This window comes from Streptomyces sp. GESEQ-35 (assembly GCF_017948485.1).
GTDB lineage: Bacteria > Actinomycetota > Actinomycetes > Streptomycetales > Streptomycetaceae > Streptomyces.
Map to the genome: position 1 here is coordinate 169,869 of NZ_JAFFSX010000003.1, position 113,574 is coordinate 283,442.

At 70.8% G+C, this 113,574-nt stretch carries 103 protein-coding genes (2 of these 103 running past the window's edge); 42 read left to right on the forward strand and 61 right to left on the reverse strand.

Annotation, left to right across the window (positions count from 1 at the left end; translation table 11 throughout):
* Positions 1-466, forward strand: the 3' portion of a protein-coding gene (locus KCH87_RS07780; protein ID WP_210585165.1) for an alpha/beta fold hydrolase. The gene continues 332 nt to the left of window position 1, outside the view; only the last 466 of its 798 coding nucleotides appear in the window; its start codon lies off the left edge, out of view; it ends in the stop codon at positions 464-466.
* 112 nt (positions 467-578) lie between these two features.
* On the opposite strand, the gene KCH87_RS07785 is transcribed toward KCH87_RS07780, so the two are convergent.
* The 4 genes from KCH87_RS07785 to KCH87_RS07800 all read right to left on the reverse strand — a co-directional run bounded on the left by KCH87_RS07785 (position 579) and on the right by KCH87_RS07800 (position 3,943).
* Positions 579-1,439: a F510_1955 family glycosylhydrolase gene (locus KCH87_RS07785; protein ID WP_210585166.1), complete on the reverse strand. Its 861-nt coding sequence runs from the start codon at positions 1,437-1,439 to the stop codon at positions 579-581.
* 32 nt (positions 1,440-1,471) lie between these two features.
* Positions 1,472-2,497 carry a C40 family peptidase gene (locus KCH87_RS07790; RefSeq protein ID WP_210585167.1) on the reverse strand — a complete coding sequence of 342 codons (1,026 nt, stop codon included), beginning with the start codon at positions 2,495-2,497 and terminating at the stop codon, positions 1,472-1,474.
* A 169-nt stretch (positions 2,498-2,666) separates the two neighbouring features.
* Positions 2,667-3,578 (reverse strand): M56 family metallopeptidase, encoded by a 912-nt coding sequence (locus KCH87_RS07795; protein WP_210585168.1) that lies wholly within the window; start codon positions 3,576-3,578, stop codon positions 2,667-2,669.
* Positions 3,575-3,943 carry a BlaI/MecI/CopY family transcriptional regulator gene (locus KCH87_RS07800; RefSeq protein WP_210585169.1) on the reverse strand — a complete coding sequence of 123 codons (369 nt, stop codon included), beginning with the start codon at positions 3,941-3,943 and terminating at the stop codon, positions 3,575-3,577. The genes KCH87_RS07795 and KCH87_RS07800 overlap by 4 nt, the downstream gene beginning before the upstream one ends.
* 232 nt (positions 3,944-4,175) lie before the next feature.
* On the opposite strand from KCH87_RS07800, the gene KCH87_RS07805 reads away from it, so the two are divergent.
* The 4 genes from KCH87_RS07805 to KCH87_RS07820 all read left to right on the forward strand — a co-directional run bounded on the left by KCH87_RS07805 (position 4,176) and on the right by KCH87_RS07820 (position 9,198).
* Positions 4,176-4,589, forward strand: a complete 414-nt coding sequence (locus tag KCH87_RS07805) for a DUF6153 family protein (RefSeq protein ID WP_308298774.1) — start codon at positions 4,176-4,178, stop codon at positions 4,587-4,589.
* 88 nt (positions 4,590-4,677) lie between these two features.
* Positions 4,678-5,334 (forward strand): DUF305 domain-containing protein, encoded by a 657-nt coding sequence (locus KCH87_RS07810; protein ID WP_210585170.1) that lies wholly within the window; start codon positions 4,678-4,680, stop codon positions 5,332-5,334.
* Positions 5,335-6,793: 1,459 nt separating this feature from the next.
* Entirely contained in the window at positions 6,794-7,903 is a 1,110-nt protein-coding gene (locus tag KCH87_RS07815) for a PLP-dependent cysteine synthase family protein (protein WP_210585171.1), read from the forward strand.
* The gene (locus KCH87_RS07820; RefSeq protein ID WP_210585172.1) at positions 7,900-9,198 is read left to right on the forward strand and encodes an MFS transporter; all 1,299 of its coding nucleotides are present in this window, start codon (positions 7,900-7,902) and stop codon (positions 9,196-9,198) included. The genes KCH87_RS07815 and KCH87_RS07820 overlap by 4 nt, the downstream gene beginning before the upstream one ends.
* A gap of 329 nt (positions 9,199-9,527) precedes the next feature.
* Here the strand turns inward: KCH87_RS07820 and KCH87_RS07825 are convergent, their stop codons facing one another.
* The 3 genes from KCH87_RS07825 to KCH87_RS07835 all read right to left on the reverse strand — a co-directional run bounded on the left by KCH87_RS07825 (position 9,528) and on the right by KCH87_RS07835 (position 11,181).
* Positions 9,528-9,971 (reverse strand): PIN domain-containing protein, encoded by a 444-nt coding sequence (locus tag KCH87_RS07825; protein WP_210585173.1) that lies wholly within the window; start codon positions 9,969-9,971, stop codon positions 9,528-9,530.
* On the reverse strand, positions 9,968-10,228 hold the full coding sequence (locus KCH87_RS07830; RefSeq protein ID WP_210585174.1) for a CopG family transcriptional regulator: 261 nt from the start codon (positions 10,226-10,228) through the stop codon (positions 9,968-9,970). Before KCH87_RS07830 ends, KCH87_RS07825 begins: the two co-directional genes overlap by 4 nt.
* A gap of 254 nt (positions 10,229-10,482) precedes the next feature.
* Positions 10,483-11,181: a TetR/AcrR family transcriptional regulator gene (locus KCH87_RS07835; protein WP_210585175.1), complete on the reverse strand. Its 699-nt coding sequence runs from the start codon at positions 11,179-11,181 to the stop codon at positions 10,483-10,485.
* 208 nt (positions 11,182-11,389) lie between these two features.
* Here KCH87_RS07835 and KCH87_RS07840 point away from each other — a divergent pair, with 208 nt between their 5' ends.
* Positions 11,390-12,091 (forward strand): SDR family oxidoreductase, encoded by a 702-nt coding sequence (locus KCH87_RS07840; protein WP_210585176.1) that lies wholly within the window; start codon positions 11,390-11,392, stop codon positions 12,089-12,091.
* A gap of 153 nt (positions 12,092-12,244) precedes the next feature.
* Here KCH87_RS07840 and KCH87_RS07845 read toward each other — a convergent pair whose 3' ends face one another.
* Positions 12,245-12,787 carry a HEAT repeat domain-containing protein gene (locus KCH87_RS07845; protein ID WP_210585177.1) on the reverse strand — a complete coding sequence of 181 codons (543 nt, stop codon included), beginning with the start codon at positions 12,785-12,787 and terminating at the stop codon, positions 12,245-12,247.
* Between the two features lie 176 nt (positions 12,788-12,963).
* Between KCH87_RS07845 and KCH87_RS07850 the strand changes: the two genes are divergently transcribed.
* A complete protein-coding gene (locus KCH87_RS07850; protein WP_210585178.1) occupies positions 12,964-14,325 on the forward strand; it encodes a DUF3500 domain-containing protein in 1,362 nt (453 codons plus the stop codon).
* Between the two features lie 229 nt (positions 14,326-14,554).
* A complete protein-coding gene (locus KCH87_RS07855) occupies positions 14,555-16,096 on the forward strand; it encodes a carboxylesterase/lipase family protein (protein WP_210585179.1) in 1,542 nt (513 codons plus the stop codon).
* Positions 16,097-16,214: 118 nt separating this feature from the next.
* Here the strand turns inward: KCH87_RS07855 and KCH87_RS07860 are convergent, their stop codons facing one another.
* Entirely contained in the window at positions 16,215-16,610 is a 396-nt protein-coding gene (locus KCH87_RS07860) for a DUF6223 family protein (RefSeq protein WP_210585180.1), read from the reverse strand.
* Positions 16,611-16,841: 231 nt separating this feature from the next.
* On the opposite strand from KCH87_RS07860, the gene KCH87_RS07865 reads away from it, so the two are divergent.
* Together KCH87_RS07865 and KCH87_RS07870 are read left to right on the forward strand one after the other, a co-directional pair.
* Positions 16,842-17,969, forward strand: a complete 1,128-nt coding sequence (locus KCH87_RS07865; RefSeq protein WP_210585181.1) for a sensor histidine kinase — start codon at positions 16,842-16,844, stop codon at positions 17,967-17,969.
* Positions 17,966-18,625, forward strand: a complete 660-nt coding sequence (locus tag KCH87_RS07870; RefSeq protein WP_210585182.1) for a response regulator transcription factor — start codon at positions 17,966-17,968, stop codon at positions 18,623-18,625. The genes KCH87_RS07865 and KCH87_RS07870 overlap by 4 nt, the downstream gene beginning before the upstream one ends.
* Positions 18,626-18,666: 41 nt before the next feature.
* Here KCH87_RS07870 and chrA read toward each other — a convergent pair whose 3' ends face one another.
* From chrA to KCH87_RS07885, 3 genes are all read right to left on the reverse strand, one after another.
* Positions 18,667-19,875 carry a chromate efflux transporter gene (gene chrA, locus KCH87_RS07875; RefSeq protein ID WP_247195877.1) on the reverse strand — a complete coding sequence of 403 codons (1,209 nt, stop codon included), beginning with the start codon at positions 19,873-19,875 and terminating at the stop codon, positions 18,667-18,669.
* Between the two features lie 114 nt (positions 19,876-19,989).
* A complete protein-coding gene (locus tag KCH87_RS07880; protein WP_210585184.1) occupies positions 19,990-20,394 on the reverse strand; it encodes a VOC family protein in 405 nt (134 codons plus the stop codon).
* Positions 20,391-21,188 (reverse strand): metalloregulator ArsR/SmtB family transcription factor, encoded by a 798-nt coding sequence (locus KCH87_RS07885; RefSeq protein WP_210585185.1) that lies wholly within the window; start codon positions 21,186-21,188, stop codon positions 20,391-20,393. The genes KCH87_RS07880 and KCH87_RS07885 overlap by 4 nt, the downstream gene beginning before the upstream one ends.
* A gap of 139 nt (positions 21,189-21,327) precedes the next feature.
* Here KCH87_RS07885 and KCH87_RS07890 point away from each other — a divergent pair, with 139 nt between their 5' ends.
* Both KCH87_RS07890 and KCH87_RS07895 read left to right on the forward strand, forming a co-directional pair.
* Complete coding sequence (locus KCH87_RS07890; protein ID WP_210585186.1) at positions 21,328-22,542, forward strand: NAD(P)/FAD-dependent oxidoreductase; 1,215 nt, start codon at positions 21,328-21,330, stop codon at positions 22,540-22,542.
* 10 nt (positions 22,543-22,552) lie between these two features.
* The gene (locus tag KCH87_RS07895; RefSeq protein WP_210585187.1) at positions 22,553-23,491 is read left to right on the forward strand and encodes a sigma-70 family RNA polymerase sigma factor; all 939 of its coding nucleotides are present in this window, start codon (positions 22,553-22,555) and stop codon (positions 23,489-23,491) included.
* A 115-nt stretch (positions 23,492-23,606) separates the two neighbouring features.
* Here KCH87_RS07895 and KCH87_RS07900 read toward each other — a convergent pair whose 3' ends face one another.
* From KCH87_RS07900 to KCH87_RS07945, 10 genes are all read right to left on the reverse strand, one after another.
* Positions 23,607-24,413: an SGNH/GDSL hydrolase family protein gene (locus KCH87_RS07900; protein ID WP_210585188.1), complete on the reverse strand. Its 807-nt coding sequence runs from the start codon at positions 24,411-24,413 to the stop codon at positions 23,607-23,609.
* 113 nt (positions 24,414-24,526) lie between these two features.
* The gene (locus tag KCH87_RS07905) at positions 24,527-25,144 is read right to left on the reverse strand and encodes a histidine phosphatase family protein (RefSeq protein ID WP_308298775.1); all 618 of its coding nucleotides are present in this window, start codon (positions 25,142-25,144) and stop codon (positions 24,527-24,529) included.
* A 2-nt stretch (positions 25,145-25,146) separates the two neighbouring features.
* The gene (locus KCH87_RS07910) at positions 25,147-25,626 is read right to left on the reverse strand and encodes an SRPBCC family protein (protein ID WP_210585190.1); all 480 of its coding nucleotides are present in this window, start codon (positions 25,624-25,626) and stop codon (positions 25,147-25,149) included.
* An 18-nt stretch (positions 25,627-25,644) separates the two neighbouring features.
* Entirely contained in the window at positions 25,645-27,444 is a 1,800-nt protein-coding gene (locus KCH87_RS07915; protein ID WP_210585191.1) for a carbamoyltransferase C-terminal domain-containing protein, read from the reverse strand.
* 22 nt (positions 27,445-27,466) lie between these two features.
* Positions 27,467-28,513 carry an FAD-binding oxidoreductase gene (locus tag KCH87_RS07920; RefSeq protein ID WP_210585192.1) on the reverse strand — a complete coding sequence of 349 codons (1,047 nt, stop codon included), beginning with the start codon at positions 28,511-28,513 and terminating at the stop codon, positions 27,467-27,469.
* Positions 28,514-28,515: 2 nt separating this feature from the next.
* Positions 28,516-29,475 (reverse strand): hypothetical protein, encoded by a 960-nt coding sequence (locus KCH87_RS07925; protein ID WP_210585193.1) that lies wholly within the window; start codon positions 29,473-29,475, stop codon positions 28,516-28,518.
* A 249-nt stretch (positions 29,476-29,724) separates the two neighbouring features.
* On the reverse strand, positions 29,725-30,228 hold the full coding sequence (locus KCH87_RS07930; protein ID WP_210585194.1) for a nucleoside deaminase: 504 nt from the start codon (positions 30,226-30,228) through the stop codon (positions 29,725-29,727).
* Positions 30,229-30,373: 145 nt separating this feature from the next.
* Positions 30,374-31,183 carry a xanthine dehydrogenase accessory protein XdhC gene (gene xdhC / locus KCH87_RS07935; protein ID WP_210585195.1) on the reverse strand — a complete coding sequence of 270 codons (810 nt, stop codon included), beginning with the start codon at positions 31,181-31,183 and terminating at the stop codon, positions 30,374-30,376.
* Between the two features lies 1 nt (position 31,184).
* Positions 31,185-33,563, reverse strand: a complete 2,379-nt coding sequence (gene xdhB / locus KCH87_RS07940) for a xanthine dehydrogenase molybdopterin binding subunit (protein WP_210585196.1) — start codon at positions 33,561-33,563, stop codon at positions 31,185-31,187.
* Positions 33,560-35,059 (reverse strand): xanthine dehydrogenase small subunit, encoded by a 1,500-nt coding sequence (locus KCH87_RS07945; RefSeq protein ID WP_210585470.1) that lies wholly within the window; start codon positions 35,057-35,059, stop codon positions 33,560-33,562. The genes xdhB and KCH87_RS07945 overlap by 4 nt, the downstream gene beginning before the upstream one ends.
* A gap of 604 nt (positions 35,060-35,663) precedes the next feature.
* Between KCH87_RS07945 and KCH87_RS07950 the strand changes: the two genes are divergently transcribed.
* The 4 genes from KCH87_RS07950 (at position 35,664) to KCH87_RS07965 (ending at position 37,596) form a co-directional block, all read left to right on the forward strand.
* The gene (locus KCH87_RS07950) at positions 35,664-36,437 is read left to right on the forward strand and encodes a polysaccharide deacetylase family protein (protein WP_210585471.1); all 774 of its coding nucleotides are present in this window, start codon (positions 35,664-35,666) and stop codon (positions 36,435-36,437) included.
* Positions 36,438-36,522: 85 nt separating this feature from the next.
* The gene (locus tag KCH87_RS07955; RefSeq protein ID WP_210585197.1) at positions 36,523-36,879 is read left to right on the forward strand and encodes a PRC-barrel domain-containing protein; all 357 of its coding nucleotides are present in this window, start codon (positions 36,523-36,525) and stop codon (positions 36,877-36,879) included.
* Between the two features lie 30 nt (positions 36,880-36,909).
* Positions 36,910-37,083 (forward strand): hypothetical protein, encoded by a 174-nt coding sequence (locus KCH87_RS07960; protein WP_210585489.1) that lies wholly within the window; start codon positions 36,910-36,912, stop codon positions 37,081-37,083.
* 45 nt (positions 37,084-37,128) lie between these two features.
* Entirely contained in the window at positions 37,129-37,596 is a 468-nt protein-coding gene (locus KCH87_RS07965; RefSeq protein WP_247195878.1) for a DUF5990 family protein, read from the forward strand.
* A gap of 55 nt (positions 37,597-37,651) precedes the next feature.
* On the opposite strand, the gene KCH87_RS07970 is transcribed toward KCH87_RS07965, so the two are convergent.
* Positions 37,652-38,011 (reverse strand): hypothetical protein, encoded by a 360-nt coding sequence (locus KCH87_RS07970; protein ID WP_210585199.1) that lies wholly within the window; start codon positions 38,009-38,011, stop codon positions 37,652-37,654.
* Between the two features lie 173 nt (positions 38,012-38,184).
* Between KCH87_RS07970 and KCH87_RS50385 the strand changes: the two genes are divergently transcribed.
* A complete protein-coding gene (locus KCH87_RS50385) occupies positions 38,185-41,403 on the forward strand; it encodes an FG-GAP-like repeat-containing protein (protein ID WP_210585200.1) in 3,219 nt (1,072 codons plus the stop codon).
* A gap of 24 nt (positions 41,404-41,427) precedes the next feature.
* Here KCH87_RS50385 and KCH87_RS07980 read toward each other — a convergent pair whose 3' ends face one another.
* Positions 41,428-43,056: a PucR family transcriptional regulator gene (locus KCH87_RS07980; protein ID WP_210585201.1), complete on the reverse strand. Its 1,629-nt coding sequence runs from the start codon at positions 43,054-43,056 to the stop codon at positions 41,428-41,430.
* Between the two features lie 92 nt (positions 43,057-43,148).
* On the opposite strand from KCH87_RS07980, the gene KCH87_RS07985 reads away from it, so the two are divergent.
* Both KCH87_RS07985 and KCH87_RS07990 read left to right on the forward strand, forming a co-directional pair.
* On the forward strand, positions 43,149-43,913 hold the full coding sequence (locus KCH87_RS07985; RefSeq protein ID WP_210585202.1) for a class II aldolase/adducin family protein: 765 nt from the start codon (positions 43,149-43,151) through the stop codon (positions 43,911-43,913).
* Positions 43,914-44,082: 169 nt separating this feature from the next.
* Positions 44,083-45,003, forward strand: a complete 921-nt coding sequence (locus KCH87_RS07990) for an alpha/beta fold hydrolase (protein ID WP_210585203.1) — start codon at positions 44,083-44,085, stop codon at positions 45,001-45,003.
* Between the two features lie 5 nt (positions 45,004-45,008).
* Here the strand turns inward: KCH87_RS07990 and KCH87_RS07995 are convergent, their stop codons facing one another.
* The 3 genes from KCH87_RS07995 to KCH87_RS08005 all read right to left on the reverse strand — a co-directional run bounded on the left by KCH87_RS07995 (position 45,009) and on the right by KCH87_RS08005 (position 47,680).
* Positions 45,009-45,668, reverse strand: coding sequence for a response regulator transcription factor (locus tag KCH87_RS07995; RefSeq protein ID WP_210585204.1), 660 nt, complete (start codon positions 45,666-45,668; stop codon positions 45,009-45,011).
* Entirely contained in the window at positions 45,665-46,822 is a 1,158-nt protein-coding gene (locus KCH87_RS08000; protein WP_210585205.1) for a histidine kinase, read from the reverse strand. Before KCH87_RS08000 ends, KCH87_RS07995 begins: the two co-directional genes overlap by 4 nt.
* 210 nt (positions 46,823-47,032) lie before the next feature.
* Positions 47,033-47,680: a DUF4232 domain-containing protein gene (locus KCH87_RS08005; protein ID WP_210585206.1), complete on the reverse strand. Its 648-nt coding sequence runs from the start codon at positions 47,678-47,680 to the stop codon at positions 47,033-47,035.
* 292 nt (positions 47,681-47,972) lie between these two features.
* Between KCH87_RS08005 and KCH87_RS08010 the strand changes: the two genes are divergently transcribed.
* Complete coding sequence (locus KCH87_RS08010; protein WP_210585207.1) at positions 47,973-49,613, forward strand: GMC oxidoreductase; 1,641 nt, start codon at positions 47,973-47,975, stop codon at positions 49,611-49,613.
* A gap of 61 nt (positions 49,614-49,674) precedes the next feature.
* On the opposite strand, the gene KCH87_RS08015 is transcribed toward KCH87_RS08010, so the two are convergent.
* The 4 genes from KCH87_RS08015 to KCH87_RS08030 all read right to left on the reverse strand — a co-directional run bounded on the left by KCH87_RS08015 (position 49,675) and on the right by KCH87_RS08030 (position 52,632).
* Positions 49,675-50,163: a carboxymuconolactone decarboxylase family protein gene (locus KCH87_RS08015; RefSeq protein ID WP_210585208.1), complete on the reverse strand. Its 489-nt coding sequence runs from the start codon at positions 50,161-50,163 to the stop codon at positions 49,675-49,677.
* A 2-nt stretch (positions 50,164-50,165) separates the two neighbouring features.
* Positions 50,166-51,254, reverse strand: a complete 1,089-nt coding sequence (locus KCH87_RS08020; protein WP_210585209.1) for a dihydrodipicolinate reductase — start codon at positions 51,252-51,254, stop codon at positions 50,166-50,168.
* A gap of 189 nt (positions 51,255-51,443) precedes the next feature.
* Entirely contained in the window at positions 51,444-52,118 is a 675-nt protein-coding gene (locus tag KCH87_RS08025; protein ID WP_210585210.1) for a hypothetical protein, read from the reverse strand.
* Positions 52,111-52,632: a SigE family RNA polymerase sigma factor gene (locus tag KCH87_RS08030; RefSeq protein ID WP_210585211.1), complete on the reverse strand. Its 522-nt coding sequence runs from the start codon at positions 52,630-52,632 to the stop codon at positions 52,111-52,113. Before KCH87_RS08030 ends, KCH87_RS08025 begins: the two co-directional genes overlap by 8 nt.
* A 181-nt stretch (positions 52,633-52,813) precedes the next feature.
* Here KCH87_RS08030 and KCH87_RS08035 point away from each other — a divergent pair, with 181 nt between their 5' ends.
* From KCH87_RS08035 to KCH87_RS08055, 5 genes are all read left to right on the forward strand, one after another.
* Positions 52,814-53,911, forward strand: coding sequence for a sigma factor-like helix-turn-helix DNA-binding protein (locus KCH87_RS08035; RefSeq protein WP_210585212.1), 1,098 nt, complete (start codon positions 52,814-52,816; stop codon positions 53,909-53,911).
* 62 nt (positions 53,912-53,973) lie between these two features.
* On the forward strand, positions 53,974-55,719 hold the full coding sequence (locus KCH87_RS08040) for a transglycosylase domain-containing protein (protein ID WP_308298776.1): 1,746 nt from the start codon (positions 53,974-53,976) through the stop codon (positions 55,717-55,719).
* Between the two features lie 226 nt (positions 55,720-55,945).
* Complete coding sequence (locus KCH87_RS08045; RefSeq protein WP_247195880.1) at positions 55,946-61,492, forward strand: glutamate synthase-related protein; 5,547 nt, start codon at positions 55,946-55,948, stop codon at positions 61,490-61,492.
* Positions 61,489-63,201 (forward strand): sulfite reductase flavoprotein subunit alpha, encoded by a 1,713-nt coding sequence (locus tag KCH87_RS08050; RefSeq protein WP_210585214.1) that lies wholly within the window; start codon positions 61,489-61,491, stop codon positions 63,199-63,201. The genes KCH87_RS08045 and KCH87_RS08050 overlap by 4 nt, the downstream gene beginning before the upstream one ends.
* 89 nt (positions 63,202-63,290) lie before the next feature.
* Positions 63,291-64,112: a hypothetical protein gene (locus tag KCH87_RS08055; protein WP_210585215.1), complete on the forward strand. Its 822-nt coding sequence runs from the start codon at positions 63,291-63,293 to the stop codon at positions 64,110-64,112.
* A 107-nt stretch (positions 64,113-64,219) separates the two neighbouring features.
* On the opposite strand, the gene KCH87_RS48895 is transcribed toward KCH87_RS08055, so the two are convergent.
* Positions 64,220-64,621, reverse strand: coding sequence for a TetR-like C-terminal domain-containing protein (locus tag KCH87_RS48895; RefSeq protein ID WP_308298777.1), 402 nt, complete (start codon positions 64,619-64,621; stop codon positions 64,220-64,222).
* A 42-nt stretch (positions 64,622-64,663) separates the two neighbouring features.
* On the opposite strand from KCH87_RS48895, the gene KCH87_RS48900 reads away from it, so the two are divergent.
* The 3 genes from KCH87_RS48900 (at position 64,664) to KCH87_RS08070 (ending at position 66,045) form a co-directional block, all read left to right on the forward strand.
* The gene (locus KCH87_RS48900; RefSeq protein ID WP_247195881.1) at positions 64,664-64,960 is read left to right on the forward strand and encodes a hypothetical protein; all 297 of its coding nucleotides are present in this window, start codon (positions 64,664-64,666) and stop codon (positions 64,958-64,960) included.
* A 90-nt stretch (positions 64,961-65,050) separates the two neighbouring features.
* Positions 65,051-65,272, forward strand: coding sequence for a hypothetical protein (locus KCH87_RS08065; RefSeq protein ID WP_210585217.1), 222 nt, complete (start codon positions 65,051-65,053; stop codon positions 65,270-65,272).
* A 377-nt stretch (positions 65,273-65,649) separates the two neighbouring features.
* Entirely contained in the window at positions 65,650-66,045 is a 396-nt protein-coding gene (locus tag KCH87_RS08070; RefSeq protein ID WP_210585218.1) for a molybdopterin-binding protein, read from the forward strand.
* A 16-nt stretch (positions 66,046-66,061) separates the two neighbouring features.
* On the opposite strand, the gene KCH87_RS08075 is transcribed toward KCH87_RS08070, so the two are convergent.
* Both KCH87_RS08075 and KCH87_RS08080 read right to left on the reverse strand, forming a co-directional pair.
* On the reverse strand, positions 66,062-67,222 hold the full coding sequence (locus KCH87_RS08075) for an NAD-dependent formate dehydrogenase (protein WP_210585219.1): 1,161 nt from the start codon (positions 67,220-67,222) through the stop codon (positions 66,062-66,064).
* Positions 67,223-67,327: 105 nt separating this feature from the next.
* Positions 67,328-68,263, reverse strand: coding sequence for a LysR family transcriptional regulator (locus tag KCH87_RS08080; protein ID WP_210585220.1), 936 nt, complete (start codon positions 68,261-68,263; stop codon positions 67,328-67,330).
* A gap of 282 nt (positions 68,264-68,545) precedes the next feature.
* Between KCH87_RS08080 and modA the strand changes: the two genes are divergently transcribed.
* The 5 genes from modA to KCH87_RS08105 all read left to right on the forward strand — a co-directional run bounded on the left by modA (position 68,546) and on the right by KCH87_RS08105 (position 73,888).
* Positions 68,546-69,346: a molybdate ABC transporter substrate-binding protein gene (gene modA, locus KCH87_RS08085; protein ID WP_210585221.1), complete on the forward strand. Its 801-nt coding sequence runs from the start codon at positions 68,546-68,548 to the stop codon at positions 69,344-69,346.
* Entirely contained in the window at positions 69,346-70,200 is an 855-nt protein-coding gene (gene modB / locus KCH87_RS08090; RefSeq protein WP_374198982.1) for a molybdate ABC transporter permease subunit, read from the forward strand. The genes modA and modB overlap by 1 nt, the downstream gene beginning before the upstream one ends.
* On the forward strand, positions 70,197-71,285 hold the full coding sequence (locus KCH87_RS08095; protein ID WP_210585223.1) for an ABC transporter ATP-binding protein: 1,089 nt from the start codon (positions 70,197-70,199) through the stop codon (positions 71,283-71,285). Before modB ends, KCH87_RS08095 begins: the two co-directional genes overlap by 4 nt.
* A 327-nt stretch (positions 71,286-71,612) precedes the next feature.
* Positions 71,613-72,851 (forward strand): cytochrome P450, encoded by a 1,239-nt coding sequence (locus tag KCH87_RS08100; protein WP_210585224.1) that lies wholly within the window; start codon positions 71,613-71,615, stop codon positions 72,849-72,851.
* Positions 72,852-73,183: 332 nt separating this feature from the next.
* On the forward strand, positions 73,184-73,888 hold the full coding sequence (locus tag KCH87_RS08105; RefSeq protein WP_210585225.1) for a DUF2637 domain-containing protein: 705 nt from the start codon (positions 73,184-73,186) through the stop codon (positions 73,886-73,888).
* Positions 73,889-73,907: 19 nt separating this feature from the next.
* On the opposite strand, the gene KCH87_RS48905 is transcribed toward KCH87_RS08105, so the two are convergent.
* The 9 genes from KCH87_RS48905 to KCH87_RS08150 all read right to left on the reverse strand — a co-directional run bounded on the left by KCH87_RS48905 (position 73,908) and on the right by KCH87_RS08150 (position 84,330).
* Positions 73,908-75,755 (reverse strand): zinc ribbon domain-containing protein, encoded by a 1,848-nt coding sequence (locus KCH87_RS48905; RefSeq protein WP_247195883.1) that lies wholly within the window; start codon positions 75,753-75,755, stop codon positions 73,908-73,910.
* Positions 75,756-75,759: 4 nt separating this feature from the next.
* Entirely contained in the window at positions 75,760-76,323 is a 564-nt protein-coding gene (locus KCH87_RS08115; RefSeq protein WP_210585226.1) for a phage tail protein, read from the reverse strand.
* Between the two features lie 37 nt (positions 76,324-76,360).
* Positions 76,361-78,322 (reverse strand): putative baseplate assembly protein, encoded by a 1,962-nt coding sequence (locus tag KCH87_RS08120; RefSeq protein WP_210585227.1) that lies wholly within the window; start codon positions 78,320-78,322, stop codon positions 76,361-76,363.
* Complete coding sequence (locus tag KCH87_RS08125; RefSeq protein ID WP_210585228.1) at positions 78,322-78,744, reverse strand: GPW/gp25 family protein; 423 nt, start codon at positions 78,742-78,744, stop codon at positions 78,322-78,324. The genes KCH87_RS08120 and KCH87_RS08125 overlap by 1 nt, the downstream gene beginning before the upstream one ends.
* Before the next feature lie 225 nt (positions 78,745-78,969).
* Complete coding sequence (locus KCH87_RS08130; protein WP_210585229.1) at positions 78,970-79,287, reverse strand: PAAR domain-containing protein; 318 nt, start codon at positions 79,285-79,287, stop codon at positions 78,970-78,972.
* An 80-nt stretch (positions 79,288-79,367) separates the two neighbouring features.
* Positions 79,368-81,194 (reverse strand): VgrG-related protein, encoded by a 1,827-nt coding sequence (locus tag KCH87_RS08135; protein ID WP_210585230.1) that lies wholly within the window; start codon positions 81,192-81,194, stop codon positions 79,368-79,370.
* Positions 81,191-81,913, reverse strand: a complete 723-nt coding sequence (locus tag KCH87_RS08140) for a LysM peptidoglycan-binding domain-containing protein (RefSeq protein ID WP_210585231.1) — start codon at positions 81,911-81,913, stop codon at positions 81,191-81,193. Before KCH87_RS08140 ends, KCH87_RS08135 begins: the two co-directional genes overlap by 4 nt.
* Before the next feature lie 57 nt (positions 81,914-81,970).
* Positions 81,971-82,396 carry a phage tail protein gene (locus tag KCH87_RS08145; protein WP_210585232.1) on the reverse strand — a complete coding sequence of 142 codons (426 nt, stop codon included), beginning with the start codon at positions 82,394-82,396 and terminating at the stop codon, positions 81,971-81,973.
* Between the two features lie 29 nt (positions 82,397-82,425).
* A complete protein-coding gene (locus KCH87_RS08150) occupies positions 82,426-84,330 on the reverse strand; it encodes a hypothetical protein (protein WP_210585233.1) in 1,905 nt (634 codons plus the stop codon).
* An 88-nt stretch (positions 84,331-84,418) separates the two neighbouring features.
* Here KCH87_RS08150 and KCH87_RS08155 point away from each other — a divergent pair, with 88 nt between their 5' ends.
* Positions 84,419-84,913, forward strand: coding sequence for a hypothetical protein (locus tag KCH87_RS08155; RefSeq protein WP_210585234.1), 495 nt, complete (start codon positions 84,419-84,421; stop codon positions 84,911-84,913).
* Between the two features lie 621 nt (positions 84,914-85,534).
* Here KCH87_RS08155 and KCH87_RS08160 read toward each other — a convergent pair.
* From KCH87_RS08160 to KCH87_RS08175, 4 genes are read right to left on the reverse strand one after another with little or no spacing between them, the layout of a single operon-like run.
* Positions 85,535-85,693, reverse strand: coding sequence for a DUF6760 family protein (locus KCH87_RS08160; RefSeq protein WP_164992666.1), 159 nt, complete (start codon positions 85,691-85,693; stop codon positions 85,535-85,537).
* The gene (locus tag KCH87_RS08165; RefSeq protein ID WP_210585235.1) at positions 85,690-86,187 is read right to left on the reverse strand and encodes a hypothetical protein; all 498 of its coding nucleotides are present in this window, start codon (positions 86,185-86,187) and stop codon (positions 85,690-85,692) included. Before KCH87_RS08165 ends, KCH87_RS08160 begins: the two co-directional genes overlap by 4 nt.
* Positions 86,184-86,624 carry a phage tail protein gene (locus tag KCH87_RS08170; protein ID WP_210585236.1) on the reverse strand — a complete coding sequence of 147 codons (441 nt, stop codon included), beginning with the start codon at positions 86,622-86,624 and terminating at the stop codon, positions 86,184-86,186. Before KCH87_RS08170 ends, KCH87_RS08165 begins: the two co-directional genes overlap by 4 nt.
* 34 nt (positions 86,625-86,658) lie before the next feature.
* On the reverse strand, positions 86,659-88,221 hold the full coding sequence (locus KCH87_RS08175) for a phage tail sheath family protein (RefSeq protein ID WP_210585237.1): 1,563 nt from the start codon (positions 88,219-88,221) through the stop codon (positions 86,659-86,661).
* A 246-nt stretch (positions 88,222-88,467) separates the two neighbouring features.
* On the opposite strand from KCH87_RS08175, the gene KCH87_RS08180 reads away from it, so the two are divergent.
* On the forward strand, positions 88,468-89,829 hold the full coding sequence (locus tag KCH87_RS08180; protein ID WP_210585238.1) for a DUF4157 domain-containing protein: 1,362 nt from the start codon (positions 88,468-88,470) through the stop codon (positions 89,827-89,829).
* A 30-nt stretch (positions 89,830-89,859) separates the two neighbouring features.
* Here KCH87_RS08180 and KCH87_RS08185 read toward each other — a convergent pair whose 3' ends face one another.
* The 4 genes from KCH87_RS08185 to KCH87_RS08200 all read right to left on the reverse strand — a co-directional run bounded on the left by KCH87_RS08185 (position 89,860) and on the right by KCH87_RS08200 (position 97,295).
* Positions 89,860-92,388, reverse strand: coding sequence for an ATP-binding protein (locus KCH87_RS08185; RefSeq protein WP_247195885.1), 2,529 nt, complete (start codon positions 92,386-92,388; stop codon positions 89,860-89,862).
* Positions 92,385-93,089, reverse strand: coding sequence for a DUF4255 domain-containing protein (locus KCH87_RS08190; RefSeq protein WP_210585240.1), 705 nt, complete (start codon positions 93,087-93,089; stop codon positions 92,385-92,387). Before KCH87_RS08190 ends, KCH87_RS08185 begins: the two co-directional genes overlap by 4 nt.
* Positions 93,086-96,304 (reverse strand): DUF11 domain-containing protein, encoded by a 3,219-nt coding sequence (locus KCH87_RS08195; RefSeq protein WP_210585241.1) that lies wholly within the window; start codon positions 96,302-96,304, stop codon positions 93,086-93,088. Before KCH87_RS08195 ends, KCH87_RS08190 begins: the two co-directional genes overlap by 4 nt.
* Positions 96,305-96,599: 295 nt before the next feature.
* Positions 96,600-97,295: a LuxR C-terminal-related transcriptional regulator gene (locus KCH87_RS08200; RefSeq protein ID WP_247195886.1), complete on the reverse strand. Its 696-nt coding sequence runs from the start codon at positions 97,293-97,295 to the stop codon at positions 96,600-96,602.
* 232 nt (positions 97,296-97,527) lie between these two features.
* On the opposite strand from KCH87_RS08200, the gene KCH87_RS08205 reads away from it, so the two are divergent.
* On the forward strand, positions 97,528-98,859 hold the full coding sequence (locus tag KCH87_RS08205; protein ID WP_308298778.1) for a hydrolytic protein: 1,332 nt from the start codon (positions 97,528-97,530) through the stop codon (positions 98,857-98,859).
* 166 nt (positions 98,860-99,025) lie between these two features.
* On the opposite strand, the gene KCH87_RS08210 is transcribed toward KCH87_RS08205, so the two are convergent.
* From KCH87_RS08210 to KCH87_RS48910, 8 genes are all read right to left on the reverse strand, one after another.
* The gene (locus KCH87_RS08210; protein ID WP_210585243.1) at positions 99,026-99,655 is read right to left on the reverse strand and encodes a TetR/AcrR family transcriptional regulator; all 630 of its coding nucleotides are present in this window, start codon (positions 99,653-99,655) and stop codon (positions 99,026-99,028) included.
* Between the two features lie 97 nt (positions 99,656-99,752).
* Positions 99,753-100,445 carry a TetR family transcriptional regulator gene (locus tag KCH87_RS08215; RefSeq protein ID WP_210585244.1) on the reverse strand — a complete coding sequence of 231 codons (693 nt, stop codon included), beginning with the start codon at positions 100,443-100,445 and terminating at the stop codon, positions 99,753-99,755.
* 184 nt (positions 100,446-100,629) lie between these two features.
* Entirely contained in the window at positions 100,630-101,328 is a 699-nt protein-coding gene (locus KCH87_RS08220) for a 2'-5' RNA ligase family protein (protein ID WP_210585245.1), read from the reverse strand.
* Positions 101,325-102,566 carry an extracellular solute-binding protein gene (locus KCH87_RS08225; protein WP_210585246.1) on the reverse strand — a complete coding sequence of 414 codons (1,242 nt, stop codon included), beginning with the start codon at positions 102,564-102,566 and terminating at the stop codon, positions 101,325-101,327. The genes KCH87_RS08220 and KCH87_RS08225 overlap by 4 nt, the downstream gene beginning before the upstream one ends.
* Before the next feature lie 261 nt (positions 102,567-102,827).
* Positions 102,828-103,649 (reverse strand): carbohydrate ABC transporter permease, encoded by an 822-nt coding sequence (locus tag KCH87_RS08230; protein ID WP_210585247.1) that lies wholly within the window; start codon positions 103,647-103,649, stop codon positions 102,828-102,830.
* Complete coding sequence (locus tag KCH87_RS08235) at positions 103,646-104,485, reverse strand: carbohydrate ABC transporter permease (RefSeq protein WP_210585248.1); 840 nt, start codon at positions 104,483-104,485, stop codon at positions 103,646-103,648. The genes KCH87_RS08230 and KCH87_RS08235 overlap by 4 nt, the downstream gene beginning before the upstream one ends.
* Before the next feature lie 170 nt (positions 104,486-104,655).
* Positions 104,656-105,669 (reverse strand): LacI family DNA-binding transcriptional regulator, encoded by a 1,014-nt coding sequence (locus tag KCH87_RS08240; protein ID WP_210585249.1) that lies wholly within the window; start codon positions 105,667-105,669, stop codon positions 104,656-104,658.
* A complete protein-coding gene (locus KCH87_RS48910) occupies positions 105,662-106,282 on the reverse strand; it encodes an HAD family phosphatase (RefSeq protein WP_210585250.1) in 621 nt (206 codons plus the stop codon). Before KCH87_RS48910 ends, KCH87_RS08240 begins: the two co-directional genes overlap by 8 nt.
* A 505-nt stretch (positions 106,283-106,787) precedes the next feature.
* On the opposite strand from KCH87_RS48910, the gene KCH87_RS08250 reads away from it, so the two are divergent.
* Genes KCH87_RS08250 through KCH87_RS08270 form a run of 5 tightly spaced genes read left to right on the forward strand, consistent with a single transcriptional unit; the run spans position 106,788 to position 110,493 of the window.
* Positions 106,788-108,410, forward strand: coding sequence for a sensor histidine kinase KdpD (locus KCH87_RS08250; protein WP_247195891.1), 1,623 nt, complete (start codon positions 106,788-106,790; stop codon positions 108,408-108,410).
* Positions 108,411-108,458: 48 nt separating this feature from the next.
* Positions 108,459-108,887 (forward strand): roadblock/LC7 domain-containing protein, encoded by a 429-nt coding sequence (locus KCH87_RS08255; protein ID WP_210585475.1) that lies wholly within the window; start codon positions 108,459-108,461, stop codon positions 108,885-108,887.
* Positions 108,888-108,889: 2 nt separating this feature from the next.
* Positions 108,890-109,267, forward strand: a complete 378-nt coding sequence (locus KCH87_RS08260; RefSeq protein WP_210585252.1) for a DUF742 domain-containing protein — start codon at positions 108,890-108,892, stop codon at positions 109,265-109,267.
* The gene (locus KCH87_RS08265; RefSeq protein ID WP_210585253.1) at positions 109,245-109,865 is read left to right on the forward strand and encodes an ATP/GTP-binding protein; all 621 of its coding nucleotides are present in this window, start codon (positions 109,245-109,247) and stop codon (positions 109,863-109,865) included. The genes KCH87_RS08260 and KCH87_RS08265 overlap by 23 nt, the downstream gene beginning before the upstream one ends.
* Before the next feature lie 31 nt (positions 109,866-109,896).
* On the forward strand, positions 109,897-110,493 hold the full coding sequence (locus tag KCH87_RS08270) for a GAF domain-containing protein (RefSeq protein ID WP_210585254.1): 597 nt from the start codon (positions 109,897-109,899) through the stop codon (positions 110,491-110,493).
* Between the two features lie 125 nt (positions 110,494-110,618).
* Here KCH87_RS08270 and KCH87_RS08275 read toward each other — a convergent pair whose 3' ends face one another.
* Positions 110,619-111,839 carry an acyl-CoA dehydrogenase family protein gene (locus KCH87_RS08275; protein WP_308298779.1) on the reverse strand — a complete coding sequence of 407 codons (1,221 nt, stop codon included), beginning with the start codon at positions 111,837-111,839 and terminating at the stop codon, positions 110,619-110,621.
* 557 nt (positions 111,840-112,396) lie between these two features.
* On the opposite strand from KCH87_RS08275, the gene KCH87_RS08280 reads away from it, so the two are divergent.
* Positions 112,397-112,945 (forward strand): tellurite resistance TerB family protein, encoded by a 549-nt coding sequence (locus KCH87_RS08280; protein WP_210585256.1) that lies wholly within the window; start codon positions 112,397-112,399, stop codon positions 112,943-112,945.
* A gap of 192 nt (positions 112,946-113,137) precedes the next feature.
* Here KCH87_RS08280 and KCH87_RS08285 read toward each other — a convergent pair whose 3' ends face one another.
* Positions 113,138-113,574, reverse strand: partial view of a hypothetical protein gene (locus KCH87_RS08285; protein WP_210585257.1) — the 3' portion only. Its footprint extends 25 nt past the window's final position; the window shows 437 of its 462 coding nt (coding positions 26-462); its start codon lies beyond the right edge, outside the window; it ends in the stop codon at positions 113,138-113,140.

Below are 113,574 nucleotides of genomic sequence, written 5' to 3' on the forward strand. Positions count from 1 at the left end.
GCGGGTACGCGCGGCACTGGCGATCAGCCTGGAGGACATCGAGGACGACGAGGCCAAGCAGGCCGAGGCCGAGATGCTGGAGCGGTTCGCCGCCCGCGTACGGTCCAGCGGGCTCAGCGCCGCGTGGAGTGATCTACTGCCGTCCCTGGCCCCCGTCATTGGGAACCTCGTACGCGAGGCCATTGACCGCGCCGATCCCGCGAGCATCGTCGCCGCGTGCGCCATCGGTCGTGACCGCGCGTTCCGCAGTGTCGACGACCTGAAGGCCGTCACCGTCCCGACCTTGATCGTGCCGGGCGCCGACGCGCGGCATCCCGGCGAAATCGCCGCGGCCGCCGTCCAGGTCCTGCCCCACGGCGAACTCGCGCCTGCGGCCCCGTTCGACACGGTGGAGACTGCCGAGGACCTCGGGCAGGCACTCGCTCCGGCCCTCAGAGCCTTCCTCGATTCGCACATGCCGGCCTGAGCAGGCAGCTGTGCCCTGAGCGCGAAGGTCTGCGCAATCGGTACCGCGGAGTTGGCGCTGCTCGTGCAGGTGCTGGGGGCAAGGGTCGTTGATCCGCCGCCCGTCGGCGGTGTCACGACGCGAGCGGCGCGAGTTCCGTGAAGGTCTTGCCGCCGTCGCGGGACTCGTACACGCCCGTCTGCGTCGCGGCGAGGATGTGGTCGGAATTGACGGCCGTCAGAGCCTGGGGCTGTCCGCCGGGCACGGCCGCGAGCTGCTTCCAGGTTGTGCCGCCGTCCTCGCTGCGGCTCAGCTTCCCGGACGGGTCGATGCCGAACAGGGACTTCTCCGAGGGCCAGGACAGCAACGCCTGCACCGGCTCGGCCCCCTTGGCGAAGGTGCGCCCGCCGTCGGTGCTGTTGACGACGCCCTCCGCGGTCGTGGCCAGCAGCCTGTCGCCGTTGGGGCTCACCGCGAGGTCGAGGGCCTCCAGCCTCGCCCGGTCGTCCCAGCTCTTGAGGTCGCTGCTGACCCGGATGCGGCCGCCCTCGTATCCGTAGACGATGCCCTTGGCCGAGTCCAGGGAATGGAAGTCGGCTTCTCCCGAAAGTGACCGGGACGTCCAAGTGCGGCCCGCGTCCGTGGTTTCGATGAGGCCGACGTTGCCCGGACGGTCGCTGCCCGGGGCGCCGTGTCCGCCGGCGACGAAGGTGTTGTCGCCGGTCACGGTGAAGCCCATGAAGTCGTCCTTGCTTTCGCCGACGAGCTTCGGCTCCTCGCCCTTGGTGACCGTGTGGACGCCGTTGTGGGTCGCGACGTACACGCGCTCGTCGGCCGGGTCGACGCCCAGACCATGCACATGGGCCAGCGGCGTGGACTCATCCGAGGCGGCGCCCGTGTTGGAGGCCCCGCTTCCACAGGCGGTGAGGGCGAGTGAAGCGAGAGCGGTGCCCGTCGCGGCGAAGAGGGTGCGGGTGGCCGGGCGTGCAGTCACAGAACTTCCTTGGGCGGTACGGGTGTTGGTGCTCAGGGCCTGCTCGCGGCGAAGAACGGCATGCTGTCGAGGGGGACGATCTCGATGTTCTTTCCGGTGCGCGGCGCGTGGATGGCCTTGCCGTCGCCGACGTACATCCCGTTGTGCTGGTTGTCGTTGTACCAGTAGATGATGTCGCCGGGCTGAAGGTCCGACCTGGCCACCCTGCGGCCGGCGTCGTACATCTGCTTGACGGTGCGGGGCAGTGAGACGCCCGCCGAGCCCCAGGCCGCGCCCACCAGTCCTGAGCAGTCGTAGGAGTTGGGGCCGGTGGAACCCCACTCGTAGGGCTTGCCGAGCTGGGCGTACGCGAACTCGACGGCGGTTCTGGCGCGACCGCCGGCCGGACCGTTGTAGCCGGCCGGCGCGTCGCTGCTGCCCGAGGCGGCGTCCGCACGCTCCTGGTCGGCCTCCATCTTGGCGCGCTGCTGGGCGGTGAGGCTGTTGAGGAGCTTGCGGGCCTCTCTGAGCTTGCCCTGGACCTCGTCCTTCTTCTCGCCGGCCTTGGTGCGCGCCTCCTCAAGGTCCTTCAGCCGCTGGGTGGCGGTCGCGCGTTCCTGCGCGAGCTCGCGCTGCTTGCTCTCCAGCGCCCGCAGGGCGTCGGCCTGCCGGTCGCTCGTACGGCCGAGCATCTCGGCCTTGTCGAGGTAGTCGTCCGGGTCGCCGGCCAGGAAGAGCTGCACGCTCTCGTCGACGGCGCCGCTGCGGTACTGCGCTGCCGCCAACGGGCCTATTTTGGCGCGCAGTTCGTCGATCTCCTGCTGTTTGCGAGCCAGCCGGTCCTGTGCGCTGTCCACTTCGCCCTGGAGCTTCTTCTCCTCCTCGCGGACTTCGTTGTACTCCTCGGTGGGAGCCTCTGCCTCCTCGTAGAGCTTCTCCACCTGCTTGCGCACCTCGTCCACCGTGGGCTTGGGAGCGGCCTGGCTCTGCGTCGGCAAGAGGCTGACGGCACCGGCGGCCATGCCGAGGGTGGCTATCCGGGCACGGCTGGGCGGCTTCGGCCGACGGTGCGTTCCCATCGTGGAGTGGCTCCTCTGCGGGCGTCTGTGGACAAGCGACGGGCTCAGGCCGTCGAGCCGACGTCTGGGGGTGCCCAGGCATCGACCATGCAAACGCGTTAGAACTTAGTAGCTTCGTAGTTCGGATCGCAAGCGAGTCCGAGTCACATCCGTCCCACGCGAAACCTGGTCAGCCGAGAGGGGGCGGGCAGGCGACCAGCAGCGGCAGCAGCGGTACGGCCGCGGCCGCGGCGGCGACAGAGCCCCACAGGGCGGGATGAGGAGCCTTGCGCGGGCCGAGTACTCGCTTCAGGCGGATCAGGACCGTGTGCCCGCCCGCAGCGAATGCGCCCTTGGGCGCGCGAGCCGCCGCCATCTCGCACATGGCCGTGGCCAGTACCTCGTGGGAGTGGCTGCGCAGTGCGCGGTCGTCCGCGATCATCTCCAACAGCAGCGCCGTCTGCTCCCGGGCGTGCCGGGCCAGTGGCAGCCACCGGAACACCGAGCGGAATGCCTCCACGGCGGCGAGAACCAGGTGGTGTCGGCCCGCGATGTGAGCCTGCTCGTGTTCCAGCACGGCGCCGAGCTGCTCCGATGTCAGATGGCGCACGGTCGCGTCACTGATCACGATCCGGGGGCGGCGGCCGGGCAGGCAGTACACGGCGGGTACGTCGTAGGGCATGACAGTGGCGCACAGCCGGTCCGAGTGACGGCCCACCAGGTCCACCGCCTCCCGGTGCCGCTCCCGGGCCCGGCGGGCTCGTACGACATGGAAGGAGAAGCTGGCGAGCAGGGCGATTCCGATGACGGCGGGCACGCCGAGAGCGAGCCGGTCCGCCGTGTCCGGGTCGGGGTGACCTGCGCTCGTACCCAGGCCGCAGGAGTGCAGGAGACCCACGAGTCCTGCGTGCAGGTGCTCGGCCGGCATGGCCAGGTTGTACGCGGTGAGCGCGGCCCCGATCGAGAACGACACCGCCAGGGCGTGCCACACCGCTGCCGCGAGGGCGGGGGCCCGGTGCGGCCAGCTGCTGCGCAGCATGACGTGGGGCGCGACGAATCCCACCGCTGCCGTGTAGCCGACCAGGACGGGGGCCGCGTTCACGACTTCGCCTGTCGTCCTACGTTCCGCAGGGCCTTGCGCAGGGCGGCGACCTCTTCCTCGGACATGTTCTCGACGAAGTGGACCAGTGCGGCCGAGCGGTCCTGGCTGGCTTCCAAACCGTCCTCCATGAGTGCGGCGGCGTACGCCTCGCGGCTGCGGACCGGGGTGTAGAGCCAGGCTCGGCCCTGCTTGCCACGCAGCAGCCAGCCCTTCGTGTACAGGATGTTGGTGACGGTCATCACCGTGGTGTACGCGACGGGGCGGATCTTGTTGATGTCGTCGACGACCTCACGCACCGTCGCCGGACGCTTCCACCTCCAGAGGCGGTCCATGATCTCCGCCTCGAGATCCCCCAGCCGTCGCATGGCCCTGACTTCCCTTCGCCGCCCAGTACGCAAAGCCATAGTAGACGGGGGTCTGTCAGGCCCTTGGGGGCGTTGGCGGACGGCTACACCTGGCCGGGCAGCTCGTACCCGGCTTCGGCGATTACGTCGTCCACGTTGCGCCGTGGATACCCCGGGCGGGTATCGTGTCATGTGCCCACTCCGGCGACGCCCGAGATGCAAGGGATCAATGACCCGCCCCTACGATGAGGCCGTGGCTCGCCTCGGACAGCTCGCTCGACCGCACTCGACGGTGCGGTTCTCCGGGCTGCTCGTGTGCGCCCTGCTGCTGGGGCTGCTCGGTATGCACGGCCTCGGGCCGGTTCCGCCAGTCGCGGCCGCCCCCGGTCACGAGCGTATGGCGGCGGTCGAGGACATGCGTGTCGTGGCGTCCATGCCGGGCACCTGCGATCACGGCGACGGCGGCTGCGAGGGCCACACGGACCACGCGGATGCGACGTGCGCCTCCGCGTCCGCGAACGGATCGCCCACTGTCGTTCCCATGATGCTGCCCGACGTGGCGGCCTGGGCAGCGCCCACGCAGCTGCGCACTTCTCCGTCCGGCTGTGGTCCCGACGGCGGCAGAGCCCCGCCTTCACTCTCCGAACTCCAACTCCTGCGGATATAGAGCAGCCCGCGCGTCGACGCACGCCCGAACAGGCGCGACGCCGCGCATCGGCATGCCCCCTCACAGATCCAGTCCCAGGAGCTCAACCATGCCTGCACACCGCAAGCTCATCCGCCGTACCGCCCTCGCCGCCACCGCGGGAGTCGCCGCCCTCGTCCTCGCCGCCTGTGGCAGCGACAGCGGCGGTCACGACATGGGGTCCATGGAGTCCGACTCCAGCCCGACCGCGACCGCTTCCGCTTCCGCTTCGGCCGAGGCCGGCACCCACAACGGCGCGGACGTCGCCTTCGCCACGGAGATGATCCAGCACCACCGTCAGGCCGTCGAGATGGCCGACCTCGCGGACAGCCGTGCCTCCTCGCAGGAGGTCAAGGACCTCGCCACGAAGATCAAGGCTGCGCAGGACCCGGAGATCAAGACGATGTCCGGCTGGCTCACCTCGTGGGGCGAGGAAGTCCCCGAGGACATGTCGTCCGCCATGCCCGGGATGGACCACGACATGTCGTCCTCCATGCCCGGCATGATGAGCAGCGAGGACATGGACAAGCTGGACAAGGCATCCGGCGCCGAGTTCGACACGATGTTCCTCGAGATGATGGTCGAACACCACGAGGGCGCCATCGAGATGGCCAGGACCGAGAAGGCTGACGGCAAGTACGGTCCCGCCACGAAGCTCGCGGACGACGTGATCACGGCCCAGACCGCCGAGATCGGGCAGATGAACAAGATGCTCGGCAAGAGCTGACATACCGTCAAGGCGGTGGGCCGACAGGACGAGATCCCGTCGGTCCACCGTTCTTGTGCCGTCGGGACGCCTGGCGGACTGTTTGCAGCCGATGAAGTGCCCGGCCCATCACGGCGGTTGGCCCTGCCGGGCGGCGGGCCCGTGCCCACGTGGCTTGTTCACGCGGTGTTCGCATGGTTCGAAGTACAGGTGCCTTCCGAGTCAGGCTAGGATCACGGCGTGATTACGGCCTGGTCTCCGTCTGGCGTACAGCGGAGCCGCTCATCAGCGGCTCTGTGGCGTGTGCTGGGACTGGGCCTGCTCCTCTTCGGCCTGCTGTATACGCATGCGGTCAGCCCTGATGCGACGGTGAGTCACCTCACTTCCGCGGAAGCCGCCCCGGTGTCCGACGTTCTCATCGAGTCAACTGCCGAGCCGGAGAAGGTTGCAAGTGCCACGCGGGTTCTGACGGCGAGCGATTCTTCGGAAGACCATCACGGTGGTCATGGGAAGCACCCCGCCGGAGGGGAATGCACGCTGGGACAGCCTCCGCAGGGGCCTGACGTGGGGATGCCCAGCCTGTGGCCGTTGAGTTCGGTCACGGACAACTGCCTTGTCGTCCCAGCGCATGCTTGTCCCTCCGTGGCACGGGACTTCGCGGTGCCGACAGCGCACCATGCGGCAGAAACTGCGGTTCTTCGCATCTAGGTCAGCGCCCTCACGAACCGGTCGACACTTCCCGGGGATGCACCGACTCGGCCAGAAGCCACAGTCGTGCCCACTCTCCGGTCGGTCGGTTCATCGGCGTCTGACCTCCTGCGCGTCGCCCACAGTGCGGCGCCGGGTGGTCGACGGCTCTCCACCACCCCCCACTGATCGCTGCCCCGTGCCGTGAGTCTTCCGGCGAGGGCGGCCGCCGCGCGGAGGACCTGTGCCGCATTCCCCTGCCACATCTCGTGTTCCTGCCCCAAGAACGGGTTCGCTTCGAAAGATTCGAAAGAACGGACTCGTGCGCACCGCGCTCTGCATTCTGTTGCTCCTGGTGCCGCCGTGCGTCGGCGACCAACTCCATGCCTCGGAGCAGTCGTACGGTCGCTCGGCCGCCGCGTCGAGTGACGTCCCGTTACCGGAGGCGAGCTTCGAGAAGGAAACCCTCGAAGCCGCCGAGTCCCCGGACCGCTGTCATGGTCCCGGTCCTGGACCTGCCGCGTTCGCGCCGGCGACCGCTCGCGTTCTGCCGCCCGCCCTCGCCGCCGTGTCGCCGGCGGACACGGCAGACAACCTCACGCGTGTCTCTACCAAGGCGTCGCGAAGACGGCCGCCGAGCGGCGGCCGGCCCGCTCTCATCGCCATCTGCCGGTGGCGCACATAGACGCCGCCCCGGCGGTCGGCCCCGGCCGACCTGCCGCGCACCGCGCCCTTCTGACGGAGCGCGAGATGAGCATCCGCACGCGTCCACACCGAATGAGAGCGAACACAGATGCACTCTCTGACCACGAGTGATTCCATCCCCGCCGGCTCCACCCTCCAGGGGCTCGTCGGCAACACCCCCGTATTGCAGGTCTCCCAGCCCTTCACACCGGCCGACCGTGGCTTCTGGGCCAAGCTGGAGGGCTTCAACCCCGGCGGCATCAAGGACCGCCCCGGACTGCACATGGTCGAACGGGCCCGGACCCGGGGGGACTTGCAGCCGGAACGCCCGATCATCGAGTCGACCAGCGGCACCCTGGGCCTCGGCCTCGCCCTCGCCGGGATGGTCTACGGCCACCCCGTCACCCTCGTCACCGACCCGGGCCTGGAATCATCCATGACCCGACTCCTCACCGCCTACGGCGCCACCGTCGACATGGTGTCCGAACCGCACCCCACGGGCGGCTGGCAGCAGGCCCGCCGCGACCGCGTCGCCGAACTGCTGGAGCAGCAGCGCGGAGCCTGGTGCCCCGACCAGTACAACAACCCCGACAACGTCACCGCCTACACCCCGCTCGCCCTCGAACTCGCCTCGCAGATGGGCCACATCGACACACTCGTCTGCAGCGTCGGCACCGGCGGGCACTCCGCGGGCATCTCACGCGTCCTGCGCCAGCTGTACCCCGGGATGCGGCTGGTGGGCGTGGACACCGTCGGCTCGACCATCTTCGGCCAGCCCGCCCGGCCCCGCCTCATGCGCGGCCTCGGCTCCAGCATCTACCCGCGCAACGTCGCGTACGAGAACTTCAGCGAGGTGCACTGGGTGGCGCCCGCCGAATCCGTCTGGGCCTGCCGGCAGTTGGCCGCCTCGCACTACGCCACGGGCGGCTGGAGCGTCGGAGCGGTCGCGCTCGTGGCCGGCTGGCTCGCTCGTACGGCCCCGCCGCCCACCCGCATCGCGGCGATCTTCCCCGACGGACCCCAGCGATATCTGGAGACCATCTACGACGACCAATACTGCGCCGAGCGCGGGCTGCTGGCGGCACCCCCGGCACCCGAACCGGAGGTCATCGGACGCCCCGACGAAAAGGAGGTCATCCGCTGGACCCGCTGCGCGACCGTCGGCGACCCGCTCTCCCTGCCTGCCGAGACGGCCGGTGCCGAAGGCGGGGCGCTGTGAAGACGACACTCACGCAGGTCCGCACCTACGACCGAAGCGTCCAGCTGCTCATGGTGAACCAGTTCACCATCAACCTCGGCTTCTACATGCTGATGCCCTACCTGGCCGCCCACCTGTCCGGAACCCTCGGGCTGGCCGGCTGGCTGGTCGGGCTCGTCCTGGGCGTACGGAACTTCAGCCAGCAGGGCATGTTCCTCATCGGCGGCACCCTCGCCGACCGGCTCGGCTACAAGCCCCTGATTGTCGCCGGTTGCGTGCTGCGGACCGTCGGCTTCGCCACGCTCGGCCTGGTCGACTCGGTCCCGGCGCTGCTCGCGGCCTCGGCGGCGACCGGTTTCGCGGGGGCCTTGTTCAACCCGGCCGTCCGCGCCTACCTCGCGGCCGACACGGGCAAGCGCCGAGTCGAGGCGTTCGCGCTGTTCAACGTCTTCTACCAGGCCGGGATCCTGCTCGGCCCGCTGGTGGGCATGCTGCTGACCGGCGTCGACTTCCGGATCACCTGCCTGGTCTCGGCGGCGATCTTCGCGCTGCTGAGCGTTGTGCAGATCCGGTCGTTGCCGGCTCGCCGGGCGGACGACGCGGCGCGCACGAAGGCCGGCGGCCGGGAGCGGGTGCTGTCCCAGTGGGGCGGGATCCTGCGCAACCGCGCCTTCCTGCTCTTCTCCACGGCCATGATCGGCTCGTACGTCCTGTCCTTCCAGGTCTACCTGGCGCTGCCGCTGGAGGTACGACGACTGGGCGGCGAGGGGGAGTTCGGAACTGCGGCCGTCGCGCTCCTCTTCGCCGCGTCCGGTCTCGCCACCATCTTCGGCCAGACCCGGGTGACGGCGTGGTGCACGGCGCGGTTGGAGCCAGGACAGGCCCTGGCCTGGGGGCTGTTGACCATGGGGCTGGCGTTCGTGCCGCTCCTCGCGGCGACGGCTGTGCCCGTGCCCGACGAGGGGATCGGACGCCGGCTGCTCGCCGCCGTTCCGCCGACGCTGGCCGCGCTGATGCTGGCCCTGGGCACGATGATCGCGTACCCCTTCGAGATGGACACGATCGTCCGGCTCTCCGGTGACCGTCTCGTCGCCACCCATTACGGGCTCTACAACACCATCTGCGGCGTCGGTATCACACTGGGCAACCTGCTCACCGGAGCGGCCCTCGACGCTGCCCGGGCGGCAGGCATGTCCGCGCTGCCGTGGCTGGCGCTGCTCGTCCTCGGCCTGGCCTGCGCCGGGTCCCTGTACGGGCTGCACCGGGCCGGCCGGTTGACACTCAACGCTGCTGAACCCGAGCCCGTCGTGGCGTAACGGAACAATTCTTGAGGGGCGAGCCGCCTGATGGCAGCGGTTCGCCCCTCCCTGAGGCCCCAAGGCTCGTGGCATGCATTTTCTGGTGCGGGTCGCGCTCGAAGATGGGGCACGCGGAGGGCACGAGTGCCTTGCGGGTGCAGCCCGCTCACGTTGCAGCACGGCACTGACCTGCGACTTCACGTCAACCATGAGCAAGTTCGCGTGGCCAGAGCACTCAGCCTGTCCGTCCCGAACGACGCCGGACGCATACCGCTCATCGCGCATCTCGACAAGAGGAGGCGCAACGTCCTTGCGGGAGCAGGCGCTTGGCCGCCGAGGATCCCGCGTCAGAGCGGAAGGTCGTCCGGGAGTACCCGGAACGCCTTGTGGCGGCCCAATGGTCGTACGGCCCGGAAGTCCCTTCGGTCGAAGGTGAGGATCGCATCGGTGTCGTAGTCGGCCGCAAGCGCCACGTTCACCGCGTCGGCGAGGTCCAGGTCGAGAGTGCCGTAGCGGAACCGGACGGACTGAGCGGCGCCCAGGTGGTCTTCCGTAATCTCTGGCATGACGACCCGGCCCCGGCTCATCCAACGCCGCAGGTCGTCGACCGCGCTGACGGCGGCTGCGCGTCCCAGCTCGCGCGTGGCCACGTGATCGAGTTCCGCCAGCAGGAGCGGGGACATGATCAGGAGACCGGCCGTCATGATCGCCTCGTTCGCCGCCCCGTGCTCCGGGTGCGTCGAGTCGAGAGCGGCCAGGAGGCCGGACGTGTCCGCGATGACAATGATCACGCAGCGGTTCCGGAGTCCGTCTCGCGGCGGACCGCATCGGCGACCGCGTCACGGACCTCAGCCTTGGACGGCGTACGCCCCGACCCCTCGAACGTCCGCGAGAAAAGCGGCTCGTCCCAGACCCGGTTCGCCATGGCCGCGAGATGGATCCCCTGTCGGATGATCTCGGCCTCGCTTATGCCCCGCCGCTTGGCCGCCTCCTTGATGATCGCCAGGTCTTCGGGGTCGGCGTAGACGTTCGTGCGCTTCATGGACATGTACCAAGCGTAGTCCATGTACTGGATTGATGTACATAACACTTTCGGCGCGTTGCCCAGGCGGCGACATCGGCGATTCTCGTCTCCCGCTCCAGATTGAAACCCCAGGTCAGTGGCCTGGGGTTTGTTGTTGTCCAGGGCCCTGGGGCGCAGAAGTCGCTTGGGGAGAGGGCGACTTGTGAGAGCCCTGCTGCATGGCCATGCCGGCCACCGACCGCGTCACCATCCAATTCCGCGTCCGCGCCCAGTAGGGCTCAGCTTTTCTTCCCCGGCTTCGGTGCGGTGCCGCCTGCCGGGCCGGCGCGGAGCATGGCCTTGTAGAGGGCGTCGTGCTCGGGCGAGGCGGGCAGGGGGCCGCGGGCAGGGGTCTCGAGGGACTGGATCATCAGGGCGACGACGCGTCGCCAGGCGTCGGGAGCGGCATCGCCGCAGGCGTTGACGACGCCGGCGTTGGCCATGTGGATCAACACCAGGTCCGAGGGGTCGAAGTCCTCGCGCAGGCGGCCTGTGGCCTTGGCGCGGTCGATGAGCCGCACCATGGCCTCGTACGCCTCGTTGCGGCGCTGCTCCAGGGCCTTGGCGGTGGGGAAGGTCGTGGTCAGGACGTCGGCGAAGCCGTAGTCGGCGGCCTGCATCGCGCAGGCGGTCTCGATGTAGCCGGTGAAACCGTGCCAGGGGTCGGGGTCGTCGAGGGCGACGGCGACCGCGTCGGCGTAGGCATCCATGCGGTCGAGGAAGACGGCGGCGACCAGGTCCTCCTTCGTGGGGAAGTGGCGGAGGATGGTGGCGATCCCCACTCCTGCCTCGCGGGCCACGGATGCCATGGAGGCGTTCAGGCCGTCACGCCCGAACACCGTGCGCCCGGCGGCGATGATCCTCCCCCGGTTGCGCTCGGCGTCACTGCGCAGAGGCGGGGTGGCGGAGTCGCCGGTGGGCTGGGCGCCAGGGTTCATGCCGGCGAGTCTAGCAATCGGATTGCCCTATCCATTTTCGGTGGTACGGTTGCCACGGCGAACCGGATAGGACTATCCGGTTAGGAAACGGATAGCCCTATCCAAATTGGAGGCCTTGAGGCGCCCGGTGCCTGCACCGGCGGCAAGGCGCTCCCACCAACGCCCGACACACCGATATCCCCCAACGAGGTTTTACGAAAGGATCGCTGTGACCAGCATCGCCATCGTCGGAGCCGGCCCTCAGATGGGCCTGGCCATCGCCCGTACCTTCGGCTCCCAGGGCTTCGACGTCGCCCTGATCTCCCGTAACCGCGAGAAGCTCGACGGTCTTGTCGGCAAGCTCGCTGCCGAGGGCGTCACCGCCGCCGCGTTCCCCGCGGACGTGCTCGACCGCGACGCGCTCACCCAGGCGCTCAAGGACGCCGCCGCACGGTTCGGCGGGATCGATGTCCTGGAGTACTCCCCGGTGGGGACGTTCGGTGTCACCACGCTGACCGCTCCGGCCGAGACCGAACCGTCTCATGTGGAGTTCGAGATGAACTTCCAGCTCTACGGAGCCATCTCCGCCACCAAGGCGGTGCTGCCGGCGATGCGGGAGGCCGGCGCGGGCACCCTGCTCTACACCACCGGCGCCGGCTCGATCTGGCCCGACCCGCGGGTCTCCAACGTCAACGCCGCCGCCGCGGCGCTGCGCAACTGGGCGATGAACCTGCACAAGGAGCTGGACGGCACCGGCGTCCAAGCCGCCCACGTCGGCATCGACTCGTCGATCGGCGTCTCCGTCATCCCCGGCGTCGAGGCGGCCAAGCCCGAGCAGATCACGCCCCTCTACTGGCAGCTGCACACCACCAAGCGCGACGAGGCCGAGCTCGTCTTCCGCCTCGATGCCGAGGGCTTCCCCCGCCCCTGACACAGCGCCGGCTCCACTGACTCGGCCCCCACGTCGAACCCCGGTCAACTCGTCAGCCACTGAGAGGGGCTCCCGGCGACTCCGATCGGACGGCGTGCCCATAGCGTGCGCCGGCGCTTCCCAAGCTGAGAGCGCGAGTAGGGGCTGTCGTGCCTATTTGGAGACCCGTGGGACGGTCCGTTCGTAGATGGTCCCGCCGTGTGTGTACCAGCCCGCCTTCTTGCGGACGGCCGGGCTCGGATCCTGGGTGTGGGATGCCTCCAGGGCGGTGACGGCGCGGGCATCGGTGTGGGCGAACTTGCCAACGAGTTCGGCGGCCCTGCTCCGGACGTGCGGGTCGGGGTCGGAGGCCAAGTGGCGCAGTGCGGGTTCGAGGACCCGGTCCGGGCCGGGTGCGCAGGTGTCACCCTTGCACCGGTCGCAGGCCAGGGCATGGAAGGCGGAGACCCTGACCCGGGCGTCGGGGTCGTCGGCCATAGCGATGAGCTCGTCCATGGAATCGGTGTCGACCAGGTGATCGAGAAGGCGGCAGCAGCCCTCGCGGACTGCCGGATTCTCGTGGTGCAGGCCGGCACGGATGGCACTCAACGCGTCCTCGCCGCGCCGCAGCAGTGCGTGGTAGGCCGCGACCGTGCGCTGAGGGTCGCCCAGGCAGGAGACGAGGGCTTCATTGTCGGTTCTGGCGAATCCGAGCATGTCCCTCAGTCTCAAGCCACGCCGGGAAGTCCGGCAAAAGGTTTTCTCATCCGCCGTGGCAAGCGCCCGCCGTGCCCGAGCCGGCGGCTCACACCGAACGCTCAGTTCGTCCCACATACCGTGCACAGGGCTCCCTCCTAGCGTGAGTCGCGATCCACGCAGCAGAGGAGTAACCCGTGAGCGAACCCCACGCCGCCCATGACGACCAAGGAAGTCCGCATGTCCACGGACACCGTCACCACGAACCCGGTTCACCTGGCTCGGTGGCGCGTCGCCGGTTCATGAAACAGGCATTCGCGGTGGCGGGAACCGCCGCGTTCTCCACGATGCTCGCCGCGTGCGGATCGGGTTCGTCGTCCGCTTCATCCGTTTCGTCTGCTACGTCGTCGGCCGCGCCGTCGAGTGAGCCGAGCGGTGGGCCCGGAGGCCCGGGTGGGGGCGGCGGCCCGGGGATCACCGACAAGTTCGTGGGTGTGACCACGAACGGCACCGTGATCAAGGACCTGTACAGCATCCACAAGACAGGCGTGAGCACGAAGGCAGTCGTGGCCGCCGCCGAGGCATGGCTCGCCTCCCTCACGGCCGCGCAGCGCAAGGCCGTCACGTTTCCCGTCAACGCAGCTGATTACACCAAGGATCAGTGGCGCCTGTGGACCAACGTGGACGGGGACCGGGACGCCGGCCTGAGCCTGAAGGACATGACCACGGCACAGCGGACCAAGGCGATGGCGATCCTGAAGCCGGGCATGAGCGCCCGCGGACTCCAGAACGCCGACAAGGTACGCCATCTCAACCTCTACGGAGGGCAGTTGGTCGACGAGACCGACCAGTTCAACGACGAGCTGTACTGGCTCACCATCATGGGAACCCCGTCGACCACCCAGCCGTGGGGCTGGCAGTTCGAGGGTCACCACCTGGTGATCAACTACTTCGTCCTCGGCGACCAGGTCGTCATGACCCCGACCTTCATGGGGACCGAGCCCCGCGTCGCCAACTACGGCATCGACAGCGAGTACGAAGGCACGAAGAGCTTCGAGGACGAACTCGCCGCCGGCTACGCCCTCGTGCGCTCGCTGAGCGCGGACCAGCAGTCGGTCGCGATCACCACGACCGCCACCAGCGACCGGGACCTGACGGCCGGCGCGTACTCGGACAACGCGGTCATGGCGTACGAGGGCATCAAGGCCACCGACCTGGACTCCGCGCAACTGGCGAAGCTGTGGAAGATCGTCGAGCTGTTCGTCGGGAACGTCGACGAGGGGCACGCCGAGGTCAAGATGGCCGAGGTCAAGAAGCACAAGGACGAGACCCACTTCTCCTGGCACGGCGCCACCGACGACGACGTACCGATGTACTACCGCGTCCACAGCCCCGTCCTTCTCATCGAGCTCGACTCCCAGGACCTAGGGCCCATCGGAAAAGCGGCGGGATGGGATACCGGGATGACTCAGCGGCACATCCACGCCGTCATCCGCACCCCCAACGGCAACGACTACGGCAAGGACCTCCTCGCCCTGCACCTGGCCCTCGACCACTGACGAGGTGCCGAGGACGGCCCCGTGGCCCGGCAGGGCACGGGTCCGTTGAGCGGACTGGCGGCGTTGCACACCCGTCGCTCGAAACGGAGCATGTGGTCTTCCCGCTCGTTCCTGCCTCTCGGGAGGTTCAGTGCGCACCGTTGTCCGACGAGAACTTGCGGCTCTTGTGAGCCTGCTCGCCCTGCTGACCGTCGTATCGGCCATACCTTCGTCCGCGGCCCCTCGCCCCTTGACGATCTCCACGGACAAAGGTGCGGTCGGGGGAGCCACGGCGGAGGGGGTCGATCGGTTCCTCGGCATCCCGTACGCCGCACCACCGGTCGGTACCCGACGCTGGCAGCCGCCCGCACCCGCTTCCGCCTGGTCGGGCACGCGGTCGGCCACCGCGTACGGCTCGCGCTGCCTCCAGTCGCCCACCGGCACCGGCCCGGGCATGAGCGAGGACTGCCTGTCTCTGAACGTCTACACCCCCGAACGGCGCACCAACCGCCCCCTGCCGGTGATGTTCTGGATCCACGGCGGGGGATTCTCCAGCGGCGCGGGTGACCTCTACGACGGCTCGCAGATCGCGAAGGCCAACAACATCGTGGTCGTCACCATCAACTACCGCCTGGGCGTGTTCGGTTTCCTCGACGTGCCCGGACTGAGCAGGCAGGGTGCGGGCAACTACGGCCTGCTCGACCAGGAGGCGGCGCTGCGCTGGACGCAGCGCAACATAGGCGCCTTCGGCGGGGACGCGGGCCGCGTGACCATCGCGGGTGAGTCGGCCGGCGGCCACTCCGTCTGCGCTCTGCTGTCCTCGCCGCCGGCGCGCGGCCTGTTCGCCGGTGCGATCATCCAGAGCGGCGGATGCCCGAGCCTCACGGTCGCCCAGGCCACCGCCAAGGGCGAGGACTACGCCGCGGCCGCCGGCTGTTCCGACGCGGCGACGTCCGTCGTGTCCTGTCTGCGGGCCAAGCCGGCGAGCGAACTGCTGGGCGCAGCCGGCGGATTCACCGGCGGCATCCTGAGCGGCCCCCTTCCCGTGTCCGGGGTTCCCGAACTGCCCCTGTCGCCGAGCGTCGCCGTACGATCCGGACGGATCCACAACGTCCCCCTCCTCATCGGCAGCACGCGCGACGAGGTGCGCCAGTGGGCACTGCCGTTCGCGAACGCGACGAAGGAGCAGTACGAGCGGGCGGTCAGGCTGGAGTTCGGTGCGCGGACGGCGGACGCCGTGCTCGCGCACTACCCCTACAGCGCCTACGCCGGCCCGTACACCGCCACGTACGCCATCAGCGCGCTGTGGGACGACAGCAGCGTCTTCTACGGACTGGGCGGCTGCCGGTACCAGAACCTCACCGCTCAGTTCGCCACTCGGCAACCCAGGACGTACTTCTACGAGTTCGACGACCCGCACCCGCCCACCCTCGCGACGACTCCGGCCGGCTTCGACTCCGGCGCCCCGCACGCCAGCGAGCTCGGCTACCTGTGGCCCATGGAGACATCGAAGTTGCTGACTCCGGAGCAACAGCAGCTGTCCACGGCGATGGTGCGCTACTGGGGCGCGTTCGTGAAGCACGCGAACCCCACGACCGGAGGACTGGCAGCCTGGCCGTCATACCGCAGCGGCACGTACATGTCCCTGCTGCCCGGCGACGACAGCCAGGCCCTGAAGTCCGAGGTGTACGCGGACCGGCACCAGTGTTCGTTCTGGAACAGCATCAGCTACGACGGGCTCACCACCAACCCGGACCGCCTCGCCGCACAGGCAGGCGTTCCCACGTCCTGATGCCCGGCTGTGCAGGGCTTGGCCTGTGGCTGGAAGAACGGATCCTGGCCGAGCCGGGCCGGCACACGCCGGCGGCCACCCTCGCCGACGCCGGAGACGATCACCAGGACAGTACGTATCAGGCGGCCCCGAACCCCCGATCGTGTTCGATGCGTTCGGCGGTCCGCTCAGTGCGTCGGGAGTGGGTGAGAGCCCGCCGGCCGAGGGCCATGGCGATCAGCCCCAGTGGGATGGCTCCGATGGCTCCCACGGTCCCGTTGCCGGTGCCGGGGCCACCGCTGGAGGTGGCCAGATGCAGCGCCGCGAGGGCCGTGCCGGCCAGCCCCACCGCCATGGCCGACAGGGCGCCGAGGCGTGCGTTGCCGGTGCTGATCCGGCCGGCGACGCGGGCCAGGGCCAGAGCGGCGAGGGCCACGCCGATCAGTCCCACGCCGAGGGCAAGGTTGGCTCCGGTCCGCCCGTCGCCGATGACTCCGCCCTCGGCGGCGACCATCAGGGCAGCTGCTGCGCTCATGCCACTCTCCTCCTTCTTGGACGGCGAACTACGAGGTTTCGCTGTGCCTTGAGCGTGCCTGCCGACCGTGCTGCCGGTCGTCCGGCAGACGCAGTCTCTTCGGACTGCCGTCGGCATGGCAGTCGACTGCTGCGGATGCGGCAGGCGGCGCGCGGGTACCGCACGTGCGGTAGCCGGCCGCTCGTCCGTCGGCGGGACTCGCTCGCAGCGGCGTCCGGCTAGGGTGCGCGCATGGGCACAGGGCGTTTTCGTGTCCCCGCGGGTGCCATGGACTGGGCGATTGCGGTCGGCGTGGCGGCACTGCTGTTGGGCACCGGGTTGTCCGGGCAGCACCCTGCCGGCGCGCGCGAGCTGTTCGGCTCCGTGCTGCTGGCAGCGGGGAGTCTGGCGCTGGTCGCGCGTCGCAGGGCTCCGATTGCCGTGCTGGCCGTCACCGGCCTGTGCGCGGTGGGCTATGAGGCTGCGGGTTTTGAGGTGCTCGCTGTGTCGTACCTGGTTGCGGTGTACGGCGCCGTGCGCGCCGGGCATCGTGCGCTGACGGTGGCGGCATCCGTAGCCCTGCTCGTCGTCCTCCCTCTCACGGCGCTGGTCTTCCGCGACGGGCCCGCGCGCGAGGCGTTCACGCAGGCCCGGAACGTACTCGAAATCGCCTGGCTGATCGCCGCCTTTGCCGCCGGTGAGGCGCTGCGGCAGGCCGAGCGGAGGGCGGACGAAGCCGAGCGCACCCGGGAGGAGACCGCGCGGCGCCGCGCCGACGAGGAGCGGCTGCACATCGCGCGGGAGCTGCACGATTCGCTCACCCACCAGATTTCGATCATCAAGGTGCAGTCCGAGGTCGCCGTCCACGTGGCTCGCAGGCGCGGCGAACAGGTGCCGGAGACCCTGCTGGCGATCCAGGCGGCCGGACGTGAGGCGACCCGGGAGCTGCGCGCGACCCTGGAGGCCCTGCGTGACGACGACACGGCCCCGCCGCAGGGCCTCGAGCACGTGCCGGAACTGGTGGAGCGCGCCCGTGCGATGGGCCTGGACGCGACGCTGACGATCGAAGGGCAACGGCACGACGTGCCGGCCGCGGTGGGCCGTACCGCCTACCGCATCGTCCAGGAGGCGCTGACCAATACCGCCCGGCACGCCGGTGCCACCACTGCGACGGTCCGGATCGAATACCGGCCCGACGCCCTCGCCGTCCAGGTCGACGACGACGGCAAGGCCACCCCGGACGGCGCCCCGGCCCCCGGTCTCGGGCTGATCGGCATGCGCGAACGCATCACCGCCCTCGGCGGTCGACTGCGTGCGCAGCCGCGCACCGGGCACGGCTTCACCGTCCAGGCCGAACTCCCCGTGGAACGAGGATCATGATCCGTGTCCTGCTGGTCGACGACCAGCCCCTCATCCGCAGCGGCTTCCGCGCACTGCTCGACCTCGAGGACGACATCGAGGTGGTTGCCGAAGTCGCCGACGGCACGGAGGGCTTGGCACTCATCGAGCGGCATCTGCCCGACGTCGCGCTCATCGACATCCAGATGCCGGTCATGGACGGCATCGAGGCGACCCGGCGCATCGCCGCGGACCCGGCCCTGGCCGGCGTGCACGTCGTCATGCTGACCAACTACGGCATGGACGAGTACGTCTTCGAAGCGCTGCGCGCCGGCGCCGCCGGGTTCCTGGTCAAGGACATCGTGCCGGAGGACCTCCTGCATGCCGTACGGGTCGCCGCCCGCGGCGACGCCCTGCTCGCCCCGTCCATCACCCGCAAGCTGATCCACCGATACGTCACCCAGCCCCTGCCCACCACCGGCACCGCACTGGAGGAACTCACCGGCCGGGAACGCGAAGCGGTCGCCCTGGTCGCACAGGGCCTGTCCAACGACCAGGTCGCCGACCGCATGGTGATCAGCCCGATGACCGCCAAGACCCACATCAACCGGGCGATGACCAAACTCCACACCCGCGACCGGGCCCAACTCGTGGTCCTCGCATACGAATCCGGCCTGGTCGCCCCACGCAACCACTGACGTCCGGGCAGCGGTCGCCGACTTCGCGGTGACGGGACGGGTCAGGTGACCGGCCAGCCGGCCAGCGCGGCCACCATCCCGAGCGTCCCGGCTCCCAGCAGGGCGCTCACCACGCCCCGCTTCAGCGCCAGCAGCCAGACGGCAGCTGCGGCCAGCACGCCGTACTGCCAGCTGTGCTCCAGCACGAGGGCGAGAGGGATCGCCGACCCGGCGATCGCACCGATCACCGCGGGCCCGGCACCGGTGAAGAAGCCCTGCACCGCCGTACTGCTGCGCAGCCGGTCGAACCGGGACCCGCCGAAGATCACCATCAGGAACGACGGTGCGAAGGCCATTGCGGCGGCCAGCAGCCCGCCGCCGAGCCCGGCGGCGGCATAGCCGACCACGGCCACCGTCTGCACCACCGGCCCGGGGGTGATCTGGCCGAGCGCGACCGCGTTGAGGAACTGACCGTCGCTCATCCAGTGGTACCGGTCCACCGCGTCCGCCTGCATCAGCGGGATGATCACGAAGCCGCCGCCGTACGACAGCGCCCCGACCTTGAACGCCACCCACGCCAGCGCCCCCAGCCCGCCTGCCGCCGGGGCCGCGAGGGCGAGCGGCACCGGCCACGCCGCCCTGCCCCTGGGGCGCGGCACCGCGGGGCCGGTGCGCACCCCCATCTCCACCAGGCCGGCGGCCACCAGCACCAGAACCATCCACGGGCCCGCCAGCGCAGCCGCCGACCCGCCTGCCAACGCGTAGCCGACCCACCTTGCCTGCGCAGCGTGTCCATCGCCGGCCCGCTTCCAGCTGGCCGGCACCAGAGCTCCCGCGGCCTGCACCGCAACCGCCGCCACCGCGGCCCCTGCTCCGCCGGCCGCCCCGAGCACCCACAGCGGCGGATCCCCGGCCAGGAACAGTGCGGCCAGCGCCAGGATCAACACCAGCCCCGGCACGATGAAACACACACCGCCGACCAGCGCGCCGGGCGTGCCGCGCAGCCGCCACGCGGTGAGGATCGCCAGCTGGGTGGAGGCCGGTCCCGGCAGGAGATTCGTCGCCGCGATCCCGTCCTCGAACTCCGAGGCCGATATCCATCCCCGGCGCTGCACGCACAACTGCCGTAGCAGTGCAATGTGGGTCGGTGGCCCGCCGAAGCCGATACAGCCGATCCGGCCCCACTCCCGGGCGATCACGGCCAGTCCCACCCGCGGCGCCCCCGGCCCCTGCTTGCCGTCCGCGGCATCCGCCGTCGCCTCGCCGGTCATGCACTGACTCCTTGCCGACGCGCCCAGCACGCCTCTGCGACACCGATATCGGACGACATGAATGAGCCCGGCGACGCGCCACGGCACGCTGCGCGGCTGCGGGTGAGGGAGCGGTCAGCGTCGCGCCTGGTCACGGCCGGCGGGCTGGAACAGTTCGATGAGGTTGCCCGCCGGGTCGGCCAGCAGGATCTGACGTCCTCCGGGACCGGAGACGACCTCACCGAGGAAGGAGAGACCGGCGCTGCGCAGCCGAGCGATCTCGGCATCGAGGTCGTCGAAGGTGAGGTGGATACGGTTGCCGCCCACGACGGCAGCCGCCTTCGGGGTGGCCCGGGCGCCCGAACTCGCCGGGCCCGACAGCAGCAGCCGCAGCCGGCCACGGACCACGTCGGCGAAGGCAGGGGCGGCGCTGAAGCGCAGCGTGAACCCGAGGTGGGTGGTGTAGAAGTCGGTGGCGGCCTGCACGTCATCGACGAGGTAGCGGACGCTGACGTATTCGTCTTCGTCGTAAGTGGTCATGGCTCGGACCTCGCAACGGTCTCGGGGGTGTTCAGGACCGGCATCAAGTACCTGATACGGGTGTCTATGTCTGCCGCCGCGTGCTGAAAGGCCGCGTAACCGGCCTGCCCGGTGTCCCCGGCCGCCCCCGGGTCGGCCATGCTCCAGTGGACCCGCCGCGGGCCGAACTCCGGGCAGACCTCGCGAGCCTTGTCGCACAAGGTGATCACGTGGTCGAAGCGGCGGCCGACCAGGTCGTCCACGTGCTGGGTATGCCGACCGGAGAGGTCGATGCCGAACGACTCGCGCAGCACCCGGACGGCATGCGGGTGCACCTGCGGCTTGGGGCTGGTGCCCGCACTGGCCGTCGTGACGCGGCCGGCGGTGTGGTGACGCAGCAGGGCCTCAGCGATCGGCGAGCGGGCGCTGTTGCCGGTGCACACGAAGAGCACCGCAGCACGGCGGGATCGCTCCCGGGCGACCGGGCGACGGGTCGGTGCGGGGGCCTGGCTCAGCGCCGGGTGCAGGGCGGCACCGCTGGCGGCCAGCCCCTCGGCGCAGTGCTCCAGGTCGAGGTGGTAGTAGCTGTCCCGGCCGTCGAAGCTGCTGCGCCTGGCCGTGACCAGGCCGCCGTCGCGCAGCAGCCGCAGGTGGTACGAGACCAGGTTCTGCGGCTCCCCGACACGCTCCACCAGTTCACGCACCCGATAGTCGCCGTCGGCGAGTTCCGTCAGCAGCCGCCAGCGCAGCGGATGCGCGGCCAGCCGGACGAATTCCGGCGGCGCGACGGCCGCGTCCGAGGGTCGGGTTCCCATACGTCGAAGTTACATCAAGCCAGATTGATGCATCAACGCCACCCTCGGGGTGACCCACCTCACATCCGGCTCCTGTCAGGAATCGCTGTGCTGTCCCGCTCAAGGGGCAAGCGATTCAGATTCAGACGGGAGCCTCACCATGAAGCACCGCATTCTCGTCCTCGGCGCCGGTTACGCCGGGGCCTTCGCCGCCGGGAACCTGGCCCGCCGCCTCTCGCCCGCCGACACCGAGATCACCGTCGTCAACGCCGAGCCGGTCTTCGTCGAGCGGATGCGCATGCACCAGCTCGCGGCAGGCCGGGAACTCGCGACCCGGCGGCTCGCCGACGTGTTCGAGGGCACCGGGGTACGGCTGCGCGTGGCGCGCGTCACCGCCGTGGACCCGGAGCGCAGGACCGTCGCCGTGACCGGCGAGGACGGTGACGGCGAGCTCGGGTACGACACGCTGCTGTACACGCTCGGCAGCCGAGTCGCCGACCACGACGTCCCCGGTGTGGCCGAGCACGCCTTCGACGTCGCGGGACGGCCGTCGGCGCTGCGGCTGCGCGCCCACCTGGACGGTCTGGGCGGAGCCGGCACCGTACTGGTCGTCGGCGAGGGCCTGACCGGCATCGAGACCGCCGCCGAGTTCGCCGAGTCGCGTCCCGGTCTTTCCGTGACGCTCGCCGCCCGAGGTGAGCTGGGGGCCCGGCTCTCCCCAGGGGCCCGGCTCCACCTGCGGGAGGCCTTCGACCGGCTGGGCATCACCGTCCACGAGCACACCGGCATCGAAGCCGTCGGGGCGACGTACGCGACCGGTGCGGACGGTACCTCCTTCCCGGCCGACGCGACCGTGTGGACGGCCGGGTTCGCCGTCGACCCCATCGCGGCCGCCGCCGGCTTCGAGGTCACCGAGGGCGGCCGGATCGTCGTCGACGACACCATGCGCTCGGTCTCGCACCCGGACGTCTACGCCGCGGGCGACAGCGTGTACGCGATCGGCGAGAACGGCCGGCCGCTGCCGATGTCCTGCGCCTCGGCAGGACATACCAACATGCAGGCGACGGACGCGATCGTGGCACGGCTGGCCGGACGCCGGGTTCCGATCGTCAAGAAGACCTACGTCGGCAACCACATCAGCCTCGGGCGGTACGACGCGATCTTTCAGATGGTCGATGGCGACGCACGGGCGAAGTCCTGGTTCCTGGGCGGCCGGAAGGCCGCGCGGTTGAAGGCGGGCATCCTCTGGGGCAGCCTGTGGGCGATCTCGCACCCGACCTTCGGCATGCCGAAGCGGGGGCGCCGTCTGATCGCCACCGCGACGGCCGCCGGCACCACGGCCATTGCCACCGCGCCCGAGAACGCTGCCGCATAGGGTCGCCTGCATGGAGAGCAACGTCGCTGATCGCTTCGAGGCCGGCCGGGCCCGGCTGGCCTCGCTCGCGTACCGTCTGCTCGGCTCGGCGGCCGACGCCGAGGACATCGTGCAGGACGCGTACCTACGCTGGCACGCCGCCGACCGGGAGCGGATCGAGGTGCCTCAGGCGTGGCTGACCAAAGTCGTCACCAACCTGTGCCTGGACCGGCTCCGCTCGGCACCGGTACGCCGCGAACGCGCGGCCGGCGCCTGGATGCCCGAGCCGCTGCTCGACGGCGACCCGATGCTCGGACCGGCCGACACCTTCGAGCAGCGCGAATCGGTGTCGCTCGCCGTCCTGACCCTGATGGAGCAGCTCGCACCCGTCGAACGGGCCGTCTACGTCCTGCGCGAGGCGTTCTCCTACCCCCACTCCGAGATCGCCCAGATCCTCGACATCTCGGAGTCCGCGAGCCAGCAGCACGTCCACCGGGCCCGGCGCCGGGTCGCGGACGCGCGCCGCGGCGGCGGTGAGGTCGACCCGGCGTCCGCGCGCAAGGTCCTCGAGGAGTTCCTCGCCGCCGCGTCCTCGGGTCGTACCGAACGTCTGGTGGCGCTCCTCACCGACGACGCGACCGCGATCTCCGACGGCGCGGGCCTCGCCAGGACGCTGTGGCGCTACGAGACCCCCGAGCGCGTCGCCGCCGTGATGCGGACCGCCTTCAAACCCACTCCCGCGAAGCGGCGCCTGGTCGGCGGCTCACCCACGATCCACATCGGGCAGGTCAACGGCTGGCCCGCCGTCCTCGCCGTGCTCGATGACCGGATCGTGGGCGCCACGGCGTTCGAGATCAGCGACGGCAAGGTGGCGGCGCTGCACGGCTTCGCCGCCGCGGAACGGCTCGCCCGCCTCACCGGGATGTGGCGGCAGCACAAACCCGACGCGCCGGCCATCGACCAGTGGTGACGGGCGTCTCCGCCGCGAAATACGCCGTTCCCGCGGCCGGCGCGAGGCCGTGACGGCCCGGCCGAACTGGGGCCACACCAGGCGGACATGCCGGGGCGGTACGCCGCAGCCTCGTTCACCGACTGAATGTCAGTGCCTTGTTGAGCTGGTCCGAGTAGCCCGCCACGTAGCCCGTCAGGTTCGGGTGGAAGACCTCGGACGCGTTGTTCAGGTCGTTGATCCACGAGTCGGAGCCGCACGCCCCGTGGCCCTTGAACGTGTCGCGCACGTCGACGAACGTGACCGGCTCCTGCGCCGCCGCGGCCTTGGCGCCCTCGGCCAGAGCGTCGGCGAAACCGTTCATGTAGGTGCGCTTGGCGGCGCTGAGGTCGATCACCGGGCAGGTCCCCGTCGGGGAGAGCGCCTGCGGGTAGCCGAGGACGATGATCTCGGCCTGCGGCGCCCGGGCCCTGATGTCCTTGTACAGCCCGGCGAGCTCGGTCACCAGCTGGTTCCTGGCGTAGTACGACATCCACATCGTGGACGTCTTGCAGTAACTGTCCGATTCCTCAAGGCAGTTCTTGACCACCGTGGAGAACTGGGCGTCGTTGCCGCCCACCGTGAGGCTGACGAGGTCGGTGCCGCTGGTCACGGTGGACAGCTGATTGGCGCGCACGTCCGCGATGGTCGCACCGCTGCACGAGACGTCCTTCAGCGTGTACTCCGGGTGCACGGCCTGCGACAGGGCCGGGTAGTTGAGCGTGCTGCGCTTGCAGGCACCGCTGGCGGTGTCGTAATGGCCCGCGCCGACCCCGGACGCGTACGAGTCCCCAAGGGCCACGTATTCCAGATCTTCCGCGGCCTGGGCGGGGGCGCCGGCCATCACCGTCAGCCCGGTGATTGCCATCACGGCGCCGGCGGCGATTGACGTCAATGTACGCATGAGTTCCTTCTGGAGCGCGGAGTTCGAATCGCTGATCGAGGGTGCGGAACGGGATCGTACAGGGAGTCGCCGTCACACAACTCCCATATGAGGACGCGGAGTTGCCATGCAGTTCAGTTCAAGTGGTGGGTGTCGTTGAGGGCCTGCACCGTGGCGGTGCCGTCTTCGTCGTACGTCACCGTCGACAGGGAGGCCGCTGCGACTTCCATGCGGAACAAGCTGTGGGGTGGGGCCTGGAGGGCGAGGCGGAGCAGGGTTCTGAGGGGGCCGACGTGGGAGACGACCAGGACCGTGGCGCCGGCGTACCGGGCCATGAGGCCGTCTCGTACGGCGGCGACCCGGCGGGTGACCTGTTGCATGGTCTCGCTTGCGCCCGAGGGGGGACTCCCGGGCGAGGCGAACCATGCGCTCAGGTCGTCCGGGTAGCGTTCGCGGACCTCGCTGAAGGTCAGACCCTCCCAGGCGCCGAAGTCCGCTTCCCGCAGGTCCCGGTCGGCCTGGACGCTCAGGCCGAGGCGCACGGCCACGGAATGAGCGGTCTCCTGGCAGCGCCGCATCGGTGACGTGACGACCGCCTCGATGTCGCCGCGGTGGGCGAGGGCGTCTGCTGCCGCCCGGGCTTGGTGTCGTCCAACCGGTGAGAGCCCCGGGTTGGATCCTCCGCTGCCGGAGAGCCGCCGCTCAGGGGTGAGCAGGGTTTCGCCGTGCCGCAGCAGTACGAGCGTCGTCACGCTCACTTCGCGGTCTGCGCGAAGTGGTCCCGTACGGCGTCGGTCTGCTTTTCCATTACGTCAATGATGCCCTCGACGATCTTCAGGTCGGCGTCCTCGGCGATCTCCAGGGTCCTCGACCAGTCGAAGAAGCTGCGGGCCGGGTCGTTGGTGATGGGGAACACGCGGATGGTGGCCTCGTAGCCGGCGACTCCGCTGGTGGGGGCGACGGCCCGGTAGGACTGGGTCCTGTTGATCTCGTCCCGGGCGGCGATCTCCTGCTGGACGACGCGGCCGCTCAGCGTGAGCTTGAAGTCGTAGCGGGCCGGGACCGTCTCGACCGAGCCTCCCTCCACCCAGCTGACGTCCCGGTGGATGTCCAGGTCGCCAGGGGAGACCATGTCCAGGATCTGCATGGCGTCACGGACGGTCGCCCACACGGTGTCGGGGTCGGCCTCGAGGATCGTGGAGTGGTACATGGTGTGCTTGCGCTGGATCGGCACGGGTGCTCCTTCTTCTGGTCAGCCGTCGCTCTTGGCGATGAGGTGGTTTCCGAGGACCAGATAGTCGATCTCGGTGCCCATGAAGCAGTTCAGGGCGTCGGTGGGGGTGCAGACGATGGGTTCGCCGGCCACGTTGAACGAGGTGTTGATCAGGCAGGGGGTGCCGGTGAGTTCGATGAACTTCCGCAGCAGCGCCGTAAGCCGTGGGGTTCCCTCGTCCGTCAGGGTCTGGATACGGGAGGTGCCGTCCACGTGTACGGCGCCGGGGATGCGGTCCTTGTATTCGTCGCGGACGGGGAAGACGAACGTCATATACGGGGAACTGGTCTTACGCCCCATGTCGAAGATCTTCGGCGCCTGCTCTTCGAGGACGAGGGGAGCGAACGGGCGGAAGGGTTCGCGGTGCTTGACCCGGGTGTTGATGATGTCCTTGATCTCGGTGAAGCCGGGGTTGGCGAGGATGCTGCGATGCCCCAGCGCGCGTGGCCCGTGCTCGATACGGCCTTCGAACCAGCCGATGACGACCTTCTTCGTCAGCAGTTTCGCCACCTGGTCGATCACCTCGTCGTCGTCCAGGCGTGAGACGACGACCCGGCCGGTGAAGTCCTCCAGGGCCTTCTCGATCTCGGCCTGGTCGTAGGCCGGGCCCAGATAGGGGGTGACGGGTGCGGAGGCGGCGAGGATGTCCGCGGGGTCGGTGCCGGGGTGGTCGAGCCAGGCGTGGGCCGCGGCTCCGATGGTGATGCCGGTGTCGGAGGCGCCGAAGCTGACCTGCATGTCCTCGAAGCGGGAGCCTTCGAACATCGGGGTGTTGTTCAGGCAGTTCAGGGCGACGCCGCCTTCGAACAACAGCCGGTCGAGATCCGTCCTCTTCTCCAGGTGTCGGACCTGGTGGGCGGTGGCGACGTTCAGCATCTCCTGCGCGGCGGCGGCGACGCGGGCCCTGTATTCGAGGGTGTCTTCGAAGGGTCCGAAGTACTCCTCGAACAGGGCGTCGTGACTGTGCAGGTCGTCGGTCCGAAGGGGCTTGGTGAAGGTGTAGCGGCCGTCGTCGTGCAGCGTCAGAAGGTGCTCGACGAACGGGTTCGGGGTCGGGGGAGTGGTGTAGCCGGCCAGCCCCATCACCTTGTACTCGTCGTTGTTGGGGACGAAGCCGAGGAAACGGGTGATGGCGGAGAACAGGGTGCCGATGGAGTACTGGGCGCCGGTGACGGTGTCGTCGAAGACGGTGATCCGGCCGTCGCGGATCTCGCCCGTCAACGTCGAGAAGCGTTCGGCGCGGCCGTCGCTGACGAGGAACGCGGCGTCCGTCATGCCGGCGAGGTAGTAGCCGGTCGTGGCGTGGGCCAGGTGGTGAGGAACGAAGCGGACCTTGGCCGGGTCGGGGCGGTGTCCGGTGCGGGCTTCGAAGTCCGCGAGGATCGCTTCGTGGCTGACGACCTGGTCGAACAGGTCGGCCATGTCGCACATGAGTCGGGTCTTCGCGTCCTGCGGCATCGGCGAGGTGCGGATGCCGTCCAGGATCTCGTTGAGAACCTGGGGAGACCAGTTCCAGGGGAAGGCGAACAGGTCGACGTCGTCGAACGTGAGCCCGGCTTCCTTCAGGCACCAGTCGATCGCGTTCCCGGGGAAGTCGGTGGTCTTCTTCTCCCGGTTGAGGCGCTCTTCCTCCACCGCGGCGACCAGGCGGCCGTCCACCAGGAGTGCGGCGGCGGCGTCGTGGCCCAAGAGGTAATGCTTGTTGATGCCGGTCGCACCGAGACGTTCGGAGAAGAACTCCGACACCCGGCTGAAACCATTACATCCAAGAACGATCACAGCACTCTTCCCTGTTCTGGGGCTACTTGACGATCAGCAGGTCGCGGAGCTCTTCCCCGGCGGCGGGTGCCTGGCACAGGCCCGCGCCGGTGAATCCGGCCGCGTACAGGAAGCGGCGGGTGGGGTGTTCGCCGATGACGGCGGTGTTGTCGGGGCCGGCGTCGAAATCGCCGCTCCACGCGCGATGCAGGCCGATGCCGTCCAAGGCGGGGAACAGGAGGCCGAGATGGCCGGCGATGCGGCCGAGCCAGGCTTCGCGTGATTCGCCGGCCCCGGGTACGCCCATGGCGAGGAGAATGCGGTCCTTCCACGAGCGGATCCGCAGGCCGGATGCGGCGTGCATCGTCATCGGCATCTCGCGGTGCGGGGAGGGCGGGACGCCGGTGAACAGCATCTCCATCGCGCGGGGTGTCAGCGGCAGGTCGACCGACGCCATGGATGCCACCTCGCCGGACCAGGGCCCGGCCGTACACACGATGCTGTCCGCCTTGATGCTGCCCTGCGGGGTGTGGACGGTGTTGTCCTCGTCGATGCGTGTGACGGGTGTGTGGGTGAACAGGCGGGCGCCGTGATTGCGGGCGGCGGCGGCATAGCCGCGGACGATGTCGAGGCCGTCCACGTGGTACGCCTCCGGAGACCAGGCGGCGGCCAGGACGGCGCGCTCGTTGATCAGCGGGTTGAGCTCGGCCGCTTCGCGGGCGCTGATCAGGTCGACTTGGGCGCCGGCGGCCTGCTGGGCCCGCTGGTCGGCCTCGAAGTCGGCGATCTGCTGTTCACCGGTGAACAGCGCCATGAACCCGAGCCGCTTCAGAGCGAGAGGGGTCCCGGTGTGGCGGGCGAAGTCGTGATAGGCGTTCAGACTGCGCACGGCCCTTTTCCCGGTGTCGGGGTTGCCGGGGAAGTAGGTGCGGACCATGCCCGCCGTGTGCGCGGAGGCCCCGCCGCCGAGGCCTCCGCGTTCAAGGAGCACGGTGTCCACGCCCGCTTCGGCGAGGTGGTGGGCGGCGGAGGTTCCGATCACTCCCCCGCCGATGACGACGGCGTCAGCGTGGGCAGGCAGGGCGCTCATGGCTACGCGCCCACCTCGGCGCCCTGCTGGCGCAGATGGTCTCCGGTCTCCCACGGGTACAGCTGGAGGTTCCAGCCGCCGAGGCAGTTGATGTAGAGGGCCATCTGGCTGGTGACGGCGTAGAAGTCGTCACGGTCGAGGTCGTCGAGGACGTCGAGGAAGCGCTGGGTGAACGCCCACAGCTTCTCCAGACCGCAGTAGCCCAGGAACTCGGCGGGGACACCGACCAGGAGGCGGGCCATGTGGACGAGGGAGTCCGTGGGCATGTCCTGGACTGCGGCGCGGACGAGTCCGCCGTAGGCGGCGTAACCCAGGGGCCGGGTCTCGCCGTTGACGAACAGCAGGGTGGGAAGGACGGTGCCGAAGTTGCCTGCCCGGGAGGGGATGATGCCTTGGTGGAGGTCGTCCAGCTCGGCCGGGGGTGCGAGCCAGATCTTCTCGGTCTCGGCGACGATGTCGGCGATCAGCCGGCTTGCGGCCGTGTCGGTGGCCTGGAGCATCGGGATGCGATGACCGCCCGGCTCGCCTGCGCGGCGGACTTCGGCGAGGATCTGCTTCTTTGTGGAGTAGACGGCGTCCCAGATCGCGGCCCCGGCTTCCAGCAGGGCGGGCATGTCCGCCGCACGGATCCGACCGACGGGGTTGGCCGGCATCGGCTCGGTCAGGGTGCCGTACTTGATGCCCAGGTGCTGCAAGCCGGAGCAGAACACGGTGCCGTCGGGGGCCTCGCGCCGGTCGGGGATACGGGTGGCGTGGGGGGTGTGCAGCAGGGTGGGTATCGGCGCCACGTGGTAGAGGTGTTCTCCCGCGATGAGGGCGTGTCCCTGGAGGCTCTGGTAGGGCAGGGACTCCCACAGGGCGTCGGCGAGTGCCGGGTTGCGGTCGTCAAGGTCGGCGGTGACCGTGATGCCGAGGTCGGGCCAGGAGATTTCGATCTGACGGCCAGGCAGCTTCTCGGACAAGGCTTTCCCCGTTCGTTGGTTCGGCTTGTCCTAGGAGTCCATCGCCAACTGGCCTGTTCCGGGCAGACGTTGAAAGCATGAAACCTTGATCGGCCCGGGACCCGCAGTTTGTGTGTTTCTACGGAACCGCAGCTCAGATGGGCTTGGCCAATGACACAAGGGCAGAAAGCCGACGAGGCCCCCGGGTCGCCGTGTTGAGGCGTCTGACGTCTCAACACGGCGGCCCAGAGGCCTCGTTCGAACGGGCTCTCAGTAGTCGACGCGGTCGGTCTTCGCCAGCCACGCGTCGAACGGCGCCGTACGGTTCGGCATGTCCACCCGCTCGATCGCCATCGGCCACAGCTCCGCGGGCTTCTTTTCGAACAGGTCGTAGAACCTGCGGTCGTCGAAACCGGCCACCGCGGCGTCATCTCGATCAGCAGCGAAGATGATCCGGTCGACTCGCGCCCACAGCGCGGAGGAAAGACACATCGGGCACGGCTCACACGAGGTGACCAGGACGCAGCCCTCGAGCGAGAAGGTGCCCAGCTTCTGACAGGCGGCACGGATCGCGCTCACCTCGCCATGCGCCGTCGGGTCCAGGTTCGAAGTGACCTTGTTGTTCCCGATCGCGACGATCCCGCCATCCTTGGCGATCAGCGAGCCGAACGGGCCACCGCCGTTCTTCACGCTGTTGGTGGCAAGGCCGATGGCCTCGCCCATCCAGGCGCGCTCGATCTCCTGGATGCTCGTTTCTTGGGTGTACGCGGTCACGGTCACTCCTTCTTCTGCACACGGTGGGGACTCTCCGTATCGGCGTCGTTCGCAAGTACACCCGCCGGGCCCCGTCGAGGGTCAGTCACCGAAACCATGAAGGAGTCGACTGGTCGGCCGACCACTCTTGGAGATTCGTATGAAGTCAGTTCTCCCCGGTTTCAAAGGTGCGCAGCACATCGGCGGCGACGCTCACGGCAATGGTCGCGGGCTCCTTGCCGGTGATGTCGGCCAGCCCGATCGGGGTCTTGATCCGGTCGATGGTGGCGTCGTCGTGGCCGCCCTCGGTGGCGAGGCGTTTGCGGAACCGCACCCACTTCGCCGCCGACCCGATCAGCCCGATGGAGCCGAGATGGGTGGTGCGCAAGGCGGCGTCGCACAGAGCGGCGTCCTCGGCGTGATCATGGGTCATGATCAGGATGTGGGTGCCGCGCGGCAGCTCCTCCAGCACCTCCTCGGGCAGCAGCGGCGTGTGATGCACGTGCACCTGCGCCACCGCGTCTGCCAACACGTCGAGCCGCTCCTTGGTGAGGACGTCGGAGCGGGTGTCGATCAGATGGAGGTCGAGGTCCTGACGTGCCAGGATGCGCGCCAGTTCGAGACCGACGTGCCCGACACCGAAGATCGCCACCGCCCTCACCACCGGCAGTGGTTCGAGCAGCACCGAGACCGTGCCGCCGCAGCACTGCACGCCATGCTGGTTGGTCACCTTGTCGTTCAGGGCGAACTCCATCAGCTCCGGCTCCGGCCTGGACGCGGCGATCATCTCCCGGGCCCGGTCGATCGCGACGGCCTCGACGTTGCCGCCGCCGATCGAGCCCCATGTCTCGGTCTGCCCCACGACGAGCTTCGCACCGGCGTCACGCGGGGCATGGCCGCGCACGGTCGCGACGGTCACCAGGACGCCGGTCTCCCGGCGTGCCCGCAACCGTGCGACCGCGGCGATCCATGTCATGTCAGACACCGCTCAGCGCTTCGGCGTCGGTCCTGACCTGGCCGGCAGCGTTCTTACGGGCCTCCTGGATCGCCCAGTACACCGCTTCCGGCGTCGCGGGCGAGGCCAGATCGACGCTGATGCCGCTCGGCCCGAACGCGGCGGCGGCCTGCCGCAGCGCCTCGCGCACCGAGAACGCCAGCATCAGCGGAGGCTCACCCACGGCCTTGGAGCCGTAGACCGCGCCCTCCTCCGTGGCGTTCTCCAGCAGCGTGACGTTGAACTCCTCCGGCATCTCGGAGAAGCTCGGCAGCTTGTACGTGCTCGCCGCCTGGGTCTGTAGCCGTCCGCGGTTCGGCCCGTCGCCGGTGTCCCAGCGCAGGTCCTCCAGCGTCAGCCAGCCCGCGCCCTGCACGAAGCCGCCCTCGACCTGACCGATGTCGATCAACGGGGAGAGGCTTTCGCCGACGTCGTGCACGATGTCCACCCGCCGGATGCGGTACGCACCGGTGAAGCCGTCGACCTCCACCTCGGTCGCGGCGGCGCCGTAGGCGAAGTACTTGAACGGCGTGCCGCGGAAAGACTTCGCGTCCCAGTGCAGCCCCTCGGTCCGGTAGAACCCGGCCGCCGACAGCTGCACCCGCTGGAAGTACGCGGTGTGCACCAGGTCGTCCCAGGCCAGCTCCTTGTCGCTGCCCAGGGCGCGCGCGACGCCCTCGACGATGCGTACGTCGGATGCGTTCGTACCCAGCTGGGAGGCGGCCACCTGTAGCAGCCGCTCGCGCAGCTGCTCGCAGGCGTTCTTGACGGCCCCACCGTTGAGGTCCGCGCCGGCGCTGGCGGCGGTGGCGGAGGTGTTGGGCACCTTGTCGGTACGCGTCGGGGCGAGGCGGACCTTGCGCAGCGGGATGCCCAGGGTGGTCGCGGCCACCTGGATCATCTTGGTGTGCAGGCCCTGGCCCATCTCGGTGCCGCCGTGGTTGATCAGGACGGAGCCGTCCTTGTAGATCAGCACCAGCGCACCGCCCTGGTTGAAGGCGGTGAGGTTGAACGAGATACCGAACTTGATGCCGGTGATCGCGAGCGCCCGCTTGGTGTGCGGGTGCGCGGCGTTGAACGCGGCGATCTCGCGCCCCCGGTCGGTGATGCCGGCGTTCTCCTGGACCTGGTGCCAGACGGTGGAGATCCGGTCGGCCTGGGTGACCGGTTGACCGTACGGCGTCGTCTGGCCCTGGTCCGGCTGGTAGAAGTTGCGCTCGCGCAGCTCCATGGGGTCGAGGCCGAGCCGCGGCGCGACGCGGCCCAGGATGTCCTCGATCACCAGCATGCCCTGCGGTCCGCCGAAGCCGCGAAAGGCGGTGTTGGAGACCGTGTTGGTCTTGGCGATGCGACCGGCGACACGCGCGTTGGGGATCCAGTACGTGTTGTCGATGTGGCACAGCGCGCGGGCCAGCACCGGCTCGGACAGGTCCAGGCTCCAGCCGCCGTCCGCGGTCAGCGTGGCGTCGAGGGCCTGGATACGGCCGTCGGCGTCGAAGCCGATCTTCCACGAGGCGTGGAAGCCGTGCCGCTTGCCGGACATGGTCAGGTCCTGCGTCCGGTTGAGCCGGAAGCGGACCGGGCGGCCGGTCAGCCTGGCGCCGAGCGCGGCGACGGCCGCGAACCCGTGCGGCTGCATCTCCTTGCCGCCGAAGCCGCCGCCCATCCGCAGGCACTGCACGGTCACCTCGTGAGCGGGCACACCGAGCACATGGGAGACGATCTCCTGGGTCTCCGACGGGTGCTGGGTGCTGCTCTGGATGAAGATCTGCCCGTTCTCGTCGACCTGGGCGAGTGCCGCGTGGGTCTCCAGGTAGAAGTGCTCCTGGCCGGCGAACTGGAACTCGCCGGTGAACACGTGCGCGGAGTCGGCGAAGCCGGCGTCGATGTCGCCGGTCTCCATCAGCGGCCTGGCACCGTGGTAGCTCTCGGCCGCCATGGCGTCCTCCAGCGTGATCAGCGCGGGCTGCTCGTCGAGCTCCACCTCGACGGCCGCGGCACCGAGCCGGGCCGCCTCGAGGTTCTCACCGAGCACCCAGGCCACCGCGTGGCCGTGGAACATGACCTCGTCGGGGAAGAGCGGCTCGTCGTGCTTCATGCCGGCATCGTTGACGCCGGGCACGTCGGCACCGGTCAGCACACGGACCACGCCGGGCACGTCCAGCGCGGGCCCGGTGTTCAGCTTGGTGATCCGGCCGTGGGCCTTCATGACCTGCACCGGGTAGGCGTGCAGCACGTCCTTGGTGCGGTGGATCAGGTCGTCGGTGTAGAGCGCGGTACCGGTGACGTGCAGGACAGCGCTCTCGTGCGGCATCGAGACGCCGACGGCTGACTTCTCGGGGCGCTCTGACAAATGGCTCATGACGACACCGCCTCGGTGGTTTGCGCGTGCAGCTTCAGCAGGCTCTGGCCGAGCATCGCGGAGCGGTACTCGGCGCTGGCGCGGTGATCGTTCATCGGCGTGCCCTCGGCCCGCAGCAACCGGGCCGCTGCCTCGACGGTCTCCGCCGCCCACGCCCTGCCCTCCAGGGCCGCCTCGGTGGCGAGGGCGCGGATCGGGGTGGCGGCCACGCCGCCCAGGCCGATCCGTGCCTTGCGGACGATCCCGTCCTCGATGTCGAGCGCGAAGGCGACCGCCACGCTGGAGATGTCGTCGAAGCGCCGCTTGGCGATCTTGTGGAAGGCCGCGACCGGCGACAGCGGCAGCGGGATGCGCACCGCGCGGATCAGCTCGCCGGGACGGCGCACGCTCTGCCGGTAACCGGTGAAGTAGTCCGCCAGTGGGACCTCGCGCTCGCCGTCGGCGTCGGCGAGCACCAGCGATGCCTCAAGGGCGAGCAGCACCGGCGGGCTGTCACCGATGGGCGATCCGGTACCCAGGTTGCCGCCGAGGGTCGCACCGTTGCGGATGAGCCGGGATGCGAACTGCGGGAACAGCTCTGCCAGCAGCGGGACGCTGCCGTCGAGGCGGCGTTCGATCTCGGTGAGCGTCAGCGCCGCCCCGATCTCGATGGAACCGGATTCGACCCGAATTTCCCGCAATTCGGGAAGGCGGTCGACGGCGATCACGCAATCCGCCCGGCGGAAACGGATGTTCACCTCCACGCCCCAGTCGGTGGAGCCGGCGACCACCACCGCGTCGGGCCGCTCGCGCAGCACCTGAAGCGTTTCGGCCAGGGTGCTCTTCCGCAGGAACGTGCTGTCGTCCCGGGCGTATTCGGTGGCAACCGGTGCGGGCGGGGACTGCTCACGGCGCTGCGCCAGCGGGTCCTCGTCGCTGGGTTCCCCCACGGCGAACGCGGCATCGCGAATCGGGCGATAACCGGTGCAGCGGCACAGGTTTCCGCTCAGCGCGTGCAGGTCGAAACCGTTTGGACCGTGCTCGGCGTCGGCGCTTTCGGTCGAGTCGGCGCTTTTGGTCGAATCCGCGCCGTCGGCCGAGTCCGCGTGCGCGCAGCGGCCCGGCCGGTAGTACTCCGCGGCCATGCTGCAAACGAATCCCGGTGTGCAGTAACCGCACTGGGAGCCGCCGCGGACCGCCATCTCCTCCTGCACCGGGTGCAGGGCGGGCGGCGTGCCGGGTTCGCCGACGGTGGCGAGACCTTCGGAGGTGATGATCTCCTGACCGTCGAGCGCCGCGGCCGGGACCAGACAGGCGTTGACCGCCACCCAGTCGGTGGGCTTGTTCACCCCGGGACGGGCCACCAGGACCGAACAGGCGCCGCATTCACCCTCGGCGCAGCCCTCCTTGGTGCCGGTGAGGCCGCGCTCGCGCAGAAAATCCAGCACTGTGGTGTGGGGCGCAGCCGGTGAGATCGGTGTTTCTTTCCCGTTGACCGTGATCCGCGCCTCTGTCATGACAGGCCTTCGTTTCGGTGCGTGATCGATCGATTCATCATGTTCGCCAATTTCAGGCAGCTTTCTGTGTTCAGGCGCGCCACATAAGGGGAGCGGGCGCAAAATGGCACGCATCAGCGACGTGCCGGAAGGTGGTGACGGGAAACCCGGAATGTGCCACGGACGGGCACATCAGAACGGCGTACTCAGCTGCCGTGCGCGATCCGACCCGGAACCCAGACCGTGCGCTGGGCGAGGCGACCAAGATCAGAGCTGGTGTTCATCCGCTGGTCGCCTCCTTTCGGTGATTATGGGTCGACGTTTACCGCAAATTAGTGGCCGGGGCCACCGCGGTCAAGGGGGCCGGCCCGGTGGGCGGTGGCGGCACCCTCGGGGAGGGGGCGCACTCGGCGGTGTACCGGCCGGCAGCCGGCATCGGCCCGGACGCCGGCGATCCGCGACTGGGCGCCGCAGCGAGTGCCGCTCGCCGAGTTGTCCGCGAACTCCCCCGGGATTGTCCTTGATCGGTAACGGACGCATCCCGTGACCGCCGCCCCTCGTCCTGACAGTTGGTCGCGGGATGACCAAGGAAATCGGCGAGGAACTGCGTGGAAGCGGGGCGGACATGGCACGGCACGGCGGCGGGCGGGGATGGTACGGCAAGGTGCTCGGCGCGGCGTTCGGGGTGACGCTGCTCGCCGCCGGTGCGTCGATGTGGACCGCGCAGGCAGGTGCCGCGGGCGGCTCGTCGCCGAAGGCGACCGCGTCGGCCACGCCGGGCAGCGAGGTCGAGCCGGTCGCGGTGACCATCGCGCACGCCTCGGACGCGGGGGCGCGCGGCGTCAACATCACCATCGACGACGGCCCCGACCCCGTATGGACCCCCCAAGTGCTGGACGTGCTGCGGGAGTACGGGGTGAAGGCCACGTTCTGCATGGTGGGGATGCAGGCGCAGGCCCACCCGGACCTCGTGAAGAAGGTGGTCGCGGCCGGGCACCGGCTGTGCGACCACTCGGTGTCGCACGACACCACCATGGACAAGCAGTCCGAGACCTACCAGAAGCAGCAGATCCTCGACGCCGAACGCATGATCACCGAGGCGTCCGGTGGCGTACGGCCGATGTACTACCGAGCGCCCGGCGGAGCCTTCACCCCCTACAGCCGCACGCTCGCCGCCTCCCACGGCATGCGCCCGCTGGGCTGGAACGTGGACACCGAGGACTTCGAGCAGCCGGGCACGGACGCCATCGTCGCCACCGTCGAGCGCGAGCTGCCGGGCGGGCCGACGGTCCTCTTCCACGACGCGGGCGGCGACCGCTCCCAGACCGTCGAGGCCCTGCGCCGGATCCTCCCCCGGCTCAAGGAGCAGGGCTACTCCTTCGGCTTCCCGGTGCGCTGAGCCCGAAGCGTCCCCGGTGCCGGAAAAGTGCTTCAGTCCTACGATGACAAGTGGGCCGGTGCACCCTCACGTGCCAGGGAGCAGCATGATCCGTTCAGCCGACATCCGCGAGTGGCGCAACCATGACGTGGTCGACCTGAAGCAGCGCAAGATCGGCATGCTCGAAGCGATCTATGTGGACACCGCCACGGACCAGCCCGCCATGGCCACGGTCCGGACCGGTCTGCTCAGCCGCCAGCGGCTGGTCTTCGTCCCCCTCGACGAGGCGGTCCTCGGGCCGGGCTACGTCAAGGTCCCGTACGCCAAGGGGCAGGTACGCCAGGCCCCTTCGATCGGTACGGACGACGTACTGCCCGCCGAACAGGAGGAAGCGATCTTCCGGCACTACGACATGACGTACCAACCGGGTGCCAACGGCGAACGCCAGCTCGCGCGCCGCTGACCACCCACACGCGGCAAAGGAGGCGTCCGGGTGATGGTGCTCTTCCTGCTGCTCGTCCTCGTGGCCGTCGTACTGGGCATCATCGGCGCGGCAGCGGACGGCCTGGGCTATCTGCTGGCCATCGGCATCGTGCTCTTCGTGGCCGATGTGGCCTTCATCGCGGTGCGAGGGTTCCGGCGTACCGGGCGGCGTCCCATCCGCTGACACCGGCTCTCACCGCAAGCGGCCCGGTCCAGGATGATGGCCGCCATGCACATCCGCATCGACGCCGTCGACCTGCCCGGCCTCACCCGGCCCGCCTCCGCCGACGGCGGAGTCCCCGCGTACGGCAACATCCACGTCGCCGTGCAACGCCGCGACCGTCCGGCCGAACTCCTCGATCCACAGCCCGGTGACGCACCGGCCGCGACATGGACACTGGAGTGCACCGCGAGCGCCTCGCCGACCGGCACCGAGGTCAAAGGCCCCTACGTGCAGGACCGTCTGGGCCGACGGTTCATCTACCTGTCGTGGGGCACGGTCGACGAGTCGGGCACCTTCTCGATGTTCCGCCGCGCCAAGCTCATGCTCGACGTCATTCCCGCCGACGTACTCGCCGCCGCCGCACGCGACGGCCTGCTGCTCGGACGCCTCGGCCTGACCGACGCGCAGGGCGGCCCCCTGTGCGCACGCGTCGAGCCCCCGCACATCACCTGGACCGCGGCACGCGCCGGCTAGCAGAGGCGGCGCAGGCCCACCCATGCATCACCGTCGTCCGGCCCGCGACGACGACCTACCTGGCCCTGCGCAGCGTCTGGGCCAACAGCAGGGCGCCCCCGGTCGCTGCCCCTACCGCTCCCACGGCCAGGAAACCGCGAGAGGAACGCCAGGACAGCACCGACCACCGCGACTGCGCGGAGAACAACGATCCGGTACTCAGCCACGCCCCGGTGGAGATCAGCGACAGGGAGGAACCGATCGAGCCGACCGAGAGGGCACTTCCGATCGAGCCGACCGACAGGGCCGAACCCACGGATCCCACGGACAGCACCGAACCCACTGAGCCGATCGACAACACGGAGTCCTGCGACCACAGCGACAGCACCGAACCAGAGGCGTCACGACGAACCGACCGTACGGACTGCTTTGTCATGAGGCCATCTTGCCCGCCGCCGCTCCGTCTCGGGTGGTTGTGGGCGTGTCTGGTCATGACCATGCTGTTACGCTCCCCCCACGTGCGTGGGGGGAGCGGCCGGGGGGCCGGGGGAATGCCAGGGCGTTGCCGTATGTCCCGCCATGCTTCTTCTTGCCCTTTCAGGAGGAACGGTGGCACGACTCGGCACCCGGGCGGCACGTACCGCGGCCGTCCTGGCGACGGCGCTGACGCTCAGCCTCCCGCTTGTCGCCCTACCGTCCGCGGCGGCAGCCGCTCCGCAGTCGGCCGCCGTGGCAGGGGAGTCGGTACTGCCCGCCGCCCCGCGTGCCGTCCCCAGGGCGACGCAGATCCTCACCGCGGGGACCAGCGGCTTTCTCTGGGTTCAGGAGGGCGACGACCGGCTGCTGTGGACGGACTACGCCACCGGCGCCACGACCGCGTTGGAGCAGCGGCTGGACGTCCCGGTGCAGTACGACATCGACAGCGGCTACTTCGTGTCGGCCGCGTCCTTCAAGACCGGGTACTACGGGGCCGGTTCCGACACCGTGGCCCTGTACTCCGAAGAGGCCGCGCAGGTCACCCTCCTCAAGGGCGGCGGCACGGCGGTCGTGCCGGTGCCCGAGTACCACACCTACCAGGGCACCTTCGGCGACGCGGTCCTCACCAGCCACAACGGAACAGGCGCGTACCGGCTGTGGCGCGTCCAGGACGGGGGCGAGGTCACCGGGACGTCCGTGACCGGGCTGCCGGACGGCGCGGGCGGCATCCAGGTCGAGGACGGCGACGCGCGTTCCGTCATCGTCAAGTACAGCACCGGCGCGAGCGACGAGGGCTGGGGCCGCTGGGGCATCGTCGACCTCGCCACCGGCGCCTTCAGCGCGCTGCCCGACCGCGACGGCACAGCGGACGGCTATGACACGACCGGCTTCCGCCTCGGCGCCGACTCCGTGCTGCGGCTGCGGACCGGGCGCGGCAAGGCGGACCTGTACGACCGCGACGACCTGTCCGCCGCGCCCCGTACCTTCGAGACGGGCTCCCTGACCTACCAGGCCTCGTACGGGATCGTCGGCGACAGGCTGCTCGGCGTCGAACCGGTGTCGCCGGGCGACAACAAGTACCGGGGCCAGCCGCTGTTCGCCCTCACGTCCGACGGCACGGACACCGACCTGGCCAAGGTCATGGACCCGGCTGCCCACGGGATCGTGCAGGCGCCGGACGGCTCCGTCCTCGTGGCGGGCGCAGAGCAGTACGTCGAGCAGGGCGACCTCGACTGGGGCGTGTACCGAGTCGCCCGCGCCGCCGACGGCTCGGTCACCCGCAGCCGGCTGACCTCCGTGCAGCCGATGCCCGCGACGGTCCGCGGACTCGCGCTCGGCAGCGGCATCCTCACCACGGCCGACAACAGCACGCTGTACGAGCCGAACACGATCCTCGGCGCCTACCGCAGTTCCTGGCTCACCACGAGCGGCACCCCGGGCGTCGCCAAGGCCTCTGTGGACGGCCTGGTCAGCGGTTGGGACGGCGACTGCACCGGCAGCGACACCGGCTGCATCCGGATGTTCGCCGACGGCACCGGCCACCACGGCCGCCAGGACGCCACCGAGTCCGACCTGACCATGCTGCGCACCAACGGCACGACCACCTGGGGCCCGACCCTCGACACGGGCGACGACAGCCCTTACCTCAAGGACCTCTCCGGGCGGTACGCGGTCGTCGACGGCGCCGCGTCCGGCTACCAGTACATCGGCGAGTTCGCCGACGGTGCTGCGGGCAAGGTCCTGCAGAAGCGCGACCGGGTCGCCGCGGCCGTCTGGGGCAACACCCTGTGGAGCGCCGCGGCCACCGGAGGCAAGGTCACGGCCACCCGGCTCCCGTCCGGCACCGCCGTGGAGTCCTTCACCACCCGCAACGGCTGCACTCCGTCCAGCGTCCAGGCCGTGGGCCGCTGGGTGTACTGGGTCTGTGTGGACGCCTGGGGCGATGTCCAGGGCTCGGGCGTCTACGACCGTACGGCCAAGCGCACCGCCACCGCGCCGGCGAGCAGGGTCCTCCTCGGTGACGGCTATCTCGTCGAGCGCGTCGGCGGCATCCAGTCGGTCAGCGGGCTGAACCTCATCGACCTGCACAACGGACTGCCGTCCAGCGGCGATCACACGGATCTGCCGAGCCGCAAGCTCGCCGCCTGGACCGACATCGGCCAGGACAACCTCAGGGTTGGCCTGAACTGGACCGTCGACCGCTTCGGCGGCGGCGTCGCCTACGCCGACCGCGAGCAGCGCGTCCACCTCGTGCCGACCGGCGTCCCGGCGTCCGCGCTGACGGCGATCGACTCCACGGTCACCCCCAAGTCCGCGAGCTGGTCCGGCACTTGGTGGCTGTCCAAGCCGGCCGCCGCCTGGCAGGTGACCGTCAGGAACAAGGCGTCCGGCACCACCGTGCGCACCCTGACCGGCTCGGCCGCCCGGGGTCTCCTCACGGCCGCCTGGGACGGCAAGGACTCCGCGGGCCGCCTCGTCACCAACGGCACGTACACCTGGACGCTCACCGCCCAGCCCGCCGACGGCCAGGGCGCCGCCCTCACCCTCTCCGGCACCGTCAAGGTGACGGCCGGAGCGGCGGCACCGCGCGACCACGCGGGCAGGGACGGCGTCGGCGACGTGCTCACCCTCAACTCCTCCGGCGCCCTCACCGTCCATCGCGGCACCGGCACGGGCACGCTGGGCAGCAAGGTCTCCGGCGCCGGCTGGCCGAGCACCGCGAGGTTCGTGCCGTTCGGCGACCTCAGTGGCGACCGCTGCAACGACGTCCTGGTCCGGCCGAGCAGCGGCGCCCTCCGTGCCTATCGCCCGGCCTGCGGTACGGCGCCGACGCCCTCGACGCCGTACACCACCCTCGCCGGCTCCGGTTGGAACCAGTACGACGCGCTGACCTCGCCGGGTGACCTGAGCGGTGACGGCCGCCCGGACCTGATCGCCCGCAACGCCTCGACCGGCACGGTCTACCTGTACAAGGGGACCAGCGCGGACAAGCTGTCGGCGCGAGTGAAGCTGTACGACAACTGGAAGACGTACAAGAAACTCGTCGGGGCCGGTGACCTGAACGGCGACGGCATCGGCGATCTGCTCGCCCAGGAGAAGTCGAACAACCTGTACCGGTACGACGGCACCGGCCGCGGCACGTTCAAGGCGCGTGTGAAGGTGTTCTCGAACTGGGGCGCTTCCTACAACGCGGTCGTCGGAGTCGGCGACATCACGGGCGACGGCAGGACGGACCTCGTCTCGCGCGACACCAGCGGCAACCTGTACCGCAACAGCGGTAACGGCAAGGGGTCGTTCGGCGGCCGTACGAAGATCGCGACGGGCTGGCAGGGGTACAAGGCCGTCGTCTGAGGCACATCGAGAGGCGGTTCCGTCTCAGGAACGCGTGTGCTGTGCGTCGGCCGGCTCTCCGGGCAGCCACTGAAGGGCGAACCAGAGTTCCATGCGGACGCCGGGGTCCTGGAGGTCGACGTCGAGGAGGTCGGCGACGCGGGCCAGGCGGTGGCGGACGGTGTTGCGGTGTACCTGAAGGGTCGCTGCGGTGCGGTCCCAACTGCCGTGGAGAGTCAGCCAGGTGCGCAGGGTGTCGACGAGGACCGGGGCCCCTGGTGCGCCCGCCCGGTCCAGCGGGGCGAAGCGCGTGCGGGCCAGTTCCCTGGCGTCGGCGGGGGAGACGAGCGCGTGGACGGTGAGGGCGTCGGGGGTGTGGACGACGGCGGGTGCCCCGGCGGCGATCGCGCGTTGCAGGGCGCGTTCGGCCTGGGTGTCGGCGTGCGGCAGGTCGTGCGCGGACGCGGGTGCGCTGAAACCGAGAACCCACCCGAGGTCGGCCGCCTGGTCGGGGACGCTCGGCCGGGCGTCGGGGGCGCTGGGCACCAGTGCCTTCAGGTGGGGGCCGTCCATGTGCACGTACGGCGTACCCAACAGGGTTGCCAGCGCTGCCAGTTGGGCGGGATCACCGTCGTTCTGCGGCGCTGCCGCGGACCCCGCGGGCAGGTGCCGGCCGTGCACCACCGTCCAGTGCCGGCCCCTCGCCCCGCCGGCGGGCACGAGGGCGGGCGCGACCTCGGCGGGCGTCGCCCCGAGCATGAGCCGGACCAGCGCGCCGACGCTGTGGGTGTCGGTGCTCAGGGCGTGCCGCGGGCTGGTGAGCAGGGCCAGCAGGACCGTCGCCGTACTGGTCACCTGGCGGTGCACGACGGTGGGGGCCGTGGTGGCGGCCTGTCCGAGGGCCAGCGCCGCGGTGACGCCGTCCGCACCGGGGAGGGTGTGGACGGTCAGGTGCAGCTCATGGCCGGGGCCGCTCCCCTGGTCCGGGTGAACCCCTCCCGGATGGTGAGCCGCTGCCGCCGTCGGACGCCCGCCCCGCAGCAGCGTGCGTCCGGTGAGTTCGCGGAGGGCCTGCCGAGCGGCAGGTGATGCGGGACGGCGGCCCGCGGAGAAGAGTTCGATGCCCTGGGCGTCGTACAGCACGGACCAGGCCCCGGTGTGGTCCGCGAGCCGGCTGAGAACGGCCCGGAGGGCGTCCGGGCGGGCGGCCGCCGAGGCGAGCGCGGACTGCGCCCGGGAGATCTCCCGCAACTCGCGGTTGCGGGCTTCGGCGATCGCCGCGTACGTGGCCTGTCCGACGGCGACGAAGGGCGTGCCCGGTGGCAGCCGCAGCAGGGGCAGGCCGTGCCGGTCGCAGGCGCTGACGAGTTCGGGCGGCACCTCCGGGTGCACGGGGGCGACGCCGAAGCCGAGCGCGGCCACACCGGCGGAGGCGACCCGCCGTACGTATGTGTCGACGCCGTCCGCGTCGTCGGGGAGCCGTACCCCCGCGGTGAGGAGAAGTTCGCCGCCGACGAGGTAGGGCGTCGGATCCTCGATCTCCGTGGTGCCGACCGCACCGACCAGGCGGTCGGCGGCAGCCGGACCGGCCACCTGGCTGAGGCCCAGTCCCGGGTCGTCGAGCAGCACGCCGAGGCGCACGGACGGCTGCTCGGTCGTGGCGGATTCATCCAATGAGCGTCTCCATATTGGACAGAAACGGCACTTCAGCACCAGTACACCCCGTGGCTACGGTCATGTCACCCCCCACCCCTGAAAGGACCCCGATGACCGCCCCCACCCCCCACGTCGAGGAGCTGCGGCTGCGCCGCGAACTCGCCGCGGTGTACCGCCTCGTGGCGCACTTCCGGATGACGGATCTGATCTTCACGCACATCTCGGTCCGGCTCCCCGGCCCGGAGCACCACTTCCTGATCAACCCCTACGGCCTGCTCTTCGAGGAGATCACCGCCTCGAACCTGGTCAGGATCGACCTCACCGGCAACCCCGTCGGGGAGACCCCCCACCCCGTCAACCCGGCCGGCTTCGTCATCCACAGCGCGATCCACTCCGCCCGGCCCGACGCCCACTGCGTCCTGCACACCCACACCCGGGCGGGCTGCGCGGTCGCCGCCCAGGAGGAGGGCCTGCTCCCGCTCAACCAGATCTCCATGGAGTTCTACGGCAGGCTCGGCTATCACGCCTACGAAGGCGTCGCCCTCAATCTCGCCGAGCAGCGGCGGCTCGTCAGCGACCTCGGCGACCACCCGGCGATGATTCTTCGCAACCACGGCCTGCTGACCGTGGGCGAGACCCCCGCCCGGGCGTTCCTGCGCATGTACTACCTGGACAAGGCCTGCGAGATCCAGACCACCGCCGCAGCCGGCGGCGCGAAGCTCGTCCTCCCCGACCCCGAGGTCCGCGAGCTCACCGCACGCCAGCTGGCGGGCGAGGACCACGGCTCCGACCTCCAGGACGACAAGGCGTACGACCTCGCCTGGTCGGCACTGCTGCGGCTCGTGGAACGCATCGCCCCTGACTACAAGGACTGAGCCTGTCCCCCGTGCGAGCTACGCGCAGGTGTCCACCGTGTGGTGACGATTCCGGGCCGACGGATCCGTAGCTTTTCCCTCGGCCGCGGCGTTCCGGTCGCGGACCCGGAATCAACCCTTCGGCGCGCGTTCTCCTTTCGGCGCCCGATGTCTCTTACGGGGAGCAATCATGATCAATGGCAGGCTGCCTGCTGTCGTCGTCACGCTGACCTGCGCCGTGTCCGGTCTGGGGCTCGTCGGCTGCGAGGAATCGTCGAAGGCCGGCTCGGACGCGTCCGCCGAAAGGACAACCGCCGCTGGGAACAAGGCGGCTGACGAGGACTTGCTCACCGGCACCAGGAAGATCACGGTCGACGGCCGGTCGGTGAACGTGTCCTGTTCCGGCAGCGCGGCGGACGGCAGGCCGGCCGTCGTGCTGGTGGCCGGTGGCGGCGACGGGCTGGAGAAGATGGCCGGGATTCAAGAGACCCTGAGCAAGAAGAACCGGGTCTGTTCCTACGACCGGCTCGGCGAAGGCGCCAGCGATCAGCCCGATGGGCCCCAGACCCTGGAGAGCACCGGAAAGGTGCTGACCGCGGTGATCGATCGCGCTGCCGGGGACGGTCCGGTCGTCCTGGCCGGGCATTCGCTGGGCGGGCTGATCGCCGCCCGGTACGCCCCCGACCATCAGGACAAGGTCAAGGGCCTGGTCCTGATGGACGCCACCTCGCCGACGCAGAGCGCCGACCTCAACAAGGGGATCCCCCAGTCGGCCACCGGCCCGGCGGTCGAACTGCGGGAGCAGACCCTCGCGATCCTGCACGGCGGGAAGCCGGAGCGGCTCATGGTCCCCGACGGGAAGGTCCGGTCCGCCGGGGACATCCCGGTGGAGGTGATCCAGCACGGACAGCAGTACCTCGCGCAGGTGCCCGACTACGGGCCGGGCCTGGAGCGGGCGTGGACCGAGGGCCAGCGCAAGTGGCTCGCGGTCTCCGGCAGCAGCAAGCTGAGCACCGCCAAGAACAGCGGGCACTACATCTACGTCGACCAGCCCGACGTCGCCGTCCGGGCGATCGAGCGCGTCACCTCGCAGGCGGCGGACCGCGGGTAGGCCCGTCAGGTCACCAGGCCGTGGCGGTAGGCGTAGACGACGGCCTGGACGCGGTCGCGGAGATCGAGTTTGGCGAGCATGCGGGAGACGAAGGTCTTGACGGTCTCCTGGCTGATCACCAGGGCCGCGGCGATCTCGCTGTTGGACAGGCCCTCCGCGATCAGGCGCAGGACCTCCAGCTCGCGCGGCGTCAGCGGAATGCCGCGCGGGGTGCTCTCGGCGGGCCGGATGCGGGCGGCGTACTTGCCCACGAGTTGCCGCGTCACTTCGGGGTCCAGCAGGGCCGCGCCCGCGCCCACGGTGCGGATCCCGTGGAGCAGTTGGGCGGGCGGTGCGTCCTTGAGCAGGAACCCGCTCGCTCCCGCGCGCAGCGCCTCGTAGACGTACTCGTCCAGGTTGAACGTGGTCACCACGAGCACCTTGACCGGATGCGGTACTCCGGCACCGGCCAGTCGGCGGGTGGCCTCGATGCCGTCCAGCACGGGCATGCGTACGTCCATCACCACGACGTCCGGGTGCAGCCTGCCGGCGAGATCGACCGCGGCCCGTCCGTCCCCGCACTCGCCCGCCACCTCCAGGTCGGGCTGGGCGTCGATGATCGTCACCAGTCCGGTGCGGACCAGCATCTGGTCGTCGCAGACGAGGACCCTGAGCGGCTCGGTCACGCCGGGCTCCCGGCAGGTATCCGGGCCCGTACGACGAAGCCGCCGTCCGTCCGCGCGCCCGCGCTGAAGTCGCCGCCCAACACGTCGACCCGTTCGCGCAGACCGGCCAGGCCCCGCCCGCCCCCGCCCGGGGACGCGGTCCGGGAGCCGGAGCCGTCCGTGCTGACCTCCACGGTGATCTCCCTTGCGCCGTGGTGCACTTGCACCGAGGTGCGGCTGCCGTGAGCGTACTTGAGGGCATTCGTCAGGGCTTCCTGCACCACCCGGTAGGCCACCAGGTCGGCGCTGCCGGTCGACGTCGCCGGCCTGCCCTCCTCCGTGAACTCCACCGGCTGCCCGGCCCGGCGGGTCTGCTCCACGAGCGTGCGCAGCCTGCCGACCGTCGGCGTCCTGGCCTCGACACCGTGGTCGGGGTTGAGCAGATCCAGCAGATGCCGCAGGTCGGTGATGGCCTGCCGGCCGGTGTCGGTCACCGCCGTCAGCGACTGATCGAGGCGGTCGGGCGCGGCCGTCAGATAGCGTGCCGCCTCGGCCTGCACGACCATCGCGGTCACGTGGTGGGTCACCACGTCGTGCAACTCGCGGGCAATCCGGGTGCGTTCGGCGGCACGGGTGTCCTCGGCGATCCGACGGCGGCGCTCGGCCTCCAGTGACCGGGTGTAGCGCAGCCAGGCGCCCATGCCCCACGGGAGGGCCAGCGCCACGTAGTACAGCACGAACTCGGCCGGCGACTCGGCGCCCGCACCGAGCCGGTGTAGCGCGACCGCCAGCGGCACGAACGCCACGGAGAAGACCAGCACCGTGGCCCGCCGGTGCCGCTCCAGATGAGCCCCCGCGCTCATCAGCGCGACGGCCACCGCGGTGCCGGCGAACGAGTGGTAGCCGCGAAGCTGGTCGGCGGCGAAGCCGAGCGACACCAGCGTGAGACAGACGGCCGGCCACCGCCGGCGCACGGCGAGCGGGAAGCACTGGAGCGCGACGGCCACGACGGCCAGAGCGTCGAAGGGGCGGGCCGGTACGCCGCCCAGGTCCGTCCCGTGGTTCTGGAACGACGGGACGAGCGACCCGGCGAAGATCAGCAGCCCCAGCGGCAGATCCCGGACCGTTGCATCCAACCGCTGCCACAGCTCCGGGACCCGCGGAGAACCGATCACCGGGAGAGCGTAGCGGGAGCGGCGGACCGGACAGCGTGCCGGTCGGCGCGACGGCGGGCCACCCACAGGAGGGCCCGGTTCAGCGACCCGGTCCTGGCACCGTGAACGCTGCCGGGCCGGTGGGCAGTTGCACCGTGTACTGGCTCAGGTAGGTGTCGAGGTAGGGCGAGCGCTCGGGGTCGGACAGTCCTGCTTCGGCGGCGGTGTGCCTCAGTCGGAGAAGGGAACGGCATCGGCGGCGGACGTGTGCCAGCTGGTGACGATCGGCTTGTCGACGACGAACGATCCGACGTTCAGGGACACCGGGTTGGGGTCGCTGTTGGAGACGGAGACGATGAGGCTGTCCAGCTCCTTGCCGCCGTTCTCCTTGGTGGTCTTCGGGTTCACACCGGCGTAGGCGGTGACCCCATCGCGCAGCGTGATCTCCTGACCCGCGGACTGCTCCGCGGGCGCGGCGGCCGTGCCGTCCGATCCGAAGGCCACGACCGGCAGCGCGGCGGGCAGGACGCAGGTGATGCCGGACTTGGCCTCGGCCTTGATCAGGTAGTAGCCGCCCGCCTGGGTCTCAGAACTCACGCTCCAGGAGATGTCGTTGGTCCCACAGCTCTGCCCGTAGCCGGTCTTGTCTCCGGCCGTGTCGCCGCCGCCCGTACCGGAAGACTTCGAAGGGTCGGAACCGGTGCTTGAGACGTTCTTGTCCGCACCCTCGCCGCCGCTGGGCGCCGTCGTGCTTGCCTGGCCGGTTGCCCCCGAGGAGTCCGACGCCGACGACTTGTCATCGCCCCCGCACGCTGTCATCAGCAGGCTCGCGCCGAACACGGCGGTGACGGCAAGGGCGGTGCGCAGACGACGGTCCATTTCGGAATTCCTTCCAAGGTGACAGTTGCGGGGCACCAGTTGCTCGGCACCGCGCGTTGACGATCACCAAGACGACCACTCCTGACCGCGGGTTCATGCCGTCTCACGTCCAGGACACCGCTGTCACGCGCCTGTGACACGGCGGTGATGCCAAAGGGAGGGGTGGGTTATCGGTTGATTCCTGATTCCAAAAACCCACGAATTACACTCAAGTTACCCGTAGGTTTCTCCTGACTTATTTCAAACTCCTTAGTAGAACTCGTTCCGATTGAGGAAGAGGAAGGAGATCTACATGGACACCAGACCCGACAGTACGCTGCAAGGGAGAAGTTTATCTCGACGTCGATTCGTTGGAGGAACTGGTTCTATTTTTGGCGCCGCCGCTCTGGGTGCATTCGGAGTGCCGACCGCCGCAGCACTGCCCCGTGAGGCCGACGTCATCGAACCCGGCGCACAGGTCGCCGCACTCGTGATAGGCACCGGATACGGGGGATCCGTCGCCGCACTGCGACTCGCGCAGGCCGGCGTGGACGTCCACATGGTGGAAATGGGCATGGCCTGGGACACCCCGGGAACGGACGGCAAGATCTTCGCCAACACCACCACACCCGACTACCGGTCCTTCTGGCTGCGCACCCGGACCAAGCAGCCCCTGAGCAACTTCCTCGGCTTCCCGCTGGACAAGGACGTGCCGCGGTACACGGGCATCCTGGACGCCGAGGAAATGGGCGGCATCGCGGTGTACCAGGGGCGGGGAGTCGGGGGCGGCTCCCTCGTCAACGGCGGTATGGCGGTGACACCGCAGCGGGCCCGCTTCCCCGGAGTACTCCCGTCGGTCGACGCCGACGAGATGTACGACGTGTACTACCCGCGGGCGAACGGCACCCTCGGCGTCAGCACGATCGACCCTGCCTGGTTCGAGACGGCGGAGTGCTATCAGTACGCGCGCGTCGGCCGTAAGCACGCGGGGCGGTCCGGTTTCCCCTTCATGTTCGTGCCCAACGTCTACGACTGGGGCTACATGAAACAGGAGGCCACGGGAGCGGTGACCAGGTCGGCCCTGGCCGGCGAGATCCTCTACGGCAACAACCACGGCAAGAAGTCCCTACCGAAGACGTATCTCTCGCAGGCCCGCGCGACCGGTCGGGTCACCATCTCACCGCTGCACAGGGTCACTTCGGTGCGGCCAGCCACCGGCGGCTACTCCGTGACCATCGAGCAGCTCGACACGAGTGGGGCCGTCACCACCACCAAGACCGTGGTGGCGCAAAGGGTGTTCTTCGCCGCGGGAAGCGTCGGCACCAGCAAGCTGCTGGTCCGGCTGAAGGCGACGGGCGCGCTGCCCGGCCTCAACAACGAGGTCGGGAACGGGTGGGGCGAGAACGGCAACGTCATGTGCGGCCGGGCGAACCACCTGTGGGACCCGACCGGTGCGCTCCAGTCGTCCATCCCGACAGCGGGCATCGACAACTGGACCGCGGGCGGTGCGTTCGCGGAGGTGGCGCCGCTGCCGACCGGCATCGAGACCTGGGCGTCGTTCTATCTGTCGATCACCAACAACCCCCACCGCGGCCGGTTCACGTGGAACGCGGCGGCGGGGAAGGTGGACCTGGACTGGCAGACCGCGTGGAAGCAGCCGTCGATCACCATGGCGAAGACGATCTTCGACAAGATCAACGCCACCGAGGGGACCATCTACCGCACGGACCTCTTCGGCGCCTACAAGATCTGGGGCGACCATCTCACGTACCACCCGCTCGGCGGCGCGGTCCTCGACAGGGCCACTGACAACTACGGCCGCCTGCACGGCCACTCGGGCCTGTATGTGACGGACGGTGCGCTGATCCCCGGCAACACCACCGTCAATCCCTTCGTGACCATCACCGCGCTGGCGGAGCGCAACATCGAGAAGGTCATAGCCGAGGACTTCTGACCGTACGAACACACACCTGTGGGCCGTGGCCGAAGTGCCCCGGCCCGCAACCCCGAACGCCTCACGAACCCTGTGCCGAGGGCAGTACACAGACGCTGTCGAGCCCCAGCACATGGTTGAGCCGGCCGAAGGCCAGCCAGGAGCCGATGCTCATGCTCAACTCCACGATCTCCGCCTGGCTGTAGTGCGCCTTCATCCGGTCCCAGAACGCGTCGTCCAGGTGGTGATGGTCGAGTGCGTAGCGCTCCGCGTACTCGGCGGCGAGCCGGGTCCGTTCGTCGAAGGTGTCCGTGGTCCGCCACTGCGTGACCGCGTCGAGGAACGCCTCCTCGACCTTCTCCCCGTCGCGTTCGGTGCGCCAGTCCAGGCAGAACAGGCACCCGTTGATCTGCGCGATGCGCAGGCGGGCGGCCTCGAACTCACGCAGTCCGAGGGTCGAGTACTCATAGACGGCCAGGGAGAAGTTGCTGGCGGCCTGGCCGATCCTGGGTACCAGGTCGGCCCAGACGTACGGGATGGGCTCGGCGCCCTGGGGAATGTCGATCTGCATGATCACTTCTTTCCCAGTCTGCCCACCGCGGGGCGCAGCGGGACGTCGAGTGCGTCGAAGAGACCCGGTTCGGCCTCGACGAGCCAGTCGATGGCGTTCACCAGCCGGCCGGCCGCCGTCGCGTTGCCGCCCGCGGCCCTGTTCTCTCCCTCGTCCGTGGCCTCGACCGTGACCTCTATACGGGGGCGCCCTTCGATGATCACGCGATGTGCGCCCGCCCCGCCGTCGGGCGGTACCGGCCAGTCCGGGGCACAGCCGGCGTGAATGCGGGTGACATGCTCGATGACGATGCGGGGCTCGCCCTCCACCACGCCCTGCACCTCAAAACGCACCGCTCCCTGGGTACCGGCCGAGAACTCCCCCATCGTGTCCGTGACGACGGACGTGTCGAGCGGACGACGTTCCAAGGTCTCCTCGATGCCGTCCAGTTCGGCGCCCAGGGCCCGTGCCATCATCCTCAGCTGTCCGCCCCAGATCATCGTCGGAATGCCCTCGGCGAGCATCAGCGGCTGATAGTCCAGCGGATGTCCCATACCGATCAGATGGCGGACCGCTTCCTCCTGGTCGTAGGTCGAGTAGTCGAAGATCTCCTGGCAGCGGACGGTGTCGATGTCGGACCCGAGCCCGCTGACCAGCAGCGGGAGCACGTCGTTGGCCCACCCGGGGTCCACACCCGACACGAACAGCGAGCCGCCCCCGGCCTCGACGGATTCGAGCAGTACGTCGCGGATCTCGGGCGGCGCGTTCGTGCAGTCGTACATGCCGTACACGGACGGTGTGACGACCACCGCGCCGGCGCGGACCGCACGGCTGATGTCCTCGATGGCGCCGTCCGGGCGCACGTCACCGGACGCCGCGTACACGACCGCTCGCGGGGCTCCCGATCCGGCTCCGGACAGAACCGCGTCCACATCGTCCGTCGCCGCCACCCCGAGGCGCCGGCCGAGTCCGCCGAGCTCACCCGCGTCCTTGCCGACCTTGGCGGGACTGGACACCAGCACGGCCACCAGGCTGAGCATCGGGTGCGCAACGACAGCCCGAATGGCCGCCCGCCCGACGTTGCCCGTGCCCCAAACCACCGTGGGAATCATGGCCGGAGAGTAACGATGCACCCCAAAACTTCCCATAGCCGTGCACGAGGAATCGGGTGCCGGGGGTGTTCTGCCGTGCGCTGTGAGTGTCCGTCAGCGGACAGGGGTCAGTTCGTGGACCGGTCCGGGCAGGGACGAGCGCAGGCGTCGGTCGTGGGTGACGATGATTGACGCTACGTCTCGTCGGGTTCAGGACCCCGTGGCGGTGACCGAGAGGACGCTGCCGGCCTTCACGCTGGAGTAGAACCACTTGGCGTCGGTCGGGTCCAGACCGATCCAGTTGCCGCGGGTGTCGTACTTGGCGTCGCTCTTGACGTAGGTGAGGGCGACGCCGACATAGACCGGCTCGTCGTTGGCATCGCGCAGTTCGACCGCGAGTGAGATCTCCGCGCTGTAGCGGGCGCCGGCGGTCGGAGCGGCGACGGTCGGATCCTTGATGTCGTGCCGCTTGAACACGGTCAGCGGCCCTACGAGCCTGGGGCTGTCGGCGAGGCCCTTGGTGATCGCCATGACCCGGGCCCCGACGGTCAGGGTGCGCCGGTCGAGGTCGATGACGCCGTCGACGGGCATGGCGGGTGACGGAACCGCGGAAGTGGCGGCGGGTGACGGAACCGCGGGCGTGGCAGCCGGAAGCCGGCGCTGGTTCTCCTCCCCCGTGGAGTCCAGGATCAGTGCGAAGGCCGCCAGCGCGAGGGCTGCCGCACCCGCGGCCAGCGTGCCTGCCCTGCGGCGGCGCGCCCGGCGCACGGCACGGCCGCGGACCTCGGCGCCGGTGAGGACCGTAGGAGTCTCGTGTTCCGCGGCGAACTCGCGGAGCGCGGTGGAGAGTTCGGCGGAGCGTTCAGTGGAGAGGTCATCAGACACGGCCGCTCTCCTTCCGAACCGGCCCGTCCACCTCGGCCTCTTCGCCGACCGCCAGATGCTTCGCCAGCGCCGCCCGCCCCCGGGACAACCGGGCCTTGACCGTCCCCACGGGCGCACCCGTCTCGGAGGCTACCTGCTCGACGGTCAGGTCACACAGATGGTGCAGGACGATCGCCAGCCGCTGGGCCTTGGGCAGTTGGCGCAGCGCCGCGACGAGCGCCGTGCGGTCGGGACCGGGTCCCGGCGTGAACTCGGGTGGCGGATTGCGGCGCACCAGTTCCAGCCAGCGCTTGGCCCGGCGCCAGCGGCTGACCGCCAGGCGCATGGCCACCGTGCGTATCCACGCCTCCGGCGCCTCGTCCGCGAGGAAGCTTTGCCGCCGGCCCCAGGCCCGTACGAACGCCTCCTGGACCACTTCCTGCGCCTCCTCGCGATCCCCGGTGAACGCGGCGAGCTGGCCGGTCAGACGGGAAAACGTGGCCGCGTAGAAAGCGTCGAACTCGTCCTCGGTCATGCCCTCACCGGAGTATTGGATTCCCGTGCAACCCGGTCGCCCCAGCCGTGCGTACAGGTCCCATAGGTCGCGTACATCGAAACACACCCCACAGGAAAGACGATGAACTCGAGTCCCGGGATCCATCGGTCAGCTCTCGTATGTCCGCCCGCACCCGCAGCCGTACCGGAGGACCACCGAAGTGCCGCACCCCCACGATGACTTCGCCGTATACGCGCAGGCCGGCTGGCCCCGGCTGGTCACCACCGCGCAGCTGCTCGCCGGCGACCCCCGCGAGGCGACGGAGCTGGTGCGGAACGCGCTGGTGGGGGTGTGCGCGCGGTGGCGCCGAATACCGCGGGACGACGTGGACTTCTATGTACGGCGTTCCCTCGTCAAGGAGCATCTGCGCCGGGCGCGCCGCCACCAGGCCTTGCCCCAGGAGGAGTTGGGGGCCCTGTCCGCCCGGCAGCGGGTGGTGCTCGTGATGCTGCACTGGGAGGGCCTGGGCGAGACGGAGATCGCCCAGATGCTCGGCTGCTCGGCCGGCGCGGTCAGGAGCCGGGCCCGGCGCGGACTGGCGCTCTGCGGGGGCGACGCGGAGCGGCTGCGCGGGCTCTTCGCCGAAGCCGCGGAGGCCGCCAAGGGCGCCGAAACCGCCGAAACCGCCGACGGCGTCGTCCCGTTCGCCGTGCCGCTCGGTGCGATCGAACACCGGGGCCGGACCCTGCGCCGTCGCCGGGTCGGCGCGGTCACGGCCGTCTGCGCGCTGCTGCTCGCCCCTGCGGCCGTGTTCGCGGCCGACCGGATCCTGGGCGCCGGCGGCGCGGACGAGCCGGGCGCGAAGACGGTCGGTATGGCGTCGAGCCCCATACGGATCGTCGCGCCCGGCGAGCGGGTGGAGGCCGTGCCGGGAATGCAGGTCTGGCTGACCACCGACGGCAAGCACTGGTCGACGCCGCAGCGGCCCAACCAGTTCCGCGGCCTCGCCGAGGACGGGGGCGAGAGCGAGAAGCCAGGCGTCTCGGCGCAGTTGGAGCCGGTGAACAGCGCGTACTTCCTGTCGGGCCTGTACCACGGCCTGTCCGCCGACCCGGCTCGGGTCGAAGTGACCGTCGACGACAGCAAGATCACCGGCAGCGTCCTCACGCTGGCGGGCAGCCCGGGCTGGGGCGTCTGGTACGCGCGCGCCCCGCTGTCGGCGGCGAAGCTGAAGACGAGCTACGCCGAGGGCGGTCCGACCATCACGGTGTACGACGCGGCCGGCAAGGTCGTCGCTCGGTCCGGCGGCGACGGGTGAAGCGTCCGATGCCCGGCACTCACCCCCCACTGGTGGCGCCAGCCCCTTCTGAAAGGCCTCCCGTGCACGAACCGCCTGCCGCTCAGGACACGTCCGCCCCTCGGCGTTCGAAAGGCCCGGCGGGCTCGCACCGCCTCCGCCTGCGCATCCCGCTCCGCCTCCGCCTCCGCCGCACCCGGGGCCGCCTGCTGCGCCGGCTGGTCATCGCCTTCCTGGCGCTGGTCGCGACGCTGTGCACGGCCGCGGTCGTCGCGTACCAGCTGACCGGCATCCCCGAGCCGCACCCGGAGACCGTCACGCAGAGCACGGTCTTCATCGACGACCAGGGCTCCTATCTGGGCCGGCGCGGTCCCGTCGACCGCCAGGAGGTGCCGCTGTCGCAGGTCCCGCGGTACGTCCAGGACGCGGTGATCGCGGCCGAGAACCGCTCCTTCCGTACGGACAACGGGGTCTCGGCGCCCGCCATCGCCCGCGCGGTGATGGCCTCGCTGACCGGCGGCGAGCGGCAGGGCGGCTCCACCATCACCCAGCAGTACGTGAAGAACGCGCTGCTGAGCCCGGAGCAGACGCTGTCGCGCAAGGCACGCGAGGCGCTGATCGCCATCAAGCTCGATCGCACCCGCTCCAAGGACGAGATCCTGGAGGGCTATCTCAACACGGTGTACTTCGGCCGGGGTTCCGCGGGCATCCAGGCGGCCGCGCGCAACTACTTCGGCGTGGACACCCGGAACCTGACCGTCTCCCAGGGCGCCGCCCTGGCATCGATCGTCAACATCCCCTCGTACTACGAGAAGGCGGGCTCCGACCCCGAGGTGACCGCGAAGCTCAAGAACCGCTGGGAGTGGGCGCTCGACGCGATGGCGGCGAGCGGCAGCATCACGGCGAAGCAGCGAGCCGAGGCCGCCTTTCCGGCGCTCCGTTTCTATCCGCCGGGCACCACCGAGGGGCAGCGGCAGTACATGATCGACGTGGCCGCGAAGGAGGCCGCCGGCCGGCTCGGCATCACCGAGGACCAGCTGGCGCGCGGCGGCTACACCGTGCACACCACCTTCGACCTGGCGCTCCAGGACGCCACCACCGAGCTGGTGAAGGACCTCAAGGGCCGCAAGGGCGCCCGGCTGCACACCGCCGTTGTGGCGATCGAGCCCGGGGACGGGGCGGTGCGGCTGCTGTACGGGGGGTCGGACTACGCCCGGCAGCCGTTCAACGACGCCGTGGGCGGCGCGGTGGAGGCGGGGGCGGCGCTCGATCCCTTCGGCAAGGTCCTGTTCGGCGCCCCGCTGGCCACGCTGCCGAAGACCGCGGCGCCCACACCGCTGAAGCTGGCCTCGGCGTATGCGACCGTGGCGGCGAACGGCGTGTACGCGACTCCGTACACGGTCACGAAGATCACCCGGGACGGGCGGCAGGTCTACGCCGCGCGCCCCGACACACGGCGCGCGCTGGACGAAACGGATGCGCTCATGGTGAACGCCCAGATGTACAAGAGCGCGGAGTTGCCCCAAAGGGTGGAGCCGTACAAGGACGCGCCCGTCTACAAAGAGGTGCCCCCGTCGGCCCCCGCGGCCCGGGCCGCTTCGCAGGCCTTCTTCACTGCCGGAGCGGGCGGCGGGATCACCCGCCGGACCGTGTGGTCCACCGCGCTGGACTCCCGGCTCGCCCTGACGGTCGCGCTCTTCGCCGACCGGCCCGGCGAGAAGAAGAACACGACCGTGCCCGCTCAGCTGCCGAACAGTCCGGCGCCGGCCGATACCGCGGAGGAGATCGCGGAGGAGATCTGGCGGCTGGCCACCACGGGGGCGGGATAGTCCCGCACGCCGGTGCCCTGGCGCTACGTATGCGCAGGTCACCTACTTGCGGCGCAAGTTAGGTAAGCCTTACTGTATTCACTCGCACCACTCAGGGCCCCGGCCGTCACCCCGGTGCGCCCGCGGCGAGCGCTCCACCGACGCAGCCTGGCCGTCCTCCCCCAGTGCCTCAAGGGCCTGGGAGGCACCCCCTGCCGGAACCCGCACCCGCTCAGAGGACCCGCACTTGAACCGCCCTGTGCCTCGCCCTGTCCATCGGTCTGCCGATCGCTCCGCCTTCGGCCTGTACGACCCCGCCCGCGACCACAGTGACTGCGGCGTCGGTTTCATCACCCGGCTCGACGGGACGCCGAGCCATGACGTCATCCGCAAGGGCGACGAGGCGCTCTGCGCCATCCCGCACCGGGGCGGTGCGTCCGCCGAGGGGGTCGGTGACGGCGCGGGGGTGAGCGTCGATCTGTCGGTGGAGTTCTTCGGCGCGATCACCGGCGAGGAGCTGCGCGCAGGGCAGTTCGGCGTCGCCAACTGCTTCGTGCCGACCGGCTCGGCCGGGCGCCACAGCTCGGTCGGCCTCGTCGGGCGGTGCATCGCCGAGCAGGGCTTCGAGATGCTGCTCGTGCGGGACGTACCCGTGGATCACGGCGTCGCCCGGCCCGCCGCCGAGCAGTACCAACTCCCCATCGTGCAGTGGGTGTTCCGGGCGCCGGCAGGGTGGGAGCGGGCCGATGTCGACGCCGCCTGCCATCGCGCCCTGCTCGCCGTCGAAGCCGTCGCCTACGCCGATGACACGTACGCCGGGCTGTACCCGCTGTCGCTGAGCGCGCGGACGCAGGTGCTCAAGGGGCGGCTCAACTCCGGTGAGGTCATCGGGTACTTCCGTGATCTGTGCGATCCGCGGCACTCCGTACGGTCGCTGTACTTCCACACCCGGTTCTCCACCAACACCGAGCCGCACCCGACCATGGCGCAGCCGTTCCGCCTCATGGCGCACAACGGCGAGCTCAACACCGACCGCAAGAACCGGCTGAGCGACGAGGCCCTCGCGCGTGCCCGCACCCGGAGCATCGTGCGTCCGCCGGGGCAGTCCGACTCCAGCCGCCTCGACCAGACCCTCCAGAGCCGGGTGTTCGACGACGGCCTCGACCTCGTCGAAGCGGTCGTCTCGCTCATGCCGCCCGCGTGGGAGAACGACCGCACCCTGCCCGTCGCCGTCCGCGACATGCTCGAGTACTTCTCCCTCTACGAGGAGAAGAACGACGGTCCGGCGGCCGTGATCTTCAGCGACGGGGACGTGGTCGGCGCCCGCCTCGACCGGCTCGGCCTGCGTCCGCTGCGTACCGTCGAGACCGCCGAGTACCTGATCGTGGCGTCGGAGGCGGGCCAAGTCGCCTTCCCTGACGGCGAAGTGGTGCACCGGGGCCGTATCGAGGCCGGTGGCATGCTCGTCGTGGACCACCGCACCGGCCGCCGGATGCGCACGCGCGAGGTGCTCGACGCCCTCGCCGCGCGTCGGCCGTACAGCGAACTGCTCACCGCGGCCCGGGTGAACCTCGACGACCTGCCGGCCCCCGACTACTACCGCGGCACGACGACGCTCGGATACGACGGCGACCTGACCCTCGCAGGGCGGTACGTGGCGTACGCGCTGAACCAGGAGAGCTTCCGGTTCATGCTCGACCCGATGCTCGCCAACGGGTCCGAGCGGATCTCGGCGATGGGCTACGGCAACGCCATCAACGCGCTCAGCGACACCGAGGGCGGCATGGCGAAGTACTTCTCGCAGCGCTTCGCCCAGGTGACGAACCCGCCGCTGGACAGCATCCGGGAGGCCGACGGCATGAGCATGCGGGTCGCCCTCGGCCCGAAGCCCGACGGCACCGGGAACACCAACGCGCGTCAGATCGTGGTGTCCTCGCCCGTGCTCGGGCACCTCGACATGGTCCGGCTGCGTGATCAGCGGATCGTGCCGCTGGAGCGGTTCGCCATGCTCTACGACCCGGTGCCGGGGGACGAGACCGCCAACGCCGACGCGCTGCGGGCCGCGCTCGGGCGGCTCTGCGACGACGTCGAGCGGTTCGCGGCGGAGGGGGGCGGTATCGCGGTCCTCACCGACCGGGCGATCTCGTCGACGCGTGCGCCGCTGCCGGTGATCCTCGCCGTCGCCGCCGTGAACCAGCGCCTGATCGAGACCGGGCTGCGGCTGCGCCTCTCGATCGTGGCGGAGAGCGGTCAGCTGGCGTCGTCGCACCACGTCGCGACCGCCCTCGGCTTCGGCGCCTCGGCGGTCTACAGCCTCAGTGCACGGCTGCGCGCCGAGGAGAAGTACCCGAGCGCGCCCGCGCCCGCGGGCGAGATCACCGGGACCGACCGGGCGCTGGCCAAGTTCCGCAAGGCCGCCGAGAAGTCCCTGGCGAAGACCATGGGCCGCGTCGGACTGTGCACCGCCGAGAGCTACATCGGCGGCGCGTTCTTCGAACCGAACTACCTCGACACCCGCGACGACGTGTTCGCGCGGGCCTTCCCGCACATGGAGGCCCCGGTCGGCGGTGTCGGCTTCGCCCGCATCGCACAGGCCGCGACGGACTGGCACGAGCGGGCCCGCACGGTGGAGACCGAGCAACAGGTCCCGCTGCTCGGCCTGTTCAAGGAGCGGTCGGACGGTGCCGGGCACTCCTTCGGTGTCACGGCCGTGCGCGGCTTCGGTGACATGACCGAGGAGCGGCCGGAGTTCGGGCGGCCGGACGACTCGGACGCGCTGCGCCTGCTCACGCTCGGCCAGCTCGACGACGCGTTCGGCATCACCGACGCCGCATACCGCAACACCGGGTACGACGCGCTCAGCGACGCCGAGATCGACGCGTTCCGGATCACGCCCGGGTACCGCGCCTTCCTGCGGACGACCCATGAGGAGCGGTCACGGCGCCCGGCCGCGCTGCGTGATGTGCTCGCGCTGCCCGCGGATGTCACCGGGCTGCGTACGGCGGAGGACTTCGCCCGTGAGCTGGGCCGGTTCTCGACCAGCGGCAATGCGAGCGTCACGGTTCGTGGGGTGGTCGCGTCGGTCGTGGACGAGTCGACCTTCCGGCTGAGCCTCAACGGGGGTACGGAGCTGCACACCGCCCTCGCCGACGGCCTCGCGCTCGCGCACCCCGGCGAGGTCGAGACCATCCGCACGGACACCGACGGCGTCCTCGTCACCGCCACCGGCACCGCCGCCCGCCTCCTCGCCCTCCTGGACAGCGCCCCCGACAGCGTCCAGCTCTCCGACGTGCAGCCCGCCCACGAGATCACCCGCGCCCTCGCCTCCGGCGCGATGAGCCACGGCGCGCTCGTGGCGACCGCGCACGAGGCCGTCGCGCACGGCACGAACATGGTCGGCGCGATGTCGAACAGCGGCGAGGGCGGCGAGCACCACACCCGGTACGGCACCATCCGCGGCTCCCGGATCAAGCAGTTCGCGTCCGGCCGGTTCGGCATCTGGGCGGGCTATCTCGCCGACCCGATGCTCCAGGAACTGGAGATCAAGATCGGACAGGGCGCGAAGCCGGGCGAGGGCGGTCAGTTGCCCGCGCCGAAGGTGACGGTCGACATCGCCGCCGCGCGTGGCGGCACCCCGGGCATCGAGCTGATCTCACCGCCCCCGCACCACGACACGTACTCCATCGAGGACCTCGCCCAGCTCATCCACGACTGCAAGGCCGCCCGGGTCCGGGTGATCGTCAAGCTCGTGTCCTCGGAGGGCATCGGCACCATCGCGGTCGGTGTCGCCAAGGCCGGCGCGGACGTCATCAACGTCGCCGGGAACACCGGCGGCACGGGCGCCGCGGCTGTCACGAGCCTCAAGTACGCGGGGCGTTCGGCGGAGATCGGCGTCGCCGAGGTGCACCAGGCGCTCGTCGCGAACGGGCTCCGGCAGAAGGTCGTCCTGCGCTGCTCCGGCGCCCACCAGACCGGCGGCGACGTCGTGACGTCGGCGCTGCTCGGCGGCGACAGCTTCGAGTTCGGTACGACCGCGCTGATGATGCTCGGCTGCGTCATGGCGAAGAACTGCAACGTGAAGTGCCCCGCCGGGCTCACCACGAACCCCGAGGCCTTCGAGGGCGACCCGCGCGCGCTGGCCCAGTACCTGCTCAACATCGCGCATGACGTACGGCAGATCCTCGCCCGCCTCGGCCTGCGGTCGCTGAGGGAAGCGCGCGGGCGTACGGATCTGCTGCAACTCCTCGACCACCCGGCGAGCGTGGGGCGCCTGGACGTGCGGCGCCTGCTCGCGCGCGTGCCCGAGAAGGTCGTAGAAGATCCGGAGTACCTGGAGAAGGACTTCACCACCGACGACGCCCTCATCGAGCGGGTCCGTGCCACGCTCGTCGAGCGGCGGGAGCCGGCCGTGCTCGTGGAGGGCATCCGTCTCCGCAACAGTGACAAGTCGGTCGGCGGGCAGCTCTCCATCGACATCGAGCGGCTACTCAACCACCGACTCGCTGTCGATGCCCCCGCGATCACCACCGACGACCGCGGCCGCCGCCGCCTCGTCGACGACGCCGTCCGCATCCGCACCACGGGATCCGCCGGACAGTCGTACGGCGTGTTCTGCAACGACGGCATCACCCTCGAACACACCGGCACCGCCAACGACGGCGTCGGCAAGAGCCAGAGCGGCGGCCGGATCGTCGTCCGCGCCCCGGGCGGCGGCAGCGCCGAGCGCGGGGGCAACGTGCTCGTCGGGAACTTCGCGCTGTTCGGCGCGACCGGCGGCCGGACGTTCGTGCAGGGGGAGGCCGGTGACCGGTTCGCCGTGCGCAACTCCGGCGCGACAGCGGTCGTCGAGGGCGTCGGCGACTTCGGCTGCGAGTACATGACCGGCGGTACGGTCCTCAACCTCGGCGGGTTCGGCAAGGGCCTCGGCAACGGCATGAGCGGCGGGTTCCTGTACCAGTACGACCCCTCGGGCGAGGTCCGCGACCGGGTGAGCGCCGACTCGCTGCTCGTGTTCCCGGTGACGGACACCGGGCACGGCGCCTTCCACGAGGAGGCCGTACGACTGCTGCTGGCATGGCACTCGGAGGCCACCGGATCCCCGCTCGCGGCCCGGCTGCTGGAGGACTGGGAGTCCGAGCGGCGGCATGTGTACTGCGGGATGCCCCGCGCCCTGCTGCTGTACCAGGACGCCACCGAGATCCTCGCCGCGGCCACCCGGGCCGAACTCCTCGACGAACTGGCGACCTCGATCGCGACGGACAAGCTGCGCGCGTTCAAGGTCGACTACCGCGACCGCCGTACCGTGCTCGGCGGCCGGGCCCCGGCCTTCGGTGACCAGGGCAGCGACGACATGTTCTCGCTGCTGTCGTCGTACACGGTGCTCGGCGCCGCGCAGGACCTCGCGCTCAAGCGGGTGCCGGGCGCGAGTGGCCCGGACGATCCGCGCGTCGCCGAGGCCGTCCGCAACCTCGTGCTCACCGAGGACTTCTTCGTCAAGCAGCGGGTCGTGAAGTACCTGCGCGGGACGCTGGAGCGGTTCGACGACGGCGAGTTGGCCACGCTCATCGCGATCAAGCGCCTCGACGACTACAAGAGCGCGCTCCGGCAGCGCAACAACCTCAGCGTGGACGCCCCCGGCACCTACGGCTGGATCGTCCACCAGACCACGAAGAACGCCGGCCGCGTGCGCGCCGCCCGGTTCGACGAGCTGCTCGCGAACGCGGCGCTCGCCGACATCGCTGACATCGCGAGCCGCCGCATCCCGCAGGCCCCGACCGAGACGGTGACCGCATGACCCTCATGCCCCCGACCGGGTCCCTCATCCCGGCCGACGCGCCGTTCTCCGCGCAGCAGGAGGCCTGGCTCGCCGGGTTCATCGCCGGCATCGCGGCCGCCGGACACCGGGACACCACGACCGGCGACGCACCCGTGGCGACGGTCGACGTCCTGTTCGGCACGCAGACCGGGACCGCCGAGTTCCTCGCCGGCGAACTCGTCGCCGGGGCCGGCGCCCGTGGCCTCGGCTCCACCGCCACCGCGCTCGACGACGTCACACCCGAACGGCTCGCCGCGATGTCCCACGTCCTCGTCGTCACCTCGACGTACGGCGAGGGCGAGATGCCCGACAACGCCGGGCTGTTCTGGGAGGCGCTCCAGTCGGACACGGCACCGCGGCTGGAGGGTCTGCGGTACGCGGTCCTCGGGCTCGGCGACCGGGGGTACGACGACTTCTGCCAGGCCGCGAAGCTGATCGACACCCGGCTGGAGCAGCTCGGGGCCGGCCGGCTGCACGAACGCGTGGACTGCGACGTCGACTTCGAGGAGCCGGCTGCCGAGTGGACGGCCGCGGTGCTGGAACGGCTGGCTGCCGAGACCGGGGCAACCGGTACGGGCGCGGCGCCGGCCCCAGCGCCCCGCTCCCCCTGGAACAAGCGCACCCCCTACCCGTCCCGGCTCGCGGTGAACAGACTGTTGTCCTCCCCGCGCAGCGCGAAGGAGATCCGCCACTACGAGTTCGACCTCGGCGACAGCGGCATCACGTACGAGGCCGGCGACGCGCTGGCCGTCGTACCGCTGAACGACGGCGCGCTGGTCGGCGCCCTCCTGGATCACCTCGGCGCGAGCACCGACGGGGAATCCGCCCGACTCCTGCGCACCGAGCGGGAGATCCGCACCCCGTCGAAGGAGCTCATCGCCGACCTCGTCGAACGGGCACCGTCGAGCGAACTCGCCTCGGTCGTCGCGCACGGCGACCGCTGCGACCTCGACTCCTGGCTCTGGGGCCGGGATGTGCTCGACCTGCTCCGGGACGCCGGGCCCGCCGCACCCGGCCTGGCCGAACTCCTGCCCCTGCTACGGCCGTTGCAGGCACGGCAGTACTCGATCTCGTCGAGCCCGCTCGCCCACCCGGACCGCGTCCACCTCACGGTCGCGTCCGTCCGGTACGGCAGGTACGGGGGCGTCGCGTCGACGTATCTCGCGGACCGCACCGGCGAGGACGCGACCGTGGGCGTCTATCTGCAGCCGAACGCCTCCTTCGGCGTCCCGTCCGACGACGACGTCCCGATGGTCATGATCGGCCCCGGCACGGGCATCGCACCCTTCCGCGGCTTCCTGCACGAGCGCGCCGCACGAGGCGCCTCCGGGCGCAACTGGCTGTTCTTCGGCGACCGGCACCGCGAGACGGACTTCGTGTACGAGGACGAGCTGACCGGGCTGCGGGAACGCGGCGTACTCACCGAACTCGACCTCGCGTTCTCGCGCGACCAGGCCGAGAAGGTCTACGTGCAGACGCGGATGCGGGAGCGGTCGCGCGAGCTGTACGGGTGGCTGGAGGACGGCGCGCACCTGTACGTGTGCGGTGACGCCTCCCGCATGGCGAAGGACGTCGAGGCGGCACTGCTGGGCGTCATCGCCGAGCAGCGCGGACGCGGGGACGACGACGCCGCGGAGTACCTCGCGGAGCTGCGACGGGCGAAGCGCTACGTACGGGACGTGTACTGAGCATGACGGACCACGAGCCCTATGGCTCCTGCGCGTTCGAGGGGTGCTGCGGCAGGCGGAACAGCCGTGTGCGGTTGATCGACTCACGCATGCCCGAGCTGGCCCGGTGCCTGACGCTCTTCCAGTACGTCCAGGCCGTCACCGGAGGTCCGGTCGCCCGGATCGACCAGGCCGGGAGTTACGCGGTCCCGAGCCTGCGCGGCGACGCGTTCGCCGTCCGCCCGGGCTCGATCGCGCTGCGCATCGACGCCGACGGTGTCGCTTCGGCCGTGGTCGCGCGGGACGAGGGCACCGGCTCGGTCGCCCTGCACCTGTTCGACGCGGACGGCCGGACCGTGCACCAGGGGCGGCTCCTCTCCGAGGGAGACCGCCTGCTGGTCGGACTCGCCCGTACGGTCGAGGCGGGGGCGTCGGTCGCCGGTCCGTCCCCGGCGCCCGAGGTGCCGGCGTGGGAGAACGGCGACCAGCTCGCGCAGCTCGACGCGGTCCTCGCGGACGGCGGGGTGGCCCGGCGCGAGGCGTTCGACCGGTACCGCGGCGAGCACCGGCCGATCGACGTCGACGTCATCGCGTCCGTGCTCGACCACGTCTACTCCGTCGGACTGCCGGTCGGCGTCGCGGTGTTCGCCCCGGCGGCCATGCAGGCGTGCGGCGGCCGGGTGCACGTCACCGACCGGACCGTCGGCGGGCGGGTGTTCGCGGCGATCGCGGACAGCTCGGTGGAGATCGACCTCGCGGGCGTCCGGGCCTGCCACCTCGTCCGCTCCACGGCGGCGCACGGCCCGACCTCTGCCCTCGAACTCGACGACGAGGACGGCCGCTGCGTCGCGGTCATCACCCAGTTCGGAATGGTCGGGGAGGACGTACACGCGGCCTGGGAACACCTCGCGGCATCACTGCCCGACGCCTGAGCCTGTCCGGCGGATCAAGCCGCGGGAAATCGGCGGCGCCCTGTGACTGCTGGTGAGCGGGGTCTGCTGCGTGCAGTTGCAGGGCGTGGGAGAGAGCTGGACGGGCCCTAGCCTGTCGGGCCGGCCGGCACCTCCGCGCAGGCGAGGGCGTACGGCCAGATCGTGGCGCCGATCTCGTCGGGCGTCCCGGGGCAGTCACGGCTCAGCCAGTCGATGACCGTGCCCAGGACGGCGCCCGCCAGGAAGGCGTCGACCGGGTCGTGCGGTGTCTCGGCGAAGTGGTCGGCTCCGGCAGCCGGAGCGTCATCGGCCAGGCCACGGCTGATGCGGGCGGCGAGCGCGATGCAGTGGAGCAGGTGGTTGATCATCCGAGCGCTGCCCTCGTCGCACAGGAGGGCGCGGTAGAGGGGAGCGTGCTCGGCCACATGGGCGAACAACCCGGGCATGGGGTTGCTCAGCGGCTCGCCGTCGGGCCCGAGCGGCCCCCGCGGAATCGGCGCCGCGGCCACCAGCCGGTCATAGGTCGCGGTGCACGCGGCGACGGCCAGATCGTGGACGTCGCCGTAGTGCTCGTAGAAGGTCGACCCGTCGCCTGGCTGGAACCGAAGATCACCCCCCACCCCTGGAAGTGCTTCGCCCAGCCGCTGTGCCTGGAGAACGAGCCCGGTCTGCGCAAGATCCCGCAGACCCAGATCGTGTGCACGTCGACCCTGCCCTATCGCGACCCCGCCGACATGGAACCCGCCCGTGCGGCCGGCCGCCTGTGGGACATCGACACCGGCCACGACCTGATGATCACCGAGCCCGAAGCCGTCGCCGAACTCCTCCGGCATGTGGCGGCCGGCTGACAGGTGACGATCCTGTCACGGTACGTGTAGAAGAGCCGAAGTATGGACGGCCGCAGCCAAGGGGGCATCCGCTGGCGCATACTGGGGGCAATGACAAAGCCTGCCGCACCTAAGCGTCACTTGCCTACCAGCCCCTTCAAGGCCCCCGTCGCACCGGCTCCCAAGCACTTTGCCGTGGGCGACCAGGTCACGCACGACATCTACGGTCTCGGCCGAGTCGTCGGCATCGAGGACGGAGTCGCGGCTCTCGTGGACTTCGGCTCGACGCAACAGCGGATCCTGAGCCCCTACTCCAAGATGACCAAGCTTTAACGAAAGGAAGCCCTCTCATCGATCTGACCTCGCTGTTCTCCGCCCTGGAAGGGGCACCGCGCAGTGCTGCCACAGCGCTGCCGCCTCCGACGACCGACCCCTTCCAGGCCCCGGACTTCGGGGACGACGAGACCTCCGTGTTCGAGGACACGCAGGGACACGTCTCCGGCATGGGTGCGGCGTAGCCCAGGCAGCCGGCTCCCACCAGTGTGACCCCGGTCGGCGTCATCAGGTCGACGATCGAGGCCCGGACTACCTGGGCCTGTTCCGCTTCGGCTTCGTCCTGCGCTACGAGGAACAGGTTCCGGCTGCGGTCGGAGAACTCTTCGGGCCGAGACGCGAACGCGTTGCCGGCGGCCTCCGCCTATCTTGACCCCATGCAGTCCTACACAATCGGCCAGGCCGCACGGCTTCTCGGTGTGAGTCCCGACACGGCGCGGCGCTGGGCCGACGCCGGGCGAGTGGCCACCCATCGGGACGAGGGCGGCCGGCGCCTCATCGACGGCAAGGATCTGGCCGCGTTCTCCGTGGAGCTGGCCAAGGGCGGTGGCGGCGAGGAGGACGTGTCGTACACCTCGGTCCGCAATGCCTTTCCCGGCATCGTCACGGCCGTGAAGCTCGGTGATGTCGCGGCCCAGGTGGAGATCCAGGCCGGACCGCACCGGCTGGTGTCGCTGCTGACGCGGGAGGCCGTGGAGGAGCTGGGGCTGGAGGTCGGGGTGGAGGCCACCGCCCGGGTGAAGTCGACGAACGTGCACATCGACCGGGCCTGAGCGGGGCCTCCTCGGCTCACTTGGTGACCGAGTACGAATGCGCCCCCGTTCCGGCCAGCGCGCCGCCGTCCACGATCAGGTACTCGTCGCGGATCGGGGTGCCCGCCAGCCAGGACTCCAGGATCTCGCGGGTGCCGGCCGCGTAGCGGGCCTGGGCGGAGAGGGAGGAGCCGGAGATGTGCGGGGTCATGCCGTGGTGCGGCATGGTGCGCCAGGGGTGCTCGGGCGGGGCCGGCTGCGGGTACCAGACGTCGCCCGCGTAGCCCGCCAACTGGCCGCTGCGCAGCGCCCGGTCGACGGCGTCCCGGTCGGCGATCTTCGCCCGCGCGGTGTTGATGAGGTAGGCGCCGCGCTTCATCTCGCCCAGCAGTTTGTCGCCGAAGAGCCCTTCCGTCTCGGGGTGCAGCGGCGCGTTGATCGTGACGACGTCGCAGTGCGGCACCATGTCGGCGGCCGTCGGGTGGAAGGTCAGGCCCAGTTCGCGTTCGATGTCCTCGGGCAGACGGTGGCGGTCGGTGTAGTGCAGCTTCACGTCGAAGGGCGCGAGGCGGCGCAGGACCGCGAGGCCGATGCGTCCGGCGGCCACCGTGCCGACGTGCATGCCCTCGATGTCGTACGAACGGGCCACGCAGTCCGCGATGTTCCAGCCTCCGTCCAGCACCACCTGGTGGGAGGGCAGGTAGTTGCGGACCAGCGACAGGGTCATCATCACCACGTGCTCGGCGACGCTGATGCTGTTGCAGTACGTCACCTCGGCGACCGTCACACCATGGGCGATCGCGGCATCGAGGTCGACGTGGTCGGAGCCGATGCCTGCGGTGATCGCGAGCTTGAGGTTCTTCGCGGCGGCGACGCGGTCGGGGGTCAGATACGCCGGCCAGAACGGCTGCGAGATCACCACGTCCGCGTCGGGCAGCTCCCGGTCGAATACCGAGCCCTCGCCGTCCTTGTCCGAGGTGACGACGAGAGTGTGCCCGGCGGCCTCCAGGAAGCGGCGCAGGCCGAGTTCGCCGGAGACGCTGCCGAGGAGACGGCCCGGCGTGAAGTCGACGGCGGACGGGGTCGGGGTGGTCTGGCCGCCGGGGTAGTGGTCGATGGCGGGGAGGTCGTCACGGGCGTACGTGGTCGGGTATCCGTCGGTGGGGTCGTCGTACAGGACGCAGAGCACCTTGGCCATGGTCGCGGCTCCTCAACTCCGTTTACGGAAGGTGCACTTCACGATCCTCGCCGGAAACGTCGCTGGTCAAAGCGAACTTCGCTATGCCCGTATAGCGCACGGCTATCAGTGGTCGCCACCATCGAGATACGTCCGCAGCAACGCGTCCAGCGCCTCTCGTACGCCCGCCTCCCGCGCCACCGCCAGGAGCGCACCGGCCAGGACGGAGGGCGGATCGTCGGGGCCGGTCACCAGCCCCACCCTCGGTCCGTGCACGGGTCCCTCCAGCGGTACGACCCGCATCCCTTCCGGTACGCCGAACATGTGCAGCCACGCGTGCGAGATCACGCTGGACCAGCGGCCGCCCGGGAGGTGCGCGTACAGGCCGGCGACGGTGTCCGACTCGATCGCCGGAGTAGCGGTGGCTCCGTCGGCCGCGAAACACTCGTCGATGATGCGGCGGTTGCGCATACGGGAGTTGAGCAGACATAGCGGAAGGGCGGCGGCCTTCGACCAGCTTGCCGCGGTGGCGTCGCCGAGGGGCCCGCCGACCGGCGTCAGCAGCACGTACCGCTCCTCGTACAGAGGCAGTCGGCGCACTCCTCGCAGGGAGCCGTCGTCGAGATACGTCATCGCCGCGTCCAGCTCGAACTCGGCCAGTCCGTGGGTGATGTCGGCCGAGGACAGCGACTCGATGCTCACCCGGGCGCTCGGGTGGCGGTCGCAGAACGGGGTCGTCAGCAGGGAGGCGGCGGGCAGCGCGGTGGGGACCACGCCGAGCCGGAGCGTGCCCGTGAGGCCGTCGCCCAGGGCGGACAGCTCCTGACGGAGGGCGTCGCGCTCGGCGAGAATGCGGTGCGCCCACGCCAGGACCACCTCGCCCTCCGGGGTCAGCCCCTCGTACCGCCTCCCCCGGCGCACGATCGGCACGTTCAGCTCGTGTTCGAGGCGGCGGATCGCCGCGGACAGCGAGGGCTGGGAGACGTAGCAGGCGGCCGCCGCACGGACGAAGTGCCGCTCACGGGCGAGAGCGACCAGGTATTCCAGCTGACGCAGCTGCATGCGTGGCCTCCCCGGCGTAACCCCCGTCCACACGTATCACGTCGATGCCGCTGATGTGCCGTGCGCGGCAACGGTCCTGGGGGAGGACGAGCTGGGGACCGGCGCCATCGAGGGGAGGGACTACCACCTCCCGGATGACCGTACCCGGACTCGCCTCCCGTACAAACGCACATGCCATCCACGTCGATCTCAATCACGGCTCATGCGAAGTGACAGGAGACTTTGCCCTCGCATCTGCGGCATTATCATCAGCGCATGCCGTTCAGAGGGAGTGGACCCGTGATGACCCGTACCGCGCGCCGGACCCTGCAGATGGCCGGTGCAGGCGCCGCCGCCCTGCTCGCCCTGAGCGCCTGCTCGTCGTCCGACGACTCCTCGTCGGCGAAGTCGGACTCCTCGGACGAGCTGTCCGGCACGGTGACCGTGTTCGCCGCCGCCTCCCTCAAGGAGAGCTTCACGGCCCTGGGCAAGGAGTTCGAGAGGGAGCACCCGGGCACGAAGGTCACCTTCAGTTTCGGCGGCAGCGACTCTCTCGCCGCGAGCATCACCGGCGGCGCCCCGGCGGACGTGTTCGCGTCCGCCAGCCCCAAGACGATGGCGATCGTGACGGACGCGGGCGACGCCTCGGGCACGCCCGCCACCTTCGTCCGCAACCAGCTGGAGATCGCGACCCTGCCGGGCAACCCCGACAAGATCGCCTCCCTGAAGGACCTCACCGAGTCAAACCTGAAGGTCGTGCTGTGCGACAAGGAGGTGCCCTGTGGCGCCGCCGCCCAGAAGGCGCTGGACGCCGGCAAGCTGAAGCTCACCCCCGTCTCGTACGAGCAGGACGTCAAGGCCGCCCTGACGAAGGTCGAGCTGAAGGAGGCCGACGCCGCCGTCGTCTACAAGACCGATGTGCACGCGGCGGGTAACAAGGTGGAGGGCGTGGAGTTCCCCGAGTCGGCCGACGCCATCAACGACTATCCGATCGTCCAGCTCAAGGACGCGCAGAACGCCGACGCCGCCAAGGCGTTCATCGCGCTCGTGCAGTCCGCCGAAGGTCAGCAGGCCCTGACCGAGGCCGGGTTCCTCAAGCCGTGATCCCGACCGGCAAGGCCGACGCCGCGCCCGACGCCCTCCGGGGCGGGCCGCGGCGTCGGCCTGTCCGGGCCCGGACGCGCGGCGCGCCGCTGCCGCTGCTGGTGCCCGCGCTGATCGGCCTGGCGTTCCTGATCGTGCCGCTGATCGCCCTGCTCGTACGGGCTCCCTGGCGCAGCCTGCCCGACCTGCTGACCAGCACCGAGGTGTGGCAGGCGCTCCAGCTGTCCCTGGTCTGCGCCACCGCCGCAACCGCGGTGAGCCTGGTCATCGGTGTACCGCTGGCCTGGCTGCTGGCCCGGGTCGAGTTCCCCGGGCGCGGCCTCGTCCGTGCCCTGGTGACCCTCCCCCTCGTGCTGCCGCCGGTGGTCGGCGGTGTGGCGCTGCTGATGGCGCTCGGCCGCAACGGCATCGTCGGGAAGTGGCTGGACTCCTGGTTCGGCATCACGCTGCCGTTCACCACGACAGGGGTCGTGATCGCCGAGGCGTTCGTCGCGATGCCGTTCCTCGTCATCAGCGTGGAGGGCACCCTGCGGGCCGCCGACCCACGCTTCGAGGAGGCGGCCGCCACGCTCGGCGCCTCCCGCTTCACCGCGTTCCGCCGGGTCACGCTGCCGCTGATCGCGCCGGGTATCGCGGCGGGGGCCGTACTGGCCTGGGCGCGGGCGCTGGGCGAGTTCGGCGCGACGATCACCTTCGCCGGCAACTTCCCCGGCCGTACCCAGACCATGCCGCTGTCCGTCTACCTGGCCCTCCAGAGCGACCCGGAGGCGGCCATCGCCCTCAGTCTGGTGCTGCTGGCCGTGTCCGTCGCGGTGCTGGCCGGCCTGCGCGACCGTTGGATGACAGCAGGATGACCGAGACCCACAAGGCCGCCCACGATGTCCGCGCCGACACCTCCGAGGAGGGCCTCGACGCCCACCTCGTCGTGGAGCGCGGCGCCTTCCGTCTCGACGTGGCACTGACCGTCGCGCCCGGCGAAGTCGTCGCCCTGCTCGGCCCGAACGGCGCCGGCAAGACCACCGCCCTGCGCGCCCTCGCCGGCCTGACACCGCTCGGCGGCGGCCGGCTTCGGCTGGACGGCACGGCGCTGGAGCGTACGCCGCCGGAGTCCCGCCCGGTCGGCGTCGTCTTCCAGGACTACCTGCTGTTCCCGCATCTGACCGCCCTGGACAACGTGGCCTTCGGACCGCGCTGTCACGGCGCGAACAAGGCGGAGGCGCGAGCGCAGGCCGCCGAGTGGCTCGACCGGCTGGGTCTCGCGGAGCACGCCGGCGCCAAGCCCCGCAAGCTGTCCGGCGGCCAGGCCCAGCGCGTCGCCCTGGCCCGCGCGCTGGCCACCCGCCCGCGGCTGCTGCTCCTCGACGAACCACTGGCGGCGCTGGACGCCCGTACCCGCCTGGAGGTCCGCGCCCAACTCCGCCGCCACCTGGCCGAGTTCGAGGCCGTCGCCGTACTCGTCACCCACGACCCGCTGGACGCCATGGTGCTGGCCGACCGTCTGGTCGTCGTCGAGCACGGCAGGGTCGTCCAGGAGGGCACCCCGTCGGACATCGCCCGGCACCCCCGTACGGACTACATCGCCCAGCTGGTCGGGCTGAACCTCTACCGGGGCGAGGCCGAGGGCCACACCGTCCGCCTCGACGCCGGCCCGCCCATCACCACCACCGAGGAACTCGCAGGACCGGTGTTCGTGGCGTTCCCGCCGAGCGCCGTCACCCTCTACCGCGACCGCCCCCACGGCGCCAGCGCCCGCAACCTCTGGCACTGCGAGGTCGCGGGCCTGGAGACGCACGGCGACCAGATCCGCGCCGACCTCACGGGTGAGCTTCCCCTGGCCGCGGACCTCACCACGGTCGCCGCCGCCGAACTCGATCTGCACCCGGGCGCGGAGGTCTGGGCGACGGTGAAGGCCACGCAGACCCACGCCTACCCGGTCTGAGCGCCGGACCACTCGTCATCGCCGGTCCACAGTGCCTCATCTACGTCCTGTGCAACGACGCCCGGCCGGTGGACGTCAACGACCTCATCTCCAACACCCTGGGCGAAACGGCCGGTTACCTCGTCATCCGCGCGGCGTCCCGCACCTCCGCGCCGGTTCGCCCGCCGGCCACCCGAACTGATCGGGTTCACCGGGCTGCGCACATCGCACTCGGCGAGCCGGACCGCATGATCCGGCCAATCCGGCTTCCGTCAGGCTGCCGACCGGAAGTTGTCAGGTTGGTGCGCTTGCATGTCCACGACTCAGTTCCCCACCCTGAGGAGTGCCATGACCGACGCCCTGGCCGAGACCGAGACGGCGGACGAGGCCGTTCCCGACTTTCCGATGCCCCGGGCGGCCGGCTGCCCCTTCGCACCGCCCCCGGAGATGCTGAGGCTGCACGCCGAGAAGCCGGTCTCCAAGGTGCGGTTGTGGGACGGCAGCACGCACTGGCTCGTCACCCGGTACGCCGACCAGAAGGCCCTCTACGGCGACCAGCGCCTCAGCGTCGACACCACCCGCCCGGGCTTCCCCTATCTCAACGAGGCCTTCCGGGAGACGGCCGCCAAGACTCCGCCCTCCTTCCTCAACATGGACGATCCCGACCACGCGCGCATCCGCCGGATGGTCACGGCCCCGTTCGCCTTCAAGCGCATCGAGGCCATGCGGCCCGCGATCCAGCGGATGACCGACGACCTGATCGACACCATGCTGACGGGCCCGAAACCGGTCGATCTGGTGGAGGCGCTCGCGCTGCCGCTGCCCTCGCTGGTGATCTGCGAACTGCTCGGAGTGCCCTACGACGACCACGACTTCTTCCAGCGCAACAGCAAGGTGAGCCTGCGCCGGGACGTGTCCGCCGGAGAGGTGCGGGACTCGTTCGGCGCGCTCTTCCAGTACCTCGACCAGCAACTCGACGCGAAACTCGCCGACCCCGCCGACGACATGCTCTCCGAGCTGGCCGCCCGGATGCGGGACGGCGACCTCAGCCGCCTGGAAGCCACCATGCTCGGCCTCCTGCTGCTCGGTGCCGGGCACGAGACCAGCGCCAACATGATCGCCCTGGGCGTCCTCGCGTTCCTGGAACACCCCGACCAGCTCGCCGTCGTCCGCGACACCGACGACCCGAAGGTCCTCGCGAGCGCGGCGGAGGAGATGCTGCGGTATCTGACCGTCGTCCACAACGGCCAGCGCCGCCTCGCCCTGGAGGACCTGGAGATCGACGGCCGGCTCGTCCGGGCCGGCGAGGGCATCATCATCCCGGGCGCCACCGGCAACTGGGAGTCCGGCGTCTTCCCCGACCCCGAACGGCTCGACGTCCACCGGGACGCCCGCCACCACATGGCCTTCGGCTTCGGCATCCACCAGTGCCTGGGCCAGCAACTGGCCCGGCTGGAACTCCAGATCGTCTACAGCACACTCTTCCGCCGCATCCCCACCCTGCGCGCGGCCACCGAACCGGACAAGATCCCGTTCAAGGACGACGGCATCGTCTACGGCGTCTACGAACTGCCGGTGACCTGGTAGTACCGCGTAATTCATGGTCAGAATTTCAGCGGCTGGGCATCTTAATCCGATGCATAAAATAATCACCGCTGGCCAATATTCCCCCGAATGCCCGATGCCTTGCTCCCTCGGATGCTCGTTAGGTGGACGTGACTTGGGAGGAAAGGCATGCAGAAGAGGCTCACCCGCACTGCTCGGACCTGTTTGAGGACTTCCTCGAAGCGATCAGCAGTATCAAGAGTGAATATCTGCGGGCTACGCTGGACGGACTTGACACCGCCACCACAATCCCCACTCCAGTCCGAGGCTCACACTCTGGATGAAGCGTCCTGAGCCGAAGGAAGGAGTGATCAATGGACAGGCTTCAGGACGACAATCTGCTGTATGCGGTGAATCAGAGCCCTGACGACACTCAGCCGCTCGACGCCCAGCACATGTGGCACATCCCCGACCCGATGATCTCGTCGGGCGGCTGGGATCTGGACCAAGAGCTGGCCCAGATGCTGAACACGACGCCGCCAAGCGTGGTGGATCCCGTCCCTCCCCCGCTGGACAGCCACCGGCGCCCGCGCCGCCCGGTGAATCGCAGGCGGCCCCGGCCGGGCGTTCAGCTCTTCACCAGAAACCCGCGGGTCGTCACGGTCACCATCCTGGTGGCCATGATCACCATGTGCGCGGTGACGATGCTGTACTGGTCCATTTCTTATTCGTACGACCAACTGCGCACCATTGCACTGCTGGTGGTGTCCGAGAACCTGGCGCAATGGTGGCCGCTGACGGTGTACGGACCGTGGCTGGTGGCGGGTTTATCGATCTTGCGGGCATCCGTTCAGCGTCGAACCGCTCGGCGGTCCTGGGCCGTGATGCTGATCTCCTCCAGCACGGCGGTAGCTCTGTGCATCGGCCAGTCACCGCATTCTCTTCTTGCGATGGTGATCGTCGGGATTCCGCCGATCACCGCCCTGGTCTGTTTCCGTGAACTCGTCGGCCAGTTCTCGAACCGGGGGCCGAAGCACGCCGCCGACACCGTGAACGGGCCCAAGCAGACAAGGCCGTAGCCGGACCGGCGACGCCGGGTCAGGTTCGCTGGAAGAACTCCACCTCCGCCAGCGCCAGATGACGGCCCGGAGACAGACCGACGGCCGAGCGCAGGACCAGCCGTACCGTCTTCACGTCGCTGTACCCGGTCTCGATCGGCTGGTCGCCCGGTTTGTCGCTGAGGGTGAGCTCCTTGGTGTGCTTGGTGCCGTCCGCCGCCGTCACCTCCAGTTCCACCTGGAGTGCGCGTGCCTGGAGGGCGTACTCCTGCGGCTCCTTGGACGCGCCGTTCGTGATGATCAGGTTGACCATCCGGAACGGCTTCCTGAAGGTGTACGTCACCGAGGCGCCCGTCGCGGGCGCGCCCCAGTAGCGGTTGTTCAGTCCGTCCGTGGTGTTCTTCGCCGGGTGCCCCGGCACCGAGGCGCTCGCCACGATGTCCATCGGCGTAATGGGCTTGGGCTTGCCCAGCTTGTCCCGGGTGTCCTCGACCAGGGCGCGGCCGGCCGGCAGCAGCAGGAAGCCGCCCGCGCACAGCGCCAGCACCACGAGCAGGATCACCAGGAACCGCGTCATCCCGCCCGAACTCGCCCGCACCCGGCGGCGGAACGGCCACACGGTCCGCCACCACGGCAGCGGGGCGGCCTTCGCGGTGGGCCTCAGCTCGGCCGCGCAGCGTCGGCAGAACCTGCGGTCCGGCTGGTTGGCCGTACCGCAGGCGGGACAGGGGAACCCCGTCCCCTCGTCCGTCACCTCCACCGGTCGCACAACGGGGCGCGGAGCCACCGCCTTCGCCGGGCGGACAGGCACGATGGCCTCCGGCGCCGAGGCCTCGGGGGTGGGGGTGGGGGTGGGGGTGGCCGGGGTCCGCGGGCGCGGTATGTCGCGGGCGGGGGAAGCGGGCGGAACCGGCGCGACGGGGGCGACGGGGGCGACTGGCGGAACGGGCGGGGTGCTGGGGGGTGGTGGTGATTCGGGTTGCGGGGTCTGCGGTGCGGGCGCTGGGGCTTGCGGGGCGGGTGCCGGGGCTTGCGGGGGGCGTACGGGCGTTCCGGGTGGTGCGGTGGGTGCGGACGCGGAAGGGCCGGACGGTGGCGTGGGGGGCGTGGACGGCCGCTCAGGGGGTGTGATGGGTGGCGTGGACGGCGCGGGTGGCGTGGTGGGTGGCGCGGCTGCGGTGGGGCGGGCTGCGTCACCGGCACTGGACGCGCTGGTTGTGTCGGCGGCGGTCGCGGCTGCCGGTCCAGGGGCGGACGCGCTGGTGGAGTCGGCGGCGATCGCGGCTGCCGGCCCAGGAGCAGACGCGCTGGTGGAGTCGCCGGCGATCGTGGCCGCCGGCCCAGGAGCAGACGCGCTGGTGGAGTCGCTGGCCGTCGCGGCCGTCGGACCATCGGTGGACGCGCCAGGGGACTTGTCGCCAGTCGTGGCTGCCGTTCCCTCGGCGGTTGCGCCGGTGGTCCCGCCCGGAGCGTCACCCGTCGTGGAGCCGCCGGTTGCGGAGTCGCCGGTCGTGCCGCCCGTGGTCGGGGCCTGCGCCGGGACAGGGGGCGTGGCGCCGGTCTGGGGCGGGGAGTTCGTGGGCTCGTCCTGGCCGGGGTCGGCGCCGGAGTGTGGGTCCGCGGGCTGCGTGGTGCTCGGCCTCCTCGCCTCGCCGCGGCCGAGGCCGGTCAGGCGGGCGCGCAGTGACGGGGTGCGTGGGGGCTCGGCGGACCCGGGCTCCTCCGCCGGGGGCGGTGAGGGGGTGGTCGGGGCCGGGGGCTCCGGCGTCGTGGGCGAGGGTGCGCTCGGGGTCGGTGTGGTGTCCGACCAGCCCAAGTACGCGCCGCAGTTGCCGCAGAAGTCGTCCGTGGAGCCGTTGGACGCCCCGCACGCGGGACATGCGCGCATGACGTCACCTCCCTTCGTCAGTGGGCGGGCCGGGCAGGACCTCCGCCCGGAACGCCGTGTGCACCGGGCACATGGCCCGGACGATCTCGCGGACCCTGTCCACGTCCACCTGCGCCTCGCGGCCCGGCCACACCCGGACCAGGATCTCGGCGGCGGGCTCCGGCGGCAGTTCGGCGCCGGCGGTGCCCGACCACCACGCGCCGCCTTCGCCGGTCACCTCGACGTGCACGCCGAGCGCGAGTTGCAGCGCCTCGACCAGCCCGCGCTTCGTGCCGCGCCACCGGTGCAGCTCCACCGCGCGGACGACCGCCTCGCGGCGCAGCTCCACGGGCCACGCCGGGTCGTCGGCGGCGCCCACCCACGACGCCAGCCAGGACAGGAAGTCGGTCGGGGTCACCCGGGGGTCGAGGTATGCGGGCAGGTTGTCGAGGGTCGCGAAGACCGGGGCGAGGACGGTGTCGAGGCCGGCGGTGAACCGCTGCGCGAAGTCGTCGTCGGCGTACAGGGCGGGCAGTTGCCCACCGATCGGATACCTGCTCGGCAGACCGGGCACGGCGGCACGGCTCATCCCCGTACCTCCGTCCCGACAGCCATGTCACGCACGCTCATCCCCGTCCCTCCGGATCGAGCGCCGTCACGACCACCTGGTGCTGGTAGGAGAAGACCAGCGCGCCCGCGGACACGTCGATGCGGTCCGAGGGGGCGCCGCGGCGGCCGGTGATCGGGTCGGCGGGGAAGAGGAGGATCTCCTCCACGAGGGCGTTGCCGGTGGCGTTCTGGAGGATGCCGAAGACCTCGCCGTACTGGACCGGGCGTCCGAAGGGCCAGCCGGTGCCGTCCGGGCCGCCGTGCAGTGGGTTGAGGTGGCGGAACAGGGCGTCGAGGGCGTCGTCGCGGACCCGGTCGGTGTCGGCCGGTGCCGCCGCGAGACGGGCCACCACGGTGACGCCCTGGTAGACCGGCGGTTCCACGACGAGGCGGGTGCCGATCAGGCGTCTCTGGTCGAGGCTCGCGGTGATCGCTTCGAGGACCTGGTCGGAGGGGATGAGCTGCTCGAAGCGGAGCCGGTCGTCGCCCTCGTCGGCCACCGCGTCCGGCACCACGAGGACCCGTACCGCGCCCGGAGCGTCCGCGGCGGGCAGACAGCGGACCCGGCGTACCGAGGGCGCGGCCTGGCGGCTGATGATCTCGTAGTCCTCGGCGGTCACCGCGCGCTCCTGCATGCGCAGCACCTCCGGCGCCCGCAGCTTGGCGTTCTCCACCGTCTCACCGGCGACGCCGCCGCGCGCCGCCTCCCGGTTGGTGACCTGTGCGATGTACGGAACGGAGCTGCGCAGCACGTTGATCGCGCCGCGGGCGACGTTGCCCGCCGGGCCGCCGCCGGTGCGGTAGCGGGCCACCCGTATCTGGGCGCCCTTGGGGGGCACGGCGCCGCACTGGCGCAGCGTGCCGTCCGGTTCGCGCAGGACCGGGGGGAAGCCGAACTCGCCGGTGGTGGCGTCGACGCGGACGTGCCGGTCGGCGGGGCCGGAGCGGCCGAAGTGGTCGACCACGTCCCAGTGTTGCCAGCCTTCGGGCGAGGACACCTCCACCACGGGAGGCTCGCGGTCGAGGAGGACCGGCGGGCGGCCGAGCCGGAACGTCTGCCCCGCGACGCCCTCCGAGGTGCCGAGCGGCACATCGGTCACGGTCTCGGCGTGCTCGACGGACATGGTGCCGCCCACGGTGAACACCTCCGCCTCGCGCACCGTCGGGGACTCCGAGTAGAACGGCTGGCCCGGCTCCGGCTCGGTGACACGGCAGCGCAGCCAGCCGGCCCGGGTCCCGCCGATCACCGACGCGGTGTGTCCGGCCGTGACGTGCACGATGACCTCGCCGGGCCGGTTCAGGCCGCCGGTGGTGTCCGTACCGGTCTCGCACAGCTGCCAGCCGCCGCCGTCCCACGCCTCCCACACGAGCGGGGGCTGGCGCGGGTCCACGCCGACGCCCTCGACGCGGCTGTCCAGACGCACCGCGACGATGCAGCGCGGGACCGCCGTGGGCAGGCCGAACAGCAGCGCGTCGCCGGGCTCCGGTGCCGCCTGGAAGCAGGGAATGTCATGGCCCTCGGCGAGCGTGCCGGTCATGTCGGTCTGCGTACCGGTCTTGGGAGCGGTCACCAGACGCGTCAACTCGCTGGGTACGACGCGCAGTTCGTCGGTGGTCGTGAACACCACGGCGTCGTCGTTCTCGCCGCCCGCGGTGGTCACCTCGGTGCCCGCGGTCAGCGTCACCGTGTCGGGCTGCGGCGCCGACAGCCAGAAGTCGACGTCGGCGAGGGCCGCGGCCGGCGGGAACAGGCGGATGCCCAACAGGTCGAGGAAGGCGGTGTAGTTCTTGTCCGGGACCCGGTTCAGCCGGTACAGCAGCTGGTCCACGAGGTAGGCGAACGTCTCGATCAGCGTGACGCCCGGGTCGGAGACGTTGTGGTCGGTCCACTCCGGGGCGCGCTGCTGCACGTACCGCTTCGCCTCGTCGACGAGTTGCTGGAACCGTCGGTCGTCCAGGTTGGGGGAGGGCAGCGCCATCAGTCCGCGACCAATTCCTCGGCCCCCTCCTCGGAGGGGATCGTGTAGAAGGGAAAGACCAGGTTGCGCCGGTCGTTGGTGGAACGCAGGGTGTAGTGCACGTCGATGTAGAGGGTGCCGTCCTCGATCGCGTCGAAGGCGACCACCACGTCGTCCACCGCGATCCGCGGCTCCCACCGCTCCAGGGCTTCACGCACCTGCTGTGCGATACGTCCGGCGGTGGCGCCGTCGCCGGGGGCGAACACGTAGTCATGGATGCCGCACCCGAACTCGGGGCGCATGGGCCGCTCGCCGGGCGCGGTGCCGAGCACCAGCCGGATCGCCTCCTCGATCTCCCGCTCCCGTTCGACCATGGCGATCCCCCCGGTCGGCCCGACCCGCAACGGAAACGCCCAGCCCCGTCCGATGAACCGCTCGCTCATCACACACCCCCGATCAGCACGCTCGAAGCGCCGGGCAGAACCACAGCACCACACGCGGCCCGCCCGACCCGCAACGGAAGCAAACAACCACGGCCGATGAACCGCTCGCTCATCACACACCCCCGATCTGAACGCCCGAAGCGCCAGGCAGAACCACAGCACCACACCCAGGGCGCCCGCCCGACAACGGAACCAACCAGCCACACCGACTGATCCGCCCGCTCATCACACGCCCCCGATCAGCACGTTCATGGCGCCCGTGACGACCATCGCGCCGCACGTGGACTGGTCGCGCTGGCGGGCGGCCGGCAGGCCGCCGATGAGTACCGGGCCGCCGGCCAGCGCGCCCGGGTTGGGCATGATCACGTTGCCCGGGCCCAGGGCCGCGTGCGGCGGGATCGGGCAGACGACCAGGCTGCCCACGACGGCGGCGGGGCGGCCGCCGATCAGCACGGTCGCCACCGACCTGGCGGCGGCGGGCGGCGGGGTGGTGACGGTGCCGCCGTGGTTGGTGGGGTCACCGGTACGGGCTGCGGCCGGCATGCGGTGCTCCTTACGGAATCGGGAGACGGAGTCGGGAGACAGAGTCGGGAGGGGGACGGCGGACGCTGGGCGGGGGGGGATCAGTTGATCTTGATTAGCCTGGCCTTGAGGACGCCGAGGAGACCGCCGTCGACGGTGACCCCCGTCTTGCCGGTGACGTTCACCGAACGGCCGTCGATGTTCACCCCGTTCGTGCCGTTGATGTCCACCTGCCTGCCCTTCACGGTCACGTTGCCCATCTTCGCGTCCAGCGTGATGCCCTTGCTGTCGAGCACGACGGAGGTACGGGCCGTGCGGGCCCGGCCCTTCCCGCTGTACACCGTCACCTCGATCCGGTTCATCCGGTCGTCGAGGAAGACTTCGAGGAGTTCGTCCGCGGTCACGAGCCTGAGGCCGGACTTGGTCCGCGCGTCCAGCAGCTCCATCCGGTGCCCCGAACGCGACACGATGGAGCGGCGGTTGACCTTCCCGCTGGTCTTGTCGATCAGCGGCACGTCGTGCGGCGAGGGCTTGTCGACGCCGTTGTAGAGCCCGCCGATGACGTACGGGCTGTCCAGCAGTCCCTGCTCGAAGCCGACCAGGACCTCGTCGTTGACCTCGGGGCTGACCACACCTCCGCCGCCCTTGCCGCCCATCTGCACGGTGCGCACCCAGTCGGTGGTGTAAGTGTCGTCCAGCCAGGGGAACTTCAGCTTCACCGAGCCGTTCTCGGCGCCGGCCGGCTCGCGTACGTCCGTCACCACGCCGATCGCCAGACCCGGCATGCGCGGGCCGCGGGACGGCGCGTTGGCGCCGGTCACCAGGCCGGTCAGGGAGCGGTCCGGGCTGGCGCTCACCCACACCGTCGTGCGGAATCCGCCGTGCGGTTCGAGGACGTGCTGCACCGCCGTCGCCGTGTACTTGCCGGAGAACGCCTGCCCGACGTTGCCGAGCGCCACGGGCTTGCCCGCCCGCAGCAGCGGGTTGCCCTCGGCCAGCACCTCCAACTCCGCGAAGCCGGCACTGACCTGATCGGCCACCGCGTCGGCGACCGCCTTCGTCTCGGCCTGGGTGCGGTACGGGGTGTCGGTGACGGTCAGCTTCGACGACTTGCCGAACTTGGCGGCGAGCGCCGGACTCAGGCCCGGCACCACCGTGTCGCTCTTCACCGACGGCTTCTTGGCCACCAACGGCCGCTTCGTGGTGACGTCCCAGCCGCGCACCTCCACCTGCGAGGCACCGTCGGAGGCGGACAGCGAGGCCCGCAACGCCAGCAGGTTCCGCCCGTACTCCAGCACCAGCGGGTTCTTCGCGGCGGAGGTCGACGGCGCGGGCGCGCCGGACGCCTTCTTCGGCTTGGTGAACTGGAGCATCCCCTTGTCGTCGACGCGCACCTGCGCGCCGCTCTCGGCCGCCAGGAACTGAAGGAAGTCCCAGTCGGACACGTTCGCCTGGGAGAGCTGCTTGTAGGTGACCGGCGCGGCCTGCACCGTGCCGCAGGCCAGCCCGGCCCCGGCGGCCACCTTGCGGACGATCGCGGACGCCGTCATGTTCCGGTACGCCACCACCTTCCGGCCCCGCTGGAGGCGGTGTGCCTTGGAGTAGGCGCGCACGACGGTGAACGAGCCCGTGCGGTCCCGGTCCACCTCCAGGGCGGTCACCTCACCGTTGAACAGCCGCTCGCGCGCCGTCCCGGTGACGGTCACCACCGACACCTTGAGCGGGGTGCCGATGGTGATGCCGGTCTTCTTCAGGAACTCGTGGTCGGGGTCGCGGAAGGTGAGCACCGCCGCGTCGGGCAGACCCACGTTCTCGTCCACCACGCAGCTCACCAACTGCGCGGCCCAGGTCGGCGGCAGTTCGCCGGGTGCCTCCACGACGGGGTCCGCCGCGAACGACCGGCCGTCCCGTTCCCCGGCTGGACTCACTGCTCCTCCTCCGCGCCCTCGTCGCCCAGTCCCGGCACCACCAGATCGGTGCCGGGCACGAGCGCCATCGGGTCGTCGATGTCGTTGGCCTCCGCGATGACCCGCCAGGCCGTCGCGTCGCCGTACTCCTGCCAGGCCAGCAGGGCCAGGCTGTCGCCCGCCACGACGGTGTGCGTACTGCGGGCGGTGCGCGAGCCGGACGTCGGGTTCTGGCCCGCCGGGCCGACGCTGGCCTCCTCGATCGACAGCTGGCAGGTGGCCCGTAGCGGCTTGCCGTCCACGTCGAACAGCGTGTACGTCACGGACAGGCTGGAGAGCACCCCGTCGAACGAGGTGGTCCGCGCGGTGCCCCACTCGAACCGCACCCAAGGGCTGGCCGGCTTCTTGCGGCCCAGGCTGGCCTTGGTCGGCACGCAGGCCTTCATCAGCTTCTCGACCGCCTGCTCCACGGAGTTGTCGTGCTTGGCGGTGGCGTCCAGGAACACCTCGAGGCTCAGCTGACGCGGGCCGCTGCCGACGAACTCGGGCAGCGCCGACTCCGCCGCCATCCGGGACGGGGTGCGCCGCCACTCGGTGGTCTTGCTCAGCTCCAGGGTGGAGGGGTTGAACTGGAGGTTGATCCGCGCGAGCGTCCCTCCGGGCTTGGCGCCGACCGAGGCCGGGGGCTCCTTCAGGGTCAGCTGAGCCCTGGCCCGACTGGTGCGGGACGCTGGGGACATGCCGGGACTTCCTTTCCGGGACGGTCACATGGGCGGCGGGCGGTTCATGAGCGCGGGTCAGGAAGGGCGCAGCCCCTCGTGGGCGATCTCCAGGGTCTCCACCGCGGCCTGTGAGCTGCTGGGGTCGAAGGACGGGCCCTGCCAGCGCACCGGGACGATCCCGAACACCTGCCAGCTGATGATCTTGGTCAGGTCCGGTTTCAGCGCCACGATCTCGCCGTCCTTGGGCTCCACCCGCTTCAGCGTCTCGTCGAGCCAGCGGCCGATCTTCGCCGTGTCCTTGGTGACCGGCCGGGTGAGCGTGATGTTCGACCAGGTGACGCGGCCGGGCAGGTTCCACGTGAAACCGTTGTTGCCGCCCTCCTGGTAGCTCTCCATCTCCACCTCGGCGCCCATGCCGGAGCAGGTGTGGAAGGCGCCCAGGTCGTTGCCTCCGATCGCGAGCCGGAAGAACACGCTCGTCGCGAAGATGTTGTCCGTCATTCGTCCGTCATCCGTTCCGTGCCGGGCCCTCAGCGGCGTCCGTCGTAGGGGCGGCCTGTACGTTCCCTGCCGCGCCGCAGCTCGGTGCGCAGCAGGCGGGCCATCGGGTCGAGCAGGCGGCGCGCCAGGTCGTCCAGGTCGAGGCCGGGGTCCTGCGGTGTCTCGGCGCGCTTGCCAGGGGCGGCGGGCTTCGCGGCCTTGGAGTCCGTGCGTGACTGACTGCCCGCCGGCACCGATTTGACCGGCACACCCTTGGGTACGGCGTCCCGCTTGGCCGTATCCCTCTTGAGTACGGCGTCGTCCGCCCTGGAGGCCTCGCGCTGGACCGGGGTTGCCGCGCCGCCGGTCCCGCCGCCCGGCGCAACGGTTCGGGGCCGGACCACAGGGACGGGCCCCACCGGTGCCGGTGCCGACGTGGCCGACGGGCGGTCCGCGAGCGGCGGCGACTGCGGGGCGGTCACCGGCAGGGACCGGCCGGGTACGGCGGTGGCCGGGGCAGCCGCCGCCGTAGCGGATGTCCCGTGCGGCGGCGCAGGCTTGACGACCGGGACGCGCTGGACGACGCCCGGGGAACCGGTCCGTCCTGCGCCCGAGTTCCGCGGTCCGTGCGCCGTCGCGGCCTGTTGGACCGGCGGCGTCGCCGCAGCGCCCGAGGACGGTCCCGGCGTCGGCCGCGCGGACGCCGCGGGGTCGCCGTCGGGCGCAGCCGCTGCCCCGGGCCAGCGCGCCGCCACCACGGGACGGCCACCGGTACGGGAGGCGGCGGGCTGTGAAACCCCTTCCGGGGCCCGGGTGTTCAGGGTGAGGGGGCGCGCGGGGAGCAGTTGGAGGGTGCGGGGTGCCGCCGGCGGGGCGGAGCGGGTCACGGTGAGAGGGCGCGGGACGGCTGCGCCTCCGGTGCCCTTGGCCGTGGGCCGGACGCCCGCGGTGGTTTCGGTGGTGGGCCGGATGCCTCCGGTCGTGGCCGGGGCGCCGGTTTCGGTTTCGGCCGGGGCACGGGCGACGACGACCGGGCCCGGGCCCGCGGGGTCGTGGGACCGGTGGCCGCCGGGCCCCGGCCCGCCGGACGTCGCGGCGGGTCGGGACGCCGTACCGGTCGGGCCTACGGCGCCTTCCGGTGCCGGACCGTGCGGCGCGGCGGCCGGAGACGGTGTCACCAGCGGTGTGGCGGGCCCGTTTCCGTGGTCCGTCGGGCCGGGCGTCGTGGTGCCGTGGGTGGCGGAGTGGTCCGCCACGCTGCGCTGGACGTCGACCGCTCCCAGCAACGGCGCGTCCGCTCCGCCCTCGCCCCGCGCGGGCGGAGCGGACCCGGTGGGCGTCCCGTCGCGATCCATGGCGGGCGGCGCCGAATCAGCCGCGGACCTCTGATCGTCCCGGCGGGCCGGAGCGCGCTGGACGGCCGGGCCGGGCGACGGGCGGGAAGCACGGGCGCCGGACGCGGCCGCACCGGGTACGTCGGCGCTCGCCGGCAGCGCGGGCAACGGCGCGCCCAAACCGCCACGCGCGCGTGCCCCGGAACGGCCCGAGTCGGACGTACGGCGCGGGGCGGGGCCCTCCTGAGCCGTGCCCTGCACACCGCCGTCGGACGTGCTCGTGCCATCCGTCTGGCGCTGGACAACAGGAAGCGCCGGACCGGGCGCGGGACGCTGGGCGGGGGTGCCGTCCGCCAACGGGGTTGCCGTGGAGGGCAGTTCAGTCATCGGGGCGCCGAGGGGTGCGCGGCTGCCCGTGCGTGTGGCGGCACGCTGCACGGGAGGCGTCGAGGACGGCGTCGTACCGGCCGGTGTTGTCGTGGCGGGGCCGGGTGCGTCAGAGGTGGCGACCGGCGCCTGAGCGGCGGGGGCCGGCCGCAGGGCGGGGACGCGGCGCGCGGGTCCTGCCTGTCGCCGGGCGACGTTCAGGCGGTGCCCCACCGGGCGGAGTGGGACGGGCACGGGGGACACGTCGACGCCGGAGGCACGCGATGCCTCCGGCTGCCTGCTTCCCCGGACGGACTGTGACCCCGTCGTCCCCGACGTCGCCGTGCGCTGGACGGCCGGGCCGGACGTCGTACGCCCCCCTGAACCGCCCGGCGACCGGGACGCGCTCCCGGAGTCCGGCCTGGGCGCGCTGGGCCGCGCGGCCGGGGCGGGCCGGTTCACGGAACCGTCGGCGGGTGTGCCCGGGATCACCGCAACCCGTCGTACCAGCGGAATCTCCCGCGCGGCGGCCGCGCGGCCGGTGTCGGAGGGCGTCACGACCGGGGCCGCACCCGGCTCCACGGCCCGTTGGACGGCGGGAGGCGACGAGGAGAGCACGGCGGGGGAATCCGCGGACGTGATGCCACGGGTTCGCCGAGCGTCGGCCGAACGCCTCGCCCCCGCAGTGCTGTCGTCGCCGGAACGCGCGATCACAGGCCCGGACCCGGAGCCCGCGCCCGCCGAGCCGGACGAAGCTGAGCCGGTCGGCGTCGGACCGGACGAACCAGAGCCGGAGCCCGGCGAACCAGACGCAGCCGAACCGGAGCCCGACGTCTGAGACGCAGCTGAACCCGCGCCCGACGACCCAGACGAGCCCGGACCGGACGCCGCCGATCCGGACGGCCGCGCTCCCGGACGCGTCCGACGTGCGACGGGAGTTGCCGCGGCGGACGACGGCCGACCCGCACTGCCCGGGTTCCCGGCGTCCGACGCACCGTCCTGCGGTCCGTCCGCCCCCTCCGGCCGCATGGCCCGGAGCAGCAACGGCCCCCCACCGGTGCGGGTGGGTTGTGGGGCGGCCGGGCGTGTCACGCCACGGACCAGGCCGGCCGGAGCGGTCGGCATCAGGGCGTGGCCGAGGCCGTTGTCGAAGGACGGGTTCTGCCAGGCGGCGAGGCCCGAACGGAACGCGAGGCCGTCGCTGACGCCCAGCGGGGCGCGGGCGACGGTGAGGGTCGGCGGCGCGGTTCGACGCCAGCCGCCGTCCCAGTCGCCGGGCACGGAGGAACCGCGCGCGGCGGAGCCGGCGGCACCGGACGCCTCCCGGCCCCCGTCGCCGGGCGAACCGGCCGTCACGGACCCGGACGAATCACCGGCACCGGACAGGCCGCCCGGCCCGGCGCCGGAGCCGTCCGCTCCGGTGGCCCGGCGGCGCAGCCTGTCCCGCCATGCCATGTGCTCAACCGCCTTCGTTCACGCGGGTGTTGATACGGGCGATCTCGGCCACCCACTGCTGGCGTTCGCCGTGGGTGAGATCGAGGATCTCCTCGCGTTGCCAGTGGAAGTGATAGGCGATGTACGCGATCTCCTCCCGGAGCCGGGGAAGGGCGTACGTCACGATTCCCCCAGGCGCCCACCCGAGAGGTCGACCTCGAAGCCGCCCTCGCAGTGCGGGCAGGTCACCGCGGCACGCGTGTGGCCCTCGCTGTTGACGCGGCGGTAGAAGTCCTGGAGGAACGCGACGTCGGTGGCGTACATCCGCTCCACGATCCCGGCGTGCACATCGGTGATGTTGCCGAGCCGGGTGATCACCTGGCTCAGCAGCACCACGCTCAGGTACGCCGGGTTCTCCTTCACCCGCAGGTCGATCTGGGGCCGCAGTTCGTCGCGGGCGGTGGCCAGGCGCATCATGCCGTGCCGGTGCACCGTGCCCTCGTCGTCGACGTACCCGCGCGGCAGCTCGAACTCGAACTCGGTGCGCAGCCCGTGATCCTCCTGCCGGCGCGGCGGGGCGGCGGCCGGAGCGGCCGCCGCCTGCTCCGACGCCTGGGCGGGCGCCGTCGCCTGGAGGATCTCCTCCAGGTTGCCCGCCGTGACCGTACGGCGCCTCATTCGACGACGATCTCCTCGAACGTGATCGTGACGGACTCGGTGGCCGGGGACGACTCGCCCGCCTTCAGGGACGGGCCCTCCCACTTGGAGGCCCAGCCCTGCATCAGCTGGATACGGCGGACCGTGTTGCCCTCGGAGTCCTTGATCTCGATGGTGAGGTTCTGCCGCGCGGTGTTGACGGCACCGTTGTTCAGCGTCTCCTTGATCCACTTGGTGAACTCGCTGCTCTGGTCGAGTCCCCGGGTGATCGTGATCTCACCGGCCTGGCGCGCGCCGGGCTGCTTGCGGATGATCTGCTTGCCCTGGTCGCTGACCTGCTTGACCTCGACGACCTCCTCCTCGACGGTCAGCCCGCTGATCTCCTGGATCGACTCGACCAGGTAGCCACCGAGCTGCACGCCGAAGACGTGGGTGGAAAGAGCATCGCCCGTTGCCATGACTGTCTGTCACCTTTCCTTGAGGACCCGGAGGTCACTCGTCGATGAGGCTGGTGCTGTCGGAGAACTGGGCCAGCCGGAACACCACGAACTCGGCGGGCTTGACCGGCGAGACACCGATCTCGCAGACGACCCGGCCCTGGTCGATGGATTCCTGCGGGTTGTTGTCGCGGTCGCACTTCACGTAGAACGCCTCTTCGGCGGTGCGGCCGAACAGCGCGCCCCGGCGCCATTCCTCCTGGAGGAACGCCGTGACGTTGCGCCGGATGCTCGCCCACAGCCGGTCGTCGTTCGGCTCGAAGACCACCCACTGGGTGCCCAGGAGGATGGACTCCTCCAGGTAGTTGAAGAGGCGGCGCACGTTCAGGTAGCGCCAGGCCGGGTCGGAGGAGAGGGTGCGGGCACCCCAGATCCGGATGCCCCGGCCGGGGAAGGCCCGTACACAGTTCACGCCGATCGGGTTCAGCAGGTCCTGCTCGCCCTTGCTGAGCCGGATCTCCAGGTCCACCGCACCGCGGATCACCTCGTTGGCGGGCGCCTTGTGCACACCGCGCTCGGCGTCGCTGCGGGCCCACACGCCGGCGACGTGACCGCTCGGCGGGACGGTGGTGTTGCGTCCGGCGGCCGGGTCGAAGACCCGCACCCACGGGTAGTAGAGGGTGGCGTACCGGGAGTCGTAGCCGGCCTCGTCGTTGCGCCAGGTGCGCACCTGCTGGGCGTTGAGCCCGGGCGGGGCGTCCAGGACGGCCACGCGGTCGCCCATCTGCTCGCAGTGCGAGATCACGGCGAGCTGCACGGTGCGGACGCCCTCGGCGTCGATGTCGCCGCGCTGGTGGGCGCTCATCAGGTCCGGCACCGCGACCATGGTGATCTCGTCGATGCTCTCCAGGCCGCCGAACCCGGTGCGCGCCGCGGAGTCGCCGACGTACTCGGCGGGGTTGAGGCGGGCCACCTCTCCGGCGCCGTTCGTGGCGGGCGAGGCCGGGGCGTCGGGCACTGCCACGGTCCCCGCGGCGGGCCTGCTCTGGGTGGCGCCCCGCTGCTCGGTGACCTCGATCAGCTTGGAGGCGCGGGCCTGGTTGACCAGGTAGCCCTTGACGTTCTTGCGGGTGGAGGCCTCGTACGTCTCCACGACCTCGTCGCCCTTGCGGACGAGGAGCTTGAAGCGGTCCTCCGGCGGGTTGTCGCCGTTCGCTTCGGCGACCTCCACCGACACCCCGGAAGCGCCCGGCTTGGCGGCGACCAGGAAGCCGCCCAGCTCCACCGGATCCACGGCCCTGGCGTCCCGCTTGCTCCGGGCGCCGTTCGCCGCCGGGGCGGAGGCGTCCTCGGCCGCGCCGCCGATGCGCACCACGTACGCGGCGCCGCCGCCGTTGGCGAAGTATCCGTAGACCGCATGGGCCAGGTAGGTGCCCTCGGTGAAGCCACCGAACTCCTGGGTGTACTGGTCCCAGCTGGTGACCAGCGTCGGTGCGTGGAAGGATCCGCGCTCGGCGAACCCTACGAACGCGGCGACGGCCGTGCCGACCCCTTCGATCGGTCGGGCACCGGACTGCACCTCCTCCACGTACACGCCCGGGGTGAGGTACGTCGGCATGCTCGCTCCTTAGCGTCCTTGCGGTCACCTGTGTCCAGGCCGAGTTTGCGTGGGCGGTTGGGGCAGGTGACAGGGGCCCGGGGACCTGGTCGGGGGCAAGACCGCTGCCTTTCCGTACCTCCCGCACGGACCGTCCGGACATCACACGCCTTTGCCCTCACACTGCCTGTGCGGACCTGGACGCCCGGTCGGCGCATGCTGTCCACTGGGGGACGCAGCAGGCGTGCGCCGACAAGGAGGCAGTAGATGCAGAGGTCCGGACGGCGCACCGAGGGGAACGAAGCCGAGCGGCCGGTGCGCGACACGGTCGCCGCCCGGCGGGAGACATCCTCGGCCGGCGCCGCCGTCCCGCCCCCGCTCACCGCCGACGTGCTGCGGGCGGCGCAGGGCAGCGCGGGCAACGCCGCGGTGACCGGCATGATCGCCCGCCGCGCCCGCCCCGCGCCCGCGCCCGCGCCGGAGCAGTTCGACACCGAGGTGCCCGAGGTCCTGAGCTCGGGCGGCAAACAGTTCGCGGGGCCGATCCGCCAGGAGATGGAGTCCCGCTTCGGCACCGACTTCTCCGACGTACGCCTGCACACCGGCGGCGCCGCCGCCCGCTCGGCCCGCGCCATCGGCGCCCGCGCCTACACCTCCGGCAGCCATGTCGTCCTCGGCCCCGGCGGGGGCGACAAGCACACCCTGGCCCATGAGTTGACCCATGTCGTCCAGCAGCGCCAGGGGCCCGTGGCCGGCACGGACAGCGGTGCGGGGCTGAGGATCTCCGACCCTTCCGACCGCTTCGAGCGGGAGGCGGAGAGCAACGCGCGTCGCGTCATGAGCGCCGCGCGGACGCCCCGGGAAGCCGGGCAGACCGCACCGCCGGCAGAGCGAACCCAGCGGCAGACGGTCCAGCGCTGGGCGGACCAGGTCACCCAGAACCAAGCGGACATGGAGGTTTCGGCCGGCGGGCTGTTCGCGGTCCCGAGCGCCGGCCCCACCTCGATCTGGATACGTGTCGGAACCGCGCAGGGCGCTTTCTCCCCGGCACTGCGCCCGACGAGCACACCAGCGCAGAACCTCTTCGGCACCGGGGACTACCAGGAGCACGAGCTCACCAGGAACATCCTGGACGACTGCCTCCACACAGCGGAGGAAATCATGCATGACGCTGTGGGAGAGCTGGCCGACGGCGCGAACAGCAACGTGCGCACGAGTGCCGGACTCAAGGCTTTCGGGATGTCGGACGAATCGAACCGTGAGCGGGCGGGCGATTTCCAGGGGGCAACGGATCGTCACGCCAGTCCGGTTGTCGGACAGTCCTACCTGATGCTTGCCATGAATCCGGGGGAAACGACAATGTCGCAGTACCACGCGGCCGCGGTCGTGGGACTGGACGGAACAGACACGGTGACCATGGAGGCCTTCGCAGGCAGCCGTCAGACAGCCCCGAATGCCATGACCTACTCGATCGGCACGGTGAACTCGTTCCACGATTACTGGACGGGCGCCTATTACACCCCGAATCATCCCGGCGTCACCATGAAGACGGTGGTCATCGTCAAACGCGGAAAGGGGCGGCGCGTGCCGGCGGGCGAGGAGCGGCCGGTCAACCCCAACGTGCCTTGAGGCCGCCTCTTTGCCAGACGGTTCCGTCACTCACGCGCCGGTGGCGACGGCAAGGTACGGCCCGAACTCACCCTCCAGGACCAGCCGCCCCAGCTTGCGGTACTCCTGGGCGACCGCCGTCACCACCTGCCGCATGGTGAGCGGCCTGCCGGACTCCGCGGCGAGGTAGGCCGCGGTGACCGCGCAGGCGCGGATGGAGCCGCCGGCCAGTTCGAAGCGGTCCGCGCAGAAGGCGAGGTCCAGGTCGTCGGCGCGGGGCAGCCGGTCGCCCAGGCAGCGGTCCCACAGGGCGAGGCGCTGGCCGGCGTCGGGCACGGGGAAGTCCGCGACGACGTCCAGGCGGCGGGTGAACGCCTCGTCCAGGTTGGCCCGCAGGTTGGTGGTCAGCACCGCGATGCCGTCGAACGACTCCATGCGCTGGAGCAGGTACGCCGACTCGATGTTGGCGTGCCGGTCGTGGGCGTCCTTCACCTCCGAGCGCTTGCCGAAGATCGCGTCGGCCTCGTCGAAGAGCAGGACCGCGTTGACCGCGGACGCCTCCGTGAAGATCCGCTCCAGGTTCTTCTCGGTCTCGCCGACGTACTTGTCCACAACTGTGGACAGATCCACCACATACAGGTCCATGCCGAGGTCCGCCGCGACGACCTCCGCGGACATGGTCTTCCCGGTGCCCGACTCACCGGCGAACAGCGCGATCACGCCGCGTCCGCGGCCGCCGCCGGGCCGCATCCCCCACTGCCCGAGCACCTGCTCGCGATGGCGGGCGCGCAGGGCGAGTTCGCGCAGCCGCCGGTGGGTGGTGGGCGGGAGCACCAGGTCGTCCCAGCCGACGCCCGGCTCCACCCGGCGGGCCAGCCGGTCGAGCCCCGCGCCGTTCTGGGCCCGTACGGCGGCCCGCAGATCGTCGGGGCCGACCGGACGGCCCTCGATGGCGGCCGTGCGTACCGCCACGTCGGCGGCGCGGCGCAACTGCCCCGAGTCCAGCCGGTGCGCGGCGACCGCATCGGCGAGGGCGTCGGCGTCGCCGGTCATGATGCCGCCACCCGCGGCGCGATCGAGGACGGCACCGTCACGCGCACCCGAGCCCAAGACGGCGCCGTCACCCACCGACCGTTCCAAGGCACCGTCACCCACCGACCGTTCGAGGACGGCACCCTCACGCGCACCCGAGCCCAAGACGGCGCCGTCACCCACCGACCGTTCCAAAGCGCCGCCACCCACGGACCGTTCGAGGACGGCACCCTCACGCGCGGCTGAGACCAAGGCGGCGGCGTCACCCACCGGCCGTTCCAAGGCGCCGCCACCCACCGACCGTTCGAGGGCGTGTCGCCAGCGCGCGGCCTGTCGTTCGGGGGAGGGTGCCGACACGGTCAGGGTGACGGGGGTGTCGGCCGCCCACGCCGGGTCCCAGCCGGTCGTTCCGTGCGTGAACAGGGGGATTCCGCGCAGCTCCGTGCACAACGCCCGCAGCGTACGGGCGCGTTCGGCGGGCTCCGCGGGCAGCGCCTCCAGTGGGCCGAGGACGACCCCGGCGCCGGTGAGGAGGGCTTCGCGGGCTGCCGTCCGGGCAAGCTCCGGCACGTCGCCCGAGCGCCGGGCGAGTGCCGCCGCGTCCAGGACGAGCGTGCGCAGCCCGGCCGAGTGCAGGGCAGCGGCGGCCAGCCCCTCGGCGTCGCCGCCCCGGCTGCGCAGATGGACCAGTCCTACGCCGGTCCCGGCCGCGGCCGCCGTCCGCCGGACCTCGGCCGCCTCGGCGGTCGGATCGTCCCGGACCTCGCCGAGCAGACCACCGAGCCGGGCGTCGGGCTGTTCGCTGCCCAGGAGGTGCCCGGTGACCCGGTCCGGGACCACCAACACGCGGGACAGCGGCGGCCGTTCAGGCTCGGTGACCTGCACCAGACCGCCCTCGATCAGCGGCGCTCCGGGGGCGAGCCGGAACCGCGCGTCCGCCGCACCGCCGAGCCCGCAGAGCTCCAGCGCGAGCCCGACCGTGGGCCGACGACGCGTCAGGTCGTCGTTGAGATAGCCGTAGAGCCGCTCGAACCGCGCGTCCAGGTCCGGCGCCACCGCGACCAGCAGCAGATCCAAGTCCAGCGGCGACAGCCCGAACCGTCGGGCGAGCCCGTCGAGCACGGACCCCGCCGGCGGACACCAGGGCTCACCGCCCGGCACATCGAGACCACCCGGCTCATCCAGGATGCGCGCGGCCGCCTCGGGAGTGAGGTACTGCCCCCGGTACGGGTCGTCGGGATCAGGATCCCCGGCCCGACGCACCCCCACCGCATACCGCACCCGCTCCTCCACCACACCCAGCCGCACCCAGAGGTGGTCCACGTCGACGGGGAGGACACCGAGGGCAGGCCGGAGTGCGGGTTCGGTGGTGGGTGGGGCGGAATCTTCGGCAGCCGGTCGGGCGGAAGCCTCGGCGGCGGGTGGGGCGGCGGTGGCCGGTCGGGCGTCGGCATCGGCGGCGGTCTCGGCGGTCGGCCGGGGCTGGGTCTCGGCGGTCGGCCGGGCCGAGGAGTCGGTGGGGGTGGGTGGTTCGGTGGTGTGGGTCATGGCTGGCGGTCACCCCGGCGGCGGCGGGCCGGGGCGGGGCCCCGTTCGCGTGGGCCGGCGAAGCCGTCCCGGCCCGGGTCGGTGACCTCCTTGTAGCGCAGGCGGCGGCCCGGCGTCGCGTCCTCGCCCTCGCGTGCGGCGGCGGTGCGTACGACGAGGCCTTCGGTGACCGGCGGCGCGGTGGCCCTGGTCAGGCCGGCGAGCGGCGCCCGTACCCGTACCCCGAGCGATGCCTTCAGCTCGCCGCCGAGCGCCGACCAGACGTCGGAGGCGGCCGGTGCGTCGAGCGCGGACCCGCCGGCGTCCAGCCCCACGGTCAGGCCGAGTTCGGCGAGCGTGCCGGTGAGCAGCCCCGCCGGCAGCGTGTCGGTGGCCACCAGCGTGGCGAGCACCTGCGAGAGCAGCCGGTGCTCGTCCTGCGGGCGGCTCGTCCACGCCGTGACCATGTACGACAGCCAGAACCAGCGCGGCGGGGAACGCCGCGCCACCAGGTACCCGTCCTCGTCGTACACCTCCCCGGCGCCGCTGCCCCGCCGGGTGGCGTCCTCGCGGATGTCGTACAGGAAGACGCAGACCGTCGGGGCGCTGCGGCGTGCCGCCCAGTCCCGGGTGGGGGCGTCGAAAGCGACCTCGACGCCCGATGCCTCAAGACCGGACTCGCCGAGCAGCCGGCGCAGCCCCTCGTCGACCTCGTGGATCACCGGCGGGTCACCTCGTCCGGCGGCTGCACGCTGCCGCTGACCACCAGGAAGTCGGTCTTCACCGGTGAGAACCCGGGACCGCCGGCCGTGATGGTGCGCGGTCCGGTCTGGTCCTTGGAGAGGATGAGCAGCTGGCCGATGAACGTGCCGTCCCGCAACGGAACCGTCGGCGCCGCCGCCGCGGTGATCCCCGGGTTCCACTTGAACCGCACCGGCACGCCCGGCGGGAAGTCCTTGCCGCGCACCGAGGTGACGAAGCCGGGCTTACCGATCTCCGGCACCGCGATGATCCGCGGCTGGAGGATCCGCAGCCGCTCCCGGGCGGTGTTGTCGTTCCTGTCGGCGTCGGTCCCGGTGGTGGTGAGGATGCCGACCGCCTGGCCCGTCGTCGCCTTCTTGGGACTGAGGACCACCCGTACGACCGTGCTCGCACCCGGCCTGAGGTCCGGCAGCGCACACACCCAGGAGGTGTCGCAGCCCGCCGGCGGCCCGCTGTTCGGGATGCCCTTGGGCAGGCCGACCTTCAGCCGCAGCCCGGTCGCCAGCGCGTTACGGCCGTTGCGCACGGTGTACGTCACCACGACGCGCCCGCCGACGTACCCGGGGTTCGGCTGGGCCGAGACCCGCACGCCGGGCCCGGCCTCCGGCTCCTCCGGCTCCGGGGGCACGGTGGGCGTCGGAGTCGGGGTGGGAGTGGGAGTGGGAGTGGGGCTGGGAGGCGTCGGGGGCGGGGACGTCGGGGGCGGCGTCTCCTCCTCGACCACCGGCACCACGGTCCGGCCCGCGTTGTCGCTCGGCTCCGGATCCAGGACCGTACCGGTGACGGACCAGTCGATCGGCGCGTCGCCCGGTGTGACCCCGGTGAGGGTGACGTCCACCGGAACGGTCGTGCCGGGCTCCACCACACCGACGTTGCACTGGAGGGACGCGGCATCGCAGGTGCCGCCGGGCCAGGTGATCCCGGTGATCTGCACGCCGGCCGGCGGGGCGATGGTCAGGGTGGTGCCGGGAGAGGCGGCGGGACCGTTGTTCACGACGTCGACGGTGACCGTGGTGGAGTCGCCGACGGTGACCTCCGGCGTGCTGCCGGGTGCCTGGAGGGCGAGGTCCACGGACTGCTGGACGGCCGGCTCCTTCTGCCGGCCCGGAAGACCGGTGGTGAACGGGGTGATCTCGCCGGACTCGACGTCCAGAGTGCTCAGCTTCTCGGGGCTGTTGACCGCGACGTCGGCGCGTGAACTGAACACCAGGCTCTTGCCGTCGGCCGTCCAGGCGGCGTCCCGCGGCTGGAACGGGCCGGTGGCCGAGGTGTCCGGCAGCGCCCGGCCGCAGGCGCCGGGGAGATCGAGGACGGAGGCTGGCAGCAGCACCTGGCAGCCGTCGCCCGACAGGGATGTCAGGAGCAGGCCGTTCTGTTCGTCGACCGCGCCGCCGCCGTTCTTGCGGTTGAAGGCGATGCTGAGCCCGTCCGGGGAGAACGCCGGGCTGTCGTCGATGACCTCGCAGCTGCCCGGGCAGTCGGTGGCGCTCAGGTCGGTCTGCTGGGTCAGGTTGTTCACGGGCACGGTCCAGATGTGCTTGTTGCCGCCGCCCCCGTCGATCTCCATGTTGCGGGTGAAGGCCAGGGTGGTGCCGTCGGAGGACCAGGTGGGCTGGGCGTCCTGGCCCTGGAGCTGCCCGGCCGGCGCGGTGATCTCGCCGGTGATCGCACCGGTCGCCGCGTCCGCGATGAGGATGCGGCTGGGACCGGCGGCCTCGCCTACGCCGCCCGGCGAAGTCCGGGTGAAGGCGAGGAACTTGCCGTCCGGGGAGAACGTCGGGTCGGTGTCCCAGTCCGTCGCGGCGCGTCCCGCGAGCGGCATGGGCGCCGCGTTGGAGCCGTCGGCGTCCACCATCCAGATCCGCTCGACGCGTTGGCCGTCGACGGTCTCGAAGCGGGTGACGACGATCCGGCGGCCGTCGGGTGTGTAGTTCTGGCGCTCGGTCCACGGGTCGAACCCGGCCGCGGGCTGGAACAGCGGGTCCTTGGCGGGATCGGTGTTGGTGTCGGCCGCCGGGTCCTCGTTGAGGATCGTCAGACCCAGGTCGCGGGGGTCGGACCCGTCCAGCCGAGAGTCCTGCAAGGTCACCACGTGGGCGCCGTCGAGGCCGTCGTTGGGGTCGTCGTTGGGGTCGTCCGCCGTGGTGCGCTCCACCACTACGCCGCCGCCGTCGACCGGTCCGAGCCAGGTGGGCGAGAGGACTTCCCGGTCCTCGTTCAGCACCAGCTCGGGTTCCGTCGTCGTATGCGGCGGCGCCTTGAACACATGGTCGTAGTCGCCCGAGCACGTACAGGTGATCTCAGGGCTCAGGAACACCACCCCGTTCCCGTCGGGCTGCCAAGCCGCCGAGTGAGCACGCCAGTCGGCGTACACGTCGCCGAACAGCGGCTCGTCGGTGGTCCCGTCCGTGATCCGCAGCCGGGGCTTCGACTGACCGTCGACGGTGGTGGCGGTGTACGCGATCCAGTTCCGGTTCACGTCGTCGTTCACCGGGTTCCACGCCGGCTGAGTGGCCGTGCCGTTCGCGGGGTCGGTGAGCAGGGTGGCGGTACCGCCCGCCAGGGGCCGTACATAGATCTGCTGTCCGACCGTCTGGTCGCTGTCACTGGAGTACGCGATCCGCTGCCCGTCCGGGGAGACCGTCGGGTCCTCCTCGTTCGCGGGGGTGTCGGTGAGCTGTGTCAGACCGGTGCCGTCGGTGCGCACCAGCCACAGGTCACGCTGGGTCCCGCCGTCCAGGCCACCGGACTCGGCCGCGTCGAACAGCACGGACTGCCCGTCCGGGGTCAGCTGGGGGTGCGCCACGTCCATGCCGGTGGTGAGTTTGCGTACCGAGCCGTCGGCGGCCCGCAGGTAGATCTGCGGGTTCGTCTCGTCGCGGAGGCTCGCGAAGACCATCTGGTCACCGAGGGCGGACGGCTGGGTGTCGTAGTGGGCCGGGCCGTCCCCGAACAGCGGTGCGCTGAAGGCGTTGGAGTCGACCTTGCCGAGACTGCGGTGGCGGGTACCGGCGTAAGCGACCCGGGTGTCCGCGGCGTCGGCGGCCGCCTTCGCCTGGGGCTCGGCGTTGCCCGGTCCTGCGGCCGCCGTCACCCCGAGCAGCGGGATCAGCAGCAGCAGCGACATCCCGAGTCTCCCCAGGCTGTACCGCCCGCCGGGGCCAGCGGATTCCATCACGGTCCCCTTCGCAGTCCGATGCGGCATCTGGATGTGCCCCCGCCACCCTGCACCGGCCGTCTGCGGCGCGGCAGGGCGGAGGGGACGTACCTGGGGGAAACGCGGGGTGCGCTTTCGGGCAGCGGGGGGTTCCCTGGGGCCCTTGCGAAGTCAGCTGCGGTTCGGCAGCGCCCCAAAGGGGCGCGGGGCTGTATCGATGTGCGGCTCCGCCGCGTGGGCGCGACCAGCCACGACGGGCCCGCGGACGATCAACGACCAATCGTTGCCCTTCCCGCGGAGCGCTTGGCCGTCGTCAGATCAGCCCGTTGCGCAGCGCGTAGCCGACCGCGTGGGCCCGGTTGCGCAGTTGCAGGCGCGTGATGATCTCGTGCAGCACGTTCTTGACGGTCCGTTCGGAGTACGCGGTCTTGCGGGCTATCTCCGCGGTGTCCAGGCCCTCCGACACCAGGCGCAGCATGTCCGCCTCGCGCGTGGTCAGCGTGGACAGGGACAGGCCGCCGGGGTCGAGGGCCGAGCGCTGGAGGCTGCTGCCGACGTGGCTGAGCAGCTTGCCGAGCAGATCGCCGGGCAACACGCCCTCGCCGTTGGCTATGGCCAGGACGAGGTGGAGGAGCTGGTCCCGGTCGGCCTCGGCGCGCCGCAGCACCGCCGCCACACCGCACTCGATGACGCGTTGCAGCGCGCCCGATCCGAGGGTGCCCACCACAAGTCCCGTACGAGTGGCCGTGTTGTGCCGCAGCCGCTGGAGCAGGGCGGCCACGTCGTCGTCAACGGTGTCGACGACCACCAGCGACACCTCGGCCAGGTCCACGTCGGCGTCGTCGACCAGGTCGACCTCGGGGCGCTGGCGCAACTGCTGGACGACACCGAGGCGCAGGATCGGATCGGCCGCGTAGACGGCAACGGTCACCCTGCTCGTGCGGTCGGATCGAGAGGCCCAGTGGGCGGAGCCGGCTCTGGCGGGCTCACGCGGTGTGGCGACGGTCATTTCAGGGCCATTCTCCTCGGCGCAGGACATGGAGGTACCTGTTTCTGAGTGCGTGGGGGGAGGGTATGCAGGGTCGAGGCGACCACCGAAGGCGGCGCACGGGAGAACTCGTGCGACATTAACGACGCACCGTTACAACGGAGTTGACATGGGCTTGCCGGGCAGTGCGACTGCCCGGGTGTTGCCCTCGCGCTTCTCGTGGCGTCCCCGGGCGCGCTCCTACCGTGGTGGCGTGACGCCTTCTGCTGCCTCTTCCGGCCCCGGTGCGCCCGGCCTCGACATCCCGGCCGTGACGGTGGCGCCGGGTGACATCGCCACGACCACTCTGACCGTCCGCAACGACAGCGACATCGTCGAGGCGTACAGCCTGGAAGTCGTGGGGGACTGCGCCCCCTGGACCACCGTGGAGCCCGCCCGGGTCTCCCTGTATCCCGGCACCTCCGAAGCGGTGACGATCCGTCTGTCGCCGCCGCGGTCCCCGGAGATCCGGGCCGGTGAGCTGCCTCTCGGTGTGCGGGTCCTGCCGACCGAGCACCCCGAGTCGGTGCGGGTCCTCGAAACCACGGTGCACATCGAGGCGTTCCACGAGCTCCAGACCGAACTGGCCCCGCGCCGGCGCCGCGGCTGGCTGCGCGGCCGCTACAAGCTGGCGGTGCGCAACCAGGGCAACACGCCGGTGCAGGTGGGCTTCACCCCCGGACAGGCGGGCGAGGAGCTGGGGTTCGCCTTCAACCCGGCCGAACCGAAGCTGGAGCCCGGCGAGTCGACCGAGGTCGGGCTGCGCGTCCGCACGGCCAAGCCGGTGTGGTTCGGCGCGCCGGTGGTGTGGCCGTTCACCGTTGACACCGCCGAGAAGGGTGACCGGGAGGAGGAGGCCCGGTGGGACGAGCCCGCCGTCCGGCCGCCGCTGGACGCGGAGTTCGTCCAGATCCCGATCTTCCCCAGGTGGCTGCTGATTCTGCTTGCGGCGCTGCTCGCGCTGCTGCTCGCCTGGTTCGCACTGGTCCGTCCGGTGGTGAAGAGCGCCGCCAAGGAAGCGGCCGAGGAAGCGGTCCAGCCGCGCCCCACGCCCGCCGGGGAGCAGACTCCGGGCGCCGGCACCGGCGCCGGTTCGAGCGCCCAACCCGGCGGTGGCGGCCAGGAGTCGGGCGCGCCGGCCGGATCGGGTGGCGGGGGCACTTCGGCGGGCGGTGGCACCGCGGCCGGCGGCCAGCAGTCGCAGACCATCGATGTGCAGACGTCCGCCGGGGAGACCAAGACCGGTACCTACAAGGTGCCCAAGGACAGCGTGTTCGGGGTCACGGACATCGTCGTCGCCAACTTCCAGGGCGACGAAGGGGTGTTGACGATCTCGTTCGGCGACCGCAAGATCACCACGATCGCGCTGGAGACCTTCCGGAACCAGGACTACCACTGGGTGACCCCCATCGAGATCGCTGAGAACGACACCGTGACCATCAACGTGACCTGCGCAAAGCCTGGTACACCGGCTACCGGTCGACAGGCGCAGGGGTGCCACGAGGTCCTGAACGTGAGCGGTGTGCTCAGCCGCACCACTCAGTGAACCGGACCTTCCGATTCTGGGACATTGTCGATCGATACTGACGCTCTCTGTAAAGCATCAGATCTTGTTCGGCCGGAAATCGACAACCATGGTCCGAAAACGGCACCCTGTCCTCATAGAAACCCCCAGGTCATGACCTGGGGGTTGTTCGTTTGTCCAGCGGAGTTCACACGTCCTTGACAACGGCGTGCTGCCGCTCGGCGCCGTGCAGCCGGCGGACCGTGGCGGCGGCCGTGGGGCCGTCGACTCCGGCGGCGATCAGCGCGGCGGTGGCGGCACTCGTCCCGTCGTCGGTCCAGATCCCGGAGTTGACGGTGGCGAGGAGTGCCAGCAGGTGGGCCTCGATGGCGGTGCTGAGCGGGCCGGGCGGTACGACGGTGTGGAACACGCCCTGGCGCTGCCCCTCGGCGAGGATGCCGGCGGCCGTCTCACGGGCCGGGGCGAGGAGTTCGCTCACCTGGTCGGCGCCGAGGTCCTGGGGGGCGAGACCGATCAGCGCGCGGTAGCAGTCGCCGACCGGCCAGAGGGTGAGGACGAAGCGGGCCAGCGCGCTCGCGGGGCCGGGGCCCGGCCCGCTCGTGACGGCGATCGCGAGGCGTATGGCCTCCGCGGCGTCCTCGGCGATCCCCTCCACCAGCGCCGCCCGGCCGGCGAAGTGCGTATAGACGGTGCGCCGCGCCACGCCTGCGGCCTCGGCGATGTCACCGAGGCTGCTGTCGGGGTTGCGGGCCAGTTCCCGCAGCGCCGCGTCGAGGATGCGGGCACGGGTGGCACGCCTCGATACGGAGGGAGGCATCACGGCAATATTTGCACATCGACGAGCAAAAAACTAGCCTGCTCATCGATGTGCAAATAACTCCTTGCCGGCGCCGCTCGGATACGACTACGACAGCTCAGTCGTCGTCCGCGGACTCCGCGACCACGACCGACGCCGCCTCGACCGCCCCGACCGCCTGGACCACGGCATGCGCCCGTACCTCGGGCACGCCGGCCGCGATGAGCATGGCGGTGGCGGCCCTGGTCCCGTCGTCCTCCAGGGCGCCGGTGTTGACCGCCTCCAGCAACGCGACCGTCATCGCCTCCAGCCCGGCACTCAGCACGGCGGCCGGGAGATGCGTGTGGAAGACACCGTCCCGCTGCCCGCGCTCCAGGATCGCCGTGACCTGCTCACGGGCCGGCGCCAGAACCTCGGCCACGCGTTCCGCACCCAGGTCGCGCTGGGCCAGCGAGAGGAGCAGACGGTAGCGGTCCCCCACGGGCCACAGCGCGTACACGAGGCGAGCAAGGGCCCCCTCGTCGCTTTCGCGCTCCGCCCCCTTCCCCGCTTCCTGCCCGGTGGGTTCCGCACCGCCCGGCAACGCGAGCCGCAGCGCCTCGGCGGCCTCCTCGGCGAGCGCCTCCAACAACGCCTCGCGCCCCGGGAAGTGGCCGAACAGGGTGCGCCGTACGACACCGGCGGCGCGCGCCAGCTCCTCCAGCGTGATGTCCGGGTTCCGCCCGAGCTCCCGGCGGGCCGTGGCCAGGATGCGCGCCCGGTTGGCCCGCGAATTGCGGCGCAACGGCTCGCGGACGACAGGCTTGGCCACGGAAACCTCAAGGGGTCAGTACGGAGAGTCAAGGTCAGGGCTGGGCGAGGAGCGCGTCCATTCTAGGCCGACGGCTACATCCGGCCGTCGCGCACGCGGGCGGCGCCGCGACCCTGTCCCCCTCGACACCCGCGGCCGGTCACTCGGCCGCGGGTGTCGATCCGCCCTGCGCGCTGACGGCCGCTCAGCGAGGCAGCCGCCAGGTGTGGACGTGCTGCCAGGTCAGGGTCTGCCACCAGCGGCCCGTCCAGTCGTCGCTGCCGGTGCGGTAGAGGGTGACGGTGTCGCCGGGGAAGCTGGGCGAGTAGGGGACGGGGAGCCCGTCGACGTACTCCACCACCTCCTCGTACAGATCCGGGCGCACGTACATGTCGTGCGAGACCAGCGACAGGTGCGGCAGGAAGCTGGCCGCGTCGAAACGGTGTTCAGCGGGGTTCGGGGCCGGGGTCTCCAAGGGGGCTATGGCCTCGTCGACGAGGGCGGCCAGTTCGGTGAACGCCGTGTTCGGTGTGGTGCCGTCGGCGAGGTGGGCGACGTCGTAGACCAGACCGATGCCCTGCCGCCGTACCCCGGCGTTGTGCACGGTGAAGGGGGTGGCCCCGGCCAGTCCCGCGGTCACCGCGGCGACGATCTCCGCCTCGGGGACCGGAAGGTGGCGGCTGCCCACCAGGGTCGCGTGGGGCGGGAACGCGCCGGACGAGACGAACCCGTACTGCGCCCGCACCTGGGCCGTCACGGCGGTCACCGCGGCGCAGGTCACGGGGTCGGGGCGGAGGTAGACGCCGTAGCGGTACGGGTCGCCCGCGGCCCGGTCGAAACGTGCCGTCGCCCTGACCTCCAGGTCGAGGTCGGTCAGCCCGGCCGGCTGGGTGGTCTCTGTCACTGTCCTGCCTGCTTCCGGTAGTCCTGGATCTTCTCCGTCGCCGCGTTCTCGGCCGCCTTCAGCGCGCTGTCCAGCGAGATCTTGCCGCTGAACGCCCGCTGCATCTGCGGCACGACGACGTCCCGCACGCCCTGCATGGCCCCGCTGAGGCAGCCGGAGGTGGCGGTCGTCGCCGGGGTGTCGGCGAACTGCTTCGCGAGCACGGCGTACGACGTGTTCTTCGCGAGGAACGCCTGCCAGGTCGCCGAGTTGTCGACGTCCGTGTTGATCGGCGCGTACCCAGAGGCCCTGGCGAACCGTTCCTGTACCTCGGCCGAGGCCAGGTAACTGATCAGCTTCCAGCTCGCCACCTGCTCGGCCGCGCTGTGCCCGGCCTGGTCCACCCACATCGCGGCCCCGCCGATCGCGGCACCGGCGGAGGACTTGGACCCCGACAGCGGATACGGCAGGGCGGAGTACCCCTTCATGCCCGCCTCGGTCAGACCACCGATGGCGCCGCTGGAGTTGAACATCATGGCGGTCTTGCCGGCCGCGAACGCGGTCAGCGCCGCGTTGCCGTCGGTACCCGTGTCGAGGGCGACCCCGTCGGTGTAGAGCCTGGCCATGGTCCCGATCGCGCCGCGCTGCGCGTCGCCGGTCAGGGACAGAGCGGTGGCGCCGTCGCCCTTCCGGCCGTTGTCCGGCGTGCAGAACGGCTCCCCGGCCGCCGCCGTGAGCTGCTCGAACCACCAGTCGTCGAAGGGCTGGTCGATGCCCTTCACGGAGGGGTCCGCGGCATGGATCCTGCGCGCGGCGGCATCCACTCCGCTCAGCGTGCCGAGCGTCGACCGGTCCACGCCCGCCTTCGCCAGCAGCTTGTCGTTGACGTACAGCAACGGCATCGACGTGTTGAGCGGTACGGCCAGCAGCTTGCCGTCGGCCGTGTAGTAGTTGCGAGCCGCCGGGCGGAGCTTGCCGAGGTCGAGATCCTTCGGATTGGCGGCCGCCATGGCCTCGGCGGAGACGGTCTGCTCGGCGTCGCGCAGATAACCGGTGGTGATGTCGTTGGTGACCATCACGGACGGGGTGTCGCCGTTGCGCACGGCGGAGGTGTACTTGGCGATGGCGTCGGCGTAACTGCCCTGGAAGGACGCCTTGACGACGATCTTCCCCCTGTTGGCCTCATTGAAGACATCGACCTCGGCCTGAAACGCCTCCCCGGCCGGCCCCCCGAGCCCATGCCAGAGGCTGACGGTCACCTCACCCTTGGCAGAGGCTAGGGCGGAGGGCCCGGGAGCAGCACCGGTGGCCTTGCCAGAGGTCCCGGACCCACCGCAGGCGGTGAGAGCAAGGGCACCGAGACAGGCGACTGTGACGTGCAGTGGTCTGGGACGTATGGGCATGACGAACTTCCTAACTGGATACGAACGTTACTTTCAGCGCCCCGATAGGGGCGCGGGGAACTGCGCGACCAGCCACAGACGACCCGCAGCCGGCAACACACAGGAGCCCGACGGCGCTTAGCTCGTGACCCGCGCCGCCAGCCCTCGCACAAGAAACCGCTGGCCGAACAGCACCAACACCAACGTCGGCAACAGAACAAGCAACGTCCCCGCATAAATCACCGCAGGCGCCGCCCCCTGATCGACAACAAGCTGAGCAAGCCCCACCTGCACAGTCCGCCGAGATGGCGAATCGGTGATAAGCAGCGGCCAGAAGTACCCGTTCCACGCCGACAACGCGCACCACATCCCCGCCGTGATCAACTGCGGCCGGGTCATGGGCAGTACGACATGAACCAGCGCCCGCACCTCCCCGCACCCGTCCATCCGCGCGGCCTCCCACACCTCCCTCGGCAGCGCGAGAAAGGCCTGCCGGAGCAGAAAGACGGCGTATCCCGCCGCCAGGTACGGCACGACGATCCCGAGCAGCGTGTCCCGCAGCCCAAGCCCCGTGGCCGTCTCGAAGTTGGGGATGACGAGACTCTCCCCGGGGAACGCGAGGGTGGCCAGGACCAGGACGAACACCAGCCCCCGCCCACGCCAGCGCGGAAACACCAGCGCGTACGCGGCGAGCGCCGCCGTGACCAGTTGTGCCGCCGACTGAAGCACCGTGACGGCCACACTGACTCCGTACTGCTGGGCCAGCGGAGCCGAGTCCAGCGCCGTACGCACATTCGCCAGGGTCAGCCGGCCGGGCGCCGGCACCAGCCGCCCCGCGGCGACGTCCGCCGGCGGCAGCAACGCGGTGACGACGGTGACGTACACCGGGAACGCGACGACCACGACCACCACGCCGAGCCACAACCACCGCAGCACGGACCCGGCTTGACGGCTTCTCATGCCCACCTCCTCAGCACCCGGAACTGGATCGCGGTGATCGCGAGGACGAGGAGCAGCAGCACCACGGCGAGCGTGGAGGCCGTGCCGACCTGTGGCAGCGCCTCGCCGAACGCCCGTTTGTACAGCTCGTACACGAGCGTCGACGTCGACCCGGCCGGCCCGCCGCGGGTCAGCACCTGGACCTGGGTGAAGATCTGCAACCCGCTGATGGTCTGGGTGACCAGCAGGAACACCAGGCTCGGCCGGAGCATCGGGATGATCACCGACCGGGCCAGCCGCAGCCCCGAGGCGCCGTCGAGGGCGGCCGCCTCGATCACCGACTCGTCGAGCTGGGTCAGCGCGGCCAGCAGGACGAGGAAGGCGAAGCCGAACTCGTACCAGGCGGTGGCGATCGAGATCGCGAGGACGGCCCAGCCCGGGGAGCGCAGCCACTCCGGGCCGGTGACGCCGAGGTGGGCCAGTACTTCGTTGAGGGTGCCGACGGCCGGGGCGAACAGGCCGGCGAAGACGGCCGCCGAGGCCGCCGCGGAGTAGGCGAAGGGCATCGACAGCACCACCGACACCACGGCCCGCGGCTTGGCCGCCGCCCTGCGCAGCGGCAGCGCCGCGGCGAGCGCACCGCCCACCGAGAGCACCACGCTGAGCCCGGCGATGACACCGGTGGCGAACAGGGCCTTGCGCAGGTCGGGGTCGGTGACCAGATCGACGTAGTGAGCGGCGCCGACGAAGACGGTCGGATCGCCGAGGAGATCGCTGTCGTACAGGCTCAGGACGACACCGCGGACGACCGGCCAGTACGCGAAGACGAGCAGCAGTACGACGCACGGCAGCACCATGAGGGGTCCTGCCAGTCGGCCGCGGAGGCGGCGGCCGATGCGAAGTGGAACGTTCCCAAGCATGTGTGGAACGTTCCCATTCCCGATGGGACCAGTGCAGCACCCGTTGGGTGAACTCTCGGCAAAATGCGGCCGGGTGGCGAATTCCGCGCCTGTTGGGCAAACGCCCGTCAGGCGGCCGGTGGTGCCGTCGTGCGGCCGGTCACCAGCGAACCGGGCAGCGCCCGGTGGTGGTCCGGTGGCCGCTCGCCGTCGAGCAACTGCACCAGCGCGTCCACGGCCCCGCTGCCGATCAGGCCGATCGGCTGGCGCCAGGTCGTCAGCGCGATCAGTGACGTCGTCAGCTCACCGATGCCGTCGTAGCCGGTGACGGAGAGGTCTCCCGGCACGTCCACACCCCGCATCAGCAGTTGCTCCAGCACGGCGACGGCGATCCGGTCGCTGGGTGCCATCACCGCGGTGACCCCGGGATGCCGCAGCGCCTCGGCCACCATGGCGCCGGCCGACTCCCGGGGTCGCTCCGCGATCTCCAGCACCCGCGCCCCGTGCTCCCGCAGCCGCCGCACCATGGCCGCCGAACGCGGCCCCAGCGTCACGGAACGGCTCGTCGGCACGGTCACCACCGCGACCTCGCGGTGCCCGAGCGCCAGGAGGTGGTCGGCCAGCGCGGTACCGCCCTCGACCTCGTCGCAGTAGACGCTGGTGATGCTCGGATGGGTCTCCGGGCGCCCCGCCACCACGGTCGGCAGCCGCGCGGCGAAGGGCACGATCCCCTCGCTCGGCAGCAGCCCGCTGCACACGATCAGCGCCTCGACCCGCAGCATGGCGAGGGTCTCCAGGGCCCGGTACTCGTCCGCCACCTCGAACCCGCCCGACCCGGTCGCGGTGACCACCCGGTAGCCGTGGAAGGCGGCGCGCTCCTGAAGCGCGGTGAGCAGATGACCGTAGAAGGGAGTCGCCGCGTCCCGCACGAACGCCCCGAAGGTGTACGTCCGATGGGCCACCATCGCCCGCGCGGAGGCGTTGACGACGTAGCCGAGTTCCTGCGCGGCCGCCAGGACCCGCTTCCGGGTGGCCTCGCCGACGCTGCCGCGCCCGGAGACGACACGGGACACCACCGACTTGGACACCCCGGCCCGCTCGGCCACGTCTATGATCGTCGGGTTTCTCGGCCGGTCAGTCATCGAGCACGCCCTCCTGGGCGAGCCCCGCCGCGGCCGCCTCGCCTCCGGTCCACACATGGGCGCGCCAGCCGTGCGCGCGGGCCGCCGCGACGTTCTCCGGCCGGTCGTCGAAGAACACCACCTGAGCAGGTGAGCGGCCCAGCCGTTCGTCGGCGGCCCGGTAGACCAGCGGGTCCGGTTTCATCAGGCCGAGGTCCGAGGAGAAGACCAGGGTCTCGAAGGGAGCGGCCCACGGCGCCCGGCGCACCGCCCGTGCCAGCGAGCCCGGCGCGTTGGAGAGGATCCCCAACGGCGTTCCCCGCTCCGCCAGCCGGACGAGCAGCGCCTCGGCGTCGGAGTCGAGGGTCACCCAGCAGGCGCTGTCGATCCGGTCGAGGCGCTCGACCCAGGAGCCGTCGAGCGTGCGCCCCAGCGCCTCGGCGACACCGCGCCAGTACGTGTCCGGGGATGCGCCCAGGTCGTAGGCGTCCCGGTGGGTCCAGTACGCGTCGGCCAGTTCGGACCGAGGTGTACCGAGGACCTCGGCGAGTGCGCTCAGCGCCCGGCCCGAGGGCGCCAGGACGCCGCCGAGGTCCCAGACGACGGTCGGCGAGGCGTTTTGGGAACGTTCCACAAGCCGGGATGATAGCGGCTTTCGCTGTTCGCCGGGCGGGCGGCGGCTCCCCGACAGGCGGATCTCCAGGGCATTCCGCTTAGTGGAGCGGCAGACGGCAGCGCGTCTTTCCGGCCATTGTCAACTGCCGTCGGGTCAACGCAGTGTGTCTGAATCTTGTCGAGAGTGTAAGAGAAATGGTTTCCACAGTCCGGGATTCCGTTTCTGTGGTGATCCGATTACGCCACCGTGAGGGGGGTGGTCTAGTGTGGCTGTCCTATTAACTGTCCAATCTTGCGCCCGAGTTGACGGCTACTTCGCGCTGCGCGCCGTATGTCCGAGCTGGTTGATCGAGAGGACTCCGATGCCCGAATCCCCGACCTATGCAGTGCGATCGGAGCCCGGCGGGGCGGCCGGCATGGGCTCGGCACGGAACAGGCATGCCAGGCCTCCGGCGCAGGACACGCCGACTGATTCAGCCACACTGTCCCGGACCGTCCGCCTGGCCGTCCTTCCCGCGGCCCTCATGGCAGTCCTTTCGGCCACTCTGATCGTCTTCGTCCTGCTCACCCAGGACGGCACCGCGGACGCGGCCACCTGGACCGTGCTCGGCGCCGGCGCCGTCCTCGGCTGCGGTGTGCTGGCCGGTGCCGTACTGGCCGGCCGCGCCCAGGCCCGGGACACGTCACGGCAGTACGCGCCGCTGCGCCGCGCCGTCGCCGACGGCCAGGCCGAACTTCAGGGCATGATGCGGCAGTTGGAGCGGGGCGAGCAGCTGGAGCAGGTTCCGTTCGCCCACTCCGCGCCGCCGGCCGATCCGATCGACCGGCTCGCGTACGAGATCAGGGTCGGGACCTGGCAGGCCCGGACCGTCCTTGCCCAGTCGGTCCAGCTCCCCCGGAGTTCCGCGCCGGACAGCGAGGAGCGGGTCGAGGTCTTCGTCAACCTCGCCCGGCGGCTCCAGTCGCTGGTGCACCGCGCGATCAACATGCTCGACCAGCTGGAGAACGAGGTCGAGGACCCGGAACTGCTCAAGGGCCTCTTCCACGTCGACCACCTCGCCACCCGTATCCGCCGCCACGCGGAGAACGTCGCCGTGCTCGGCGGTTCGGTCTCCCGCCGCCAGTGGACCCGCCCGGTGACCCTGACCGAGGTGCTGCGTTCGTCGATCGCCGAGGTCGAGCACTACTCCCGGGTCAAGCTGGTGCCGCCGATCGAGGGGACGCTGCGCGGCCACGCCGTCGCCGACGTCATCCACCTGCTGGCCGAACTCGTCGAGAACGCCACCATGTTCTCCGAACCCCACGCCCAAGTCCTGCTGCGCGCCCAGCGGGTGACCGCCGGGCTGGCCATCGAGGTCGAGGACCGCGGTCTGGGCATGCCGCTTCAGGAGCAGCAGCGGATCAACATGCTGCTCGCCGAGCCGGACCACATCGACCTCAGCAAGCTGCTCGCCGACGGCCGTATCGGCCTGTACGTGGTCTCGGCGCTGGCCCGCCGCCACGGCATCGCGGTCCGGCTCCAGAGCAACATCTACGGCGGTATCCAGGCGGTCCTGATCATCCCGCCCGGGCTGCTCGGCGAGGAGGGCGGCGACGCGCCCGTCCAGGCGGCCACCGAGATGCACAGACCGCCCCAGCCGGTCGCCGCCGCTCACCATCAGGCCGGGCAGGTTCCCCCGGCCGGGCGTCCCGTCCACCCGGCGCAGCAGCCGGTCGCCGGTGCGCAGCAGCAGGCCGGGCAGGCGCCCGCCGCGCGGCCCGTGATGACGCCGCCGGCCTTGCGGCAGCCGCTGCCGCCGGCCCAGGCACAAGCCCAGTCCGCCGCACCTGCCGCACCCGGCCCCATGGCGCAGCAGCATGCGCCGTCGGCGTACGCCCAGGCGCAGCAGCATGCGCGGGCCACCGGAGCGCCGTCGCCGTACGACCGCGGCCCCGGGCTCGGCTCGGACTCCCAGGACGGGCGGCCGCCGCTGCCGCAGCGACAGGCGCAGGAGCACCTGGTGCCGGAACTCCGCAATGGTCCGGCCCCGCGGAGGGCCGACGACCAGGAGGTGGAGCACGATCCGGGACTGATGGCCATGTTCCGGCGCGGAGTCAACCTGGCCGCCAACGAACCCGATGAGCCGCGCGCCGACGGCTCCCGATGACCACAGGCTCCGTATTCGCACAAGGAGAAGAACCCCACCGTGAGCGACATGTATGCCGGCCAGCAGAAGAACTTGGACTGGCTTCTGGCCGGCCTCGTCCAGAGGGTCCCCTACACCCGCAGCGCCCTGCTGCTGTCCTCCGACGGACTGGCGAAGGCCTTTGACGGGTTCGAGACACCGACCGAAGCGGAACACCTGGCCGCCCTGGCGTCCGGTCTGCACTCCCTGGCGCGCAGCGCGGGCGTGCAGTTCGCCCAGGGAGCGGACGTACGGCAGGTGGTCGTGGAGTTGGACACCGCCCTGCTGTTCGTCTGCGCGGCGGGCTCGGGCGCCTGTCTGGCCGTGCTGGCCGAGCGGGACGCCGACGCGGCCGTACTCGGCTACGAGATGGCCATGCTGGTCAAGAGCGTGCGCCCGTATCTCGCCACCCCGGCCCGGCAGCAGGTCTCCGGCGCCTCGCCGGACACGGGGCGTTGAGGATGTCGGACGCCGAGGACGGGTCGTGGCTCGATGACGAGGCCGGGCGCTTAGTCCGGCCGTACACCGTCAGCAACGGTCGCACCCGTCCCTCGGCCCATTTCGACCTGCTCACGCTCGTCATCGCCACCGGCGTCCGGCCCCAGACCTACCTCGGCCCCGACTACGACCAGGTCCTCGCCCTGTGCGACGCGCCGGTGTCGGTCGCCGAGGTGGCCGCTCATCTGCGGCTGCCCGCCGTCATCACCAAAGTCCTGCTGTCCGACCTCGTGACGCACCAGGCGCTCGCCATGCGGTCGCCGCGTCCCGTCGAGGCAGCTTCCCCGACCGACCGAAACATCCTGGAGGCGGTGCTGCATGGCCTTCGAAAGCGGCTCTGACCCCTATAGCGGCTCTGACCCCTTTCCCACCGCCCTGAAGATCCTCGTCGCGGGAGGCTTCGGGGTCGGCAAGACCACCTTCGTCGGAGCGGTCAGCGAGATCGAACCGCTCTCCACGGAGGAACTGCTGACCCAGGTCAGCGCCCGCACGGACAGCCTGGTGGGCATCGAGGACAAGACGACCACCACCGTGGCGATGGACTTCGGCCGGCTGGCCCTGGACAAGGACCATGTGCTGTATCTGTTCGGTACGCCCGGGCAGGAACGGTTCTGGTTCATGTGGGACGAGCTGTCCAACGGGGCGCTGGGCGCGGTCGTCCTCGCGGACACCCGCCGGCTGGACCACTGCTTCGCCGCCGTCGACTTCTTCGAACGGCGCGGCATCGGCTTCATCGTGGCCGTCAACGAGTTCGACAACGGCTATCGCTACGAGGCCGAGGAGGTTCGCGCGGCCCTCGCCCTCAAGCCGGAGATACCCGTCGTGATGTGCGACGCACGGCAGTGCAACTCCGCAACCCGCGTACTGATCGCACTCGTACAGCACCTGCTCGCCTCGAATCCCGGCACATCGCCCGCGGAACTCAACCCGCTGCGCTGAGGCACGCTCAGCGCGGCCGAATGGAGCCTGCATGTCAGCCCCGGTTCCCTACACGCCCCCGAATGCCCCGTCGGCGTTCGACCCGACCAGCCATCTGCTGCTGACCCCCGAGGACCGGGACGCCCCCGCCCGGGTGGCGCGGCTGCGCGAGCTCGGCATCGGGGACGCCCCGATCCCGGAGTTCGACGAGTTCGCACGCAACCTGGCCCAGGTCACCGGCGCGCCCTTCTCGATGGTCAACTTCATCGACGAGAACCGCCAGTACTTCGCCGGGCTCTACGCCGCCGGCCGGCCCGGAGTGCAACTGGACACGGCGCCGCAGGAGGTCGGCCGCACGATGACGCGGGACCAGGGGTACTGCCCGCATGTCGTCGTGCGCAAGAAGGCGCTGGTACTTGAGGATGTCTGCGACTATCCCCGGTTTGCCGGCAACCGTGTCGTCGACGAGATCGGCATCCGCTCCTACATGGGTGCGCCGCTGATCGACTGGAAGACCGGGATGGCGCTGGGGACGATCTGTGTGGTGGACACGGACACCCATCCGTGGGGGCGGGAGGGGCTGGCCACCATCAAGTCGCTGGCGCAGGAGCTGGTTGAGCGGATCCATGCGAGGGAGCTCCGCGGGTAGGCAGTTTTTCGGCTGCGGGTCTGTGGGGGCTGGTCGCGCCGTTCCCCGCGCCCCTTTCGGGGCGCTTCTGCTGGCGTACGTGTGGGAGCCGCGGGCACCTCTTTGTGTCCGGGGCTCCCTTTGGATCAGCCTGCTGCCGGCTCCAGTTGGTCTTGCCTGGAGTGGCGTACGAGGTCGGCCAGGCGCTCGGACCACTGGCCCTTCGAGGTGCCGAGGGCTACCTCGCCCAGGCGGAGCAGCTGGATGTCGGAGGTGCCGGCGGGGGCGTAGATGTGGTGGGCGTCGCGAAGGTAGCGCTCCACCGGGCGGTCGGTGAACAGGCCTGCCGCGGCATGGATCTCCATCGCCTCGGTGGCCGACTCGACGGCGGACTCGTGGTTGAGGAACTTGGCGTTCATCAGCTCCGCGTCGCACGGCAGCCCCTGGTCGAGCAGGTGCACGGCGTGATACGCGGCCAGCCGGGCCGTCATCAGCCGGGACTTCATCCTGCCCAGCTTGAGCTTGATGCTGTTGAGTGCGCCGAGTGGTGCGCCGTACCGCTCACGCTCGATGCACACCGCGGTGGTCTCCTCCAGGACGGCCTGGTGGATGCCGAGGGATACGGCGGTGAGGTTGGGGCGGCCGTAGAGGATGCTGGACGAGTAGGCGACGGACAGGCCCTGGCCCTCCGCGCCGAGCCGGTTCGCCGCGGGTATCCGGAGGTTGTCGAAGATCAGCTTGCCGAAACTGAAGCCGTGCAGGCCCATGGCCGGCTGGTGTTCGGCGAGTGAGAAGCCGGGGCGGTCCGCCTCGACGAGGAAGGCCGACAGTCCCTTGGCGCCCTCGCCGGTGCGTACGACCACTCCGTGCACGTCGCCGACGTGGCTGTTGCCGACGAAGACCTTGTGCCCGTTCAGGATGTAGTCGTCGCCGTCGCGGACGGCGGTGCTGCTCATCCCCAGAACATGGCCGCCCGACTCCAGTTCGGTGACCGCGATCGTCGGCAGGCAGTCGCCCGCGGCGATACGCGGCAGCCAGGTGCGCCTCTGGAGTTCGTCGCCGAAGTGAATGATCTTGGCGACTCCCAGCTGGGAGGCCTGCACCATGGCCCCCATGGCCCCGCTGACGCGGGCGAGTTCCTCGATGATGATGGTCTTGGCCAGGTGTCCGGCGCCCATTCCGCCGTACATCTTGTCGATGGTCACGCCGATCCAGCCCTGCCGGGCGATGAGCCGGGACAGTTCGTGTGCCACGGCTCGCGAAGTCTCCATCTCCGCTATCCGGGGCCGTACTTCCCGCTCGGCGAACTCGCGCACCGTTCGTCGCAGGTCTTCGTGCCACGTGCTGGTGAAAAAGTAGCGTTCCACAAACCCTCCTGCACGCTGCCGCCGGATCCAAGCGGAACCGGAGGTCATTCGTCGGGCAGTGGTTCCTCGCCCCAGGGCCGACCGCCCAAAAGAGTGTCTACTTATCGATCCATCCCAGCCAAGATCACCATGGAGGGTTGACCGAAAAGCGGTACCTTGCGTTCCGCCCCAACTGTGCGATACGGAACAGTACTTGATCCCGACCAGGCATGTTACGGAGAGAAACCGTTCAGCATTGAACAAGGTTCAACCGATCCGGACATGCGCCCACCCATCAGGCCATTGCCCGGCGGGCAGACGGTGGAGCACATGGACAATCAGTCACTTCCTGTGTGGCCGATACGAGGCCCACATGCTGGATCGATACTCCGTTCGACAGCCGCAGATCAGCCACATTCACAGGAGTGATCAACCGCCAGGACTGCAACTTCTGCCACCTCCGCCCCACTGCTTACCGGAGAAAGTGGGTCATGTACATGGCACGCTTGGAACTTCGGGGTGTGGGGAGGCGTTCCCAGGAGGACGGAACGACATGGGCTCAAGCCGAGGTGGCACGCATGGCGATGTGGGATCGGATCAAGGACCAGGCCAAGGGTCTTCAGCAGTCGCAGGGGTCGCGCGGCTCCGGCGGGCTCGGGCGGCCGGGTGCGGGATCCCGCGGGGGATCGAAGGCGCAGCTGGTGAGCACGCTCAAGACCCAGCTCACCTCTCTCAAGACGGAGTTGAAGAGCGGTGCCTACCGGGACGCGAGCATGGCCATGTGCGCCCTGGTCGCCGCCGCAGACGGAAATGTCGACCCGGCCGAGCGACAGCACGTGGAGTCGCTGATCGTGAGCAACGACGTCCTTCAGAACTTCCCGCCCGACCAGCTCCGGACGCGGTTCAACAAGCACGTCGACCAGATGGCGGTCAACTTCCAGCAGGGCAAGGCAGAAGCCATGCAGGAGATCGCCAAGGCCGCGAAGAAGCCGACGGAGGCCCGGGCCGTCGTCCAGACCGGCTTCGTCGTCGCGGGCGCGGACGGATACATCGCACCGGCCGAGGAGCAGGTCCTGCGCGAGGCGTGCGCGGCACTCGGCCTGTCCCCCCAGGAGTTCGGCCTCTGAGGCGGCCTTGGTCAAGTCCGGTGCGGTAGCGCCCCATAAGGGGCGCGGGGCTGAATCGATATGCGGCTCCGCCGCGATGGGGGTCCCCCCGCTCGAGCGAAGCCGAGAGTGGGGGAGCGACAAGCCCCCACCGGCCCGCGGACAAGCAACCGCCCACCCAGCGGAGCACTAAGCGGCCACTCCGCACCACTCCTAGGACCGCGGGCTCGCCTCCGATGGGACGCCCCGGCTCGGCGAATCCCGTACGGAGCCAGGTGTGGGGACCGCCGTGGCGCTCGGTGGGCGGGAGATGTCGGTGGCGGCGGGGTCCCGGCTGGGGCGGAGGTCCTCGGGGGACTTCGAGGGCACGGGCGAGACCGGCTGGGTGGTCGGCGGTGTCGTACGACCGCTCGCGGGCGGCGGTGCGAGCGGGACCGTCGGACGTGCGGGGGCCTCGGACCCGGCCAGCTGGACCGGCAGCGCGATGAGGGTGGCGACCGCGCAGGTCAGGCCCGCCCCGGCCGCGGCGCGGAACAGCCGGCGGCGGGACGCGGTGCGGCGGATCGACTCGTAGCGCCCCGGCGGCGGGGCGAGGTGCTCGGAGGCGGGGCGGAGGATCACCGCGAGGGGGTCGTCCGGTCCGAACTCCG

What these genes read in the sequence shown, in the direction of transcription:
- KCH87_RS07790 (WP_210585167.1), bottom strand. Translation starts at nt 2,497, where the DNA reads ATGGGAACGCACCGTCGGCCGAAGCCGCCCAGCCGTGCCCGGATAGCC.
- KCH87_RS07800 (WP_210585169.1), bottom strand. Translation starts at nt 3,943, where the DNA reads ATGCGACGGCTGGGGGATCTCGAGGCGGAGATCATGGACCGCCTCTGG.
- KCH87_RS07810 (WP_210585170.1), top strand. Translation starts at nt 4,678, where the DNA reads ATGCCTGCACACCGCAAGCTCATCCGCCGTACCGCCCTCGCCGCCACC.
- KCH87_RS07815 (WP_210585171.1), top strand. Translation starts at nt 6,794, where the DNA reads ATGCACTCTCTGACCACGAGTGATTCCATCCCCGCCGGCTCCACCCTC.
- KCH87_RS07830 (WP_210585174.1), bottom strand. Translation starts at nt 10,228, where the DNA reads ATGTCCATGAAGCGCACGAACGTCTACGCCGACCCCGAAGACCTGGCG.
- KCH87_RS07835 (WP_210585175.1), bottom strand. Translation starts at nt 11,181, where the DNA reads ATGAACCCTGGCGCCCAGCCCACCGGCGACTCCGCCACCCCGCCTCTG.
- KCH87_RS07845 (WP_210585177.1), bottom strand. Translation starts at nt 12,787, where the DNA reads ATGCTCGGATTCGCCAGAACCGACAATGAAGCCCTCGTCTCCTGCCTG.
- KCH87_RS07860 (WP_210585180.1), bottom strand. Translation starts at nt 16,610, where the DNA reads ATGAGCGCAGCAGCTGCCCTGATGGTCGCCGCCGAGGGCGGAGTCATC.
- KCH87_RS07865 (WP_210585181.1), top strand. Translation starts at nt 16,842, where the DNA reads ATGGGCACAGGGCGTTTTCGTGTCCCCGCGGGTGCCATGGACTGGGCG.
- KCH87_RS07870 (WP_210585182.1), top strand. Translation starts at nt 17,966, where the DNA reads ATGATCCGTGTCCTGCTGGTCGACGACCAGCCCCTCATCCGCAGCGGC.
- chrA (WP_247195877.1), bottom strand. Translation starts at nt 19,875, where the DNA reads ATGACCGGCGAGGCGACGGCGGATGCCGCGGACGGCAAGCAGGGGCCG.
- KCH87_RS07880 (WP_210585184.1), bottom strand. Translation starts at nt 20,394, where the DNA reads ATGACCACTTACGACGAAGACGAATACGTCAGCGTCCGCTACCTCGTC.
- KCH87_RS07885 (WP_210585185.1), bottom strand. Translation starts at nt 21,188, where the DNA reads ATGGGAACCCGACCCTCGGACGCGGCCGTCGCGCCGCCGGAATTCGTC.
- KCH87_RS07890 (WP_210585186.1), top strand. Translation starts at nt 21,328, where the DNA reads ATGAAGCACCGCATTCTCGTCCTCGGCGCCGGTTACGCCGGGGCCTTC.
- KCH87_RS07895 (WP_210585187.1), top strand. Translation starts at nt 22,553, where the DNA reads ATGGAGAGCAACGTCGCTGATCGCTTCGAGGCCGGCCGGGCCCGGCTG.
- KCH87_RS07900 (WP_210585188.1), bottom strand. Translation starts at nt 24,413, where the DNA reads ATGCGTACATTGACGTCAATCGCCGCCGGCGCCGTGATGGCAATCACC.
- KCH87_RS07920 (WP_210585192.1), bottom strand. Translation starts at nt 28,513, where the DNA reads ATGAGCGCCCTGCCTGCCCACGCTGACGCCGTCGTCATCGGCGGGGGA.
- xdhC (WP_210585195.1), bottom strand. Translation starts at nt 31,183, where the DNA reads ATGACATGGATCGCCGCGGTCGCACGGTTGCGGGCACGCCGGGAGACC.
- xdhB (WP_210585196.1), bottom strand. Translation starts at nt 33,563, where the DNA reads ATGAGCCATTTGTCAGAGCGCCCCGAGAAGTCAGCCGTCGGCGTCTCG.
- KCH87_RS07945 (WP_210585470.1), bottom strand. Translation starts at nt 35,059, where the DNA reads ATGACAGAGGCGCGGATCACGGTCAACGGGAAAGAAACACCGATCTCA.
- KCH87_RS07950 (WP_210585471.1), top strand. Translation starts at nt 35,664, where the DNA reads ATGGCACGGCACGGCGGCGGGCGGGGATGGTACGGCAAGGTGCTCGGC.
- KCH87_RS07955 (WP_210585197.1), top strand. Translation starts at nt 36,523, where the DNA reads ATGATCCGTTCAGCCGACATCCGCGAGTGGCGCAACCATGACGTGGTC.
- KCH87_RS07965 (WP_247195878.1), top strand. Translation starts at nt 37,129, where the DNA reads ATGCACATCCGCATCGACGCCGTCGACCTGCCCGGCCTCACCCGGCCC.
- KCH87_RS07970 (WP_210585199.1), bottom strand. Translation starts at nt 38,011, where the DNA reads ATGACAAAGCAGTCCGTACGGTCGGTTCGTCGTGACGCCTCTGGTTCG.
- KCH87_RS07985 (WP_210585202.1), top strand. Translation starts at nt 43,149, where the DNA reads ATGACCGCCCCCACCCCCCACGTCGAGGAGCTGCGGCTGCGCCGCGAA.
- KCH87_RS07990 (WP_210585203.1), top strand. Translation starts at nt 44,083, where the DNA reads ATGATCAATGGCAGGCTGCCTGCTGTCGTCGTCACGCTGACCTGCGCC.
- KCH87_RS08005 (WP_210585206.1), bottom strand. Translation starts at nt 47,680, where the DNA reads ATGGACCGTCGTCTGCGCACCGCCCTTGCCGTCACCGCCGTGTTCGGC.
- KCH87_RS08010 (WP_210585207.1), top strand. Translation starts at nt 47,973, where the DNA reads ATGGACACCAGACCCGACAGTACGCTGCAAGGGAGAAGTTTATCTCGA.
- KCH87_RS08015 (WP_210585208.1), bottom strand. Translation starts at nt 50,163, where the DNA reads ATGCAGATCGACATTCCCCAGGGCGCCGAGCCCATCCCGTACGTCTGG.
- KCH87_RS08020 (WP_210585209.1), bottom strand. Translation starts at nt 51,254, where the DNA reads ATGATTCCCACGGTGGTTTGGGGCACGGGCAACGTCGGGCGGGCGGCC.
- KCH87_RS08030 (WP_210585211.1), bottom strand. Translation starts at nt 52,632, where the DNA reads ATGACCGAGGACGAGTTCGACGCTTTCTACGCGGCCACGTTTTCCCGT.
- KCH87_RS08050 (WP_210585214.1), top strand. Translation starts at nt 61,489, where the DNA reads ATGACCCTCATGCCCCCGACCGGGTCCCTCATCCCGGCCGACGCGCCG.
- KCH87_RS08055 (WP_210585215.1), top strand. Translation starts at nt 63,291, where the DNA reads ATGCCCGAGCTGGCCCGGTGCCTGACGCTCTTCCAGTACGTCCAGGCC.
- KCH87_RS08065 (WP_210585217.1), top strand. Translation starts at nt 65,051, where the DNA reads ATGACAAAGCCTGCCGCACCTAAGCGTCACTTGCCTACCAGCCCCTTC.
- KCH87_RS08070 (WP_210585218.1), top strand. Translation starts at nt 65,650, where the DNA reads ATGCAGTCCTACACAATCGGCCAGGCCGCACGGCTTCTCGGTGTGAGT.
- KCH87_RS08075 (WP_210585219.1), bottom strand. Translation starts at nt 67,222, where the DNA reads ATGGCCAAGGTGCTCTGCGTCCTGTACGACGACCCCACCGACGGATAC.
- KCH87_RS08080 (WP_210585220.1), bottom strand. Translation starts at nt 68,263, where the DNA reads ATGCAGCTGCGTCAGCTGGAATACCTGGTCGCTCTCGCCCGTGAGCGG.
- modA (WP_210585221.1), top strand. Translation starts at nt 68,546, where the DNA reads ATGACCCGTACCGCGCGCCGGACCCTGCAGATGGCCGGTGCAGGCGCC.
- KCH87_RS08095 (WP_210585223.1), top strand. Translation starts at nt 70,197, where the DNA reads ATGACCGAGACCCACAAGGCCGCCCACGATGTCCGCGCCGACACCTCC.
- KCH87_RS08100 (WP_210585224.1), top strand. Translation starts at nt 71,613, where the DNA reads ATGACCGACGCCCTGGCCGAGACCGAGACGGCGGACGAGGCCGTTCCC.
- KCH87_RS08105 (WP_210585225.1), top strand. Translation starts at nt 73,184, where the DNA reads ATGGACAGGCTTCAGGACGACAATCTGCTGTATGCGGTGAATCAGAGC.
- KCH87_RS48905 (WP_247195883.1), bottom strand. Translation starts at nt 75,755, where the DNA reads ATGCGCGCATGTCCCGCGTGCGGGGCGTCCAACGGCTCCACGGACGAC.
- KCH87_RS08115 (WP_210585226.1), bottom strand. Translation starts at nt 76,323, where the DNA reads ATGAGCCGTGCCGCCGTGCCCGGTCTGCCGAGCAGGTATCCGATCGGT.
- KCH87_RS08120 (WP_210585227.1), bottom strand. Translation starts at nt 78,322, where the DNA reads ATGGCGCTGCCCTCCCCCAACCTGGACGACCGACGGTTCCAGCAACTC.
- KCH87_RS08125 (WP_210585228.1), bottom strand. Translation starts at nt 78,744, where the DNA reads ATGAGCGAGCGGTTCATCGGACGGGGCTGGGCGTTTCCGTTGCGGGTC.
- KCH87_RS08130 (WP_210585229.1), bottom strand. Translation starts at nt 79,287, where the DNA reads ATGCCGGCCGCAGCCCGTACCGGTGACCCCACCAACCACGGCGGCACC.
- KCH87_RS08140 (WP_210585231.1), bottom strand. Translation starts at nt 81,913, where the DNA reads ATGTCCCCAGCGTCCCGCACCAGTCGGGCCAGGGCTCAGCTGACCCTG.
- KCH87_RS08145 (WP_210585232.1), bottom strand. Translation starts at nt 82,396, where the DNA reads ATGACGGACAACATCTTCGCGACGAGCGTGTTCTTCCGGCTCGCGATC.
- KCH87_RS08165 (WP_210585235.1), bottom strand. Translation starts at nt 86,187, where the DNA reads ATGAGGCGCCGTACGGTCACGGCGGGCAACCTGGAGGAGATCCTCCAG.
- KCH87_RS08170 (WP_210585236.1), bottom strand. Translation starts at nt 86,624, where the DNA reads ATGGCAACGGGCGATGCTCTTTCCACCCACGTCTTCGGCGTGCAGCTC.
- KCH87_RS08175 (WP_210585237.1), bottom strand. Translation starts at nt 88,221, where the DNA reads ATGCCGACGTACCTCACCCCGGGCGTGTACGTGGAGGAGGTGCAGTCC.
- KCH87_RS08180 (WP_210585238.1), top strand. Translation starts at nt 88,468, where the DNA reads ATGCAGAGGTCCGGACGGCGCACCGAGGGGAACGAAGCCGAGCGGCCG.
- KCH87_RS08185 (WP_247195885.1), bottom strand. Translation starts at nt 92,388, where the DNA reads ATGACCCACACCACCGAACCACCCACCCCCACCGACTCCTCGGCCCGG.
- KCH87_RS08195 (WP_210585241.1), bottom strand. Translation starts at nt 96,304, where the DNA reads ATGGAATCCGCTGGCCCCGGCGGGCGGTACAGCCTGGGGAGACTCGGG.
- KCH87_RS08200 (WP_247195886.1), bottom strand. Translation starts at nt 97,295, where the DNA reads ATGACCGTCGCCACACCGCGTGAGCCCGCCAGAGCCGGCTCCGCCCAC.
- KCH87_RS08210 (WP_210585243.1), bottom strand. Translation starts at nt 99,655, where the DNA reads ATGCCTCCCTCCGTATCGAGGCGTGCCACCCGTGCCCGCATCCTCGAC.
- KCH87_RS08230 (WP_210585247.1), bottom strand. Translation starts at nt 103,649, where the DNA reads ATGAGAAGCCGTCAAGCCGGGTCCGTGCTGCGGTGGTTGTGGCTCGGC.
- KCH87_RS08235 (WP_210585248.1), bottom strand. Translation starts at nt 104,485, where the DNA reads ATGGTGCTGCCGTGCGTCGTACTGCTGCTCGTCTTCGCGTACTGGCCG.
- KCH87_RS08240 (WP_210585249.1), bottom strand. Translation starts at nt 105,669, where the DNA reads ATGACTGACCGGCCGAGAAACCCGACGATCATAGACGTGGCCGAGCGG.
- KCH87_RS08250 (WP_247195891.1), top strand. Translation starts at nt 106,788, where the DNA reads ATGGCAGTCCTTTCGGCCACTCTGATCGTCTTCGTCCTGCTCACCCAG.
- KCH87_RS08255 (WP_210585475.1), top strand. Translation starts at nt 108,459, where the DNA reads ATGTATGCCGGCCAGCAGAAGAACTTGGACTGGCTTCTGGCCGGCCTC.
- KCH87_RS08260 (WP_210585252.1), top strand. Translation starts at nt 108,890, where the DNA reads ATGTCGGACGCCGAGGACGGGTCGTGGCTCGATGACGAGGCCGGGCGC.
- KCH87_RS08265 (WP_210585253.1), top strand. Translation starts at nt 109,245, where the DNA reads ATGGCCTTCGAAAGCGGCTCTGACCCCTATAGCGGCTCTGACCCCTTT.
- KCH87_RS08270 (WP_210585254.1), top strand. Translation starts at nt 109,897, where the DNA reads ATGTCAGCCCCGGTTCCCTACACGCCCCCGAATGCCCCGTCGGCGTTC.
- KCH87_RS08280 (WP_210585256.1), top strand. Translation starts at nt 112,397, where the DNA reads ATGGCGATGTGGGATCGGATCAAGGACCAGGCCAAGGGTCTTCAGCAG.